Genomic DNA, 92,240 nt, shown 5'->3' on the forward strand with positions numbered 1-92,240 from the left:
ATGCTGAAAGACCAAGACCGCATCTTCACCAACCTCTACGGAATGCACGACCGCTCGCTCGCCGGTGCGAAGAAGCGGGGGCACTGGGACGGCACGGCCGACATCATCAAGCGCGGCCGCGACGCGATCGTCGACGAGATGAAGAAGTCCGGCCTGCGCGGGCGCGGCGGCGCGGGCTTCCCGACCGGGCTCAAGTGGTCCTTCATGCCCAAGGAATCGGATGGCCGCCCGGCCTATCTCGTGGTGAACGCGGACGAGTCCGAGCCCGGGACCTGCAAGGACCGCGAGATCATGCGCCACGATCCGCACACGCTGATCGAGGGCTGCCTGATCGCCTCCTTCGCGATGAACGCGCATGCCTGCTACATCTACATCCGCGGCGAATACATCCGCGAGAAGGAAGCGCTGCAGAACGCCATCGACGAGGCCTACGAGGACGGCCTCCTCGGACGCAACGCCGCCGGCTCGGGCTGGGACTTCGACCTCTACCTGCACCACGGCGCGGGCGCCTATATCTGCGGCGAGGAGACGGCGCTCCTCGAATCGCTCGAAGGCAAGAAGGGCATGCCGCGGATGAAGCCGCCGTTCCCGGCCGGCGCCGGTCTCTACGGCTGCCCGACCACGGTGAACAACGTCGAATCGATCGCCGTCGTGCCGACCATTCTGCGCCGCGGCGCCGAATGGTTCTCGTCCTTCGGCCGCCCCAACAACGCCGGCACCAAGGTCTTCGCCATCTCGGGCCACGTGAACAATCCCTGCGTGGTCGAAGAGGAGATGTCGATCTCCTTCGAGGAGCTGATCGACCGCCATTGCGGCGGCATCCGCGGCGGCTGGGACAACCTCAAGGCGGTGATCCCCGGCGGCTCGTCGGTGCCCTGCATCCGAGGCGAGAACATGCGCGAGGCGATCATGGACTTCGACTGGCTGCGCGAGCAGCGCTCGGGTCTCGGCACCGCGGCGGTCATCGTGATGGACAAGTCGACCGACATCATCAAGGCGATCTGGCGGCTGTCGAAATTCTACAAGCACGAGAGCTGCGGCCAGTGCACGCCCTGCCGCGAAGGCACCGGCTGGATGATGCGCGTCATGGACCGCCTCGTGCGGGGCGAGGCCGAGGTCGAGGAGATCGACATGCTCCTCGACGTGACGAAGCAGGTCGAGGGCCACACCATCTGCGCGCTCGGCGACGCGGCGGCCTGGCCGATCCAGGGTCTCATCCGCAACTTCCGCGACGAGATCGAGGACCGCATCCGGCACAAGCGCGGACCGATCGCGGCCGAGTGACCGGACGCGCGTTTCCCTGAGGCGCGACATGCGGCGCGGCGGGTTTCCGGGCCCCGCCGCGCGGATCGGGAGCGGTTTCCTTTCCGCGCCCGCAGTCCATATGGCGTCGGGACCACAGCCATACCGAAGCCATACGGAAGCCATCCATGACCCGAAGCCAGCGGCTGCTGTTCATCCTCCTCGTCTGGCTGGCCGTCTATCCCGGCGTCCTGATCTTTGCCGAACTCGTCGCCTGGATCGCTCCCGGAGCCCCGGTCTGGCTCCGCATCCTCCTGTCGACCGCGGTGACGGTTCCCACGATCTCGCTCGTCGTCCTGCCGCGGGTCACCCGGCTCGTCGCGGCCGCCAAGGGGCAGAGCGTCGCGGATCTGAAGCGCGCCGAGGCTGCCGCGGCCGAACCCGGCTGACCTGTCGCCCGCGGGCGACGCTTGTCGGTCCGCCGCGCGAACGGGCTGGACCGCCCGGCCTTGCCCGGTCTAAACACCTGTCAGGGCACCGTTCCGGTACGTGCGGCACAGGGGCCCGACCGAAGACACGACCGCAGACAAGACGGAGACGGACCTCACAGATGCGCGCGATCCTGATCCTCTGCGCCGCGGCACTGGCGCTCGCCGCCTGCACCGAAAGCTCGAAGCGGGTTCGTTTCGACGGAAATTTCTACCGCGGCAGCGCCAAGGCGCCGGCGACCGACCGGCACAACTTCACCGCCTCGGTGGGCCCGGTCCGGCTCGGGCTCAACGGCGCGCGGCAGGCAGCGTTCTACGAGGGCACGCTGCATTGCGTGCGCCATTTCGGCACCTCCGACATCGCCTGGGCCGTCCATCCGACCGAGGCCCCGCAGGAGGCGCTGCCCATCCAGGGCGACCGGCTCGTGGTCCGCGGGCGCTGCCTCGAATGGCCCGAACCCGGCGCCTGAACGCGCGTCCTGACGCTCCGTCAGGGCGCGGCGACATTGCATAACCGTGCGCCGGGCCCACATTTCTGACCGGACCTGCCGGCGTCCTCCGCCGGCCCCACGGACGGAGAAACCCCATGCGCCGCACTGCCGCCCTTGCCGCCATGCTCGCCCTTTCGGCCACGCTTGCCGTGCCCGCGGCCGCGCAGGCCAAGCCGCCGCTGCGCGAGGTGTCCGAGATCGACGACGGCCTGATGGCGGTCGCGATCGCCGACCAGATCCGCAAGTCCTGCGACGGAATCAGCGCCCGCATGATCCGCGCCTATTCGCGGCTCAACACGCTCAAGTCGCGCGCGGAATCGCTCGGCTACTCGAGCGGCGAGATCGAGGACTACGTGACCTCTAAGGACGAGAAGCGCCGCATGCGCGCGAAGGCGGAACGCTACCTCGCGCAACGCGGAGTCGACGCCGCGGACGAGACGCAGCTCTGCCGCTTCGGCCGCGCCGAGATCGCGTCGAACACCGCCATCGGCTCGCTCCTGCGCTAGGGCGCCCGCGCTCGGATTTGCCGCACGCGCCTGCGCGGCTTACGTCTGGTGTCCGGGCAGCGGGGGCGTTAGAACGGCCCCAGCGACGCCACGCGCCGCGCTGCAGCGCGCCCGTGCGCCCCGAGCAGACGAAGGACCGAAGCCCCATGTCCGAAACGCGCAAGATCATCATCGACGGCACCGAGGTCGAGGTCGACTCGGCGATGACGCTGATCCAGGCCTGCGAGGAGGCGGGGATCGAGATCCCGCGCTTCTGCTACCATGAGCGCCTGTCGATCGCCGGAAACTGCCGCATGTGCCTCGTAGAGGTCGTCGGCGGTCCGCCGAAACCCGCAGCCTCCTGCGCCATGCAGGTGCGCGACCTGCGCCCCGGCCCCGAGGGCCAGCCGCCGCAGGTGCGGACCAATTCCCCCATGGTCAAGAAGGCCCGCGAGGGGGTGATGGAGTTCCTGCTCATCAATCACCCGCTCGACTGCCCGATCTGCGACCAGGGCGGTGAATGCGACCTGCAGGACCAGGCGATGGCCTACGGCGTCGACTTCTCGCGCTACCGCGAGCCCAAGCGCGCGGTGGCCAACATGGACCTCGGACCGCTCGTCGGCACGCACATGACGCGCTGCATCTCGTGCACGCGCTGCGTCCGCTTCATCACCGAGGTGGCGGGCATGCCCGAGCTCGGCCAGACCGGCCGGGGCGAGGATGCCGAGATCACCGCCTATCTGGGCCAGACGCTCGAATCCGAGCTGCAGGGCAACATCATCGACCTCTGCCCGGTGGGCGCGCTGACCTCGAAGCCCTACGCCTTCACCGCGCGGCCCTGGGAGCTCAGCAAGACCGAGTCGATCGACGTCATGGACGCGCTCGGGTCCTCGATCCGTGTGGACGCGAAGGGGCGCGAGGTCATGCGCTTCCTGCCGCGCAACCACGACGGCACCAACGAGGAATGGATCTCGGACAAGTCGCGTTTCGTCTGGGACGGGCTGAAGCGGCAGCGGCTCGACCGACCCTACATCCGCGAGAACGGCAAGCTGCGCCCGGCTACCTGGCCCGAGGCGCTCGCCAAGGCCGCCGACGCGCTGAAGGGCGCGAAGAAGCCCGTGGGCCTCGCGGGCGACCTTGCCCCGGTCGAGGCGGTCTACGCCCTGAAGAGCCTCGTCGAAAGCTTCGGCGGGACCACCGAGTGCCGCACGGACGGCGCGAAGCTGCCCGCCGGCAACCGGTCGGGCTATGTCGGCACCGCCGCGATCGAGGACATCGACCACGCGCGCCACATCCAGCTCATCGGCACGAATCCCCGCACCGAGGCGCCCGTCCTGAACGCGCGCATCCGCAAGGCCTGGACGCGCGGCGCGCAGGTCGGGCTCGTGGGCGAGGCGGTCGACCTGACCTACGACTACCACCACGTGGGCACCGACCGCGCGGCGCTCGAGGGGCTCCTGCGCCACGACTTCACCGACGTGGTCGACCAGCCGTCGCTGATCATCGTGGGGCAGGGCGCGCTGACCGGCGACGATGGCGCGGCGGTTCTCGCCGCGGCCATGGACCTGGCCGAGCGGACGTCGTCGGGCCTTCTCGTCCTGCACACCGCCGCCGGGCGCGTCGGCGCGATGGACGTGGGCGCGGTGACCGAAGGCGGGCTGGCCGCCGCGATGGACGGCGCCGACCTGGTCTACAACCTCGGGGCCGACGAGATCGACGTGGCCGACGGCCCGTTCGTGATCTACCAGGGCAGCCATGGCGACCGGGGCGCACACCGCGCCGACGTGATCCTGCCTGGCGCCGCCTATACCGAGGAACAGGGCCTCTTCGTGAACACCGAAGGACGTCCGCAGCTTGCGCTGCGCGCCGGGTTCCCGCCGGGCGAGGCCAAGGAGAACTGGGCGATCCTGCGGGCGCTGTCGGCCGAGGCGGGCAAGACGCTGCCCTTCGACAGTCTCGCGCAATTGCGCCAGAAGCTCGCAGAAGTGGCGCCGCAGCTCATGGACCTCGATCGCGTGCCGGAGAACCCGTGGCAGAAGCTCGAGCCGGGCAAACTGGTGCAGGGCGCATTCGTTCCGGCAATCCGCGACTTCTACCTCACGAACCCGATCGCCCGGGCGAGCGCGCTGATGGCCGAGCTGTCGGCGAACGCCAAGGCGCGGGCGCAGACGCAGATCGCCGCGGAGTAGAGTTCGGACATGGACCGGGTCCGGCCGTCTGCCCGCGCCCTGTCCGGCGCGGGCCTGAGCGGGGTCGCGGCCGTCCTGGCGCTGTCGGCCTGCACGGCCGGCGCGCCGGAGACGGACCCGGACCTGCCGTTCGATCCCGTCTACGAGGGGATCGAGACGCGGCTTCTCGACGGCGATCTCGTGCAGTTCCACGTGGCCATGCGCGGTGCGCGCGGCAGCGCGGACATCGAGGACTATGCAGAGTGCGCTGCAGCGCAGTATGCTCTGATCCGAGGCTACGGTTTCGCGCGGCATTTGCGCACAAATGTCGTCGAGGAGGGTGGCCTCTGGCGCGCAGATGCGGTTTACACCATCTCGCCCGCCCTGCCTCGCGGGTTGAAGACGATCGACGCCGAAGTGACCGCCTTCATGTGCGCGGAAAACGGAATACCGACGGTGTGAGAGGACAATATGTCTGACTTCCTGACCACCCCCGGCGGCACAGCCCTGATCATCGTGGCGCAGTGCCTCGCCATGGTCAGCTTCGTGATGCTGTCGCTGCTGTTCCTCGTCTATGGCGACCGCAAGATCTGGGCCGCCGTGCAGATGCGGCGCGGCCCGAACGTGGTCGGCGTGTACGGGCTCCTGCAGACCGTGGCCGACGCGCTGAAATACGTGGTCAAGGAAGTGGTCGTGCCCGCGGGCGCCGACCGCTCGGTCTTCCTCCTGGCGCCTCTCACGTCCTTCGTGCTGGCCATGATCGCCTGGGCGGTGATCCCGTTCAACGACACCTGGGTGCTGTCAGACATCAACGTGGCCATCCTCTACGTCTTCGCCGTCTCCTCGCTCGAGGTCTACGGCGTGATCATGGGCGGCTGGGCGTCGAACTCGAAATATCCCTTCCTCGGCTCGCTGCGGTCGGCGGCGCAGATGATCTCCTACGAGGTGTCGCTGGGCCTGATCATCATCGGCGTGATCATCTCGACCGGCTCGATGAACTTCGGCGACATCGTGCGGGCGCAGGATACCGGCTGGCACTTCTTCGGCTGGTACTGGCTGCCGCACCTGCCGATGGTTTTCCTGTTCTTCATCTCGGCGCTGGCCGAGACGAACCGCCCGCCCTTCGACCTGCCCGAGGCCGAATCGGAACTCGTGGCGGGCTACCAGGTCGAATACAGCTCGACCCCGTTCCTGTTGTTCATGGCCGGCGAATACATCGCCATCTTCCTGATGTGCGCGCTCACCTCGCTGCTGTTCTTCGGCGGGTGGCTGTCGCCGATCCCGGGCCTGCCCGACGGCGCGCTCTGGATGGTTGCGAAGATGGCGTTCTTCTTCTTCCTCTTCGCCATGGTGAAGGCGATCACCCCGCGCTACCGCTACGACCAGCTCATGCGCCTCGGCTGGAAGGTGTTCCTGCCCTTCAGCCTGGTCTGGGTGGTCTTCGTGGCCTTCGCGGCCCGCTTCGAATGGTTCGGCGGCATCTTCGCCCGCTGGGCGGGGGCGTGAGCCATGGCCGATGCCCGCACCGTGCCTGACCTGAAGGCCGCGATCCTCGAGGCGCGCTATGTCGACATGATCGCGCTCGCGGACTTCGTGGTCCGCGATTGCGGACTGCCTGACATGGACGAGCAGGGCGAGATGCTGCCTCAGCAGAACGAGATCGCGGCCGCGATCTTCCGCTGGGCGGCAGGGGCGAAACTCGGCCAGCGGACGCCGCGCACGACGCCCGGCACCCGTGACGAAACACAAGACGATACCGGCGATCCCCTCATGGACGCCGCCGAGGCCGAGGCGCGGGCACAGGCCGCGCGCCCCGGTCAGGACTGACCCCCGGAGGACGCTTCAAGATGGCGACCATGGATTACACCCGCGCCGCGAAATACTTCCTGCTCCAGGATTTCTGGGTGGGGATGAAGCTCGGGCTGAAGTACTTCTTCGGCCCGAAGGCGACCCTGAACTACCCGCACGAGAAGGGGCCGCTCAGCCCGCGGTTCCGCGGCGAGCATGCCCTGCGCCGCTACCCGAACGGCGAGGAGCGCTGCATCGCGTGCAAGCTCTGCGAGGCGATCTGCCCCGCGCAGGCGATCACCATCGACGCGGAACCCCGCGACGACGGCTCGCGCCGCACCACGCGCTACGACATCGACATGACGAAATGCATCTATTGCGGCTTCTGCCAGGAAGCCTGCCCGGTCGATGCGATCGTCGAGGGTCCGAACTTCGAGTTCTCCGCCGAGACCCGCGAGGAGCTGTTCTACGACAAGACCAAGCTGCTCGAGAACGGCGAACGCTGGGAGGCGGAGATCGCCCGCAATCTCGAGATCGACGCGCCCTACAGATGAGCGAGGCGACGCTCAAGACCATCCTGGCCGAGATGCGGATGATGCGCGACGAGGTCGAGGACATGCGCGGCGAGATGTCGGTCATGCACCAGAAGATCGACGGTCTCTCCGTGCTTCTGACCATGCTCGCGGGCGCGCAGGTCTACGACGAGGACGACGACGATTTCGGCTCGCTCATGGACGACGTGGGGGAAGACAACCCGCAATGACCGCCAAGACCCCCTTCGAGCTGTTCATGCAGCAGGCGCAGGAGATGGCGCGGGCGTTCAACCCCGCGCTCGAGAGCTTCGACCCGCGCCGGTTCGAGCAGATGTGGCCGACCATGCCCAAGGACGCCATGGAGATGTGGTTCGGCAAGGGCATCTCGAAGGACGGCCTCGACGCCAAGACGCGGCTGCTCTTGACCTTGGCGGGGCTGACGATGCAAGGGGCGCAGGCGGACACGCAGGTGCGCATGACCGTGCGCCACGCGCTCGAGGCGGGGGCCACGCGGGACGAGATCGCCGAGACCATCGCGCAGATGTCGATGTTCGCCGGTATCCCCGCGATGACCCGCGCCATGGAACTGGCCCGCGAGGTCATGAACGACGCTGAGTCCAAAGGAAAGGACGAGGAGACATGAGCGCCTTTGCCTTCTACCTCTTCGCGGTGAGCTGCCTTGCGGGCGGTCTCTTCACCGTCATCAGCCGCCACCCGGTGCATTCGGTCCTTTGGCTGATCCTCGCCTTCCTCTCGGCGGCGGGACTGTTCGTGCTTCTGGGCGCGGAATTCGTGGCGATGCTGCTCGTGATCGTCTACGTGGGCGCCGTCGCGGTCCTGTTCCTGTTCGTGGTCATGATGCTCGACGTCGACTTTGCCGAGCTCAAGGCCGAGATGGCGCGCTTCATGCCGCTGGCGCTGCTGATCGGGATCATCATCCTGATGCAGTTCGCCGTGGCCTACGGCGCGTGGGAAAGCTCCGAGGGCGCGCGCGTGGCGATCCAGGCGGCGATCCCCGAGGCGCGCCACAACACCGAGGCGCTGGGGATCATCCTCTACGACCGCTACTTCCTGCTGTTCCAGCTCGCCGGGCTGATCCTGCTCGTGGCGATGATCGGGGCGATCGTGCTGACGCTGCGCCACCGCACGGACGTCAAGCGGCAGGACGTGCTGGCGCAGATGTACCGCGATCCGAAGAAGGCGATGGAACTGCGCGACGTGAAGCCCGGGCAGGGGCTCTGATGCGCGCGCGACGCCCGCCGGCACGACCGGCGGGGCGCCGCGCGGCCCGGGCGCTCGAGGCGCCCGTGGGATGGACGCTGTGGACCCGGCTGCGGTCCGTCCGCGGCAAGAAGTGAGGCAGGCCGCGGCGGCGGCCCTGCGATGAACCAAGCGGGCAAAGGCCCGGAGGGACGAGATGATCGGACTCGAACATTACCTGACGGTGGCGGCGGCTCTCTTCGTCATCGGCATCTTCGGGCTATTCCTCAACCGCAAGAACGTCATCATCCTGCTGATGTCGATCGAGCTCATGCTGCTCGCGGTGAACATCAACCTCGTCGCCTTCTCGGCGCATCTCGGCGATCTCGTTGGGCAGGTCTTCACGCTGTTCGTCCTGACGGTCGCCGCGGCCGAGGCGGCCATCGGCCTTGCCATCCTCGTCTGCTTCTTCCGCAACCGCGGCACCATCGCCGTGGAAGACATCAACGTGATGAAAGGCTGACGCGCCATGGAGTCGATCATCCTCTTCGCCCCGCTGGCGGGCGCCATCATCGCGGGCTTCTTCTGGAAGCTGACGGGCATCCGCGGCGCCCAGTGGATCACCACGGGCCTGCTGTTCCTCGCGTGCGCGTTCTCGTGGATCGTGTTCTTCACCCACGGTCCGGAAACCCAGCACATCCAGGTGCTGCGCTGGATCGAGAGCGGATCGCTGTCGACCGACTGGTCGATCCGGCTCGACCGGCTGACCTCGATCATGCTGATCGTCGTGACCACGGTCTCGGCGCTCGTGCACCTCTACAGCTTCGGCTACATGGCCCATGACGAGAACTTCCGCGAGGGCGAGGAAAGCTACAAGCCGCGCTTCTTCGCGTACCTGTCGTTCTTCACCTTCGCCATGCTCATGCTGGTGACCGCCGACAACCTCGTGCAGCTCTTCTTCGGTTGGGAGGGCGTGGGCGTCGCATCCTACCTGCTTATCGGCTTCTACTACCGCAAGCCCTCGGCCAACGCCGCGGCGATGAAGGCCTTCGTGGTCAACCGGGTGGGCGATTTCGGCCTCGCGCTCGGGATCTTCGCGCTGTTCTTCCTGGTCGACTCGATCCGCTTCGACGACGTCTTCGCCGCCGCGCCGCAGATCGCCGAGACGCAGATGACCTTCCTCTGGATGGAGGTGAACGCGGCCGAGCTGATCTCGATCCTGCTGTTCATCGGCGCCATGGGCAAATCGGCGCAGCTCCTGCTGCACACCTGGCTGCCCGACGCCATGGAAGGCCCGACGCCCGTCTCCGCGCTGATCCACGCGGCGACCATGGTGACGGCGGGCGTGTTCCTCGTATGCCGCATGTCGCCGCTGATGGAATTCGCGCCGAACGCGCTGGCCTTCGTGACCTTCCTCGGCGCAACGACCGCGTTCTTCGCGGCGACCGTCGGCCTCGTGCAGAACGACATCAAGCGCGTGATCGCCTATTCGACCTGCTCGCAGCTCGGCTACATGTTCGTGGCCGCCGGCGTGGGCGTCTACTCGGTCGCCATGTTCCACCTCTTCACGCACGCCTTCTTCAAGGCGATGCTGTTCCTCGGGGCGGGCTCGGTCATCCACGGCATGCACCACGAGCAGGACATGCGGAACTATGGCGGCCTGCGCCACAAGATGCCCTACACCTTCTGGGCCATGATGATCGGCACGCTCGCCATCACCGGCGTCGGCATCCCGCTCACCCATATCGGCTTTGCCGGCTTCCTGTCGAAGGACGCGGTGATCGAGAGCGCGTGGGCCGGCACCGCGGGCGGCTACGCCTTCTGGATGCTGGTGATCGCGGCGCTGTTCACGAGCTTCTACAGCTGGCGGCTGATGTTCCTGACCTTCTTCGGCACGCCGCGCGGCAACAAGCACACGCACGAGCACGCCCACGAAAGCCCGAAGGTCATGCTGATCCCGCTGGGCGTCCTGTCCATCGGCGCGGTCTTCGCCGGCATGATCTGGTACGGGTCGTTCTTCGGCGAAAGCGACAAGGTCGCGCGGTTCTTCGCGATCCCGGCCGCCGAGGATGCGCACGGCACCGAGGGCGGGCACGATGAAGCCGCGGCCGAAGGTGGCCACGCGGACGGCGAGGGTGTGGCCGAGGCCGCCGAGGAGGCCGCCCAGGGCGACCTCGAGGGCGCGGGCGAGGCCATCACCACCACCGAGGGCACGGGCGACAGCCCGAGCGCGGAGGGTCACCACTTCGCCTTCGGCGGCGCGCCGGGCGACGGTGCGATCTACATCGGTCCCGAGAACCACACGCTCGACGACGCGCACGAGAGCCCGGTCTGGGTGAAGGTGTCGCCGTTCATCGCCATGCTGATCGGGTTCGCCGTGTCGTACCTGTTCTACATCGTGAACCCGTCCCTGCCGAAGCGGCTCGCCGAGACGCAGCGCCCGCTGTACCTGTTCCTGCTGAACAAGTGGTATTTCGACGAGGCCTACGACTTCCTGTTCGTCCAGCCGGCCAAGAGCGTCGGGCGGATGTTCTGGCGTCGCGGCGACGGGGACGTGATCGACGGGTCGATCAACGGTGTCGCCATGGGGATCATTCCCTTCTTCACGCGCCTCGCGGGCCGGGCGCAGTCTGGATACATCTTCACCTACGCCTTCGCGATGGTGATCGGGATCGCGGTTCTCATCACCTGGATGAGCTTCACCGGAGGAGCGCGGTAATGGACAACCTGCTTTCCATCGTCACGTTCCTGCCGGCACTGGCCGCGCTGATCCTCGGCGTCTTCCTCAAGGGGGGCGACGCCGCGGCGGACCGCAACGCGCGCTGGCTCGCGCTCATCGCGACGTCGGCGACGTTCCTGATCTCGCTCTTCATCCTGGCGCAGTTCGACCCGGCCAATCCCGGCTTCCAGATGGTGGAAGAGGGCGAATGGCTGCTCGGCATGACCTACAAGCTGGGCGTCGACGGCATCTCTGTGCTGTTCGTGATGCTGACCACCTTCATCATGCCGCTGGTGATCGCGGCGAGCTGGGAGGTGAAGGACCGCGTCAAGGAATACATGATCGCGTTCCTGCTGCTCGAGACGCTCATGCTGGGCGTGTTCATGGCGCTCGACATCGTGCTGTTCTACCTCTTCTTCGAGGGCGGCCTGATCCCGATGTTCCTGATCATCGGCATCTGGGGCGGCAAGAACCGCATCTACGCGGCGTTCAAGTTCTTCCTCTACACCTTCCTCGGGTCCGTCCTGATGCTGGTCGCGCTCGTGGCGATGTATGCCGATGCGGGCACCACCGACATCCCGACGCTGCTCAACCACGAGTTCGCGTTCGAGAGCTTCAGCCTCCTCGGCATCCAGGTGATCGGCGGCTTCCAGACGCTGCTGTTCCTCGCCTTCTTCGCCTCGTTCGCGGTGAAGATGCCCATGTGGCCGGTGCACACCTGGCTTCCGGACGCGCACGTGCAGGCGCCGACGGCGGGCTCGGTGGTGCTGGCCTCGATCCTGCTGAAGCTCGGCGGCTACGGTTTCCTGCGCTTCAACCTGCCGATGTTCCCGGTGGGCTCCGAGGTCGTGGGGCCGCTGGTCCTGTGGCTGTCGGCCATCGCCATCGTCTACACGAGCCTCGTGGCGCTCGTGCAGGAGGACATGAAGAAGCTCATCGCCTACTCGTCGGTCGCCCACATGGGCTACGTGACCATGGGCATCTTCGCGGCCAACCAGCAGGGCGTCGACGGCGCGATCTTCCAGATGCTGTCGCACGGCTTCATCTCGGGCGCGCTGTTCCTCTGCGTGGGCGTGATCTACGACCGGATGCACACCCGCGAGATCGACGCCTATGGCGGGCTCGTGAACCGGATGCCGGCCTACGCGCTCGTCTTCATGCTGTTCACCATGGCGAATGTCGGGCTGCCCGGCACGTCGGGCTTCATCGGCGAGTTCCTGACGCTCATGGGCGTGTTCCAGGTGAACACCTGGATCGCGGTCCTCGCGACCTCGGGCGTGATCCTGTCCGCCGCCTACGCGCTCTGGCTCTACCGCCGGGTGGTGATGGGCGATCTGGTCAAGGAATCCCTGCGCACCATCACCGACATGTCGCGGCGCGAGCGCGCGATCTTCGCGCCGCTGGCCGTGATGACCATCTGGCTCGGCATCTACCCGGCGCCCATCCTCGACCGCATCGGCCCCTCGGTCGAGGCCCTGCTCGAGACCTATGACGACCGCGTCGCGGCCGCCGACCTCGCCGGTCCGCGGGTCGCCGAGGCTCCGGCCGCAGCCGCAGACCATTGAGGACGTGACCCCCATGCTTTCTGCCGACCTCACCCTCATCCTTCCCGAGATCCTCCTGTCGGTCTACGCGATGCTCGCGCTGATCGGGGCGGTCTACACCGGCAAGGACCAGCTCGCGCGGCCGCTGATCTGGCTCACCTCGGCGCTGTTCGTGGCGTTCGCGGTCTGGATCGCCACCTCGCGCGGCGGCACCGCCAACGCGTTCGGCGGCATGTTCGTCGTGGACGGCTTCGCGCGCTTCGCCAAGGTGACGATCCTCGTCTCGGCCGCCGCCGTGCTCGCCATGAGCGAGGAGTACATGGCGCGCCGCGGGCTCCTGCGGTTCGAATACCCGATCCTCGTGGCGCTCGCCGCGGTCGGCATGATGGTCATGGTGTCCGCGGGCGACCTGATCGCGCTCTACATGGGTCTCGAGCTGCAGTCGCTGGCGCTCTACGTGGTCGCGTCGCTGCGGCGCGACAGCGCGCGCTCGACCGAGGCGGGGCTCAAGTATTTCGTGCTGGGCGCGCTCAGCTCGGGCCTCCTCCTCTACGGCGCGTCGCTGACCTACGGTTATGCCGGCACGACGCTCTTCTCGGGCATCCTTGCCGCGGCGGGCGAGGGCACGGTGTCGCTGGGGCTCCTCTTCGGGCTCGTGTTCCTGACCTCGGGCATCGCGTTCAAGGTCTCGGCCGTGCCGTTCCACATGTGGACGCCCGACGTCTACGAGGGCGCGCCGACGCCCATCACCGCCTTCTTCGCGACGGCGCCGAAGGTCGCGGCCATGGGGCTCTTCGCGCGGCTCCTGCACGACGCGTTCGGGGGCGTGACCGGCGACTGGAAGCAGATCGTCGCGTTCCTGTCGCTCCTGTCCATGTTCCTCGGCTCCATCGCCGCGATCGGGCAGACCAACATCAAGCGGCTGATGGCCTACTCGTCCATCGCCCACATGGGCTACGCGCTCATGGGGCTCGCCGCGGGAACGGCACTCGGGGTGCAGGCGCTGCTCATCTACATGGCTATCTACGTGACCATGAACGTGGGCACCTTCGCCTTCATCCTGTCGATGGAGCGCGACGGCCAGCCGGTCACCGACATCGCCTCGCTCAACATGTATTCGCGGACCGAACCCGGAAAGGCGCTGGCCATGCTGGTGCTGCTCTTCTCGCTCGCCGGCGTGCCGCCGCTCGTGGGCTTCTTCGGCAAGCTCTACGTGCTGCGCGCGGCCTATGACGGCGGCCTCGCCTGGCTGGCGCTTGCCGGCGTGATCGCGAGCGTGATCGGTGCCTACTACTACCTGCGCATCGTGTTCCTGATGTATTTCGGGTCGGAACGCGACGACCGGCTCGATGCCGGCGGGTCGGGCGTGCTGTGGCTGTTCCTGGCGGTGCCGGCCATCGCCATGGTCGCGGGCGTGGTGAACCTCTTCGGGATCGAGGGCGCGGCGGCGGCCGCGGCGGCGTCGCTTGTCAACTGACGCCCGCGCGGCGTCCCCGTCGGTGACCGCGCCTGCGTGCCGCAGGCGCGGGGCTTCCGGCGGGGATATTTCCGCCAAGAAGAAGCCCGCAGGTCCGGGGAGGATCGCGTGAGCTGGCCGCAGGGCTACGGCCTCGTCACGCTCGAAAGCGTTGACAGCACCATGGCCGAGGCGGCGCGGCGCCTGCCCGAGGCGCGGGGGCCGTTGTGGATCTTCGCGGGGGTGCAGACCGCGGCGCGCGGGCGGCGGGGCCGGCCCTGGGCCAATCCCCCCGGCAACCTCGCGGCGACACTGCTGATGCCCATGGCCGAGCCGCCGGGCGTCGCGGCCCTGCGGTCCTTCGTGGCGTCGTTGGCGCTTCTCGACGCCTTCGTGGGCGTGACCGGGCGGGCGGAGCCCTTCGCGCTGAAGTGGCCGAACGACGTGCTCCTGAACGGGGGCAAGGTGGCGGGCATCCTGCTCGAGACCCTCGGGGGGCGCGGGGCGGCGTCGCACCTCGCCATCGGGATCGGCGTGAACCTCGCCGCGGCGCCGGCCGCGGAGGCGGTCGAGCCCCGGGCCCTGCGACCAACGGCGCTCGGTCCTGAGACGGGCGTGGTGGTCGATCCCGTGGACTTCCTCGGCGCGCTGGCCGCCGCCTATGCCCGGCGCGAGGCCGAGTTCGCGGCCCTCGGATTCGCCCCGGTGCGCACGGCGTGGCTTGCCGCGGCCGCGCGGATCGGCGAGGCGGTGACGGCGCGCACGGGCACGTCCGAGACCACGGGCACGTTCGAGACGGTGGACCCGTCCGGCAATCTTGTCCTAAGGACGCCACGGGGCCGCGTCGCCATCGCCGCGGCCGACATCTTCTTCTGACGGGGGCCGCGCCATGCTGCTAGCCATCGATTGCGGCAACACCAACACCGTCTTCTCGATCTGGGACGGCGAGAGTTTCCTCGCGACCTGGCGCACGTCGACCGAACACCAGCGCACGGCGGACCAGTACTATGTCTGGCTCTCGACGCTGATGAAGCTGCGCGGGATCGACGCCGAGATCACCGACGTGATCGTGTCCTCGACCGTGCCGCGCGTGGTGTTCAACCTGCGGGTGCTCGCCGACCGGTATTTCGGAACCCGCGCGATGGTGGTCGGCCGGCCGGATTGCGCGCTGCCCGTGGACGTGCGCGTCGACGCGGGCACGCAGGTCGGGCCCGACCGGCTGGTCAACACGGTGGCGGGCTTCGACCTCTATGGCGGGGACCTCATCGTCGTGGATTTCGGCACGGCCACCACATTCGACGTGGTGGATGCCGACGGCGCCTATGTGGGCGGCGTGATCGCCCCCGGCGTGAACCTGTCGCTGCAGGCGCTGCACGAGGCGGCGGCGGCGCTGCCGCACGTGGACATCTCGCGGCCGCAGACGGTCGTCGGCACCAACACCGTCGCCTGCATGCAGTCGGGCATCTTCTGGGGATATGTGGGTCTCGTCCGCGAGATCTGCGCACGGATCAAGGCCGAGCGGGATCGGCCCATGAAAATCATCTCGACCGGCGGGCTGGCGCCGCTCTTCCAGCAGACCGAAGCACTGTTCGACGACTTCAAGGACGACCTGACGATGCACGGACTGACCGTCATCTACAGCCACAACAAGACATAAGGACATCCACCACATGAGCGGTGAACGCATCATCTACCTGCCCCTGGGCGGGGCGGGTGAAATCGGCATGAACTGTTACGTCTACGGCTACGGCCGGCCGGGCGAGGAGGAGCTGATCGTCGTCGACATCGGCGTGACCTTCCCGGACATGGAGACGACGCCGGGTGTCGATCTCATCTTTCCCGACATCACCTGGCTGAAGGAGCGGCGGGACCGCATCCGCGGCATCTTCGTCACCCACGCGCACGAGGACCACGTGGGCGCGGTCGCGCATCACTGGCAGGCGCTCGGCGCGCCCGTCTACGCGCGCGCCTTCACCGCCAATATCGCGCGGCGCAAGTTCGAGGAGCAGGGCCTGCCGGTCGAGACGGTGCGCACCGTCTCGGCCTGGCCCGAAACGGTGGACGCGGGTCCCTTCACCGTGGGCTTCGCGCCGATCTCGCATTCGATCCCAGAGAGTTCCGGCCTCGTCATCGACGTGGGCGGCGAGCGGCTCGTGCATTCGGGCGACTTCAAGATCGACGTGACGCCGGTCGTGGGCGAACCCTTCGACCGCGAGATGTGGTCGGAGATCGGCAAGCGCGGCGTGCGGGCGCTGATCTGCGATTCGACCAACGTCTTCTCGACCCACGAGGGGCGGTCCGAGGCCACGGTCGGCCCGGAGATCGAGAAGCTCCTGTCGGAATCGAAGAGCCTCGTGGTCGCCACGACCTTCGCCTCGAACGTCGCGCGGCTCAAGACGCTGGCCGAGGCCGGGCGCAATGCCGGGCGGTCCATCGTGCTGCTCGGCCGCGCCATGCGGCGGATGATCGAGGCCGCCGTCGAGACCGGCGTGCTCAAGGACTTCCCCACTACCGTGCCGGTGGAGGAAGCTGGGTCGATCCCGCGCGAGAACCTGATGCTGCTCGTGACCGGCAGCCAGGGCGAGCGGCGGGCGGCGTCGGCGCAGCTGGCCCGTGGCAAGCACCACGGCATCGAGCTGGCGGACGGCGACCTCTTCCTGTTCTCGTCGAAGACCATTCCCGGCAACGAGAAGCCGGTGATCCGCATCATGAACATGCTCTCGGAGAAGGGCGTCGACGTGGTGGACGACAGCAGCGGGCGCTACCACGTCTCGGGCCACGCCAACCGGCCGGACCTCGAGGCGATGCACGAGATCCTCGATCCCGCGGTCGTCGTTCCGAACCACGGCGAGCACCGCCACCTGCGCGAGCACGTCAAGCTGGCGCAGTCGCGCGGTCGCAAGGGCATGCTGGCGGTCAACGGGACGATGATCTCGCTCTCGGGCAACGCGCCCGAGGTCGTTGACTATGTGGAGACCGGGCGCACCTATCTCGACGGGTCGGTGCAGGTCGGCGCGATGGACGGCGTGATCCGCGACCGCATCCGCATGGCGCTGAACGGGCATGCCACGGTGACGCTGGTTCTCGACGAGGACGACGAGGCGCTCGGCGATCCTTGGGTCGACACGATGGGCCTGCCCGAGACAGGGCGTTCGCGCCAGCCGGTGATCGAGGTGCTGGAGGAAGCGCTCGCCGCCGCGATGACCCGCGCCGGCAAGAAGACCCTGCGCGACGACGATGCGCTCGAGGAGACGCTGCGGCGCGCGCTGCGCAACGCCGCGCAGGACGAGATCGGCCGCAAGCCCGAGGTGACGGTGGTGATCAGCCGCCTGACCTGAGCCGGTCGGGCGGGCGCCGCGGGACCTAGTCTCGCGGCGCGGTTCCGCCCTGGCCGAGGGGGATGTCCGCGGCAGGATCGGCTGCATCCTCCTCGCCGTCGTGGCAGAGGTAGACGGCACCGCCGATCGCCACGACGCTGACCGCCGCCGCACCCGCGACCGCGGGAGCCGCGAGCGCGGTCGCCACGCTGCTCGCCGCGCCCGAAAGGGTGCCGGCGATGCCCGAGGCCGTTCCGGACAGGATCGCCGCTCCCGAGGCATGCAGCACCGCACCGGTCCGGCTCTGCCCGGCCTCGACGTCGCGGCGGGTGACCACGTCGACCACGCGGCCGGCGGCGGCGGCGGTGCCGCCCGCGGCGGCATTCACCCGGTCGCAGGTCGTCACGGTGCAGCGTCCCCGGTAGTTCCGCACGCCCGGCACGAGCAGGTCGCCGCCACCCGACGGATCGTCGGCGAGGCAGTAGCCGTCAAGGTCCTCTGCCGGGACCTCGCGGCCGAGATAGGCGATGAGGGTGCGGCTGTCGCAGGCGGGCGGGGCCCCCCAGGCGCGCTTCCAGGTGCGCGAGGGCCAGGCCCTCATACGTTCGCGCAGGCCGGCGCCATCCGCGGCGACCGCCTCGGTGTCGACCACCACGTCCTGATGGTTAACGCGGGCAAGACAGGTCTCGGCCGCCGCAAGACCGGGCAGGGCGAGGAAAGCGGTGCAGACGAGCGCGAGGCGCAGGGACATTGGCAATCCTTCCGACGTCGATGGCGGGTACCGCCGGACAGTCGCATCCCGGGTGCAGGGAAGGAAGGCACGCCTTCGAGAGGTCGTGCGGGGAGCCGCCGCCCGGTCCGGGCGGCGGTCGTCATGCAGCGGGGGACGGCGTCAGCTGGCCCGCCGCTCCTCGAAGCTCATGGCGATGAACGAGGGCAGGTGGTCGCCCATGCCGACCACGTTGTTGTCGCGGTCGTTCTTGCCGCCGCGGCCGCGGTCCTGCGACCGGCCGCCGCGTGCGCCGCCTTCGGGCTTCGGATCGGGACGGGGCTCGTCGGCGCTCTGCTCGACCGTCTGCTCCACCGCCTGGTCCGCCTTCGGCTCGGGCTTCGGATCGGCCTTCTTGTCGCTGCGCCGGCTGCGCGTGCGCTTGGGCTTCGGAGCCTCCTCGACCTCGGCGGCCTCGGGCGTCTCGACGTCCGCCGCAGGCGCGGCGGGGTCCGCCATGCGCGGGATCTGCTTCTGGAGCAGGCGTTCCACGTCCTCGAGGTTCTTGTCGTCCCGCGGGCCGCAGATGGTGATCGCGCGGCCCTCGCGGCCGGCACGGCCGGTGCGGCCGATGCGGTGCACGTAGTCCTCGGCGTGGCTCGGCACGTCGTAGTTGAAGACGTGGCTGACCGACGGCACGTCCAGACCGCGCGCCGCCACGTCCGAGGCGACGAGCAGCTTGAGTTCGCCCTTGCGGAAGCCGTCGAGCGTGCGCGTGCGCACCGACTGGTCCAGGTCGCCGTGGATCGGCGCCGCGTCGAGCCCGTACTTCTTGAGCGACTTGGCGACGATGTCGACGTCGACCTTGCGGTTGCAGAACACGATGGCGTTCGTCAGCTTTTCGCCCTCGGCCTCGATCAGCGCGCGCAGCGTGCGGCGCTTCTCGCTGTCCGCGCGGTCACGGCGCGACGGCTTGAAGAGCGCGACGAACTGGTCGATCGTCTCGGACGCCGTGGCCTGGCGGGCCACCTCGACGCGCGCAGGGCCCTGCAGGAAGGTATTGGTGATGCGCTCGATCTCGGGTGCCATGGTGGCCGAGAAGAACAGCGTCTGCCGGGTGAACGGCGTCAGCGAGAAGATGCGCTCGATGTCGGGGATGAAGCCCATGTCGAGCATGCGGTCGGCTTCGTCGACCACCATGATCTGCACGCCGGTCAGCAGGAGCTTGCCGCGCTCGAAATGGTCGAGCAGGCGGCCGGGCGTCGCGATCAGCACGTCCACGCCCTTGTCGATCAGGAGGTCCTGCTCCTTGAACGACACGCCGCCGATCAGCAGCGCCTTGGTGAGCTTCACGTGCTTGGCGTAGGTGTCGAAGTTCTCGGCCACCTGCGCCGCAAGCTCGCGCGTCGGGCAGAGCACGAGGCTGCGCGGCATGCGCGCCCGCGCACGTCCGCGGGCCAGCATGGTGATCATCGGCAGCGTGAAGCTTGCCGTCTTGCCGGTGCCCGTCTGGGCGATGCCCAGCACGTCGCGCCCCTCGAGCGCAGGCGGGATGGCCCCTGCCTGGATCGGCGTCGGGGTTTCGTAGCCGGCTTCCTCGACGGCTTGCAGCACCTTCGGGCTGAGGTTCAGGTCGGTGAATTTTGTCATATGTATCCGCTGTCTGCGGACACGTCGCGGCCCGCACGTCTTCGTCGTTTCCAAGGCCCACACGGCCTTGCGGCGGCAAAAGTCCGCCACCGGTGCGCGACTTTTAGCGGAATCCGTGGCTTGGGTCAATCTGACCCGCTCTGCATGCCGCAAGGTGCGCCGCGGGAGGCGGGAAAGTGCCGCAGGCGTGCCGCGTCGAGGTCGAGCGCGGCCCGGTGCAGGAGCCCTTCGGCCGCGAGCGCCGCGCAGAGTTCCGGCGTCGCGGTCGCCACCTCGCGGTGGAATGCCTGCAGCCCGGCGGTGCCCGCCTCGGCCTCGATCCGGGTGAAAAGGTCGTGCAGCGACAGCGCGCCGGCGCCGCGGGCCTGCGGTTTCAGGTCGGCGCGGTAGGATCCGCGGTCGCGCCGGAACCGGTAGGCCGCGTGGAACCTGTCCCAGCTGTCCGCGTGCAGGTGGGCGAGCGCCGTCCCGGCCAGCGCGACCTCGCCCGGGTTCTGCACGCCGTCGAGAATGGCGTTGTGGATGCGCACCCTGAGCCCGGGAATGCCGGTGCGCACGAACAGCTTGCCCGCGACGTGGCTCAGGAATCCGCCGGACAGGTGGTCGGCCCAGCGCGGGAAACAGGCCCGCGTCGCGCGTGCGCGGGCGCGCTGGTCGAGGTGCAGCCGCTTGAACGACCGCAGGCCCGGCAGGTCGCCCGCGCCGGGCGCGAGTGCCTCCATCGGCCGGACGCGGGCGCAGAGCGCCGAGGCGGGCAGGGCGGCCAGCTGGTCGGCGACGGGGCTTTCCGGCATCAGGAACTCGTCCACGTCGATATGCGCGAGCCAGTCCGTCTCGGCGCGCCGGTTGAGCGCATGGCGCATGTTGGCGCCCTGCCGCACCTGGTGCATGTCGGGCCGCCCGCCGCGCCTGTCCCAGAAGCGCGTGTCGGTGGCCGTCACCCTGAGCCGCGGATGCGCCGACAGGATCGCCGCCTGGTCCGCGTCCGCGTCGTCGAGATAGAGATGCACGCGGTGCGCGCCGAGCTCGAGGTGCCAGGCCGCGAAGGCCGCGATCTCGTCGACCGGCGCCCTGACCGTCGCGACGAGGCCCCAGCGCGTCATGCCGCCGCCCGCCCGAAGAGGCGCGCGGCCGCCGGGCCGGGATCGAGCGGGTGCACGTGCAGGAGCCCGTGCGCATCGAGCCGCGCGCGGAGTTCCGGATGGTCGCGGCACACCTCGTCGAAGAACGCGCGCAGGCCCGCCATCCCCTCCGTCTCGTGCACGAGGGCGAGGATGTCGCCGCGCCCGAGGCGGCCGCCCGACGACCTGTCGGGCCGGTAGGAGCCGCGCGTGCGACGGAACTCGAAATGCCGCTCGAACAGATCCCAGCTCGGCGCGTGGGCATGGCCGAGAAGGACGTGGGCCAGCCGGAAGGGCGTGCGCAGCGCGGCGCCGTCGCGGCGCAGCGTGTGCACGCCGAGCCGGGTGCCGGGCCGGCCGGGGCGGGCAAAGACCTTGCCGGCGCTGTGGGACAGGAACCCCTCGCGCAGGTGCATCCCGAAGGTCGGGTAGATGTCCTGCAGCACCTGGCGCGACACGCCCATGTGCCGCGGCGCCCGCTTGAAATGCCGGGGCTGCGCGCCGGGCTCTGGCGCCAGGAGCTCGGCCGGCAGGATCCGCGCGAACTCCGCCTCTGGCGGCAGCGCGTCCAGCGCCTCGGCCACCGGGCGTTCGGCCAGCAGGAACTCGTCCACGTCGATGTGCCCGAGCCAGTCGAGCCGGCCCGCCACCGCGCGGTAGCTCAGCGTCGCGTTGTGCAGCTGGCGCAGCTGGTGCGCCGCCATCCGCGGCCGCCGCCGGGTGGCCCACCACGCGTCGTCGCAGGCCACGGCCGTGATCCGCGGATCGGCCGAGAGCATCGCGATCGTCGCCGGATCGGGCGCGTCGAGGTAGAGGTGCAGCTCGGCCGCGCCGAGCGCGAGGTGGTGTGCCGCGAACCGCGCGATATCGGCCGCCGGCGCCCGCACGGTCGAAACGAGGCCCCAGCGCGTCATGCGGCGTCCGGGAAATGGCGCGCCAGCGCGCCCTCGAGGTCGAGCGGGTGGGACAGGAGCAGGCCCTGCGCCGCGAGGGTCGCGCGCAGATCGTCGCGGTCGCTGCAGACCTCGTCGTAGAACTGGCGCAGACCCGCGTCGCCCTCCTGCGTCGAGAGGAAGTCGAGAAGCTCGTGCAGCGGCATCGGCGCCCGGTCGCGCCGTTTCGGCCGGTAGCAGCCGCGGGCGCGCCGGAAATCCAGATGCGCCCGGAAGGCCTCGAAGCTCGGAGCGTGCAGGTGGCCCACATGCACCCCCGCAAGCAGCGCGCGGTTCGTGACCCCGCGGCCCTGCCAGCGCAGCCGGTGGATGCCGAGCTTGGCGTCGGGAATGCCCGTGCGGACGAAGATCTTGCCGTTCGTGTGGCTGAGGAACCCGTGTTCGAGGTGGTCGCCGAAGGTCGGGTAGAGCGCGCGCAGCACGTCGCGGCCTTGCAGGTCTGCGTTTCGCGGCAGCTTGAAATGCCTGACCGTCCCGTCCCGCCGCGACAGGAGTTCCGCCGGCACCATGCGCGCGACCGCGATGCCCGAGCGCAGCGCCGCCAGGGCCTCGGCCACCGGCCGCGCCGGCAGGAGCATCTCGTCCACGTCCACGTGACCGATCCAGTCGAACGTGTCCGCCGTTGCCTCCATCGCATGGGTGGCGTTCACCACCTGCCGCAGCTGGTGTTCCTCGGGGCGCTGCACGCCGCGCGCCTGCCAGTAGGCGTCGTCGCAGCGGATCGTGGTGACCCGCGGATGCGCCGCGAGCCGCGCCTCGGCCTCGGGATTGGGGGCGTCGAGGTAGAGCCGGATCCCCGTCGCGCCGCAATCGAGGTGATGCGCGACGAAGCGGAGGATCGCCGCGGCCGGGGCCTTGGCCGTCGCCACGAGGCCCCAGCGCAGGGCCTGCGCGTCCTGCGCGTGGGCGCGGAACGGCGCCGGCGCGACGTTGGGCAGGGGGCCCGAACGGTCGCTCTCGATCTTGCGCGCGCGGCGCTGGCGCATGGTCGCGAGGCGACGGAACACCGAGCGCTCGTCCTCCACGACGCGCTCGAGCAGCGCGCGGGCGAGGGGTCCTGCGACCGCGTCCTCGGACGCTTCCGACCAGAGTCGCGCCAGCAGGTTCGCGTCGATCCCGCTCGAGGTGAGCGACACGCCGTCCATCTCGAGCGGCAACGTGGCCTTGGCCATGTCGCCGATGGCAAAGGCGCGCTCGGGCGGAAAGCCGGAATAAAGCCGTTCGCTCTCGTAGATCTTCATCGTCGAGAAGAGCGCGTGCAGCGACAGCCCGAGGCTGCGTTCCCGCGGTGTCGCGCCGTGGTCGCCGAAGGTCGCCATCGACGAGACGAGCCAGCGCGGATCGAGGCTGTCGAGGAGGGGCCCGGCCTGTTCGGCCCAGATCCGGCGGAAGAGCACGGGCGCCTCGTCCGGCCACGACCGCTTGCGCAGGTGGGCGATCAGGAACGCGTTGAGAAAGGCGAGTTCGCTCTGGCCCGTGAAGGCGCGGCGCAGCGCGTGGCGCTTGCGGTGGAAATCCGACCGGAAGGGCGGCGCCTCGGCCGGGTCCGCGTCGGGGTCGCCCACGCGCGGGGCGACGAGCGCGGCGAGGTCGGCATCGGCAGGCGGCAGGCCTTCCCCCGGGGCCGGCGCGAACGGGTCGCGCCGCGCTTCCCACAGCGCGAGAAACGTGTCGATGGCGGCTGTGCCGGTCTCGCTCGGATGCGTCATGGCGGGCAGAGTGCCGCAGCGATCCGGCCCAAACAAGGCGGCGCGTGGGCGGGACGGGGGCGTGTGCCCCCGCCCTCAGACCATCAGTTCCTTGGTCGCCGACAGGGTGATCTCGGGGTGGTCGCGCACCACGCGGTCGATGTCCCACTGCATCCGCGTGAGGTAGACGAGGTCGCCGTCATTGTCGGCCGCCATGTGCTGCATGTTGCGCGCGGCGAAGGCCTCGACCGCGGGCTTGGCGCCCGACACCCAGCGGGCCGATGTGAACTGCGTCGATTCGAATCGCACCGGCAGGCCGTATTCCTGCTCGATCCGCGCGCCCAGCACCTCGAACTGCAGCGCGCCCACCACACCCACGATGAAGCCTGAGCCGATCTGCGGCTTGAACACCTTGGCGGCCCCTTCCTCGGCGAACTGCATCAGCGCCTTCTCGAGGTGCTTGGCCTTCATCGGGTCGCCCGCGCGCACGCCCTGCAGAAGCTCGGGGGCGAAGGACGGGATCCCCGTGACCTTCAGCGTCTCGCCCTCGGTCAGCGTGTCGCCGATCCGCAGCTGGCCATGGTTCGGGATGCCGATGATGTCGCCGGCCCAGGCTTCCTCGGCCAGTTCGCGGTCGGCGGCGAGGAACAGCACCGGCGCCGAGACGGTCATCGGCTTCTTGGTGCGGACGTGGGTCAGTTTCATCCCGCGCTCGAAATGGCCCGAGGCGAGCCGGACGAACGCGACGCGGTCGCGGTGCTTGGGATCCATGTTCGCCTGCACCTTGAAGACGAAGCCCGTGACCTTGCTTTCCTCGGGCGCGATCTCGCGCGGCTCGGCGCGGGCGGGCTGCGGCTCGGGCGCGTAGGCGCCGATGCCCTGCATCAGCTCCTTCACGCCGAAGGAATTGATGGCAGAGCCGAACCAGATGGGCGTCATGTGGCCCTCGAGAACCGCCTTCGGATCGAGCGCGGGCAGGAGCTCGCGCGCCATCTCGATCTCCTCGCGCAGCTGGTCGATGAGGTTCGCGGGCACGCACTCCGCAAGCTTCGGGTCGTCGAGGCCCGTGATCTTGATGCTTTCGGCCACGCGGTTGCGGTCGGCGCGGTCCATGATCTCGAGCCGGTCGTTCAGCATGTCGTAGGCGCCGACGAAGTCGCGGCCCATGCCGATCGGCCAGGAGGCGGGCGTCACGTCGATGGCGAGGTTTTCCTGGATCTCGTCGATGATGTCGAACGTGTCCCGGCTTTCCCGGTCCATCTTGTTGCAGAAGGTCAGGATCGGCAGGTCGCGCAGGCGGCAGACCTCGAACAGCTTCTGGGTCTGGCTCTCGACGCCCTTGGCGCCGTCGATGACCATGACCGCCGCGTCGACCGCGGTCAGCGTGCGGTAGGTGTCCTCGGAAAAGTCCGAGTGGCCGGGGGTGTCCACGAGGTTGAAGCGGAAGTCGCCGAAATCGAACGACATGGCCGAGGCCGAGACGGAGATCCCGCGCTCCTTCTCCATTGCCATGAAGTCCGAGCGCGTGCGGCGGGCTTCGCCCTTGGCGCGGACCTGGCCGGCCATCTGGATGGCGCCACCGAACAGCAGGAACTTTTCGGTCAGCGTGGTCTTGCCCGCATCCGGATGCGAGATGATGGCGAAGGTGCGGCGCCGGGCGATCTCGGGCGGCAGGGCGGGGCGGTTCGGGGCGGCCTGTTGCATGGCGCGCGATATAGCGGTGCGCCGGGCACGCCGCAATCGCCCGCGCGCGTCTCAGCCTCCGTCGAGCCAGCGCAGGATCTCGCCGCGGTTGCCGTCGAGCTCCGGAGCGGGTCCGCGCGCGGTCCGGTCCTCGGCATCGGACATCTTGATCGGGTTGCCCGCAGCCTTGAACGCCTGCCGCCCGTTCCGGTCGAGCACGTCCACCACCATGTTCCGCGCCACGATCTGCGGGTCCTTCATGACCTCGGCCACGTTCTGGATCGGCCCCGTCGGGATGCCCGCCGCCTGCAGCCGGGCGATCCAGTGCGCCCGCGTGTCGCCGAGCGTCACCGCCTCGATCAGCCGCTTGAGGAGCCGCGCATGTTCGACGCGCGCCGGATTCGTGGCAAAGCGCGGGTCGTCCGCCAGGGGCAGGTTCAGCGTGATGCAGAGCTTCTCGAAGAGGACATCGTTGCCGGCGGCGATCACGAAGAGCCCGTCCGAGGCGTGGAAGGTCTCGAACGGCGCGATCGAGGGGTGGCGCGCCCCGGTCGGCCCCGGCGGCTTGCCGGTGGCCGAGGTGATGGCGATGGCGTGTTCGAGGATCGCGAGCTGCGCGTCGAGCATGGCCACGTCGACCTTGCGCCCACGGCCGGTCCGCGCCCGGTCGACGAGGGCCGCCAGAACGCCCTGCGTCAGATACATGCCCGCGACGATGTCGCCGATCGACGCGCCGACCCGCACCGGGTCGCGCCCGTCCTCGCCGGTGATCGACATGACGCCGCCGCGCGCCTGCACCACCATGTCGTAGGCCGGCCGCCGCGCCTCGGGCCCGGTATGGCCGAAACCCGAGACCGCGCCGTAGATCAGGCCCGGATAGCGCGCATGCAGGCTGTCCCAGCCGTAGCCCAGCCGTTCCATCACCCCCGGGCGGAAGTTCTCGAGCAGCACGTCGGCCCGCTCCAGCAGGCGCTCGAAGATCGCGCGGTCGGCTTCGCCCTTGAGGTCGAGCGCGATCGACGCCTTGCCGTGGTTGATCGCGGCGAAATAGGCGCTCTTGCCCTTTGTGAAGGGGGGGAACGCGCGGGTGTCGTCGCCGGTCCCGGGTTTCTCGACCTTGATGATCCGCGCGCCGAGATCGCCGAGCGTCAAGGACGCGAACGGCCCCGCGAGCACGTGGGTGAGGTCTAGAACGACGAGGCCGGCGAGGGGCAGGGGCATCGGGTCCTCCGCTGCTTGGTCCTGAATCCTGCGCGATGGTGAACGCGGTTGCCCCCATGCGCGCAAGGCGCAATTCCGCAACGCGGCGATACCGGGCGGCGACCGCGTCATAGGTGCCGCGCCCGGCCGGCGCACACGCATGGCGGGACTGCCGGGGTGAGCGGCCGCGTCCCCTTTCCTTTGCCGCGCGTGCGTGCAATAGGGACGTGCCAAACGACGCTCCCACCCGAAAGGCGATTTCATGGAGATTCGCGAGGCGCTCACCTTCGACGACGTCCTGCTCGTACCGGCAGCCTCCAGCGTGCTGCCGTCCACCGCCGACACGCGCACGCGGGCGTCTCGGACCATCGACCTCAACATCCCGCTCATGTCCTCGGCCATGGACACGGTCACCGAGAGCCGCATGGCCATCACCATGGCGCAGGCGGGCGGCATCGGCGTGATCCACCGCAACCTGACCGTGGACGAACAGGCGCGGCAGGTCCGCCGGGTCAAGCGCTTCGAATCGGGCATCGTCTACAACCCGGTGACGCTGACGCCCGACCAGACCCTCGGTGACGCCAAGGCGCTGATCGAGCGCTACAATTTCACGGGCTTCCCGGTCGTCGACGAAAAGGGCCGCGTGGTGGGCATCGTGACGAACCGCGACATGCGCTTCGCCACCTCGGACGAGACGCCGGTGCGCGTCATGATGACCTCCGAGAATCTCGCCATCCTGCGCGAACCCGCCGACCGCGAAGAGGCCAAGAGCCTGATGAAGGCGCGGCGGATCGAGAAGCTGCTCGTGACCGACCGGGAGGGCCGGCTGACCGGGCTCCTGACGCTCAAGGACACCGAGAAGGCGGTCCTGAACCCGACCGCCTGCAAGGACGACCTCGGCCGGCTGCGCGTCGCCGCCGCCTCGACCGTGGGGGACGCGGGCTTCGAGCGGAGCGAGGCGCTGGTCGACGCGGGCGTCGACATGATCGTGATCGACACCGCGCACGGCCACAGCGACGGCGTCGCCAAGGCGGTCACCCGCGCCAAGCGGCTGTCGAACGAGGTGCAGGTGGTCGCGGGCAACGTTGCCACCGCCGAGGCGACCCGCGCGCTGATCGACGCGGGCGCGGACGCGGTAAAGGTCGGAATCGGCCCCGGCTCGATCTGCACCACGCGCATGGTCGCGGGCGTCGGCATGCCGCAGTTGACCGCCATCATGGACTGCGTCGCGGCCGCGGGCGACGTGCCGGTCATCGCCGACGGCGGCATTAAGTTCTCGGGCGACTTCGCGAAGGCCATCGCTGCCGGCGCGTCCTGCGCCATGGTGGGCTCGATGATCGCGGGCACCGACGAAAGCCCGGGCGAGGTCATCCTCTACCAGGGCCGGTCCTTCAAGGCCTATCGCGGCATGGGCTCGCTCGGCGCCATGGCGCGCGGGTCCGCCGACCGCTACTTCCAGAAGGACGCGGCCTCGGACAAGCTCGTGCCCGAGGGGATCGAGGGGCAGGTGCCCTACAAGGGGTCCGCCGGCGCGGTGATCCACCAGCTCGTGGGCGGCCTGCGCGCCGCCATGGGCTATACCGGCTGCGCGACCGTCGAGGAGATGCGCCGCAACTGCTCGTTCGTGCGCATCACCAATGCGGGCCTCCGCGAGAGCCACGTGCACGACGTCACGATCACGCGGGAAAGCCCGAACTACCGCATCGGCTGAACCCGGTCTCCGGAACGGAAACGACCCGCCGCGTCCATGCGCGGCGGGTCGACGTTTTTGGGGGAATGTCGCGCCGGGGCGCGATCAGCCCTCGTAGCGCTCCATGTTCTCGAGCTCTTCGCGCGTCATGTCGGTGTAGATGCGGACGTCGTCCCCTTCGGACGATTGCATGACCTGCATCTCGTCCAGATCGAGCGCGACCTGACGTTCGCCGAGGCCGAGGAAGCCGCCGACGCCCACGACGATGCGCTGGAGCCCGGTGCCTTCGTCGGTGATCAGCTCCTCGATGTCGCCGATCCGCTCGTTGTTCTCGCTCCAGAGCGCGCCGCCCTGCAGGCGGTCGTTCGAGATGTCGGCTGCCGGCACGGCCTCGTAGCCGTCGACCTGCAGGTCCGGACCGGTCGTCGTGCCGGCCGTCGCATCGGCGCTCTGCATGTCACCCGACTGCTCGGAGGTGTCGGTGCCCTCCGCGTCGTCGGCCATCTGCATGTCGCTCGACTGGGAGTCCCCGCCACCCGTCTCCGATGCCTGCATGTCGCCCGACTGCTCGCCGGACTGCGCCGCGTCGGTCTCGGCGTCCGCGCTCTGCATCTCGTCGGACTGGGCGTCCTGCGCGCCGGTCTCGGCCGACTGCATGTCGTCAGACTGGCTGTCCTGACCCTGCATGTTCTGCGCCTGGTCGTCCTGCTCACCCGACTGGGCGGTCTGGAACGTGACCTGCGGCTCGCCCGACTGGTTGAACTGGATCTGCGGCTCGCCCGTCATGCGGAACTCGACGTTCGGCTCGGACTGCTCGAAGTTCACGGTGGGCTCGCCGCCGCCTTCGATGGTCACGTTGCCGGACGTGGCCTCGCCGTCCTGCTCGTTCGAGGCCTGCTCGTAGGTCACCTGGGGGTCGGACCGCGTCACCTGCACCTGGGCGTCGTCGAGCGGCTGCAGCTCCTGCGCCTCGCCGGTCGAGTAGGTCGAGCCGGACTGTGCGTCCTCGACCTGCACGCCGCTGCCGGATGCGTCCGCGTTCTCGACCACGCGCAGATCGAGGTCCACCTGCGGCGGCGCCTGGCTCACGGTGATGTTCGGCTCGGACTGCTGGACCTCCACCTCGGGCTCGGCGTTGGCCACGTCGACATTCGGGTCCGGCATCGTGATGATGATCTCGGGCGCCGGCTGGTCGATGGTCACGGTGGGCTGCGCCATCTCCATGGTCACGGTCGCCTGCGGATGGCGCACGGTGATCTCGGGGCGGGGCTGCGACACGGTCACGTCGGGCTCGCCGCCGCGGACCGTCACGTTCGCCTGACCTTCCTCGACGTCCACCTGCGGGGATTCGCGCTCGAGGCGCACGACGCCCTCGACCACCCGTTCCTCGTCGATCTGGACCGTGGTCCGCTCGCGTTCGGCCACTTGGCCTTCCGCTTCGGCATCGGCTTCGGCCTGCGCGGCGTCGCCCGACATGTCGGTGTCGGCCTGCGCCTGCTCGATGGTCGTCAGGCGCGTTTCGCAGGCCTCGGCGTCGCCGTCTTCGACGACGGCGCGCAGGTCCTGCTCGGTCATCGACACGCCCTCGGGCAGACCGTCCTCGATCATCGCGGACAGGTCGTCGCAAGGTGTGTCGGATTGCTGGGCAAGTGCCGGTCCGGCAAATGCCGGAAGCGTCAGTGCCGAGGTCAGCAGAAGACCCTTGAGCGTCATGGTGCGGCTCCTTCGTCCATTTTGGTTACGCTCGGCCAACAAGGACAGACTGGCGATGTTCCGCCCATTCTTGCATGAAGGTCCAAAAAAGATTCTCGAAAAACCCGTGGTTTAGCCGCGCCAATGCGATATCGGGCCGCCGATGCACGGTGTCTGTGCGTCGAAAAACACGTGGCATTTCGCCGCGTTGGGGGGCGCAGCGCGGGGGCCGGAAAAGTTCCTTGGCCGATCGGCGCGAAGGTGCCGAAAAAATTCGCGGGACGGCACGCCCGGACCGGGATCCGGACGTGCGGGCGGCTCACGCAGCGGCGCGGTGGGCCTTGGTGAGAGCCTGATCGAGGTCGCGGATCAGGTCGTCGGCATCCTCGATCCCGATCGAGATGCGCACGACGTCGGGCGCGGCACCGGCCGCCTTCTGCTGTTCGGGGGTGAGCTGCCGGTGCGTGGTCGAGGCCGAATGGATGATGAGCGACCGCGTGTCGCCGAGATTGGCCACGTGGCTGAAGAGCTCGAGCCCGTCGACCAGCCGCACGCAGGCGTCGTACCCGCCCTTGAGCGTCACGGTGAAGAGCCCGCCCGCGCCCTTGGGGCAGATCCGCGCGACCCGGTCGTGCCACGGGGAGGAGGGAAGGCCCGCATAGGTCACCGCCGCCACGGCCTCGTGTCCCTCAAGCCAGGCCGCGATCTTCTCGGCGTTCTCCACGTGCTTGCGCATACGCAGCGACAGCGTCTCGATCCCCATGAGCGTGTAGTGCGCGGCCTGGGGGTTCAGCGTCATGCCGAGGTCGCGCAGACCGACCGCGATGCCGTGGAAGGTGAAGGCCAGCGGCCCGAACGTCTCGTGGAACTTGAGACCGTGATAGGCGGGCTCGGGCGCGCTGAGCGAGGGGAACTTGTCCGAGGCCGACCAGTCGAACGTGCCCGCATCGACCACGCAGCCGCCGGTGACGGTGCCGTTGCCGGTCAGGAACTTGGTCATCGAATGCACGACGAGCGTCGCGCCGTGCTCGATCGGGCGGCAGAGATACGGCGTGGCCGAGGTGTTGTCGACGATGAGCGGCAGGCCCGCCTCGGCGGCGACCTTCGCGGCCGCGTCCAGGTCGGTGACGTAGCCGCCCGGGTTCGCGATCGATTCGCAGAAGATCGCCCGCGTGTCCTCGTCGATGGCCGCCTTGACCGCGTCCATGTCGTCGAAGTCGACGAAGGTCGCGCGCCAGCCGAAACGGTGGATGGTGTTCGAGAACTGCGTGACCGACCCGCCGTAGAGCCGGGTCGAGACGACGATATTGCGCCCCGGTCCCATGAGCGGGAAGAGCGCCATGATCTGCGCCGCGTGCCCGGACGAGCAGCAGACCGCGCCGGCGCCGCCCTCGAGCGTCGCCATGCGCTCCTGCAGGACCGCCACGGTGGGGTTGGTGAGCCGCGAGTAGATGAAACCCACTTCCTGCAGGTTGAAAAGCGCCGCCGCGTGCTCGGCGTCGCGGAAGACGTAGGCGGTGGTCTGGTAGATCGGTGTCTGGCGCGCGCCGGTGGCCGGGTCGGGCCGGCTGCCGGCATGGATCTGCAACGTGTCGAAGCCGTAGCGCGGAGTATCGGTCATGCTGTCCTCCCTCGGGGTCCTGTCCGGGGCCGACGCTAGCCGCTGACGGCGGGGGCGTCCATCGCGGCCGTCAGCGCATCCAGAGTCCCTCGCGCTTCAGCCGATTGCGGATCGCCTGTTCCTTGCGCGGCAGCGCGTCACGGTCGAAAAGCGCGCGCGCCCTGGCCCCGCGGCCCTGGTACACCATGCGGCGCATCGGCTCGTGCGCCTTGAGGACCCGTTTCACCCGGTTGGGAGCGGCGATGCGTTCCAGCGTCTCGACCACGCGGTCGTCCTCGCGCGCGTAGAGAAGGGGCAGCGTGCGGTAATGGCAGGTGGTCCGCCCGTCGATCCAGCCCGGTTCGAGCGCGTCGCGCCCGCCGCCCAGCCCGTGGATCACGAGCGGCAGCGCCACCTGGTCGAGCCAGGGATCTAGACTCTGGCACACGAGCTCGGGCAGTGGATCGTCGCGGATCGAAAGCGCGGTCTCGAGAAAGAGCCGGCCGAAGTCCCGCGGGCTGCGATGGTAGAACGCTCCGGCGTTGAAGTAGAGGTAGCGCTGCCAGTACTCGTCGGGCCACGCGGGGTCGAGCGAGCTCTCGAAATCGAGCCCGAAGCGGTCGTAGAGCGCGCGCCAGATCTGCGTGTAGCCCGGCCCGTAGAGCTCGATCCGGGGCCAGGTCCCCTCGCGGCGCAGCGACGCGGACGGCCGGTCGAAATCGAAGGGCACGGCGTCGAGCGGCCCGGTGACCAGCGTGTCGGTGTCGAGGAACAGGAAGGGACGGCCTTCGGGCAGCGCCTGGAGCGCCTCGATCTTGTTTCCATAGGGATAGGCCGCGCCGAAATGCCTGCTGTCGAACGGCACGAAGGTGCCGCCCGCCTCCTCGATCAGCGCGCGCGGCTCGGGCGCCACGCGCGGGTCGTCGGGCCAGAGCGGCCCGGGCTGCGGTTCGGCGACGAGCAGCCGGACAGAGGACGACGTGCCGCTGTCGGCCAGGGACAGGGCAAGCAGCGCCGCCTCGTATTGCAGCCGCCCCGCCTGTGCCACGACGACGACATCGAAGCCGCCGTCGCGCGATGTGTCGGTCCCGGACATGTCCTCTCCCGCCGTACCCCGTGCCGCGCGCAGCCTAGCGCCGCGCGCGGGCGGGGGAAACGGCGGGCTGCGGGTCAGATCTCGATGGCGACCAGCACCTCGGGTTCGATCACGTCCACGCCGGGCAGACCCGCCGCAAGCTCTTCCGCCGACTGCGCGAGGGCAGGGAAGGTCTTGTAGTGGCAGGGAATCACGGTCTTGAAGTCGAAGAACGTCTTGGCCGCATAGGCCGCGCGGCGCATGTCCATCGTGTAATGGCCGCCCGCGCTCAGGATGCCGATGTCGGGCGCGTGCAGCGCGTTGAACACGCCCATGTCGGCCATCACGTCGGTATCGCCCGAGAAGTAGATCGTGTGGCCCTCGCCCTCGATCATGAAGCCCGCCTCGCTGCCCGCGACCCGCGGACCGCCGTCACGGAAGTCGAGCGACGAGGAATGCGTCGCGTGCACCATCGTCACCTTCACGTCGCCGAGCGCGATCGTGCCGCCCTTGTTGAAGCCCAGCGTCTGCACGCCGTCCTCCTCGCCGAGGATGTTGGCCAGTTCGTGGATCGCGTTGATCGGCGCGCCGGTCTCTCGCGCGATGGCCACGGCACCGCTGGCGTGGTCGCCATGCGCGTGGCTCAGCAGGATCTGCGTGGCGCCACGCAGGGCGTCGTCGCGGCGGTCCTCGGGAAAGACGGGGTTGCCCTCGATCCACGGGTCGACGAGCAGCACCTCGCCCGCGATCTCGATGCGGAAGGACCCGTGTCCGAGCCAGATGATCTTCATGCACATGCCTCCTTTTCGCTTCGGCAGTGCAGCCTAGGCCGAACGCGGGGCGGGTCTAGGGCACAGCGGCTTGCGGGCGGACGCGGGCGGGTTTAAACGCGGGGCCTGATACGAGAGACGGCTTGCACAGAGGTCACAGACATGTCCATCGACACCGCGACCGCCGCGCGGGTCGCCAAGCTCGCCCGGATCCGGGTGGACGACGACGCGCTCCCGGCCCTGGCCGGCGAATTCAACACCATTCTCGGGTTCATCGAGCAGCTGAGCGAGGTCGACGTCGACGGCGTCGAGCCCATGGTGTCGGTGACGCCGATGCGGCTCAAGCGGCGCGACGACACCGTGACGGATGGCGGCGACGCCGGGTCCGTCCTGTCGAACGCGCCCGATGCGCGCGAAGGTTTCTACGCGGTCCCGAAGGTGGTGGAATGAGCGATCTGACCTCGATGACGGTCGCCGCGGCCCGCGACGCACTGCGCGCGGGCAAGGTGACGAGCGCGGAACTGACCGAGGCGTGCCTTTCGGCGATCGAGGGTGCCTCGGCCCTGAACGCCTTCGTGCACCGCACGCCCGAGCGGGCGCAGGAGATGGCCGCCGAGGCGGACAAGCGCATCCGGTCGGGCGACGCTCCCGCGCTCTGCGGCATCCCGATGGGGATCAAGGACCTCTTCTGCACCAAGGGCGTGCCGAGCCAGGCTGCGAGCCGGATCCTCGAGAACTTCGTGCCGGAATACGAGTCGACCGTGACCCAGCAGCTCTTCGACGCGGGCGCGGTCATGCTGGGCAAGCTCAACATGGACGAGTTCGCCATGGGCTCGTCGAACGAGACCTCGGTCTACGGCAACGCGGTGAACCCCTGGCGGCGCGGCAACGAGGCGACCGAGCTGACCCCCGGCGGGTCGTCGGGCGGCTCCGCCTCGGCGGTCGCCGCGGGGCTGTGCCTTGCCGCGACGGGCACGGACACGGGCGGGTCGATCCGCCAGCCGGCCGCCTTTACCGGCATCACCGGCATCAAGCCGACCTACGGGCGCTGCTCGCGCTGGGGCATCGTCGCCTTCGCGTCGTCGCTCGACCAGGCGGGGCCGATGACGCGCGACGTGCGCGACGCGGCGATCGTGCTTCAGGCAATGTGCGGGCACGACCCCAAGGATTCGACCTCCGCCGACCTGCCGGTTCCGGATTTCGAGGCGATGCTGACCGGTGACATCCGCGGCAAGACCATCGGCATCCCGCGGGAATACCGCATGGACGGCATGCCCGAGGAGATCGAGGCGCTCTGGGCCGAGGGCCGGCGCATGCTCGAGGATGCGGGCGCGCGGATCGTGGACATCTCGCTGCCACACACGAAGTACGCGCTGCCCTGCTACTACGTGATCGCGCCCGCCGAGGCGTCCTCGAACCTCGCGCGCTATGATGGCGTCCGCTACGGCCACCGCGCCAAGCTCGCGCAGGGCGACGGCATCGTGGAGATGTACGAGAAGACGCGCGCCGAGGGGTTCGGCCCCGAGGTTCAACGCCGCGTGATGGTCGGAACCTACGTGCTGTCCGCCGGTTTCTATGACGCGTATTACAACCGGGCCCGCAAGGTGCGCACGCTGATCAAGAAGGACTTCGAGGACGCCTTCGCCGAGGGGGTCGACGCGATCCTCACGCCGGCGACGCCCTCTGCCGCGTTCGGGCTCGGCGAGATGACGGAGGCCGATCCGGTCGCCATGTATCTCAACGACGTGTTCACCGTCACGGTGAACCTTGCCGGACTGCCGGGGATCTCGGTGCCCGCCGGCCAGGACCGCAGCGGCCTGCCGCTCGGCCTGCAGCTCATCGGCCGGCCGTGGGAGGAGGGCGACCTCCTCAACACGGCATATGCACTCGAACGTGCGGCGGGTTTCACGGCCAGACCCGAGAAATGGTGGTAACGGCCGCCCGACCGGCGCCCGAGACGAGGTGAAAGCCGCATGCGTCCCTTCCTGATCACGACTGCTGTCGCGCTGGCGCTGGCCGCCTGCGCGCCGGTTCCCGACAGCAACCCCGAGGCGGGATTCGACGGGTACGACGCCTCGCGCCGCGCCGAGGTCGACGCCCAGCTGCAGGGCCGGACCGATCCCGGGACCGGGCGCATCGCGCCCGCGCCCGAGGTGAGCGGCTCGGCGATCGACGGCGGCGCCGGCGGTGACGACATCGCCGCGATGGCCGAGGCGGCATTGTCGCGGGGCCAGACCCAGGGAGGCGTCGACGCCTCGCCGGGCAATCCGCCGCCGCAGCAGACCACCACATCGTCCGGGGTCTTGACGGGCGGCACGCAGCCGCAGGCGGTGACGAACTCCGCCGGCATTTCGGTCGAGAACGATTTCGACGCGGTGTCCTCGGAACGCTCGATCGAGGCCGACGCGGCACGGCTGGCGCAGAACCGCGCCCAATACCAGGTGGCCCGGCCCGAGGCGCTGCCGACCCGGTCGGGATCGTCGGTCAACGTGGTGCAATACGCGCTGCAGACCTCCCACGGCGTGGGCCAGCCGATGCACAGCCGCGGACCCTTTTCCTCGAAGGCCAAGGAACAGCGCAACTGCGCGCGATACCCGTCCGCCGACGCGGCGCAGGAGGCCTTTCTCGAGGCCGGCGGCCCGGAGCGTGACCGCGAGGGGCTCGACGCCGACGGCGACGGCTTCGCCTGCGGCTGGAACCCCGCCGTCTACCGCCAGGCCCGCGGCAACTGACCCCGGTCCGCTGGCCGAGCACCAATTTCGGGCCGCGCCGCGACGGGGCGCGGCCCGACCACGTGGTCATCCACTACACCGCGATGAAAAGCGCCGAGCGGGCGCGCGACTGGCTCTGTGACGGCGCGAGCGGCGTCTCGGCGCATTACGTGATCTCCGAGACGGGGTGCCTCTGGCAACTCGTCGACGAGGAGATGCGCGCGTGGCACGCGGGCGCGGGCCGCTGGGGCGGCATCGTCGACATGAACTCGCGCTCGATCGGCATCGAGCTTGCCAATGACGGGGCCGAACCCTTCTCGGAGCCGCAGATGGACGCGCTCGAACGGCTCCTTTCCGGCATTCTCGAGCGCTGGCGCATCGCGCCGGAACGGGTCATCGGGCATTCCGACATGGCGCTCGGGCGCAAGATCGATCCGGGACCCCGGTTCGACTGGCGCCGGCTTGCCCGACGGGGCCTGTCGATCTGGCCCGAGCCGCGGCAGCCCGGCGATTTCTTCGCCGATGCCGCGCGTTTCGGCTACGCGGCCGATCCCGACCTCAGGGAGGCGCTGCTGCAGGCCTTCCGCGACCGGTTCCGGCCCGGCGCCGCGGGGCCCTGCGGCCCGGCCGATGCCGCCCTCATGGCCGATCTCGCCGCGCGCTGGCCCGCCGCGGATCAGCCGACCTCGTAGGGCAGGACGCCCCGGCGGTCGGGCCGGATCGTCAGCCGGCGCTCGAGCGGCGGGACCGAGCGCTGGTGGCAATCCGCCCGGTCGCAGATCCGGCACGAGATGCCGATCGGCTCGAACGCCCCGTCGCGCCCGAGGTCGAGCCCGTCGGCATAGACCAGCGCCCCCGCATGCGCGATCTCGCAGCCGAGCGCGATGGCGTAACGCCGCCGCGGCGCGCCGAACTGCCCGCCGGGTTTCGAGACGTCGCGCGCGAGGCTGATGTAGCGCACGCCGTCCGGCGTCTCGGCCAGCTGGCGCAGGAACTGGCCCGGCGTCTCGAACGCGCGGTGCACGTTCCAGAGCGGGCAGGCGCCGCCGAACCGGGCGAATTGCAGCCGCGTGGCCGAATGACGCTTGGTGATCGTGCCGGCCTGGTCGACGCGCACGAAGAAGAACGGCACGCCCTTGGCGCCGGGGCGCTGCAGTGTCGACAGTCGATGCGCCACCTGTTCGATCGACGCGCCGAAGCGCAGCGCCAGAAGCTCGAGATCGTGCCGCGTCTCCTGCGCCGCGGCGAGGAACCGCCGGTAGGGCATCATCGCGGCCCCGGCAAAATAGTTGGCGAGCCCGATCTTGGCGATGGCGCGCGCCGCGTCGGACTGGAACCGGGCAAGGTCGAGCGTCGCCTCCAGCAGCGCGTCATGTTCAAGGAGCGCCACCTGCAGCATCAGCTGGAAGGTCTGCGTCTCGACCGCGCTCAGCGCCGACAGCCAGAGCGTGCCGGTCGCCGCGTCGAAGCGACGCAGCGCGCTGTCCTCGGCCAGCCGCACCTCGATGCCGCGCGCGGCGAGCCGCGCCACCGTCGCCGTCCGCAGGTCGCCCGGCGCATCGGCCTTGAGCCCCGCGCGTTCCGCCGCGCGATCCACCGCGTCGATGTAATTGTCGCAATAATGGAAGAAGTCGCGCACCTCCTCCCACGGGCTGGGCTGGAGAGGCGCGCCTTCGCGCCCGAGCGCATCGTCGAGCGAGGCGAGGCGCTCGTGCGACTGGCGGTAAGCGCGGTGCAGCTCGAGAAAGGCGCGCACGAAGGCCGGCGCGTTCGAGGCTGCGAGCCGCAGATCCGCGAGCGGCGGCGCCTCGGAGAACACGGTGTCGGTCAGCGCCTCGCGCAGGTCCGCCACCAGCCGCTCGGTGTCGCCGTGGCCGAGCTCGGTCACGTCGAAGCCGAATTCCTGCGCGAGCGACAGAAGGACCGTCGACGACACCGGCCGGTTGTTGTTCTCCATCTGGTTCAGGTACGGCAGCGAAATCCCGAGCTTGGTCGCGAAATCCTTCTGCGTCAGCGACAGCCGGCCGCGCAGGTCGCGCAGCTTGGCACCGGCATAGAGTTTCTGGACGGGCATGGCGGCATCGCTTTGCAGATCAAGTCACGTGACTTTGCAAAACCTGCCGGTGCGCCGCAAGGGCGCTCAGAGCGCGTCCTTGCGGGCCAGTTCGCCCTCGCGCCGGATGACAATGCCGATCGCCACCACGCCGCAGATGCCGGTCAGCAACTGGATCCACAGAAGCGGCCAGGCGCCGGTGCCCGGTTGCAGCAGCAGACCCGCCAGCGCCGAGAGGGCCGCGCCGCCGCTGATCATGATGGCGCCCGACAGCCCCGAGGCGGTGCCGGCCAGGCGCGGGCGCACCGACAGCGCACCGGCGGTGGCGTTGGGGATGGTCATGCCGTTGCCGACCCCCACGAAGCACATGAAGCCGAAGAAGCTCAGCGCCGTCCCGAGACCGGCGGCGAAGACCAGCATGGACGCGGCGACGCCGGCCGCGTTGATGAAGGCGCCGATCAGGACCATGCGGTTGACCCCGACCCGCGCCGAGAAGCGGCCGGAGACGAAATTGCCGATCAGGTAGCCGATCGCCGGCGCCCCGAAATAGAGCCCGAGCTCCGCCGGTTCGAGCGCGAAGACCACCGAGCCCACGAAGGGCGCGCCGCCCAGGTAGGAAAAGAACGCACCCGACGAGAACGCCGCCGCCAGCGCGTAGCCCCAGAACCGCGGCGACCGCAGGAGCTCGGGATACTCGCTGAACTGCTCGCGCAGGGTCAGGCCCGAGGGCTGCGCGGTCTCGCCGAGATCCCGCCAGGTCAGCCAGTAGAGCGCGATCCCGAGAAGAAGGAGCAGCCAGAAATTGGCCTTCCATCCGAAGACCTCGTCGAGAACGCCACCGATCGCCGGGCCGATCATCGGCACCACCGCCATGCCCATGGTCACGTAGCCGATCATCGACGCGGCCTGGTCCTGCGGGACGATATCCCGCACCACCGCGCGCGACAGGACCAGCGCGGTGACGATCGTGGCCTGCGTCATGCGGAAGGCGAGGAAGACCCAGATGTCCTGCGCGATCAGGCAGCCGATGGTGGCCAGCACGAAACACGCGATGCCGCCCAGGATCACCGGCCTGCGGCCGAGCTTGTCCGAGATCGGGCCCACGAAGATCTGCAGGACCGCGTTCACCCCGAGATAGACGGCGACCGACAGCTGCACGAGCCGGTACTCGGTGTCGAAATAGGCCACCATGGCCGGGAGGCTTGGCAGGAAGATGTTCATCGCGAGCGCCGAGAGGCCCGAGAGCATGATCAGCGTGACGATGTGCGGCGGGGTGGCGCGGTCGAGGAACCGCGCGGCGTGTGGGCTCTGCATGACGCAAGGTGGTAGGTCGCGCACCGGGGATTGTCCATCTGGGCGGGCGCGCGGGACATGTGCTTTGCGAGTTTGCGTATATGCGGCACGTTCCTTTCCATGCTTTGCAAATTTGCGCAATTCCCGTTGAGACCGGGGATCGGCGCTGTATGGTCGCGGCGCGGCCGGAACAGGGAGCAGGCGACATGAAGGACATTCTGCAGGTGCTCGAGGACCGTCGCGCCGAGGCGCGGCTCGGCGGCGGCGAGACCCGGATCGCGGCGCAGCACGCCAAGGGCAAACTGACCGCGCGCGAGCGGGTCGAACTGCTGCTCGACGAGGGCTCCTTCGAGGAGTTCGACATGTTCGTCGCGCACCGCTGCACCGATTTCGGCATGGACGAGACGCGCCCCTACGGCGACGGCGTCATCACCGGCTGGGGCACGATCAACGGACGGCTGGTCTACGTCTTCAGCCAGGACTTCACCGTCTTCGGCGGCTCGCTGTCCGAGACGCATTCCAACAAGATCTGCAAGATCATGGACATGGCGATGCAGAACGGCGCGCCGGTGATCGGGCTCAACGATTCGGGCGGCGCGCGCATCCAGGAGGGCGTCTCGAGCCTCGCGGGATATGCCGAGGTGTTCCAGCGCAACGTGCTGGCCTCGGGCGTGATCCCCCAGATCAGCGTCATCATGGGTCCCTGCGCGGGCGGGGCGGTCTATTCGCCGGCGATGACCGACTTCATCTTCATGGTGAAGGATTCCTCCTACATGTTCGTGACCGGCCCCGACGTGGTGAAGACGGTGACGAACGAGGTCGTGACGGCCGAGGAGCTCGGCGGCGCCAGCACCCACACGCGCAAGTCCTCCGTCGCCGACGCGGCCTTCGAGAACGACGTGGAGGCGCTGGCCGAGGTGCGCCGCCTCGTCGATTTCCTGCCGCTCTCGAACCGCGAGAAGCCGCCGGTGCGGCCGTTCTTCGACGAGCCCGGCCGGGTCGAGCCCTCGCTCGACACGCTGGTGCCCGAGAACGCCAACACCCCTTACGACATGAAGGAGCTGATCCTGAAGGTCGCGGACGAGGGCGATTTCTACGAGATCCAGGAAAACTTCGCCAAGAACATCATCACCGGCTTCATCCGTCTCGAGGGCCAGACCGTGGGCGTGGTGGCGAACCAGCCGATGGTCCTGGCAGGCTGCCTCGACATCGATTCGAGCCGGAAGGCCGCGCGCTTCGTGCGGTTCTGCGACTGCTTCGAGATCCCGATCCTGACCTTCGTGGACGTGCCGGGCTTCCTGCCGGGGACGACGCAGGAATATGGCGGCGTCATCAAGCACGGGGCAAAGCTGCTTTACGCCTATGCCGAGGCGACGGTGCCGAAGGTCACGGTCATCACCCGCAAGGCCTATGGCGGCGCCTACGTGGTGATGGCATCCAAGCACCTGCGCGGCGACTTCAACTATGCCTGGCCCACTTCCGAGGTCGCCGTGATGGGGGCCAAGGGCGCGACGGAGATCCTCTACCGCTCCGAGCTGAACGATCCCGAGAAGATCGCGGCGCGCACCAAGGAATACGAGGACCGCTTCGCCAACCCCTTCGTCGCCGCCGAGAAGGGCTTCATCGACGAGGTGATCCAACCGCGGTCGACCCGGCGCCGCGTCGCGCGGGCCTTTGCCGCGCTGCGCGGCAAGAAGCTGTCGAACCCGTGGAAGAAGCACGACAACATCCCGCTGTGACCATGGACGCGCCACTCTCTCCGCCGCCCCGCCGCCACGGCTGGTTCACCGCCCGGCAGGGGGCGCGCATCGTGCATGCGCGCCACTGGCCGCCGCGGTTCGACGTGTCGGCCACGGCGCGGCTGCCGCACGCGAATCTCCACAGGCTCGCCCGCGCGGTGCGCCAGGATCTGTGGCGCAAGCTGCAAGGCTTGCGCGGGTTCTCACCTGTGGTAGAAATCGAACGGCAAGGTGACGATCTGAGCATTCGCGCCGGTGGGCGCCTGCACGACAGGCAGTTTCCGCCTGACGTGGAGGAGCGGATCCGGGACCTGCTGCACTCGGCCGACGCCCGCGCACGATGGCTGTCGTGGGCTCAAGACGATCGGACGCGGACATGACACGCAGGTCCGTCACGACTTTCAGAGTTGCGGGCTGGTCCCGCGCCAGTGCAGCCCCGGCGGGAGGAGCTCCGAAAGGGGGCCGGGGCTGCCGCAAGAGGACGGGACCGATCCGCCTGTCCGTCGCGGCGTTGGCTGCCGTGCTTCCGATGCCGGCTTCCGCGCAGGACGCGACCGTGGCGCTGCCGGGCGGGCAGCCGGCATCGATTCTCGAGACATTGGCGGAGGAGGGCGGCGTCTACCGCCTGCGCCTGGTGGTGCCGGCGCTCGCCGATCTCGTCGGCGCACCCGCCGACCTGTCCGCGGCCATGGACATGGCCTGCACCGACATCGCGCTGCCGGCGCTTGCCGACGCGGCGCCCGCGCCGGCGCGCATCGTCGTCAGCATGTCTGAAATTCCAACCGAATTCGGGATCGCCAACCCGGGCGTGCTGCAGGTTTTCGAGGCCTACACCGTCGACGGCGACCGCTGCATCTGGGAGCCGTTCTGATGGCCGCACAACATTTTGGAGCCGAACCGGTCGCTCGGCGGAAGATTGCGACTTTCCAGACACAGGGAAAGTCAGTGCTGGGGGCCGGATACCCATGGCTAAAAAATTCATTTAACTTGGGGGGTGGTCGCAAATTCGTGACTACTACATCGGGAGAGAGGCAGTCGGCGCCCGGGGTGTCCGGCTGCGTCTTGAACACATACAGGAGAACTAGATGTCCAAGAGCATCAAACTGGTCGCCATGCTGGGTTTCGTTGCCGCCGTTTCCGCTTGCGGCCAGCAGGAAGAAGAAGAAGTTGTCGTGGTCCAGCCGCCGGTCACGACCGAGCCGGTCTACACGGGCAAGTACAAGTGATCTGATCTCGGGACGGACCGTCCTTCGGTCCGTTCCGCCTTCGGGCGCGCCGCGGCGCTTCGTGCAGCTGGAGCGCGCCCGATGATCAAGCACCGCGGCTTTCCCGGGCGCCTGCCCGGATCGGATTTCCAGTTCACCATCCGACGCGCGAACCCGCGGGGCGTCACGCCGATCGTACGGCGTGACAGATATGCCGACCGCAAACCCGCGGACCGGCGCGCGGACCTCCACTTCATGGCGGCGCTCTGGCACCATTTCGGCACCGAGCCCTTCGCCCGCGGCAACCTCGATGCCGGCCGGCTGTCCTGGCTCTTCGGCCGCGAGGTGCTGCCCTACGACGATCCTTTCGATCCCGAGGACTACGACGCGCAGCTCGTGATCGACGAGCGGGCCGCCCGCATGGCCTTTCCCGAGGCGTTCGATCCGGAGTTCTGGGCGTGATTCTGCCTATTCCGGTTCCCCGTGCGCAGGAAGGAGCCGAAACCCGCGCACGTTGCATTCTCCGCTTGGCGGCATCGGAAACGGTTGCAATGGTTTCGGTGTCCCGAACAGGGTCACATACGACGTGTCACGGCCCGTCCTTGGCGCGTATTCACCGTAACCCTTCCCCTTCCGGGCGGCTTGGCGTTTCCCCTGACCGGCCGCCCGTTTTTTCCCGACAGCCCGGCAGTCTCCCGCCTCACACTGGGCGGCTTCCCGCTCAAGTTCCGGTGAACAGGGGGTTTTCACGGAACGACGTTCGACGGAAAAGCGTTCCCGGCGCGTATACACCAGACGCCAATCCGGAACGAAGGGAGTTCTTCCAATGCGCAAATTTGCACTCGTCGCCGCCGTCCTCAGCCTTGGTGGCGTTGCCGCCTGCGAAAGCAGCGACCTGCCGCGTGCGGGCGTCGGCGCCGGCGCCGGCTACCTCATCGACCGCGCTGCGGGCGGTGACGGCGTCACCGGCGCCGCGATCGGTGCGGCTGGCGGCGTCGTCTGCGACGACGTCACCCCGGGCCTCTGCAACTGAGGGCGACATCCACCGCGCCGCGGCCCTGAGGGCCGTCGGCACGGACAGAGACGAGGCCACCGGAGCTGCCAGCTCCGGTGGCCTTTTTCGTGCGGACATGGCGCGCAAGACGCCACCACAAGCAAAGGGACGTCCATGTTCAAGAAGATCCTGATCGCCAACCGGGGTGAGATCGCCTGCCGGGTCATCAAGACCGCGCGCCGCATGGGCATCGCGACGGTGGCGGTGTATTCCGATGCCGACAGGAACGCGCTGCACGTCGCCATGGCGGACGAGGCGATCCATATCGGCCCGGCGCCCGCGAACCAGTCCTACATCGTCATCGACAGGGTGATGGAGGCGATCCGCCAGAGCGGCGCCGAGGCAGTGCATCCCGGCTACGGCTTCCTGTCCGAGAACCCGAAATTCGCCGCCGCGCTCGAGGAGGCCGGCGTCGCGTTCATCGGTCCGCCGGTCAGGGCGATCGAGGCGATGGGCGACAAGATCACGTCGAAGAAGATCGCGCAGGATGCCGGCGTCTCGACCGTGCCCGGCTACATGGGCCTGATCGGGGATGCCGACGAGGCGGTGCGCATCTCGACCGAGATCGGCTACCCGGTCATGATCAAGGCCAGCGCCGGCGGGGGCGGCAAGGGCATGCGGATCGCCTGGGACGACGCGCAGGCGCGCGAGGGATTCCAGTCGTCCAGGAACGAGGCCGCGTCGAGCTTCGGCGACGACCGCATCTTCATCGAGAAGTTCGTGACCCAGCCGCGCCACATCGAGATCCAGGTGCTGGCGGACACTCACGGCAACGCGGTCTACCTGCACGAGCGCGAATGCTCGATCCAGCGGCGGAACCAGAAGGTGGTGGAGGAGGCGCCGTCGCCTTTGCTCGATCCCGAGACGCGAGCGGCAATGGGCGACCAGGCCGTCGCGCTGGCCAAGGCCGTGGGCTACGCGAGCGCGGGGACCGTCGAATTCATCGTGGACGGCGACCGGAACTTCTATTTCCTCGAGATGAACACGCGCCTGCAGGTGGAACACCCGGTGACCGAGCTCATCACCGGCGTCGACCTCGTCGAGCAGATGATCCGTGTCGCCGCGGGCGAGACGCTGCCCTTCGCGCAAGGCGACCTCAAGATCGGTGGCTGGGCGATCGAGAACCGCCTCTATGCCGAGGACCCTTACCGCAACTTCCTGCCCTCGATCGGACGGCTGACGCGCTACCGGCCGCCGGCCGAGGTGGCCGCGGGCCCGCTGTCCGATGCCGGCAAGTGGCACGAGGCCGGGATCCCGGAGGGCGAGGCCGCGGTGCGCAACGATACCGGCGTCTACGAGGGCGGCGAGATCAGCATGTACTACGACCCCATGATCGCCAAGCTCTGCACCTGGGGCCCGACGCGCGAGGCGGCGCTGGCGCGCATGCGTGTCGCGCTCGACGCCTTCGAGGTCGAGGGGATCGGGCACAACCTGCCGTTCCTTTCGGCGGTGATGGACCATCCGCGCTTCGTCGCGGGAGACATGACCACCGCCTTCATCGCCGAGGAGTATCCCGACGGGTTCGAGGGCGTCTCGCTCGACGACGCGGCCCTGCGGCGGATCGCGGCGGCCGCCGCGGCGATGAACCGGGTGGCCGAGATCCGGCGCGCGCGCATCTCGGGGACGCTCGACAACCACGAGCGCCGGGTGGGCGAACACTGGAACGTGGCCCTGCAGGGAACGGATTACGACCTGAGCGTGGCCGCGGACCGGGAGGGCGCGACCGTGCGCTTCGCCGACGGCCTGTCGCACCGGGTAACCGGCGCCTGGACGCCGGGCGAGACGCTGGCGCGGATGCAGGTGGACGGCGCCGACCTGGTGCTCAAGGTCGGCAAGATCTCGGGCGGCTTCCGCCTGCGGTCGCGGGGCGCGGACCTGAAGGTGCATGTGCGCAGCCCGCGCCAGGCCGAGCTCGCCCGCCTCATGCCGGAAAAGGCGCCGCCCGACACCTCGAAGATGCTGCTTTGCCCGATGCCGGGTCTCGTGGTGAAGCTGCACGTGGGCGAGGGCGACGAGGTGCAGGAGGGCCAGGCGCTGGCCACCGTCGAGGCCATGAAGATGGAGAACATCCTGCGCGCCGAGCGCCGGTCTACCGTGACCAGGATGCACGCCGCCGAGGGCGACAGCCTTGCCGTCGACGACGTGATCATGGAATTCGAGTGACGCGGATGATCCGGTCGGCGGCATCGCGGGCGGACGGACGTGCGGGGCTGGCGGCTTACGGCTGCCCCTCGGCCCGCCGGTCGCGCACTTCCTGCTGGCGGACCGGCAGCTTGTCGATCGAGCGGCTGAGTTCGCGCACGTCCCACGGGAAGGGCTTGCGCAGGACCGTGCTGCCATCCTTGGCGATCAGCACCAGCATGAAGCCGCGCGGGCGCAGGGCCTGCCGGATCGCCGAGCGGTCCCCGGGGCTCGTGTCGGTCAGCACCACCACGTCGCGGTCGCGCAGCGCGTCGGCGCGGTCGGTGATGTACTGCATCTGCTGCACGTATCGCGGATCGGCGGGGTTGTCGGCAAAGACCACGACCGGACGCCTGACCCAGAGATACTCGTCGAGCGTCCGGCCCTCCGCCGGCACGATCAGGTCGTCGGCCCCCGGTCCGTCCGCGGCTAGGACCGGCGCGGCCAGCAGGGTGGCGGCAAGCGCCGCGATGCGTCCCATCCGTGTCATGCATGGCAATATAGGCGCGACCTTGCCCGATGGGTATGACAACGCCGGGCAAGCGCACGAAAATTTTAGTGTTTACAGCTTGCTCACCCCGATCCGCGCATCCTCGCCATGGCCGACCGGCCGCCGCGAGGACCCGCATGGACGTCATTCTGCATCTCGGGGCGCATCGCTGCGCCACGACGAGCTTCCAGGCCTATCTCCGCGACCATCGCGCGGCGCTCGCCGCGCGGGGGATCGGCATCTGGGATCCGCGGCGCACGCGCAACGGGCTGCTGCACAACGTGACGGCACGCGACGCGCAGGCACGGGACCGCGGCCGGGTACGCCTCGCGCTCGAGGCCGAGGTGGCGCAGGGCCGGTCGACGGTGCTCGTCAGCGACGAAAACATGATCGGCACGCCGCGGGCCTGCCTGCGGGAGGGATGCCTCTACCCGGCGGCGGGCGAACGGCTGGCGCGGCTCGGCGCGGCGTTCGGGCCGGTCGCGCGCGCGGTCCTTCAGGTGCGCGCGCAGGACGCGTTCTGGGCGTCGCTCTGGGCCTATGCGGTGGCGCGGGGCATGGCGCTGCCCGACCCGGCGGAGCTTGCGCGGATCCTCGAGCGGTCGGCGCGCTCCTGGCGGGGCGTGGTATCCGACATCGCCTGCGCGTTGCCCCGGGCGTCGATCGTGGTGACGCCGTTCGAGCGGTTCGCGGACCGGCCGGACGCGCTTCTCGCGCGGACGGCCGGCCTCGCGGATCCGCCGCCGGCGCGGCCCGGCACCTACTGGGCGCACCGCGCACCGGACCTGCCGGCGCTGCGCCGGGCCGTGCTGGCGCGCGGCGGCGATCCCCGGACGCTTGCGGGCGACGGACGCTGGCGGCCCTTTCCGCCCGAGGCGGCAGCACTCCTGAGGGAGATGTGGCTCGACGATCTGTACTGGCTGCGCGCCGGGGCCGGGGGCCTCGCCGCTTACGTGGAGTGTCCGGAGGCAGAGGAAACCGGCCTGAACCGGCCCCCGTCGGACGACAGAAGAGGACAGGACGATGAACGCGACCAAGGACGAGTGGCGGGCGCTGGCTGAAAAGGAACTCAAGGGCCGTTCCGCCGACACGCTGACGTGGAAGACGCTCGAGGGCATCGACATCAAGCCCCTCTACACCGCCGAGGACGTGCAGGACCTGCCGCATCTCGGGTCGCTGCCGGGGCTCGAGCCCTTCACCCGCGGCGTCAAGGCGACCATGTATGCCGGCAGGCCTTGGACCATCCGGCAATACGCGGGCTTTTCCACCGCGGAGGAATCGAACCGCTTCTACCGGCGCGCGCTCGAGGCCGGGCAGCAGGGCGTGTCGGTGGCCTTCGACCTCGCGACGCATCGCGGCTACGACAGCGACCATCCGCGCGTGGTGGGCGATGTGGGCAAGGCCGGTGTCGCCATCGATTCGGTCGAGGACATGAAGGTGCTGTTCGACGGCATCCCGCTCGACCGCGTGTCCGTGTCGATGACCATGAACGGTGCGGTGATCCCTGTGCTCGCGAATTTCATCGTGACCGGAGAGGAGCAGGGCCATGACAGGAGCCTGCTGTCCGGGACCATACAGAACGACATCCTGAAGGAGTTCATGGTCCGCAACACCTACATCTATCCGCCCGAGCCCTCGATGCGGATCGTCGCGGACATCATCGAGTACACCTCGGACCACATGCCGAAGTTCAACTCGATCTCGATCTCCGGCTACCACATGCAGGAGGCGGGCGCGAACCTGGTGCAGGAACTCGCCTTCACGCTCGCCGACGGCAAGGAATACGTGCAGGCGGCCGTGGCGCGCGGCATGGACATCGACCGCTTCGCTGGCCGGCTGTCCTTCTTCTTCGCCATCGGCAAGAACTTCTTCATGGAGGCGGCCAAGCTGCGGGCGGCGCGCATGCTCTGGCACCGGATCATGACCGATCTCGGCGCCAAGAACCCGCGCTCGAAGATGCTGCGCACGCATTGCCAGACCTCGGGCGTGAGCCTGGCGGAACAGGACCCCTACAACAACGTCATCCGCACCGCCTACGAGGCCATGTCGGCGGTCCTCGGCGGGACCCAGTCGCTGCACACCAACGCGCTCGACGAGGCGATGGCGCTGCCGACCGACTTCTCCGCCCGGATCGCGCGCAACACCCAGCTCATCCTGCAGGAAGAGACCGGCGTGACGAAGGTCGTCGACCCGCTGGCGGGCTCCTACTACGTCGAGCGGCTGACCCACGACCTGGCAGAGGCCGCCTGGACGCTGATCGAGGAGGTCGACGGCATGGGCGGCATGACCAAGGCCGTGGCCTCGGGCATGCCCAAGCTCAGGATCGAGGAGGCCGCGGCCACGCGGCAGGCCAAGATCGACCGCGGCGAGGACGTGATCGTCGGTGTGAACCGGTACCGCCTCAAGCAGGAGGAGGAGCTCAACATCCTCGACATCGACACCGCCAAGGTGCGCGAGGCGCAGGTCGCGGCGCTGGAGCGCATCCGCGCGGGCCGCAACGCGGCAGCATGCGAGACGGCCCTGGCCGAGGTGGAGCGTGCGGCGAAGGAGGGTGGCAACCTCTTGGCCGCCGCGGTCGAGGCGGCGCGCGCCCGCGCCAGCGTGGGAGAGATCAGCATGGCGATGGAAAAGGTGTTCGGCCGCCACCGGGCAGAGGTCAAGACGCTCGCCGGCGTCTACGGTGCGGCCTACGAGGGCGACGAGGGCTTTGCCGCGATCCAGAAGGCGGTCGAGGCCTTTGCCGAGGAAGAGGGCCGCCGCCCGCGCATGCTGGTGGTCAAGATGGGCCAGGACGGTCACGACCGCGGCGCCAAGGTGATCGCAACGGCCTTTGCCGACATCGGCTTCGACGTGGACGTGGGCCCGCTGTTCCAGACGCCAGAGGAGGCCGCGCAGGACGCCATCGACAACGACGTGCACGTGGTGGGGATCTCGAGCCAGGCGGCGGGCCACAAGACGCTCGCGCCGCAGCTCGTGCAGGCGCTCAAGGACCAGGGTGCGGGAGAGATCCTCGTGATCTGCGGCGGCGTGATCCCGCAGCAGGACTACGCCTTTCTCCGGGAGGCTGGGGTCAAGGCGATCTTCGGACCCGGCACCAACATCCCAGATGCGGCGCAGGACATCCTGCGCCTGATCCGCGAGGCGCGTGCGGCCTGAGCCGCCGCGCGCCCCGCGTCACCGCGGCCGTCAGGCGGCCGCGGTGCCGTCCTTCGACGCGTCCTTGCCGAAATCCTTGGGCGACAGCAGCGCCAGCTGATCGCGCGCCCAGGCACGGGTGTTGTGCTTCTCGACCACCCGGCGCAGTTCGGCCATGCGGTCGCGGCGCTCGGCCTCGGGCATGGCAAGCGCCATCTCGATCGCGTGCAGCATGGACTTGTTGGAATAGGGGTTGGTCAGGACCGCCGACGACATCTCCATCGCCGCGCCCGCGAATTCCGACAGGATCAGCACGCCGTCGCCGTCGGTGCGCGCCGCCGCGAATTCCTTGCAGACGAGGTTCATGCCGTCGGCAAGCGGAGTGATCCACGCCACGTCGGCCGCGCGGTAATAGGCCACGAGTTCCTCGAACGGGATCGCGTTCGAGATGAGCGAGACCGGCGTGCGGTCGAAGGTGGCGAAGCGGCCGTTGATGCGGCCCGCGATCTGCTCGATCTCCGACTGGATCTCGGCATAGGCGGTCATGTTGCGGTTGGCCGACACCGAGATGTGCAGAAGCTTGGTCTGCGACGCGAGCTCGGGATTGCGCTCGAGCAGCCGCTCGAAGGTCAGGAGCTGTTCGGCGCCGCCCTTGGTGTAGTCGGTCCGCCCGACCGACAGGATCAGCCGCCGGTTGGCCATGGCCGCCAGCACCTCGTCCCGGCGCACGTCGGTCTCGGGGCGCGCGGCGACCTCGGCGATGTAATCGGTGTCGACGCCGACGGGCGTGGTGCCGAGCCGCACGACGCGGTCCTCGGTGTGGATGGCGGTGGGCACCGTCCGGTCCGACAGGGCCGAGCCGTCAGAGATGAAGTCGGGATCGACCTTCTCGCGCGGGACGTTGCCCACGTCGCGCAGCGACCGCACGACGGAGACGAAGTTCGCCGCGTAGCGCGGGATGTGGAACCCGACCACGTCGCAGGCGAGCAGCGAATCGACGATCTCCCCACGCCAGGGCAGCACGTTGAACATGTCGGCCGCCGGGAACGGCGTGTGATGGTAGAACGAGATCCGCACGTCGGCCCGCATCTGCCGCAGGTAGCCGGGCACCAGCCACAGGTTGTAGTCGTGCACCCAGACCGCCGCGCCCTGCGCCGCTTCCGCGGCGGCGGCCTCGGCGAACGCCCAGTTCACCTCCTTGAAGGTCGGCCAGTCGACGGGATCGTAATTGTACTTTTCCTTGAACCCGTGGAGGATCGGCCAGAACGCCTCCTTCGACGTCACGTGATAGAAGCTCGACACCTGCGCCTTGGTCAGCGGCAGGCGCGACACGGTGTACTTGCCGAAGCTGTCCTCGATCTGGATCACCCGCTCGAACCCCGGGTTCGAGGTGTCCTCGGCTTCCTTCCAGGCGACCCAGGCGGCGTCGTCGACCTTGCCGAAGAAGCTCTTGAGCGTGGGAACGATGCCGTTCGGGCTCTTGTTCTCCTTGAAGACGATCTTGCCGTCTTCCTCGACCTCCTCGTAGGGCTGGCGGTGATAGACGATGACGAGATCGCTGCTCATTCCTGGGCTCCTTCGGGCAGGGGGTGCATGTTCCGCTTGGCCACGGCCTCGAGGATGCCGGCCGCGCCGATGCCCGAGGCCACATGCACGTGAGCTAGCCCGGACACCCGGTCGAGCAATGCCTGCTCGGACCCGCCGACCGCCACCGCGGGCAGGCCCGCCTCGAGCATCGACAGGTCGTTGAGCGTGTCGCCCGCGGCCAGCACGCGGTCCTCGGAGATGCCGTGATGCGCCACGAAGCGGCGCAGCGACGGCCCCTTGGACACGCCCCGCGGCAGTACGTCGAAGAACCGGTTGTCCGAGATCAGCGCGTCGAGGCCCATCTCGCGCACCATGTCCACGGCGCTGTCGTCGAAGGCATGTGGATCGAGGTCGAAACTGACGCGGTAGCGGAACTCGGTCGGCTGGAGCGTGAGGCCCGGATGGCCGTCGAGCGCCGCGCGCACCCGCGCGCCGGCATCTCCCCAGGCACGCGCGATCTCGTCCTCGAGTTCGGGGATCGGCTCGACCCGGCCGCCGTCGATGCGCGCGATGGTCGTGCCCACGTCGCCGATGGCGTATTCCGGCCAGGGCACGCCGCCGTCGCAGAGTTCGGCGATGAAGGCCGGGTCGCGGCCGGTGACGAAGACGAGCCCGATGGTCGCGCGGTTGTCCTCGATCCAGTCGTAGAGCCGGCGGCGGTCGGCGTCGCTGCCGCCGAGGAAGGTTCCGTCGAGATCGGTGGCAAGCACGAAGTCTTTCTGCGCCAGCGGCGCGTCCTTGGTCATCGGGATGTGGTCCTCAACTGGTCTTCTGAAGGGCGGCGGGATGCGCAAGCTCGATGTCGAGCGCGCGCGGCTCGGATTCGATGGGCCGGGCCCAGAGTTCGGTGAAGGTGCGCGACAGGTTCGCGCCGTCGTAGAGGATGGCGTGCACCGCCTCGCAGATGGGCATCTCGACGCCGATCCGGCGGGCGAGGTCGACGACGGAGGCCGCCGAGATCTCCCCCTCAACCACCACGTTGCGGCCGCCGAAACATTCCGCGCGGGTCTTGCCCTCGCCGAGCTGCACGCCAAGCGACATGTTGCGCGAGGTGAGCGAGGAACAGGTCAGCGTCAGGTCGCCCGCGCCCGAGAGGCCGGTCACCGTCTCGCGCTTGCCGCCGAGCGCCTCGGCGAGGATCTTCATCTCGTCGATGCCGCGGGTGATGAGCGCCGCGCGCGTGTTCTCGGCGAATCCCGCGCCGGTCATCATCCCGCAGGCGATGGCGACCACGTTCTTGACCGCGCCGCCGATCTCGACGCCCACGAGGTCGTCCGACATGTAGGGGCGGAAGGAATGGGAGCTCATCGACACCGACAGCCGCGCCGCGGGGCTTTCGCCCGGGTCCAGCCGGTCGGTGTAGCGGAACTCGAAGGCGATGGTCGCCGCGGTGGGATGCCCGAGCGCGGTCTCGCGCGCGAAGGTGGGACCGGACAGCGCGCCGATCGGGTGGCCCGGCAGCTCTTCCTCGAGCACGTGGCTCAGGAGGTAGCCGGTGCCGCGCTCGATCCCCTTGCAGCACAGGACGAGCGGCACGCCGGAGTCGAGATGCGGCTTCAGCGCCGCGCACATCTCGCGCAGCGAACTCGACGGCGTGACGATCAGCACGGCGTCCGCGCCGCCTACCGCCGCACCGAGATCGGACGTCGGCACGATACCGTCGGGCAGCGGCGTGTCGGGCAGGTAGTCGGGGTTCTGGCCGGTGCTGCGGATCGTCTCGGCGAGCTCAGGCCGGCGTCCCCAGAGATGCGCGATCCGGCCTGCCTTGGCGGCCACGGCGGCGAGGGCTGTCCCCCAGCTGCCCATGCCGAGGACCGCGATGCGGTCGTAGGGGCGGGCGTAGACGATGCCGGGCCGTCGCGGGGAGGGGTTCTGATCCGGGAGTTTCAGGGCGTGTCCGTCCATGTCGAGAATGTCCGCAGCGTCGTGCAGCGGCGACGCAGGGTCAAGCGGTACGGGTCAGCGATGCTGCAACTGCGCAAGAGCTAGGCATTGCTGCCCGTTTGTCGAGTTTTCGCGCGAATACAACCGTGTCTGCCTGGCGTCGGCTTCGGGCGAGGCGCGTACAGCGCAACATTTGAGCACTTTCCGCGCCTTTTGCATGCCGTTTGGGCAGGGAGGCGCCGAAAACATGCTGCACTGCGCCAAAAACCGCTGTCAACAGGTTCGCGCGCCCCTTGGTAAACGAGGGGGTGAGCATCCGCATGTGGTTGATTTCATTACATCTGAACGGCGTGTGAAAAGCCGTAACACCGGCGGGAACTTCCGCGCCTCACGCATGTTTTGACACGTGCGAGGGCTGCTTTAACCTCGCTGTGTGCCGCACCGCGGCATCGCACAACGCCCCGAGTCAAGGAGCCGACTGATGCAAGAGAAGACCGATCGCAACCTGCCGAATGTTCGCACCGCGATCTTTCCAGTTGCGGGTCTCGGCACGCGCTTCCTGCCTGCCACCAAGTCGACCCCGAAAGAGCTTCTTCCGGTGCTCGACCGCCCGCTGATCCAGTTCGCCATCGACGAGGCGCGCGCGGCCGGCATCGAGCGCATGATCTTCGTGAGCCATCCGTCCAAGGACGCGATCGAGCGGTATGTCCGCGAGGACGTCGACCTCGAGGAGACGCTGCGCGCGAAGGGCAAGGACGCCCTCGCCGACATGCTGCACGACAACGCGCTCTGCGAAGGCTCGGTCGACGTGCGCTTCGTGATGCAGCCCGAGCCGCTGGGTTTGGGCCATGCGGTGCTCTGCGCCGCGGACGAGGTCCTGCCGGGCCCGGTGGCCGTGATCCTGCCCGACGATCTGATCCTCGGCGAGCCCGGCTGCCTGAGCGAGATGATCGCGGCCTACGACCCGGTCAAGGCGGGCCACATGGTCGCGACCATGCAGGTCGAGGCGGAAGCGGTCAAAAGCTACGGCGTCCTGTCCGTCACCGGCCGCGACGGCGCGCTGATCCTGTCCGACGGCATGGTCGAGAAGCCCGATCCGGCCGACGCGCCTTCGCGCCAGGCCGTGGTCGGCCGCTACGTGCTCGACGGCACGATCTTCGACGACCTGCGAGGCCTCCCGCCCGGCGCGGGCGGCGAAATCCAGCTGACCGACGCCATCGCGCGCGGCGTGGGCACGGTGGGCCTGTGCGGCTTCCGGTTCACCGGCACGCGCTACGATTGCGGATCCAAGAAGGGAATGCTGCAGGCGACGATCGCCTATGCCGGCCAGCACCCCGAGTTCCGCGAGACGCTGGCCACCTCGAACGCGGGCATGCTTGCCGCCGAATGATCCTCCGGACACGGAGCGGAGAAGGCCGGCGCGGCGCGCCGGCCTTTCCTGTTCGGTGTCAGTCGTTCGACACGACCAGCCGCAGGTAGGGGACCGGCCCCGCGGCCGCCGGCGCGTGCAGGAAGGGCCGGGCGGGCTCCGACAGTCCGCGCTGGGGCGCGACGCCGGTGTCCGCATGGCCACGCGGGGCGTCGAGCGCCGGCAGCTGCAGGCCCTGCGGCGCCACCCGCCCATGGGTCGCATGCGCGACCTCGAACCGCCGCGGCGCACGGCCGAGCTGCCCGTGCGAGACAAGCCCGCCCAAGGCCCGGTCGATGCGTCCGGTATCCGAGCGCAGCGGCAGCAGGATCAGGTCGGCCGCCAGCGGCGGGTTGCGCAGCCGCCGTTCCGGCGCGAGGTCGAGCCGCAGCGTCTCGGGCCCCGCGAAGACGCGCTCGAGCGCCTCGGCCAGCGCGTCGCGGCTCGGCGGGGCGATGAAGGCCGAAAGCGGCAGACCTGCCGCCTCCATGCCCATGAGGTCGGACAGGTGCGTGCCGCTCACGCGCAGCCGGACGATGCCGCGCCCGATCCGCTCGGCGAGAAAGGCATGCGACAGCGCGTCCTGCATGCCGCGGGGGTCGACCTGGTCGCGGAACGGCACGTCGCCGCACTGGTCGGCCAGCGCCCGCCAATAGGTCTCGATCATGCGCAGCGGCGCCTGGCGCCGCTCACGCTCGCGCTCGGACATCGACACGACCCCCGACCCCCTCACGTCCTTCCCGAACATCCCGCCGTCCTCTCAACGGGTGCGGATCGCAGGACCTCCGGCGATCGACGATGCACCCACGTGCCTTAACAAAACCTTAATTAGACTTATTTGCGCCGCATTTCGCGCCATTTCGAACGAACTGGTTAACATCCGGCCGCGCTTGCCATGCGCGGACGGCTCGCGTAGGTCCGAGACCGGAAGTTGGGACGTTACGGGACTGTGACATGCGGCAGTCGATGACGGGATTTGCCTCCGGGCAGGGATCGGACGCCGGGTTTCGCTGGGCGTGGGAAATGCGCGGCGTCAACGGCAAGGGGTTCGACCTGCGCATGCGACTTCCGGACTGGGTCGAGGGGCTCGATCCGCTGCTGCGCGCGCTGGTGCAGGAGCGTGTGGCGCGCGGATCGGTCACCGTGAACCTGCGCGTGCAGGCCGACGACGCCGAGGCCGCGCCGGTCCTGTCCGACCGCAATCTAGACCGCATCCTGAAGGCGCTGTCGCGGGTCGAGGCCGAGGCAACGGTGCAGGGCGTGACGCTCGCACCCTCGAGCGCGGCCGACATCCTCTGCATGCGCGGCGTGATGGAGATCGCGCAGGAGCCGACCGATGTCGAAGCCCTGCGCACGGTTCTGGTCGCGGATTTCGAGCGGATCCTGAGCGAGTTCGTCGCCATGCGGCAGGAGGAGGGCCGCGCGCTCGACACGATGCTGGGTGCGCACCTGACCGAGATCGAGGCGCTCGTGCGCGATGCCGAGGCCGCGGCCGCGGCGCGGTCGGACGAGGCGCGTGCCCGCCTTGCCCAGCAGCTTGCCCGCGTGGTCGAGACCGTCGACAGCATCGACGAGGCCCGGATCGCGCAGGAACTGGCGCTCATTGCCGTGAAGGCCGACGTGACCGAGGAGATCGACCGCCTGCGCGTGCACGTGGATGCCGCGCGGGCGCTCCTCGCGGGCAGCGGGCCAATCGGGCGCAAGCTCGACTTCCTGATGCAGGAATTCAACCGCGAGGCCAACACGCTCTGCTCCAAGGCGGGGTCGGCACCGCTGACGCAGATCGGGCTCGCGCTCAAGGCGGTGATCGACCGCATGCGCGAGCAGGTCCAGAACGTGGAGTGACCGCCATGGCCAGCGAGCGGCGGGGCCTGCTCATCATCCTGTCGTCGCCTTCGGGCGCGGGAAAGTCGACCCTCGCGCGGCGGCTGCGCGCCTGGGACGACCGCATCGTGTTCTCCGTCTCGGCGACCACGCGTCCACCGCGCCCGGGCGAGGAGGACGGCGTCGACTACCATTTCCTGACCGAGAGCGCCTTCAAGAAGGAGGTCGCGGCCGGCGGCATGCTGGAACACGCCCACGTCTTCGGCAATTTCTACGGCTCGCCGAAGCCGCCGGTGCGCGCGGCGATCGAGCAGGGGCATGACGTGCTCTTCGACATCGACTGGCAGGGCGCGCAGCAGATCCGCAATTCAGAGCTCGGCCTGCACACGCTGTCGATCTTCCTGCTGCCGCCCTCCATCGCCGAGCTCAAGCGCCGGCTCGAGAGCCGCGGACAGGACAGCGCCGAAACCATCGCGCGCCGCATGCAGAAGAGCTGGGACGAGATCAGCCACTGGGACGGCTACGATTTCGTGCTCGTGAATGCGGATCTGGACGAGACCGAGGCGCGCCTCAAATCCATCGTCACCGCGGCGCGCCTGCGGCGCAGCCAGCAGCCGGGGCTCACCGAGCATGTCCGCCGGCTGCAGGCGGAATTCGAGGACGGAGGCACGCCATGACGCTCTACTCCCTGGACGGGCGGGTGCCCGAGATTGCCGAGGATGCCTGGGTCGCGCCCGATGCGAACGTGATCGGCGACGTGCGGCTCGCGCCGGGCGCGTCGGTATGGTTCGGGGCGACGCTGCGGGGCGACAACGAGCCCATCGCCATCGGCGAGGGCACGAACGTGCAGGAAAACGTCGTGTGCCATACCGACATGGGCTGCCCGCTCACGGTGGGCGCAGGCTGCACCATCGGACACAAGGTCATGCTGCACGGCTGCACCATCGGCGACAACGTCCTGATCGGCATGGGCGCGACGGTGCTGAACCGGGCCCGGATCGGCGCGAACTGCCTGATCGGGGCGGGCGCGCTCGTTACCGAGGGCAAGGAGATCCCCGAGGGCAGCCTCGTGATGGGCATGCCGGGCAAGGTCGTCCGGGCGCTGACCGAGGACGAGATCGAGGGTCTGCGCCGCTCCGCCCGCGGCTACCGGGGCAACGCCGCCCGGTTCCGCGCGGGTCTCGCACCGCTCTGATCCCGCGTCCACCCCGCGGGATCCGCCGAACGTACCACTATATAGATCCCGCGCGGCCAAGGTGCCCGCGGCCCGGAGGATGCGACACGTGAAGAAGACCCTGATGCGGCCCGTCGGCCTGCCCGAGAGCGCCTCGCACCCGGTGGCGACGCCGCTCATGCCGTCGGTCGTGTACGCGAGCGACACGCCCGACGCGCTCGACGCGCAATACGAGGGGCGCGTCGCGGGCTACACCTATGCACGCGAGGGCCATCCGAACGCCGACGTGCTGGCCCGCCGCATCGACGCGCTCGAGGGCGCGGAAGGCGGCATCGTCACCGGGTCGGGCATGGCGGCGGTGACCGCGGCACTCATGGGGCTCCTGCGCGCGGGCGATCACGTGCTGGGGGGCGACCAGCTCTATGGCCGGTCGCTGCGGCTCATGCGGGACGACCTGCCGCGGCTCGGCATCGCCACGAGCCTCGCCGATCCGACGGACGTGGACGCGGTCGCCGCGGCGCTGCGTCCCGAGACGCGCATGGTGCTGATCGAGGTCGTCTCGAACCCGACCCTCCGCATCGCCGACCTCGACGGCATCGCGGCGCTCTGCGCCGAGCGCGGCATCCTCCTCGCGGTCGACAACACCTTCACCACGCCGGCCGCGATCCGGCCGATGGAGCGCGGCGCGGACATCGTCATCCAGTCGGTGACGAAGCTCCTTGCCGGGCACTCGGATGTCACGCTCGGCTGGGTGGCGGCGAGATCGCCCGAAGACCGCAAGCGGATGTACGATTTCGCGGTGACCACCGGCATGACCGCCAGCCCCTTCGACTGCTGGCTGGCCGAACGCGGGCTCATGACCTTCGGGCTGCGCTTCGCGCAGGCGCAGGCAACGGCCGAACGGCTCGCCGCGCGGCTGGCGGACATGCCGGGCGTCCGCCGCGTGCTCTATCCCACGCGCGAGGATCATCCCGACCGCGCGCGGGCGCAGGCGGTGTTGCGCGGGCAGGGAGGCAACATGCTGAGCTTCGAGATCGAGGGCGGCCGAGCGGCGGCCAACGCCTTTGCCGCGGGCGCCGCGGGCGTGGCGTTCGCGCCGACGCTCGGCGACGTGGGCACCACGCTCTCGCACCCGGCCTCGTCCTCGCATCGCGGGCTCACGTCCGAGGCGCGCGCGGCGATCGGCGTCACCGAGGGCTTCTTTCGCGTGTCGGTGGGGCTCGAGGACGCGGACGCGCTGGCCGCCACGTTCGAGGCCGGCCTCGCGGCGGCGCGGGGCGCCTGATGGTCGCGGCGCCGGGCAGCGTGGTCGCGGCGCTGCCGATCGCCGCGCTCTTCGTCGACAGGGACGAGCGCATCAGTGCCGCCAATCCCGAGGCGCTGGCCCTGCTCGGCCAGGCCATCGAGGGACGCCACTTCATCACGGTCCTGCGGCAGCCGCAGATCCTCGACGCCGTGGAACAGGTGGTGCGCGACGGCACGCCCCGGACCGCGCGTTACCTCTCGAACGACGGGCGGCAGGACACCACGTTCCGCGCCAGCGTGCGGGTGGTGCGCGAGGGCGGGCTCGACGGCATGCTCGTCTGCTTCGAGGACGAGACGCCGCGCGAACATGCCGAGCAGATGCGCCGCGACTTCGTGGCGAACGTGAGCCACGAGCTCAAGACGCCGCTGACGGCGCTCATCGGCTTCATCGACACGCTGAAAGGCCCGGCGCGCGCGGATGCCGCCGCGCGCGACCGATTCCTGTCCATCATGGAGAGCGAGGCGAACCGGATGAACCGGCTGGTGTCGGACCTCCTTTCGCTGAGCCGCGTCGAGGCGGAGGAGCGCGTGCGCCCGACCGCCCGCGTCGACATCGCCGGGCTTATCCGCGACAGCGTGCGCGCGCTCGAGCCGCTGGCGCAGGAGGCGGGTGTCACGGTCGAGGCCGACCTGCCCGAGAGCACGCCGGGCATCCTCGGGGACCGCGACCAGCTGCGGCAGGTTCTGCAGAACCTGATCGAGAACGCGATCAAGTATTCCGGCCGCGGCGCCGTCGCGCGGGTCTCGCTGACCGGGCCCGCCTACGAGCCGCGGGTGCGCGGCCACGGCGTGCGCATCCAGGTGACCGACAGCGGGCCGGGAATCGACCCGATCCACATCCCGCGGCTCACCGAGCGGTTCTACCGCGTCGACGCCCACCGCTCGCGCGAGCGGGGCGGCACGGGGCTGGGGCTCGCAATCGTCAAGCACATCGTGAACCGCCATCGCGGCCGGCTGCTCGTGGACAGCACGCCGGGCGAGGGCGCGCAGTTCACCGTGGTCCTGCCCACCGGCTGACGCTGCCCCCACGTCAGTGCGCCGCACCGGACGGACCGCGCAGCAAAATGTGCCGGATGACGTGGCGACAGGCCATTCTCGTCACACCGTCCGGGGCCGTGTCACGGGCGGTCGGGCCTCGCCCGTCATGGCTGCGCCGTCGGACGATCCGCGCGAGGTACGGAGCCCGATCGCGGCATCTGTGCCTCAATCCAGATAAAATATCGTGATAACAGATTCTTAAGGGCCAACCAGGGTGCTGCCCGGCTCGCTCATGTTCCGCGGCGTAAGTCGACCCGCGTCCCGACGTGCGGGCTTCCGCCGACGACCGCGGCGATGGCCAGCACCCCGCGGGGCGGGGCAAGGTGCGTCATAAAAGATTTACAATTCCGTCACATACCCGAGACGGACGGCCTCTAGGCGGTGGCTGAGCCGGTCGTAAGGCCGGCCCGACAATCAAATTCCTGGGAGTCACCATGACCAACCTCAAACTGTCCGCCTCCGTGGCCGCGCTCGCACTCGTCTCCGCGACCGCAGTTGCCGCACAGGGCCGTGACGCGATCCGCATCGTTGGTTCTTCGACCGTGTTTCCGTACACGCAAGCGGTTGCCGAGCAATTCTCCAGCTCCACCGACTTCCCGTCGCCGGTCGTTGAATCGACGGGGACCGGCGGTGGCATGCAGATCTTCTGCGAAGGCATCGGCGAAGCGCATCCGGACATCACCGGCGCGTCGCGCGGCATGACCGCTGGCGAGTTCGAGCTCTGCCAGCAGAACGGCGTCGAGAGCATCACGCAGGCGAACATCGGTTCCGATGGCCTGTCGATCGCGATCTCGCGTGACAACGAGTTCGACTGGGACCTCAGCCTGGCCGAAGTCTACCAGGCGCTTGCCGCCCAGGTTCCGGTCGATGGCGAGTGGGTCGACAACCCGTACACCATGTGGAACGAGATCAACTCGGACCTGCCGGAAGTCGAGATCCTCGCCTACGGCCCCCCGCCGACCTCGGGCACCCGCGACGCCTTCGTCGAGCTGGCGATGCACGCCGGCTGTGAAGAGCTGCCCTACGTCCAGGAAGGCGGCTTCGACGGCGACTGGGTCGAAGAGAACTGCTCGCGCATGCGCCAGGACGGCCCCTTCGTCGAGGCCGGCGAGAACGACAACCTGATCGTTCAGCGCCTGACCGCAGACGCGAACGCCGTGGGCATCTTCGGCTACTCGTTCCTCTTCGAGAACCAGGACGCCCTCAAGGCCGTGTCGATCAACGGCGTCCAGCCCGACCCGGACACCATCGCATCGGGCGACTACCCGATCTCGCGCCCGCTGTACTTCTACGTGAAGAACGCGCACCGCGGCGTGATCCCGGGCCTCAACGAGTTCATCGAAGAGTACATGTCGGAAGACGCCATGGCACCGGGCGGCTACCTGACCGAGCGCGGCATGGTTGCTCTGAGCGATGAGCGCCGCGCAGAGGTTCAGGAGAACGTCCTGAACGGCGCCGAGATGGAAGCGCCTGCCGAGTAAGGCGCCGGCGTACCGCACGCATCAGCCCGGTCGCCACACGTGGCGATCGGGCGTTTCCAATTGACAGGGCTGGTCATGACGACACTTGCATTCGCGCTCCTCTTCGTTCTGGCATGCACAGGCTACGTGATGAACCGGCGCGCCGCGCAGGCCATATGGGCGGATGGCACGCGGCTTCATTCGCTTTCGAACTTCCACGGGCTCTATTCGCTGCTCCTGGTGGTCATCCCGATCTTCGTGCTCATCATCCTCTGGCTGCTGCTCGCGCCCTTCGTGATCAACGCGATCACCGTGGCGTCGCTTCCGGCGGACGTCATGTCCGAAGCCAGCTCCGGCCAGGCCCAGCTGATCCTCGCCGAGATCAGCTCGATCGCCGGCGGCCGCGTGTTCGGCGACCCCGAGCCCTGGAAGATCGACGCGGCCAACAGGCTTGTCTTCCTGAACGAGGCGTCCTCCTACGCGCTGGTCGCGGCGGTCGTCGTGCTCGGCGCGGCGCTCGCGTATTTTGCCCGCCAGCGGGTCTCGGCAGAGTTCCGGGCACGTCAGCGCGTGGAAACCATGGTTTCCGGACTGATGATCTTCTGCGCGACGGTCGCGATCTTCACCACGATCGGGATCATCGCGGCACTGGTCTTCGAGACCTGGAAATTCTTCTCGATGGTTCCGTTCACCGAGTTCCTCTTCGGCCTGAACTGGGAACCCCAGATCCCGATCCGTGAAGGCCAGATCGCCGGCGCGGGCGCCTTCGGCTGGCTGCCGGTCATCCTCGGGACGCTCGTCATCACCGCCGTGGCGCTGATCGTCGCGGTGCCCACCGGCCTCATGTCCGCGATCTACCTCAACGAGTTCGCGCCGAAGAGCGTCCGCTCGGTCGTGAAGCCCTTCCTCGAGATCCTCGCGGGCGTCCCGACCGTGGTCTACGGCTTCTTCGCGATCCTCGTGGTCGCCCCCGCGATCCGGTCCTTCGGGCAGTCCATCGGCCTCGACGTGTCGCCCAACACCGCGCTTGCGGCAGGCAGCGTGATGGGCGTCATGCTGATCCCGTTCATCTCGTCCTTCGCCGACGACGCCCTGTCCGCGGTGCCGAACGCCCTGCGCGAAGGGTCGCTGGCCATGGGCGCGACGCGCGGGGAAATGATGACCACGGTGCTCTTTCCGGCCGCGATCCCCGGGATCGTCGGCGGGGTGCTCCTGGCCGTCAGCCGCGCGATCGGCGAGACCATGATCGTTGTGATGGCCGCCGGCCTCATCGCCAAGATGACCATCAACCCCCTCGACAGCGTGACCACGGTCACCGTTCAGATCGTGACGCTCCTGATCGGCGACACCTCCTTCGACAACCCCAAGACGCTGGCAGCATTCGCCCTCGGCCTGATGCTGTTCCTCGTCACACTTCTCATCAACGTGTTCGCGCTCCGCATCGTGCGGAAGTACCGCGAAGCCTACGATTGAGGTACGGACCATGACCGATCTTACAACAAGTTCCGGCGGAGCGGCCTCGGGCCAGACGGGCATCAGTTCGGCGGACCTCGGACTGCGCCGTCGGCATCGCAAGGAGCTGCGGCTCAAGATCCTCGGCATGGCCGCGATCCTGTTTGCCGCGACGATGCTCTTCATCCTCCTCGCGTCCATCGTCTCCAGCGGCTACAAGGCCTTCACCCAGACGCATCTGGAACTGGAGATCGAGGTCCAGGAGGACCTGATCCCGGCGGACAACCCCGCGCGCGGCGACTATCAGGCGATGGTGGAAGCGGCGCTGCTCGACTATTACCCCGACGCCGCGGACGACGAGCGCCGGGCCATCACCAGCATCCTCAGCAGCGGCGCCGCGCTCAAGCTCCGCGACAACGTCCTGTCGGACCCCGATCTCATCGGGACGCAGACGACCGTCAACGTTCCCGTGTCGGACAATTACGACCAGCTGAACAAGGACCTGCTGGACCGCGACCTGCCGGAGAACCGTCGCCGGCTGGACGACAGCCAGATCGCGTATTTCGATCGCCTGGAAGATGCGGGCATCGTGTCGGCGCCGATCAACTGGACCCTGGTCACCGCGGCGGATTCGCGTTTTCCCGAGCTTGCGGGCCTGAAGGGCGCGCTGATCGGCTCGTTCTGGGCGCTGCTCGTCTGCTTCCTGATCTCGTTCCCGCTCGGCATCGGCGCGGCGATCTATCTCGAGGAATTCGCCAAGAAGAACCGCACCAGCGACTTCATCGAGGTGAACATCAACAACCTCGCGGCGGTCCCGTCGGTCGTGTTCGGCCTGCTGGCGCTCGCGGTCTTCCTCGGGTGGTTCGGCATGCCGCGGTCGGCACCGCTGGTCGGCGGCATGACGCTGGCCCTGATGACGATGCCCACGATCATCATCTCGACCCGCGCGGCGCTGAAGGCGGTGCCGCCCTCGATCCGCGAGGCCGCCCTCGGCGTCGGCGCGTCCAAGCACCAGGTCGTGTTCGGGCACGTGCTGCCGCTGGCCATGCCCGGCATCCTCACCGGGACGATCATCGGCCTCGCACAGGCCCTGGGCGAGACCGCGCCGCTGCTGCTGATCGGCATGAACGCCTTCATCACCTCGGCGCCGGCCTCTCCGGTGGATGCCGCGACGGCGCTGCCGACGCAGATCTACATCTGGGCGGACAGCCCGGAGCGCGGTTTCGTGAGCCGCACCTCGGCGGCAATCATGGTACTGCTGACATTCCTTGTGGCGATGAATGCCCTCGCAATTTTCCTCCGCTCCAAGTTCGAGCGCCGCTGGTAAGGAGATACCGAACATGTATGACGCCGATCAAAACCGGACGGAGCGCAAGGTGGGTCAGAAAGACATCAAGATCACCGCTCGGGACGTGCAGGTCTATTATGGCACCAATCACGCCATCAAGGACGTCTCGGTCGAAATCGAGGACAAGACGGTCACCGCCTTCATCGGCCCGTCGGGCTGCGGCAAGTCCACGTTCCTGCGCTGCCTCAACCGGATGAACGACACGATCGACATCTGCCGCGTCGAGGGCAACATCGCCATCGACGGCGAGGACATCTACGACCGCCGCGTCGACCCGGTGCAGCTGCGCGCCAAGGTCGGCATGGTGTTCCAGAAGCCGAACCCGTTCCCGAAGTCGATCTACGACAACGTGGCCTACGGGCCCAAGATCCACGGCCTGGCCAAGAACAAGTCCGAGCTCGACGACATCGTCGAGCGCGCGCTGCGCCGCGGGGCGATCTGGGACGAGGTGAAGGACCGCCTGCAGGCGCCCGGCACCGGCCTCTCGGGCGGCCAGCAGCAGCGGCTCTGCATCGCGCGTGCGGTGGCGACGGAACCCGAAGTGCTCCTGATGGACGAGCCCTGCTCGGCGCTCGACCCGATCGCCACGGGTCAGGTCGAGGAGCTGATCGACGAGCTGAAGCAGAACTACTCGGTCGTGATCGTCACGCACTCCATGCAGCAGGCGGCCCGGGTCAGTCAGAAGACCGCGTTCTTCCACCTGGGCAACCTCGTGGAATACGACGACACCGAGAAGATCTTCACCAACCCCCAGGACAGCCGCACCGAAAGCTACATCACCGGACGGATCGGGTAAGACATGTCGGATCTCAAGAAACACATCGTCTCGGGCTTCGACCGTGATCTCGAGGGCATTCAGGCGCAGATCATGAAGATGGGCGGCCTCGTCGAGGCCGCCATCCGCGACGGCGCCCGCAGCCTCGAGACCCGCGACGAGGAACTCGCCCAGCAGGTCCGCACGGGCGACACCGCCATCGACCAGCTCGAGGAGCTGATCAACGAGGAGGCCGCGCGCGTGATCGCGCTGCGCGCCCCCACGGCGTCCGACCTGCGCGTGGTGCTGTCGGTCCTGCGGATGTCCGCGAACCTCGAGCGCATGGGCGACCTGGCCAAGAACATGGCCAAGCGGACCGGCGTGCTGGTGCAGCTCCAGCCCATCGAGGGATCGGCCGCGAGCCTGCGCCGCGTGGCGCGCGAGGTCGAGCTGATGCTGAAGGACGCGCTCGACGCCTACATCCAGCGCGACGCGGAACTGGCCCGCGACGTGATCGAGCGCGACCGCGATGTCGACCAGATGTACAATACCGTGTTCCGCGAGTTCCTGACCTTCATGCTCGAGGACCCGCGCAACATCACCGCGTGCATGCACCTGCACTTCATCGCGAAGAACCTCGAGCGGATGGGCGACCACGTCACGTCCATCGCCGAGCAGGTCGTGTTCCTCGTGACCGGCGCCTATCCCGACGAGGACCGGCCCAAGGCCGACATGACGTCGACCGACACGCGCTATTCGCCGCAATCGGCGGAGGAGGATTGAAGCCATGCCGGCGGATCAGCCGACGGTGCTCGTCGTCGAGGACGAGGAGGCACAGCGCGAGGTCCTGAGCTACAACCTCGAAGCCGAGGGCTTCCGCGTCGCGCGCGCCGGCAACGGCGAGGAGGCGCTGCTGCTCGTCGAGGAGGAGAATCCCGACATCATCGTGCTCGACTGGATGCTGCCGAAGACCTCGGGCATCGAGGTGTGCCGGCAGCTCAAGACCCGGCCCGAGACGCGCAACGTGCCGGTGATCATGCTCTCCGCGCGGTCCGAGGAGATGGACCGCGTGCGCGGGCTCGAGACCGGCGCGGACGACTACGTGGTCAAGCCCTACTCGGTGGTCGAACTGATGGCGCGCGTGCGGGCGCAACTGCGCCGCACGCGTCCCGCGGCGGCCGGGCTCCGGCTCGAATACGAGGACATCGTCCTCGACAGCGAGACGCACCGCGTGACCCGCGACGGCGCCTCGCTGAAGCTGGGGCCGACCGAGTTCCGGCTGCTGTCGACCTTCATGGAGAAGCCCGGCCGCGTCTGGTCGCGCGAGCAGCTTCTCGACCGGGTCTGGGGGCGCGACATCTACGTCGACACGCGCACGGTGGACGTCCATATCGGGCGGCTGCGCAAGGCGCTCTGCCAGCATGGCGGCAGCGATCCGCTGCGAACGGTGCGCGGCGCGGGCTACGCGCTCGGATAGAGGGCAGGCGGCACGCGCAGGGCGTGCCGCTGCGCCGCGGCATCTTGCAGGGGCGGCGCACGCGGTCCAGAAAGAAGCCCATGAAACGGATCAATCTGGCCCTGCAGGGCGGCGGCGCGCATGGCGCGTTCACCTGGGGCGTGCTCGACCGGCTGCTCGAGGACGAGGACATCGAGATCGCGGCGATCTCGGGCACCTCGGCCGGCGCGCTCAATGCGGCGGCGGTCAAGTCGGGCATGATGCGCGACGGGCGGGATGGCGCGCGCGCGATGCTCGACTGGGTCTGGTCCGAGGTCGGGCAGCTCGAATCGCTTTCGTTGCCGGCATGGATGAACGCGTGGCTGCCCGATCCCGGCATCCTGTCGCTGGCGGTGGAATACTCGACCGCCTATGCCTTCGGCGACACGCTGACCCGGGTTGTGTCACCCTACGCCTGGGGTCCGCTCTACCGGAACCCGCTCGAGGACATCGTGGCGCGGCTCGATTTCGACGAGGTCTGCGCGGGGCAGGGGCCCGAGCTCTTCATCTGCGCGACGAGCGTCCGCGACGGCAAGATCCGCGTCTTCCAGGGCGACCGCATCTCCGCGCAGGCGATCATGGCATCCGCCTGTCTGCCGACGCTGTTCCAGGCGGTGACGGTGGAGGATCCGATCACCGGCGAGGACGAGATGTTCTGGGACGGCGGGTATACCGGGAACCCGGCGCTCTTTCCGCTCTTTGCCGGGCACCTGCCCTCGGACGTGCTGATCGTGAACATCAACCCGCTGGTGCGCACGCGGGTGCCGGTCACGCCTCAGGAAATCCAGAACCGGATCAACGAGATCAGCTTCAATTCCTCGCTTCTGCGCGAACTGCGCGCGATCGCCTTCGTGCAGCGTCTGATCGGGGCGGGCACCATCGCCGAGGGCGCGATGAAGAAGGTGCTGGTGCACATGGTGTCCGACGACGACCTCATGAACCGGCTCTCGGTGGCGACCAAGGTGGTGCCGATCGCCACGATCATCCTGCAGCTGAAGGAATCGGGCCGCCGGGCGGCGGGCGAGTTCCTGGCCCGCCACCGCGACGACCTGAACGTGCGCCAGAGCGCCGACCTCGTCAGAATGTTCGGCTGAGGATGGCGAGGTAGCCCGCGTAGACCGCGAGCAGCACGCCGCCCTCGACCCGCGTGACCCGCCGGCCGGTCGCCGCGAAGACCAGGAGCAGCACCGTCGCGCCGAGCATCGCGTAGATGTCGAAGCCCGCGATCTGGGGATCGACGGGGAGGGGCCGCGCCAGCGCTGTCAGCCCGAGGATCCCCAGGATGTTGAAGACGTTCGAGCCGAGGATGTTGCCGAGGGCCACGTCGCCATGCCCGCGGCGCGCCGCGAGGAGCGAGGTCACGAGCTCGGGCAGCGACGTGCCGACCGCGACCAGCGTCAGGCCGATCACCGCCTCGGAGATCCCCGCGGAGCGCGCGAGGCCGCTTGCGCCGTCGACGAGCGCGAAGGCACCCACCACGGTCAGAACGAGGCCCGCCGCGGCGCGCACGAGCCCGTTCCAGAGCGGCGCGGGCGTCCCCGCCTCCTCGGTCGCGGTCGCGCCGCCCCCCTCCGAGCGCAGCGTGAGAAAGAGGAAGAGCGCGAGGCCCGCGACGAGGGCCGCCCCCGCGCCGCGCCCGATCACCGGCCAGAACACCAGCGCCGCGCAGGCGAGCGCCGCGCCCGCGACCCAGCGCCCGTCACGGATCAGCGCCGTGCGGTCGACGGCGAGCGGGCGCAGGAGCGCGGCGAGACCGAGGATCAGCAGGATGTTGGCGATGTTCGACCCGACCACGTTGCCGAGCGCGATGCCCGGACTGCCGGCGAAGGCCGCACGCAGCGAGGTCACGAGCTCCGGCGCCGAAGTGCCGAAGCCCACGAGCGTGAGCCCGATGATCATGGGCGGCACCGACAGGCGCCGCGCGGTCGCGACCGCGCCGGTGACGAGAAGCTCGCCCCCGCCCAGGAGGGCGACGAGACCGAGCACGGCGAGAAGAATGTCCATGGGTGCGTTTCCATTCGGGGCGCGACCGTCGCGCCCCAGCCGCGCATAGATCGAATTTCAGGCCCGCAAAGCAAGGGGTTGGGCGCGAAATTTCGGCGGCCGTGCCGACCGCGCAGGCCGGGGTCCGCCGAGGCGCGGGCCGGCTCTCAGGACGCGAGGCGCGCCGGTGGGGCCTCGGGCTCCTGCGGATTGGGGTAGACGAGGCCCGCCGAGATCACGAGCTTGGCCGCGTCCTCGAGGCTCATGTCGAGTTCGATCACGTCCTCCGCCGGAAAGAACAGCAGGAAACCCGAGGTCGGGTTCGGTGTTGTCGGCACGAAGACCGAGATCATGCCGCCGCCGGTCAGGGCCTTGTGCGCCACCTCGCCTTTCGTCTCGGTCGAGATGAAGCCGATGGCCCAGATGCCGCGCCGCGGATACTCGATCAGGCAGGCCTTCTCGAAGCTGCGCTCGGACTGCACGAAGACGGTCTCGGCGATCTGCTTCACCCCGCCGTAGACCGAGCGCACGATGGGCATGCGCGCCACGAGGCTTTCCGCCCAGCGGATCAGCGACCGGCCGATCAGTCCCTTGGCCACCCAGCCCACGAGGATGGTGAACAGCAGGAAGAAGATGACGCCGATGCCGCGCAGGTTGATGCCGATATACTGCTCGGGATCCAGCCGGTCGGGCACCAGCGGCAGCACCACGCCGTCGATCCAGCCGATCACGGTCCAGATCAGCCACACCGTCAGGCCGACCGGCGCGATCACCACGATGCCCGTCAGGAAGCTGCCCCTGAGGCGCGACATGAACCCCGGTCGGCGCGGTTTCGTCGGATCGAAAGGCGTGTTCATGGCGAGCTTTCGCGGAAAATTGGACGCTCAGGAGAAGCTAGGCGGGGAGCGGTTCAGTTACAATGGCGTGCCCGCCCGCGTTGCGGCGCCGCCCGGCAGGCTGACCATTTCCGCGGCGATGCGTGCGCCGAGCGCGGCGTTGTTGAGGACGAGCGCCACGTTCGCGTCGAGCGAGCGGCCCTCGGTCAGCTCGAAGATCCGCTGCAGCAGGTAGGGCGTCAGGTCCTTGCCCGAAATGCCGTGATCCTCCGCGTCCTGCATGGCGCGGCCGATCACCGGCAGCATCTCGGCGCGCGGGATCTCCGCCTCGGCCGGGATCGGGTTCGCGACGAGCTGGCCGCCCGGCAGGTCGAGCCGGCCGCGCATGCGGTGGGCGCGCGCGATCTCGGCCGGGTCGTCCATGCGCAGCGGCGCGCGCAGGCCCGCCGAGCGCGACCAGAACGCGGGCAGCATGTCCTGCCCGAAGGCGATCACCGGCACGCCCAGCGTCTCGAGCACCTCGAGCGTCTTGGGGAGGTCGAGGATCGCCTTGGCGCCGGCGGCGACCACGGTGACCGGGCTCTGCGAGAGCTCCTGCAGGTCCGCCGAGACGTCGAAGCTCTGTTCCGCGCCGCGGTGCACCCCGCCGATCCCGCCTGTGGCGAAGACCTCGATCCCCGCGCTGGCGGCGGCGATCATGGTGGCGGCGACCGTCGTGGCGCCTGTGCGCCCCGCGGCCATGCAGACGGCGAGGTCGGCGCGGCTGAGCTTGGCCACGTGGCGCGCCTGCGCCAGCGCCTCGATCTGCGCGTCCTCGAGGCCCACATGCAGCGTGCCGTCGATGACCGCGACGGTGGCGGGTTCGGCGCCGTTCTCGCGCACCACCGCCTCGATCCGGCGCGCGATGTCGAGGTTCTGGGGCCAGGGCATGCCGTGGGTGATGATCGTCGATTCGAGCGCCACGACCGGGCGGTTCTGGCGCAGCGCCTGCGCCACGGCGGGGGAAAGGGTCAGGATGGTCATGAGGGGGTGTCTCCCGAGACGTAGGCGGCCGCGGCCGCGAGCGCGCGCTCGAGCGCCGCGCCACGGTCCGCGCCCGCGCGTTCTGCCGCGACATGCGCGGCCATGAAGGTGTCGCCGGCGCCGGTGACGCGGGTCACGAGCACCTTTGGGGGCTCGCGCAGCACGAGCCCGTCCGAGGCACCGTCGCAGGTCGGCCGGGCACCGTCCGTCACCAGCACCCGCAGCGCGCCCCGCGCGATCAGCGCCTCCGCCGCCGCCTCGGTCGTGGCAAAGCGGGTCTGGCAGAGGATGCCGGCCTCCTCGAGGTTGACGTAGAGCGTGCCGCGCCCGGCGCGCACGAAGGGCAGAAGCCGTTCGGCCTTGCCGGGCGAGGCGGGCGCGATGCGCAGGTCGGCCGCACGGAACGTCTCGCCGTGGGCGATGTCCTCGAGCAGCGTGAGCGTCAGGTTGCCGTCGAGCGCCACGAGGCCCGCATAGGGCGCGTCGGGGGCGGCGAGGCTGCCATCGGCCAGCGGGCGCAGGATCTTCGCGCCCGCGGCCTCGAGCGAGTGCGCGTCGGCGATTGCGGCAATGAGCCCGTTCGCCCCCTCGACCGCCATGTAGCGGTCGGTGGGCAGGTCGTCCGAGCGGTAGAGATGCGCGGTCTCGAGCCCGAGCGCGGCGCAGGCCGCGACGAGCTCCTCGCCCTCGGGGTCGCGGCCGACGGCCGACAGCAGCGCGGGCCTGAGTCCGAACCGCGCGAGCGTCATCGCGATGTTGAGCGCGACGCCGCCCGGCAGGCGCAGGATCCGGCCGGGCACGTCCGCGCCCTTTTCCATGTGCGAGGCGGAGCGGCCGATCACGTCCCACAGGACGGAGCCGATGCAGAGGATGTCGGAACGGTCGGGCGCGCGGGTCATGACTGTCCTTGTGCCCGCGCCGCGCGACGCCCGCAAGCGCCCGGGACGCGCGTCAGTGCAGGGCCGGCAACGGTTCCGGGACCGCCGGGGCTTGCGGTGGGCGCGGAAAGGGCGTAAGGGCGCGGTCGTTCAATCCCGCAGGCGGGGTCGGGCGTCCGGGACAGACATCCCCGGCCGTCCACCGGTTGGGCCAACACGGTCCCATTCCCCCGCCGAGGCGTCAAACCGGAAAGGAAAAACGGCATGGCTCTTCCCGAGTTCTCCATGCGCCAGCTGCTCGAGGCCGGCGTTCACTTCGGCCACCAGACGCAGCGCTGGAACCCCCGCATGGGCGAGTTCATCTACGGCGCGCGCAACGGCATCCACATCATCGACCTGACGCAGACCGTCCCGATGCTGGACGCCGCGCTCAACGTGATCCGCGAGACCGTCGCAAAGGGCGGCCGCGTGTTGTTCGTTGGGACCAAGCGCCAGGCGCAGCAGCCCGTCGCCGAGGCGGCCGAGAAGTGCGCGCAGTACTACATGAACCACCGCTGGCTCGGCGGCACGCTGACCAATTGGCAGACCGTGTCCCAGTCGATCGCGCGCCTCAAGCAGATCGACGAGCAGATGGAGAACGGCGCCGAAGGCCTGACCAAGAAGGAACGGCTGAACATGGAGCGCGACCAGCAGAAGCTGCAGGCCTCGCTCGGCGGCATCCGCGAGATGGGCGGCCTTCCCGACCTGCTGTTCGTGATCGACGTCAACAAGGAATCGCTGGCCGTCGCCGAAGCCCGCAAGCTCGGCATCCCGGTCGTGGCCGTGGTCGACACCAACTGCGCGCCCGATGGCGTGGATTACGTGATCCCGGGCAACGACGACGCGGCCCGCGCGATCGCGCTCTACTGCAACCTCGCGAGCCGCGCCGCGCTCGACGGCATGTCGGCCCAGCTCGAGACCGCGGGCGTCGACCTTGGCGCCCTCGAGGAAGCACCGGCCGAGGAGTTCGCCGAGGAGCCCGCGAGCGAGACCACCGGCGCCTGACCGGCCGCACCGGACGCATGTCGCGAAAGCGACATGCACGCGTGACATGACGGGCAGGCTGCGGGGCCTGCCTGCCCACGACCGAAAAATATGAGGAGAGCCGCGATGGCGATCACTGCTGCACAGGTGAAAGAGCTGCGCGAGATGACCGGCGCAGGCATGATGGATGCCAAGAAGGCGCTGACCGAGAACGACGGCGACATGAACGCGGCCGTGGACTGGCTGCGGACCAAGGGCCTCGCCAAGGCGGCGAAGAAGTCCGGCCGCACCGCGGCCGAGGGCCTCGTGGCCGTGAAGGTCGACGGCGGCACCGGCGTCGCCGTCGAGGTGAACGCCGAGACCGACTTCGTCGCCAAGAACGCCGAGTTCCAGTCGATGGTGAACGACATCGCCGGCGCCGCGCTCACCGCGGACGATGTGGAGGCACTGAAGGCGGCCGACATCGGCGGCAAGCCCGTGTCCGACGTCATCACCGACAAGATCGCGAAGATCGGCGAGAACATGTCGCTGCGCCGCATGGCGCGCATCAGCGGCGACAAGGTCGCGACCTACGTGCACAACGCCGCCGCCGACGGCATGGGCCAGATCGGCGTGCTGGTGGCGTTCACCGGCGACAACGAGGCCTTCGGCCGCCAGGTCGCGATGCACATCGCCGCCGCGCAGCCCGCGTCGCTGTCCGAGGCCGATCTCGATCCCGCGATCCTCGAGAAGGAGCGCCAGGTCCAGATCGACATCGCCCGCGAGAGCGGCAAGCCCGACGCGGTGATCGAGAAGATGATCGAGGGCCGGATGAAGAAGTACCTCGGCGAGGTCACGCTGCTTGGCCAGGCTTTTGTCGTCGACCCCGACAAGACCGTGGCGCAGGCCGCCGCCGACGCCGGCGTCGAGATCACCGGCTACGTGCGCCTGGCCGTGGGCGAGGGCATCGAGAAGGAAAAGGAAGACTTCGCAGCCGAGGTCGCCAAGGCCGCGCAGGGCTGATCCGCCCCGAAACTCCTTTTCCGGACCCGGTCCGAAAAAACAAAGGCCGCCCGTCAATTGGGCGGCCTTTCTCATTCTGAAACGCGGTCTGAAAAGGGGATGTATCCGTTTTCCGCGGCCTTTCCGCGATTTGGCAGAAGCCGCGGGATGGACCCGGCCGACCCCAGAGACATTGGGGATGAGTTCGAGGCCGGCCGGATCCGACGACGGCAACACGAAATCGCGCATCTGCCGCCGCATTCTGGCATGGTGCCGAAGGAGCCGAAGAGCCTTGAAAATACAAGGATTCGGCTCCAACGTTCCATGGCCCTGAGGCCATCACTCACGGAACATGGACACTGTTGCAGTTTACCTTTGGTCAAGGAAGTCGGGATTTCCTGACCTCGTGCAACAACCGCAATTCAATTAGCCGGAAGGTTGAAACTTTCTGGCGATGCGCGCGGCTATCGCGTCAGATTTCGAGCACGAACATCTGGTTCTGGAACGCCGCCTTCATGACCGCCTGGGCGGTCGTCTCGACGTTCAGCGCCTCGCGCGCGAGGCGCAGGTGCTTTTCCACCGTCGCCTGCGTCAGCCCCATGATCTGCGCGATGTCGGCCATGGTCTTGCCGTCGCCGACCCATTCGAGCGCCTCGCGCTGGCGCCGGGTCAGCGCCTGGTTCGGCGGCGTGTAGGGCAGGGTGAGGATCTTGAGGTGCACGAGGTTGTTCATCAGCACGATGTTGTCGCCGTGCCGGTCCCAGACTGCGTCGACCTCTTCCTGCGTCATGCCGCGGCGTCCGGTCAGGGCGATGGCGCCCTTGGCCCGCCGCGACACCGAGCGGAAACTGATCGAGTAGCCGCACTGCACGCCCTGACTGATGTTGAAGTCGATCACGCGCTGTTCCTCGCGGGTCAGCGTGCCGGTCTTGACCATCTGCTGCAGCACCTTCCACGAACACGCGCCGTCGTTCTCGAGCGCCCAGCGGACCATCGGCGCGTGGTGGTAGAGGCGCTGTCCGACGAAGACGTCGGTGTAGCTCTCGTCGTGGTTCGTCAGCATGAGGAAGTCGTTCGGGTCGCCGAGCGAGTTCGGCGTGCGGAAGCGGGTGAAGCCGTAGAGCAGCCGGTCGAATCCGTAGGCTGCCATGCGCTCGCAGTGCATCGCCCAGAGCGTCTCGATGCTCTCGGCGTTCGTGAGGGAAATCATGTAGCTGCGATCTTCGGGCGTCATCGTTCTGGACCTTCGGCGGCTCTTTCGGCAGGACGACCGCGGGGCACACCGGCCTGGCGATCCGCGGCGACCGATCATGTCTAGAACGCTGCCACGCCATCTGTCTAGCTGGCGATAGAGGCATGACCGGCCATGGGCGACCGGAATGCCGCATCCGTATGGATGTTTAATTTACATAATACTGATTATACGAATGGCGAGGGGGATGTGGTGTGCGCTACCCCCAACTGCGACTCTTGTTAGAAACCAGTGAGTTACTGACGAGAGGATGCTGACATGGGTCGTGTGTATTCGCAACTGAACGTCGCCGAGTGCAGAATAATCGAGCGCTGGCGCTACGCTCGAGTGTCGGTGAACGAAATGGCTCGGGTCCTGAAGCGCCATCGCTCGACAATCTTTCGCGAGTTGCAGCGCAATCACTTCCAGGATCGCTGCATGCCGGATGTCGTCGGCTACTTCGCGATGGCGGCGCAACGCAAGACTGCAGACCGGCGGGCGCGCCAGCGAAAGCTGCTCCGGTACCCCGATCTGCGCGCCGAGGTGACGCGCAAGATCACACATGGCTGGACCCCGGAACAGATCGCCCACCGGATGATCCACGACGAAGCGTCCCGGCGCGTGTGTCAGGAAACCATCTACCGGCACGTCTATTCGGTCGAGGGCATGCGCGACGAGCTCTGGTGGTATCTGCCGAACCACCGAAAGACACGGCGTCCTCGCCGGGCGCGCAAGCGCCGCCAGCCGAAATTCGATCGTGATGTCAGCATCTTTTTTCGCCCCGATAGAGTCGCGCGCCGCCGCGAGTTCGGGCACTGGGAGGCTGACCTGATGCTGTTCGAGCAACGCTTTGGGCAGACGAACGTGACCTCGCTCGTCGAGCGGACCAGTCGCTTCACGGTTCTCCTGAAGAACCCGAGCAAGCGAACCCAGCCAGTCATGGGCAAGATCGTGAAAGCTATGCGTGATCTTCCCATTGCCGCCCGAAGATCCGTCACGTTCGACCGTGGCTCCGAGTTCGTTTCGTGGCCGCACCTCCAGGCTGAAACCGGAACGCTCACGTGGTTCTGCGATCCATCCTCTCCCTGGCAAAAGGGCACGGTCGAGAACACAAATCGTCGTGCGCGCCGGTGGCTTCCGCGCAAGCTCGATCCCACGGCGGTCTCAGATCATGAATTGAAGATGATCTGCGACCGCCTCAACGCGACGCCCAGAAAATGCCTCGGCTGGAAGACCCCGGCAGAAGCCTTCAAGGAAAAGATGCTGGAGCCGAGCAAGCACGGCCCCTACCCTTCATCCCATCAAGAGTCGCGGTTCCAATAGCGCTCACAGTGGCAGACCCCCGTTCAGTACGGCAGCCCGACATAGTTCAGCGCCATGGTCGTGCGCGCCGACGGCACCGTGACCAGCTGGCGAAGCTCGCTTTCCTGCATGCGCTGGTCGAAATCGCTCTGCTCCGGAAAGCGGTGCAGCATGTTGGTCATCCACCACGAGAACCGCATGGCGCCCCAGACGCGCGCCAGTGCCCTGTCGGAATACGTGTCGAGTGCCTCGGCATCCGCGTCGCGATACCAGCGGCGCAGCGCCTCGAACAGGTAATGCACGTCGCCGAACGCGAGGTTCAGCCCCTTGGCCCCCGTGGGCGGCACGATGTGTGCGGCGTCGCCCACCAGGAACAGCCGGCCGTGGCGCATGGGCTCGCAGACGAAGGACCGCAGCGGCGCCACGGATTTCTCGATCGACGGCCCCGTCTCCATGCTCTCTGCCAGCTCGGGCGGCAGCCTGCGGCGCAGCTCGTCCCAGAACGCGGCGTCCGACCATTGCTCCGGCCGTGTCCCCTCCGGCACCTGGATGTAATAGCGTGACAGCCGCGCGTTGCGCATGGAGGCGAGCGCAAAGCCGCGCGGATGGTTGGCGTAGACGAGTTCGTGCGCCGCGGGCGCCGTCTCGGACAGGACGCCGAGCCAGCCGAACGGATAGACGCGTTCGAACTCGTGGCGGACCGACGCCGGGATGGTCTGACGGCTGATCCCGTGGAAGCCGTCGCAGCCGGCGATCACGTCACACGCGACGCGCCTCTGCTCTCCGTCTTTTCTGTAGGTCACGTATGGGTTTGCGCCATCGACTTCGTGCAGCGCCACATCCTCGGCGCCGTCGATGAGGGTGGCCCCGATCGCGTCCTGCGCAGCGTAGAGATCCTTCGTCACCTCGGTCTGGCCGTAGACCAGCACCTGCGCGTTCACCATGTCGCGGAACGAGACGTGGAACATGCCCTGCACGGTCGACAGGTAGCAGCCGTCATGCGGCAGCCCCTCGGCATCCATGCGACCGCCCACGCCCGCATGCCGCAGAAGCGCCGCGCTGCCGCGTTCGAGCACGCCCGCACGGATGCGCGACAGCACATGCGCGCGGCTGCGGCGCTCCAGCACGACCGTCGCGATGCCCTCGCGGTTCAGAAGCTGCGACAGCAGGAGCCCCGACGGCCCGCCACCGATGATCGCGACCTGCGTGCGCATGTCCCGCGGTTCCTCCGCAAGAATCCAAGACTTGCAATTTTTACCCATGACCATGGGTCGTTACATGGACCCGTTTGCCAATCTTCGGCATTATTCGAACATGACCCCCGCATCCCCCGTCCCGGCCTACGCGCTCTACGGAGAGGAGCAGGATTTTCCGGACATCCTGCATGCCGAGCGCATCACCGACCGTGCCGGGCGCCACGACTGGACCATCGCGGCGCACCGGCATGGCGGGCTGCACCAGCTTTTCGTGCTGACCGCCGGGACCGCCGAGATGATCGTCGGCGCGGAGCGCATGGTGCTCGAGCTGCCGGTCGCGGTCTCGATGCCGCGTTCGGTGGTGCACGGGTTCCGCTTTGCGCAGGGAACCGAGGGGCACGTGGTGTCCCTGCCCCGGCGCGCCTGCCCCGAGTTGCACGACACGGACAATCCGCTGGGCCAGGCGCTCGCGCGCTGGGGCCTCGTGCCCGCGACGGGGGCCATCGTCGCGCTCGTGCGCCGGATCGAGGAGGAGCACGGCGCGGCCGACCCGTTGCGGGACACGATGCTCAAGGCGCTCGTCCTCGCGCTCGCCACGCGGATCGCGCGCGGGCTGTCGCTGCCCGCCGGCCACGCGCCGCGCAGCCGGGCCGAGGTGCACATGGCACGGTTTGACCGGCTGGTGCGCGAGCACCTGCGCGACGACTGGAGCATTGCAGATTACGCGCGTGCGCTGGACCTCTCGCCGCAGCAACTGAGCCGGGTCACCCACGCCGTCATCGGGCAGTCCGCCTCGCGCCACGTCGAGGCCCGGCTGTTCCAGGAGGCGCGCCGCCTGCTGGCCTACACGCGCATGGGCGTGGCGGAGGTGGGCTACGCGCTCGGTTTCAACGACCCCGCCTACTTCTCCCGCGCCTTCCGCCGCCACGTGGGCGCGAGCCCGAGCGACTACCGCGCGGGCATCGACCGCGCCCAGGGCAGGCCCACATGAAAATGGCGCCCCCGATGCCGGGAGCGCCGTGCCGTCCGATCCGGGGATCGCTCAGAAAAACGCCTGCAGTCCCGTCTGCGCACGGCCGAGGATCAGCGCGTGCACGTCGTGGGTGCCCTCGTAGGTGTTCACCGTCTCGAGGTTGACCATGTGGCGGATGACCTGGAACTCGGCCGAGATGCCGTTTCCGCCGTGCATGTCGCGGGCCATGCGCGCGATGTCGAGCGCCTTGCCGCAATTGTTGCGCTTGATGAGCGAGATCATCTCGGGCGCGCCCTGTGCCTCGTCCATCAGGCGACCGACGCGCAGGCAGGCCTGCAGCCCCAGCGCGATCTCGGTCTGCATGTCGGCGAGCTTTTTCTGGAAGAGCTGCGTCTGGGCGATCGGACGACCGAACTGCTTGCGGTCGAGCCCGTAGCCGCGCGCGGCGTGCCAGCAATGCTCGGCCGCGCCCATGACGCCCCAGGCGATGCCGTAACGGGCGCGGTTGAGGCAGCCGAATGGGCCTTTCAGGCCCTCCACATGCGGCAGGAGCGAATCCTCGCCGACCTCGACGCCGTCCATCACGATCTCGCCGGTCACCGAGGCGCGCAGGCTGAGCTTGTTGCCGATCTTGGGCGCCGACAGGCCCTTCATGCCCTTCTCCAGCACGAAGCCGCGGATCTTGCCGCCATGCGCGTCAGACTTCGCCCAGACCACGAAGACGTCCGCGATGGGCGAGTTCGAGATCCACATCTTGGCCCCGGTCAGCCGGTAGCCGCCATCGGTCTTCTCGGCGCGGGTCTTCATTCCGGCGGGATCGGACCCGGCATCGGGTTCGGTCAGGCCGAAGCAGCCGATGAACTCGCCGCTCGCGAGTTTCGGCAGGTACTTCTTGCGCTGCTCCTCGGACCCGTAGGCATAGATCGGGTACATCACGAGGCTCGACTGCACCGACATCATAGAGCGGTACCCCGAATCGACGCGCTCGATCTCGCGCGCGACGAGGCCGTAGGACACGTAGTTGCCGCCGAGCCCGCCGTATTCCTCGGGCACGGTCACCCCCAGAAGGCCCATCTCGCCCATCTCGCGGAAGATCTCGGGCTCGACGGTTTCGTTCTCGAACGCCTCGGTCACCCGGGTCTGCAGCTTTTCCTGCGCGTAGGCGCGGGCGCTCTCGGCGATCATGCGCTCGTCTTCCTCGAGCTGGTCGGACAGCCGGAACGGGTCGTCCCAGCTGAACCGGCCGAGCTCGGGGGCGTCCTTGGGCTTCAGCGCGGGGGTGGTCTGGCTCATCTCGTTCATGGCAGGTCCTCCTGTGTTGCCCCGCTTATACCTTGCGCCCGGCGCATGAAAAAACGAAAATCCCGCAAGAAAGCATGAGAAAAACGCAAGTGACGGCCCTTTCCCGCCGCCTCATCCCGCCGCTCGGCGCGCTCCGCGCGCTCGAGGCGCTCGACCGGCTCGGCTCGGCCACGGCCGTCGCGCAGGAGCTGGACCTGAGCCAGAGCGCGGTCAGCCGGCAGATCCGCACGCTGGAGGACAGTCTCGGCGTCCCGCTCGTCGTGCGCGAGAAGCGCAGCCTGCGCCTGACGCCCGAGGCGCGGGACTATGCGCAGGTCGTGCGCGCCGCGCTCGACCGGATCGCCGGCGCGTCCATGGCGTTGCGCCTGCCCGACCGCGCGGGCACGCTCGACCTCGCCATGCTGCCGAGCTTCGGCATGCGCTGGCTGGTGCCGCGGCTGCCGGATTTCACCCGCCGCCATCCCGAGGTGACGGTGAACCTCGCCACCCGGATCCGGCCCTGCGATTTCGCGTCCGAGGCCTTCGACGCGGCGATCGAGTTCGGCGGGCCCGCGCGGCCCGGGACCGAGCGGCTGCGGCTCAAGCCCGAAAGCGTTCTGCCGGTCTGCGCACCCCCGCTCCTGCCAGGGGGGCCGCGTCGGCCGGAGGATCTGTCGGCCATGCCGCTTTTGCACATCGAGACGCGGCCTCATGCATGGCGCGACTGGTTCGCGGCGCAGGGCCACCGCGTGGCCACGCCACCCGGAACGACCTTCGACCAGTTCACCGCGATCCGCGAGGGCGCCAAGGCCGGGCTCGGCGTGGCGCTCCTGCCCGACTACCTGATCGAGACCGAGCTTGCGACCGGCGCGCTCGTGCCCGCGACCGAGGTCGCGCCGGTCACGCTCGGCGCCTATCACCTCGTCTGGCCGGTGGACCGGCCGCGCCGGCCGGCGCTCGAGCGGTTCCGCGACTGGCTCGCCACCATGGCCGAGGCCGAGGACGATCCGCTGCCGCGCTGACCGCTTCAGTCGGGGATCGAGAAGACCTGGCCGGGATAGATCAGGTCGGGGTCGCGGATCTGGCCGGCATTGGCCTCGAACACCCGGACGTAGAGGATGCCGTCGCCATATTGCGCGCGCGCGATGGCCCAGAGCGTGTTGCCGGGCTGGACGGTGACCGCCCGGATGCCGGTGCCCTGCCCTTCGGGCGCGACGGCGGCGAGCGCCGCTGGGCTTTCGCGGCGGAACGGGCTTTCGGCGCGTGCCGTCACGGTGCCGTCTGACCCGATCCGGTCTACGCGCAGCGTGTAGTCGCCCGCCCGCACGCCCGCCGGCAGCGCCGCGCGCCAGACCCCTGCCGCGCTGACCGGCACCGTCAGGACCGCGTCGTTGTCGAGGTAGAGCCGCACGGTGCCGTCGGTCCCGCCCGCGCGGCCGGTGACCGATACGCTGCCGTCGGCGGCATAGCTGACCGCGTCGACCGACACGAAATCCTGTGCCTCGGGCCGCGGCGCGGGCGCCGGCGTCGCCGGTTGCAGGACGCTGATGCCCTCGGGATCGGCAAGCAGGACCGCCGTCTGCCGGGGGACAGCCCCGCCGCCGGTCGCGCCCGCCACGTCGGGGGGCGGTCCCGCCTCTCCGCCGGTGGCGAGGACCTCGGTCGCCTGCTGCGCCCCGGGGTCCGGCAGGGGCGCCTCGCCGGCCCCCGCCGCGGACGCCACCACCGGCGCCACGATGACCTCGGCCTCGGAGGCGACGGGCGCGCCGCCCTCCGCCGCGCTTTCGAGCGTCAAGACGTGGCCCGTATCCCCCGCGGGCATGTCCATGAACGCGACGAAGGCACCGTCGGGACCGGCCGTCACCTGCCCGGCATCGAAGCCGTCGACCCGCACCGTCACCGACGCCCCTGGCGCGGCGCGACCCGCAATCGTGGCCCCGCCCGCGGGATCGACCCGCACGAGGTCGAAGCTCGGCGGCGGCCCTGCCTCCTCCGGCAGGCCCGGCGCCGTCTCGGCGGCTTCCTGCGGCAGTGGCGCAGTGGGTGGCGCGGGCGCCACCGGATCCGCGGGCGCCTCTGCGGGGTCGGTCGTCACCAGCGCCGCCTGCGCGGGCGCCTCGGGCTGATCGGTGGGACGCACGACGTAGAAGCCGACGGCGACCAGTGCCAGCGCGGCCACCGCGCCCATGACACCGCCCGACACGCCCCGATGCTTCCCGTCCTGTGACACCTCTTCTCCAGTCCATCGCAGAGCGGCCCGGCGCATGACGCCGGTGCCTGGTTGAGCAAGCATATCAATGGGACTATCACCGGTCAAAACACACTTGACACGAAGGATCCCGCCCCATGACGACCTTTTCCGTTTGCGTCTACTGCGGATCCCGTCCCGGCCGCAATCCGGCCCATGCCGAGGCCGCACGCGCCTTCGGCGAGGCACTCGGGCAGAACGGCTGGCGGCTCGTCTACGGTGCGGGCGACGTGGGTCTCATGGGAGAGGTCGCCCGCGCGGCGCAACTGGCCGGGGCGGACACGTTCGGGGTGATCCCGCAGCACCTCCTCGACCGCGAGGTCGGCAAGACCGACCTGGCCCGTTTCGTCGTCACCGAGACCATGCACGAGCGCAAGAAGGTCATGGTGATGAACGCCCACGCGGTGGTCGTGCTGCCGGGCGGGCCCGGGTCGCTCGACGAGTTCTTCGAGGTCCTGACCTGGCGCCAGCTCGGCCTGCACGACAAGCCGATCTTCCTGCTGAACGTGGACGGTTTCTGGGACCCGCTGCAGGCGCTGCTCGACCATGTCGCCGCCGAGGGCTTTGCCGAGCCGAGCCTGCTGAAGCTCGTTCAGACGTGCGACTCGGTCGAGACGCTTCTCGATGCCCTGCGCCGCGCGCGGTCCTTGCGGAACGACGCACCCGAATAGAGCGCGAGCGCGGTCCAGATCATCCCGAACGCGGCCGCCTGGACCCAGCCGAACGGTTCGCGGAAGACGAGCGTCGCGCAGAGGAATTGCAATGTCGGGTTCAGGTACTGCAGGAGCCCGATCGTCCCGAGCGGCAGGCGCTGCGAGGCATGGCTGAAGAGGATGAGCGGCAGCGCGGTAAGCGGGCCCGCGAGCATCAGGAGACCGGTCAGGCCCCAGTCCTGCCCGTAGACCCTGCCCGGGCCGTCGCCCGCATGAACGAGGGCGAGGTAACCGAGTGCCAGCGGCGCGAGCAGCAGCACCTCGGTCGTGACGGTGGTCACGGCACCGGCGGACAGCTTCTTCTTGGCCGCGCCGTAGATGCCGAAGCTGAGCGCGATGAGAAGCGCGATCCAGGGCGGCGCGCCGAGATGCCAGCTGAGCGCCGTCACCGCCAGCGCGGCAAGCGCCACCGCCACCACCTGTGTCCGGTCGAGCCGCTCGCCGAAGGCGGCCATGCCGATCAGCACGGCCAGCAACGGGAAGATGTAGTAGCCGAGGCTCGCCTGTGTCGCGTGCCCCGTCTGCACCGAGTAGATGAAGAGGAACCAGTTGACCGAGATGGCGCTTGCCGACACGGCGAGCGTCACGGCGGTCCGGCGGTCCGACAGCACCTCGACGATGCGGCGGAGGCGGCCCTGCAGCGCAAGGACGCCCGCGAAGAACACGAACGACCAGAACGTGCGGTGCGCCAGCACCTCGAGCGCCGGAACGGGTGTCAGCAGCTTGTAGTAGAGCGGAGACAATCCCCAGATGGTGCAGGCCGCGACCATCGCCGCGAGCCCCACGTGCCTGTCCTGCATGCCCCGGTCCCCTGCCCTTGCAGGGTCCGGTCTAACGGGACGGCGCGGCGCGGTCCAGCCACGCCGCGCCAGGGCATCATGCCGCCGCGAGGTCGTTGCGGATGACTTCCGCGACCTTGTCGAGCGGATGGTTCGTCAGCGTCTTCGGCACCTCGGCCACGACCTTGGAGGCAACCTCCTTGTGCATCTTGTTGCGCAGCTCGCCCAGCACCTGCGGCGCGGCCACAAGCACGATGCGCTCGAACTTGTGCTTGTGCGCCTGCTTGTAGAGGATGTCCGCGAGGTCGTCCGCGAAGCGCTCCTTGGCCAGTTGGTGCCAGTCGGTATCGTCCATCGCCGAGCGCTGCCCGACGCCCGTGTCCTGCATGCGACCGGGCTTGTTCGCCGACTGGTCGATGTCCTTCGGATTGTCCTGCGCCTCCTCGCGCACGACGTTCAGCACGGGGATGTCCCCGTCGAGGTCGTTGCGCAGGAACAGCGCCTTCTCGCCATCGGCGATCAGCACCCAGGTGCCGTTGGTGAGCTTCTCCATCAGACGCGCTCCTTGTCGCCGCTGCCGTCCTCGTCCTGGCCCTGGGGCCGCGTCGTGCTGTCGGACGTGTCGTCGTGACGCTTCTTCTCGTCGCGGGTGCCGACCTTGCGGGACATCTCGCCGCCGGCCCGGTCCGCGTGGCCGGGTGCGGGCGGGAGGTTCTCGGGCTTCTCGCCCAGAACGTCCTCGGTCTCGCGGTGCCCGTCCTGGGATCTCTTGCGCTCAGGCATTGTCCAGCCTCCTGCGTTTTGGCGTGTGAGGACAGAACGCCGCCCGCGCTAAGTCGTTCCTGTTGCGGGCAATTCCGCCGGGTCAGCAGGCACGAAAAAGCCCCGCGCGCAGGGCTGCGCACGGGGCCTGGTCCCGCGGTGCGGGAAAGGTCCGGTCAGGCCTTCGAGAGGCGCTCCGCGACGTTCTCCCAGTTCACCAGGTTGTCGAGGAAGTTCTGCAGGTATGCCGGGCGCTTGTTGCGGAAATCGATGTAGTAGGAATGCTCCCACACGTCGACGCCCAAGAGCGCGGTCTGGTCAAAGCAGAGGGGGTTCACGCCGTTCTCGGTCTTGGTGACCTTGAGGCTGCCGTCCTTGTCCTTGACGAGCCACGCCCAGCCCGAGCCGAACTGGCCCGCACCCGCGGCGGAGAACTCTTCCTTGAACTTGTCGACCGACCCGAACGCCTCGGTCAGCGCGCTTTCCAGCTCGCCGGGCATGCCGGTGGTGTCGGGCGACATCATTTCCCAGAACTGGTTGTGGTTCCAGTACTGCGAGGCGTTGTTGAAGATGCCGGACTGCGCCACGGCCTTGGGGTCGTAGGTGCCCTTGATGATCTCCTCGACCGACTTGCCTTCCCACTCGGTCCCGGCGATCGCCTTGTTGCCGTTGTCGACATACGCCTTGTGGTGAATGTCGTGGTGGAACTCGAGCGTCTCCTTGGACATGCCCTTCGCGGCAAGCGCGTCGTGGGCATAGGGAAGATCGGGAAGTTCGAAAGCCATGTCAGCCCCCTTCAATTCGGTTGGGTTCAGCAGAAGCGCCGCGTGATAGGTGTCCCGGCAGACGTGTCGCGTCAAGGCCGGTCCTCACGACGCCGTGTAGGGTCACAGCATCAACGCAGCCGCCTCTGGCATGTTCCTCCACCCTGGAAGCGCGTGTCGAACCCCGCGGGCGTGGCCGAGATCTCCATCCGGCCGGTCGCCTTGAGATAGGTCGCGCGGTAGAGCATGCTCGGCGCGTAGGTGCCGCCGCGGTCGCGCACCGCGATCGACCACACGTAGGTCGTGCGGGCCGCGTTGTCGGCGGCCACGCGGGCACCGACGGGGCCCGCATTGAACTGCAGCACCACGGTGTCCGACACGATCGCGGTCTCGGCCCCCACCTCCCGGCCGATGAACAGCGCCTCGGGAATCCAGTTGCCGCCGCCGTACTGGCGCAGCTCGCAGACCAGAAGCTCCGCGGCCGACGCGGGCAGCGGCAGGGCGCCGGCGACGAGGGCGACAAGCGCGAGGACTTTCATGGAAGGACTCCGGACCGATGGGTCCGGCGGAGTATCGGCAGTGGCGCGCCACGGCACAAGCCCGCGCGCCCGGGGAAACACCCCGGACACGCGGCCAGGCGATCACGTTTTCAGAAGTAGCCGACCGTGCCTGCCGGATGCGCCGCGTTTCGCAGCAGCGCAAAGACGTAGTCGGCGACCGAACGGAAGCAGATCACCTGCAGGCTGCCATCCGCGTCGAGCCAGAAGGCCGCCGCCGCCTGCGACAGTCGCGAGCGCCGGATCGTCCCGGGCGCGAAGGCCCCGGGCGAGACGTCCGCGGGTGTGAGCTTTGCCAGCGTCTCGCGCAAGGCCGCCTCCTCGCCGCTCAGGCGGAAGCTGGCGCGCGCGTCCGACACGTTCACCGCAAGCGCGTGCCGCCCCGACAGCGCCTCGGCCATCCGCGCCGAGAGCGCGGCGGCATCGCCGTAGGGGCAGAACAGCAGGAACTCGTCGGGCGACATCCAGGCGAGACGGCGCGCGCCGTCCGCGACGATGGACAGCCGGTCGGGCAGCGCGATCCCGGCCACGTCCGAGACCGGGCCGGACAGCGCGTCCGCATCGCCGCGGAGCGTGACCATGCCCTGCGGGCCCAGGTCCTCGACGACCACGCGGCCCTCGTAGCGGGCCCCGGGCTGGGCGGAGGGTGCGTCAAACATTCTGCTTCTCTCCTTCGGCATCGAAGAACACCGGCGACACGATCCGTGCGGTCACCGTCCCGCCGTCCTCGCGGCTGAACGCGACCTCCTCGCCCATGCGGTCGGGGCCGTTCAGGACGAGCCCCATGGCGATGCCGCGGCCGAGCGTCGGCGAATAATAGGTCGAGGTCACCCGCCCCTGCGTGTTGCGCTGGCGGTTGGCGTTGCGGCCCGCGGCGACGGCATAGGACCCTTCGGGCAGGACGCTGCCATCCACGGTCTCGAGCCCCACGAGCTTCCAGCGGGCGGGATCGGTCATGTGGCTGCGTGCCTGCGCGCGCTTGCCGATGTAGTCGTCCTTCTTCTTCGAGATCGCCCAGTCGAGGCCCAGGTCCTGCGGGATCACCGTGCCGTCGGTCTCGTCGCCGATCATGATGAAGCCCTTCTCCGCGCGCATGACGTGCAAAGCCTCTGTCCCATAGGGGGTTGCGCCGAATTCCTCACCTTTCGCAAGAAGCCGCTCCCAGAGCTCGAGCCCGCGGTTCGCTGGCACCGCGACCTCGAAGGACAGCTCGCCCGAGAACGAGATGCGGAAGATGCGCGCAGGGATCCCGCCGAGGGTGCCCTCGGTCCAGCGCATGAACGGCAGCGCCTCCTTCGAGACGTCGATGCCGCCGAGCTTTTCGAGGACCTTTCGGGCGTTCGGGCCGACCACGGCGATCTGCGCGTACTGCTCGGTCACGTTGGCGGTGAAGACCTTCCAGTCCCACCACTCGGTCTGCAGCCATTCCTCCATGGTCGCGTGCACCCGGTCGGCGCCGCCCGTGGTCGTGTGGCAGAGGAACGTGTCCTCGTCGATCCGCGCCACCACGCCGTCGTCGACGAGAAAGCCGTTCTCCGAGCACATGAGGCCGTAGCGGCAGAAGCCCGGCTTCAGCGTCGACATCATGTTTGTGTAGAGCATGTCGACGAAGCGGCCGGCATCGGGCCCCTTCACCAGGATCTTGCCGAGCGTCGAGGCGTCGAGCAGCCCGAGGCTCGCGCGCGTGGCCGAGATCTCGCGCCGCACTGCGTCGGGCTTGCTTTCGCCCGCGCGCGGGAAGCAGTAGGGCCGCCGCCACTGGCCGACGGGCTCCCACGCGGCCCCGTGCGCCTCGTGCCAGCCATGCAGGGGGGTCCGGCGGATCGGCTGGAACAGCGCGCCCCGCGCCTCGCCGGCGATCGCCCCCATCGACACGGGCGTGTAGGGCGGCCGGAAGGTCGTCGTGCCGACCGCCGGGATATCTTCGCCCAGGGATTGAGAAAGGATCGCCAGTCCGTTGATGTTGCTGAGTTTCCCCTGGTCCGTCGCCATGCCGAGCGTGGTGTAGCGCTTGGCGTGCTCGACGGATTCGAACCCCTCCTGCGCGGCCAGCATGACGTCCGACACCTTCACGTCGTTCTGGAAGTCGAGCCAGGCCTTGCGTCGGAGCGCCGGGGCCGCATTTGCGGGCATCACCCAGACCGGCAGCATCGGGGCCTCCTCCCGCGCCGCCGCGGCAGGCGCCGGGCCCGCCTCGGTGCCGGCGGCCGCCGCACCGGCACGGACCGCGTCCGCAAGCGCTTCCGCGAGCCCCAGGTGGCCGTTCGCGGCCCCGGCCGCACGCGTCACCGCGGTCCCGGCGGCACCGGACGGCGCCTGCGCGGGATCGGGACGGAAGAACGCCTCCTCCGCGTCCCAGGCCAGCTTTCCGCCCGCATGGGACCACAGGTGCACCACTGGCGACCAGCCGCCCGACATGGCGACGCAGTCGCAGGGGATCACGTCGAGCACGCCGCCCTCGCCCGCCTGCGTGCAGATGCCGACGCCGCGCACGCCGCGCAGCCCCTTGACCTTGGCGATGCCCCGGCCGGTCAGCACGCGGATGCCGCGGGCCCGCGCGGCGGCCATCAGCGCGCCGCCGCCCTCGGGGCGCGCGTCGACCACCGCCGGAACCTCGAGGCCCGCGTCGTGGAGCGCGAGCGCGGTGCGGTAGGCATCGTCGTTGTTGGTCACCACCACGGTGCGCCGCCCGGGCGCCACCGCGTAGTTCACCACATAGTCGCGCACGGCCGAGGCCAGCATGACCCCCGGCAGGTCGTTGCCGGCAAAGGAGAGCGGCCGCTCGATCGCGCCGGTGGCGGTCACCACCTGGCCCGCGCGGATCCGCCAGAGCCGGTGGCGCGGCGCCTCGTCCTCCGGCGCGTGGTCGGTGATGCGCTCGTAGGCGAGGACGTAGCCGTGGTCGTAGACGCCCGCCCCCATGGTCCGGGTGCGCAGGGTGACATTGTCCATGCCGTCAAGCTCCTGGACCGCGTCCCTCACCCAGTCCGCGGCGGGCTTTCCGTCGATCTCGCCGCCATCGACCGGGGCGCGGCCGCCCCAGTGCGCATTCTGCTCGACCAGCAGGACGCGGCGCCCGGTGCGCGCGGCCGCCAGCGCGGCAGCAAGGCCCGCGACGCCGCCGCCCACCACCAGCACGTCCACGTGCACGTGGAAATGCTCGTAGCGGTCGGCATCCCGCGCCTCGGCCGCCGGCGCCTTGCCGAGGCCCGCGGAGCGGCGGATGAATGGCTCGTAGACATGTTTCCAGAACGGCCGCGGATGCATGAACATCTTGTAGTAGAAGCCGGCGGGCAGGAAGCGCGCGAGCGCCGTGTTCACCGCACCCACGTCGAAGTCGAGCGAGGGCCAGTGGTTCTGGCTCTCGGCCGCGAGGTCGGGAAAGATCTCGGTCGTGGTGGCGCGCTGGTTCGGCTCGAACCGGTCGCCGCGGCCGAGGCCGACCAGCGCGTTCGGCTCCTCCGCGCCCGACGCGACGATGCCGCGCGGGCGGTGATACTTGAAGCTGCGCCCGACCAGCGTGCGGCCGTTCGCGAGCAGCGCCGCGGCGAGCGTGTCGCCGGCGAAGCCGCGCAGGTACCTGCCGTTGAAGGTGAAGCGGACGGGCGTGGAGCGGTCGATCAGGCGGCCGCCCGCGGGCAGTCGATGGCTCATCGTTCAAACCTTGCGCTGGCGGAGGCGGCGGGTGCCTCCGGCGGGGATATTTCTGCCAAGAAGAAGCATCAGGCGGTTCTGTCGGCGATCGCCGCGAGGAGGTCCTGCGGCGGTTCGGTCACCTGGGCGGGATAGGTGCCCCAGACCTGCATCGTGCGGGTGTCGCGCGCGGCGTGGAACCACTTGCCGCAGCCATGGCTGTGGCGCCAGCGCTCGAAATGCACCCCGCGCGGGTTCTTCCGAAGGAAGAGGTAGGATTCGAAGTCCGCGTCGGCGCTGTCCGGCCCCGAGCGCGCGAGATGCGCCTCGCCGCCCGGATGAAGCTCGGTCTCGTCGGCGGCGACGCCGCAATAGGGGCAGGTGAGCGTCAGCATGCGGGGCTCCTCCGGGCAAAGGAAATCCCGGCCGCGCCAGGCGCGACCGGGAGGAAACGGGGATGTGCGGCGCGCGCGGCGGATGCGCGGCCGGATGCGGGATCAGTTGCCGCCGGACGCCTCGGCGCCGGCCGCGGCACCGTCGTCGCCGGCCGCGGCACCGGCCTCAGCGCCGGTGCCGGCAGAGCCTTCGGCCGCGGCTTCGCCGCCCTCGCCGCCCTCGACGCTGATCGAGACGTCGCCGCCCCCGGCGCTGCCGGTCGCGCCGTCGGGTGCGCCGCCGCCCCAGAAGACGAAGGCCAGGATGCCGACCGCGACGACGAGGCCGCCGACGATGAAGGCGAGCGGGCCGGAGCCGCCGCGCTCGACGCGGGTCTCGCGGGTGTGGGTGTGGTGGCTGGTGTTGTGGTCCGACATGCGAAGTCCTCGGTGTCCTGCTTTGCGGACAGAACGCCGGCGAGCTGATGCCGTGTTCCGCGCGGTGCGCGGGAGCGGCGGTTTCCCGCCGACCCCTGCCCCGCGCCGGCCGCCGCTGCCGGGGCCATCAGTGCGCCACCCCGGCGGCGACGGATTCGTCGATGAAGCGGCCCTCGCGGAAACGCTCGAGCCCGAAGGCGGCGGCGAGCGGGCCCGGTTCGCCCCGGGCGATGAGCTCGGCCGTGGCCCAGCCCGAGCCCGGGATCGCCTTGAACCCGCCGGTGCCCCAGCCGCAATTGATGAAGCAGTTGCCGAGCGGCGTCTTCGAGATGATCGGCGAGCGGTCGCCGGTCATGTCGACGATCCCGCCCCATTGCCGCAGCATCTTGAGGCGCGAGATCATCGGGAAGGTCTCGATCAGCGCGCGCACGGTTTCCTCGATGTGGTGGAAGGATCCGCGCTGCGTGTAGTTGTTGTAGCCGTCCGCGCCGCCGCCGATGACCATCTCGCCCTTGTCGGACTGGCTCATGTAGCCGTGCACGGTGTTGGCCATGACGACCACGTCCATGCAGGGCTTGATGGGCTCGGAGACGAGGGCCTGCAGCGCGACGCTCTCGATCGGCAGGCGGAAGCCCGCCATGTCGGCGAGGTGGCCCGAATGGCCGGCGACGACGATGCCAAGCTTGCCGCAGGCGATGTCGCCCTTTGTCGTCGTGACCCCCGTCACCTGGCCGTTCTCGGAGCGGATGCCGGTGACCTCGCATTTCTGGATGATGTCCATGCCCATGTTCGAGCAGGCGCGGGCATAGCCCCAGGCGACGGCGTCGTGCCGCGCGGTGCCCGCGCGGTCCTGCCAGAGGGCGCCGAGCACCGGATAGCGCGGGCCGCGGAGCTCGATGATCGGGCAGAGCTCCTTGACGCGGGCGGGCGAGATGAACTCTGTCTTCACGCCCTGCAGGGCGTTGGCGTGCGCCGTGCGCTTGTAGCCGCGCACCTCGTGTTCGGTCTGCGCCAGCATCATGACGCCGCGGGGGCTGTACATGACGTTGTAGTTCAGGTCCTGGCTCATGGTCTCGTAGAGGCTGCGCGCCTTCTCGTAGATCGCGGCCGAGGGATCCTGCAGGTAGTTCGAGCGGATGATGGTCGTGTTGCGCCCCGTATTGCCGCCGCCGAGCCAGCCCTTCTCGAGCACCGCCACGTTCCGGATGCCGTGGTTCCTGCCGAGATAGTAGGCGGTGGCGAGCCCGTGGCCGCCGGCGCCGACGATCACCACGTCGTATCTCTTCTTGGGCGTCGCCTTGCGCCAGGCGCGCTCCCACCCGGTATGTCCGCGGAGCGCCTCCCGGGCGATGGCAAAGGCGGAATAGTGCTTCATGGGCGCGCCCTCGAATCTGGGGTCGATGTCTTCGGGCCTCTTTGCACCCTTCCCGGCATCCCCGTCACGTCGCAACCGTCACAATGCGGTGCAGTTGCGACATGGCCCCCCGCGAGGGCCGCGCGGCCCCCGGGTCGCGGCTGCGTGTCACGGGGATTTGCCCTTTCGGCGCAGCGCCCGGCGGGCTAGGACGGACGCCAGTTGCGACGGAGGAGAGGCGCGTGACGACGTTCTGGATCCTGACCGCCTTACTCGCGGTGCTGGTGGCGGCGCTCCTGGTGCTGGCGCTCCTGCGGGGCGTGCGCGACACGCGCGCGGGCGAGGCCTTCGACATGCAGATCTACCGCGACCAGCTGACCGAGGTGGAGCGCGACCGGGCCCGCGGCGTGATCGGTGAAGAGGAGGCCGAGCGGCTGCGCACCGAGGTGTCGCGCCGGCTGCTCGCGGCCGACCAGAAGGCGCGCGCGGCGGCGTCGGGGGACGGCCAGCCGCGGGGGCCGGGCCTCGCCATGGCGGGTCTGATCGCGGCGCTGGTGCTCGGCGGCGCCTACGGACTCTATGCGCGGCTCGGCGCGCCGGGCTACGGCGATCTCGGCCTGTCGGACCGCATCGCGCGGGCGGCCGAGGCCCGCGCCAGCCGTCCCTCGCAGGCGGAGGCCGAGGCGCAGGCGCCAGCGAGCGCCGCGCCGGAGGCCTCGGAGGAATACCGCGACCTCGTGCAGCGGCTGCGCGGAGCGGTCGCCGAACGGCCCGACGACCTGCAGGGCTACCGGCTGCTCGCGCGCAGCGAGGCGGCGCTCGGCAACTTCGCCGCGGCGCACGCCGCGCAGGCGCGCATCTTGGCGCTGCTCGGGGACGGGGCGACCGCCAAGAACTATGCCGATCTCGGCGACATGATGGTGCTCGCCGCCGGCGGCTACGTCTCTCCCGAGGCCGAGCGCGCCTTCGAGGCCGCGCTGAGCCGCGATCCGCAGAACGGCGTCGCGCGCTATTACGCGGGCCTGCTCGAGGCGCAGACCGGCCGGCCCGACCGCGCCTTCCGGATCTGGGACGAGCTCCTGCGCGACAGCCGGGCGGACGATCCCTGGGTCGAACCGGTGACGGGGCAGATCGGGTCGATGGCGCAGCGCGCGGGCGTCGCCAACTACAGCCCGCCGCAGCCTGCAGGCATGGCTCCCGGCCCGAGCGGGGACGACATCGCCGCGGCGCAGGACATGGACCCCGAGGCGCGCATGGAGATGATCCGCGGCATGGTCGCGCGGCTGTCCGAGCGCCTCGAGACCGAGGGCGGCAGCGCCGAGGAATGGGCGCGGCTCATCGGCGCGCTCGCGGTCATGGGACAGGCGGAACGCGCCATGGAGACCTTTGCAGAGGCCGAGACCGTCTTCGCCGACGATCCGGAGGGACTGCGGCTCTTGCGCGAGGCGGCCCAGGGGGCGGGGATCGGCCAGTGATCCACGAGGCGTTCGAGGATTTCGCGGCCGCCCTGCCCCCGGTCGCGGCGCTGGCGGGGCTCGATCTCGGCGACCGGACCATCGGCGTCGCGGTGTCGGACCGGCTGCGTTCGGTCGCGACCCCGCTCGAGACGATCCGTCGCCGCAAGTTCGCGCAGGACGCCGAGGCGCTCACCCGGCTCCTGGCCGCGCGCGAGATCGGCGCGCTGGTCCTCGGCCTGCCGCGCAACATGGACGGAAGCGAGGGCCCGCGCTGCCAGTCGACCCGCGCCTTCGCGCGCAATCTCGCGCGGCTCTGGCCGGGCGAGATCGGGTTCTGGGACGAGCGCCTGTCCACGGTCGCGGCCGAGCGCGCGCTGCTCGAGGCCGACACCTCGCGGCGGCGCCGGGCCGAGGTCATCGACCATGTGGCGGCGGGCTACATCCTGCAGGGCGCGCTCGACCGCCTGCGTCACCTGCGCGCGACACCGGAGGGTCAGGGCGCATGAGCGACGACGTGGCCTCGCCCTGCATCAAGGTCTGCGTGATCGACCCGCGCGCGCGCCTCTGCACCGGGTGCCTGCGCACGCTCGACGAGATCGCCG

Annotated in this window: 91 protein-coding genes; 55 read left to right on the plus strand and 36 right to left on the minus strand. The window is 69.2% G+C overall.

Features of this window, described 5'->3' with window-relative positions:
* From nuoF to RISW2_RS07735, 19 genes are all read left to right on the plus strand, one after another.
* Positions 1-1,284, plus strand: coding sequence for an NADH-quinone oxidoreductase subunit NuoF (nuoF, locus tag RISW2_RS07645; RefSeq protein WP_043768735.1), 1,284 nt, complete (start codon positions 1-3; stop codon positions 1,282-1,284).
* A gap of 146 nt (positions 1,285-1,430) precedes the next feature.
* Complete coding sequence (locus tag RISW2_RS07650) at positions 1,431-1,691, plus strand: putative antibiotic biosynthesis monooxygenase (RefSeq protein WP_043768737.1); 261 nt, start codon at positions 1,431-1,433, stop codon at positions 1,689-1,691.
* Between the two features lie 161 nt (positions 1,692-1,852).
* Positions 1,853-2,200, plus strand: coding sequence for a hypothetical protein (locus tag RISW2_RS07655; RefSeq protein WP_043768739.1), 348 nt, complete (start codon positions 1,853-1,855; stop codon positions 2,198-2,200).
* 116 nt (positions 2,201-2,316) lie between these two features.
* A complete protein-coding gene (locus tag RISW2_RS07660) occupies positions 2,317-2,727 on the plus strand; it encodes a DUF5333 domain-containing protein (protein WP_043768741.1) in 411 nt (136 codons plus the stop codon).
* Positions 2,728-2,873: 146 nt separating this feature from the next.
* Positions 2,874-4,895 carry an NADH-quinone oxidoreductase subunit NuoG gene (gene nuoG / locus RISW2_RS07665; RefSeq protein WP_043768744.1) on the plus strand — a complete coding sequence of 674 codons (2,022 nt, stop codon included), beginning with the start codon at positions 2,874-2,876 and terminating at the stop codon, positions 4,893-4,895.
* 9 nt (positions 4,896-4,904) lie between these two features.
* Positions 4,905-5,336, plus strand: coding sequence for a hypothetical protein (locus tag RISW2_RS07670; RefSeq protein WP_051491857.1), 432 nt, complete (start codon positions 4,905-4,907; stop codon positions 5,334-5,336).
* A gap of 9 nt (positions 5,337-5,345) precedes the next feature.
* Positions 5,346-6,380, plus strand: a complete 1,035-nt coding sequence (nuoH, locus tag RISW2_RS07675; protein ID WP_043768746.1) for an NADH-quinone oxidoreductase subunit NuoH — start codon at positions 5,346-5,348, stop codon at positions 6,378-6,380.
* A gap of 3 nt (positions 6,381-6,383) precedes the next feature.
* Entirely contained in the window at positions 6,384-6,701 is a 318-nt protein-coding gene (locus tag RISW2_RS07680; protein ID WP_043768748.1) for a hypothetical protein, read from the plus strand.
* Positions 6,702-6,721: 20 nt separating this feature from the next.
* Positions 6,722-7,216, plus strand: coding sequence for an NADH-quinone oxidoreductase subunit NuoI (gene nuoI, locus RISW2_RS07685; RefSeq protein ID WP_043768751.1), 495 nt, complete (start codon positions 6,722-6,724; stop codon positions 7,214-7,216).
* Complete coding sequence (locus RISW2_RS07690) at positions 7,213-7,425, plus strand: hypothetical protein (protein ID WP_043768753.1); 213 nt, start codon at positions 7,213-7,215, stop codon at positions 7,423-7,425. The genes nuoI and RISW2_RS07690 overlap by 4 nt, the downstream gene beginning before the upstream one ends.
* Positions 7,422-7,838 (plus strand): carboxymuconolactone decarboxylase family protein, encoded by a 417-nt coding sequence (locus RISW2_RS07695; RefSeq protein ID WP_043768755.1) that lies wholly within the window; start codon positions 7,422-7,424, stop codon positions 7,836-7,838. The genes RISW2_RS07690 and RISW2_RS07695 overlap by 4 nt, the downstream gene beginning before the upstream one ends.
* On the plus strand, positions 7,835-8,437 hold the full coding sequence (locus RISW2_RS07700; protein WP_043768757.1) for an NADH-quinone oxidoreductase subunit J: 603 nt from the start codon (positions 7,835-7,837) through the stop codon (positions 8,435-8,437). Before RISW2_RS07695 ends, RISW2_RS07700 begins: the two co-directional genes overlap by 4 nt.
* A gap of 175 nt (positions 8,438-8,612) precedes the next feature.
* Entirely contained in the window at positions 8,613-8,918 is a 306-nt protein-coding gene (nuoK, locus tag RISW2_RS07705; protein WP_043768758.1) for an NADH-quinone oxidoreductase subunit NuoK, read from the plus strand.
* A 6-nt stretch (positions 8,919-8,924) separates the two neighbouring features.
* Positions 8,925-11,114, plus strand: coding sequence for an NADH-quinone oxidoreductase subunit L (nuoL, locus tag RISW2_RS07710; protein ID WP_043768760.1), 2,190 nt, complete (start codon positions 8,925-8,927; stop codon positions 11,112-11,114).
* Positions 11,114-12,679 (plus strand): NADH-quinone oxidoreductase subunit M, encoded by a 1,566-nt coding sequence (locus RISW2_RS07715; RefSeq protein WP_043768762.1) that lies wholly within the window; start codon positions 11,114-11,116, stop codon positions 12,677-12,679. Before nuoL ends, RISW2_RS07715 begins: the two co-directional genes overlap by 1 nt.
* 13 nt (positions 12,680-12,692) lie before the next feature.
* Entirely contained in the window at positions 12,693-14,135 is a 1,443-nt protein-coding gene (gene nuoN, locus RISW2_RS07720) for an NADH-quinone oxidoreductase subunit NuoN (protein ID WP_043768927.1), read from the plus strand.
* A 108-nt stretch (positions 14,136-14,243) separates the two neighbouring features.
* Positions 14,244-14,990 carry a biotin--[acetyl-CoA-carboxylase] ligase gene (locus tag RISW2_RS07725; protein ID WP_043768764.1) on the plus strand — a complete coding sequence of 249 codons (747 nt, stop codon included), beginning with the start codon at positions 14,244-14,246 and terminating at the stop codon, positions 14,988-14,990.
* 13 nt (positions 14,991-15,003) lie between these two features.
* Positions 15,004-15,771, plus strand: a complete 768-nt coding sequence (locus RISW2_RS07730) for a type III pantothenate kinase (RefSeq protein ID WP_043768766.1) — start codon at positions 15,004-15,006, stop codon at positions 15,769-15,771.
* Positions 15,772-15,784: 13 nt separating this feature from the next.
* A complete protein-coding gene (locus RISW2_RS07735) occupies positions 15,785-17,452 on the plus strand; it encodes a ribonuclease J (protein WP_043768768.1) in 1,668 nt (555 codons plus the stop codon).
* A gap of 25 nt (positions 17,453-17,477) precedes the next feature.
* On the opposite strand, the gene RISW2_RS23445 is transcribed toward RISW2_RS07735, so the two are convergent.
* From RISW2_RS23445 to RISW2_RS07770, 7 genes are all read right to left on the minus strand, one after another.
* On the minus strand, positions 17,478-18,182 hold the full coding sequence (locus tag RISW2_RS23445; RefSeq protein ID WP_051491858.1) for a hypothetical protein: 705 nt from the start codon (positions 18,180-18,182) through the stop codon (positions 17,478-17,480).
* Between the two features lie 141 nt (positions 18,183-18,323).
* Positions 18,324-19,790 (minus strand): DEAD/DEAH box helicase, encoded by a 1,467-nt coding sequence (locus RISW2_RS07745; RefSeq protein ID WP_043768770.1) that lies wholly within the window; start codon positions 19,788-19,790, stop codon positions 18,324-18,326.
* 125 nt (positions 19,791-19,915) lie between these two features.
* Entirely contained in the window at positions 19,916-20,893 is a 978-nt protein-coding gene (locus RISW2_RS07750; RefSeq protein ID WP_051491859.1) for a glycosyltransferase family 2 protein, read from the minus strand.
* Entirely contained in the window at positions 20,890-21,825 is a 936-nt protein-coding gene (locus RISW2_RS07755) for a glycosyltransferase family 2 protein (protein WP_051491860.1), read from the minus strand. The genes RISW2_RS07750 and RISW2_RS07755 overlap by 4 nt, the downstream gene beginning before the upstream one ends.
* The gene (locus tag RISW2_RS23450; protein ID WP_051491861.1) at positions 21,822-23,573 is read right to left on the minus strand and encodes a glycosyltransferase family 2 protein; all 1,752 of its coding nucleotides are present in this window, start codon (positions 23,571-23,573) and stop codon (positions 21,822-21,824) included. Before RISW2_RS23450 ends, RISW2_RS07755 begins: the two co-directional genes overlap by 4 nt.
* Positions 23,574-23,648: 75 nt before the next feature.
* Complete coding sequence (locus tag RISW2_RS07765) at positions 23,649-25,256, minus strand: peptide chain release factor 3 (RefSeq protein ID WP_043768772.1); 1,608 nt, start codon at positions 25,254-25,256, stop codon at positions 23,649-23,651.
* Positions 25,257-25,307: 51 nt separating this feature from the next.
* On the minus strand, positions 25,308-26,456 hold the full coding sequence (locus tag RISW2_RS07770; RefSeq protein WP_043768773.1) for a CaiB/BaiF CoA transferase family protein: 1,149 nt from the start codon (positions 26,454-26,456) through the stop codon (positions 25,308-25,310).
* Between the two features lie 241 nt (positions 26,457-26,697).
* Between RISW2_RS07770 and guaB the strand changes: the two genes are divergently transcribed.
* Positions 26,698-28,146: an IMP dehydrogenase gene (guaB, locus tag RISW2_RS07775; protein WP_043768776.1), complete on the plus strand. Its 1,449-nt coding sequence runs from the start codon at positions 26,698-26,700 to the stop codon at positions 28,144-28,146.
* A gap of 84 nt (positions 28,147-28,230) precedes the next feature.
* Here guaB and RISW2_RS07780 read toward each other — a convergent pair whose 3' ends face one another.
* From RISW2_RS07780 to RISW2_RS07795, 4 genes are all read right to left on the minus strand, one after another.
* Entirely contained in the window at positions 28,231-29,838 is a 1,608-nt protein-coding gene (locus tag RISW2_RS07780) for a PRC-barrel domain-containing protein (RefSeq protein ID WP_043768778.1), read from the minus strand.
* A gap of 298 nt (positions 29,839-30,136) precedes the next feature.
* Complete coding sequence (locus RISW2_RS07785) at positions 30,137-31,438, minus strand: O-acetylhomoserine aminocarboxypropyltransferase/cysteine synthase family protein (RefSeq protein WP_043768780.1); 1,302 nt, start codon at positions 31,436-31,438, stop codon at positions 30,137-30,139.
* A gap of 70 nt (positions 31,439-31,508) precedes the next feature.
* Positions 31,509-32,513 (minus strand): hypothetical protein, encoded by a 1,005-nt coding sequence (locus RISW2_RS07790; protein ID WP_043768782.1) that lies wholly within the window; start codon positions 32,511-32,513, stop codon positions 31,509-31,511.
* Positions 32,514-32,587: 74 nt separating this feature from the next.
* Complete coding sequence (locus RISW2_RS07795; RefSeq protein ID WP_043768784.1) at positions 32,588-33,283, minus strand: metal-dependent hydrolase; 696 nt, start codon at positions 33,281-33,283, stop codon at positions 32,588-32,590.
* 141 nt (positions 33,284-33,424) lie between these two features.
* Here RISW2_RS07795 and gatC point away from each other — a divergent pair, with 141 nt between their 5' ends.
* From gatC to RISW2_RS07815, 4 genes are read left to right on the plus strand one after another with little or no spacing between them, the layout of a single operon-like run.
* Complete coding sequence (gene gatC, locus RISW2_RS07800; RefSeq protein ID WP_043768787.1) at positions 33,425-33,712, plus strand: Asp-tRNA(Asn)/Glu-tRNA(Gln) amidotransferase subunit GatC; 288 nt, start codon at positions 33,425-33,427, stop codon at positions 33,710-33,712.
* The gene (gene gatA, locus RISW2_RS07805; RefSeq protein ID WP_043768789.1) at positions 33,709-35,196 is read left to right on the plus strand and encodes an Asp-tRNA(Asn)/Glu-tRNA(Gln) amidotransferase subunit GatA; all 1,488 of its coding nucleotides are present in this window, start codon (positions 33,709-33,711) and stop codon (positions 35,194-35,196) included. The genes gatC and gatA overlap by 4 nt, the downstream gene beginning before the upstream one ends.
* A gap of 39 nt (positions 35,197-35,235) precedes the next feature.
* Positions 35,236-35,994, plus strand: coding sequence for a hypothetical protein (locus RISW2_RS07810; RefSeq protein ID WP_043768791.1), 759 nt, complete (start codon positions 35,236-35,238; stop codon positions 35,992-35,994).
* Positions 35,955-36,665 (plus strand): N-acetylmuramoyl-L-alanine amidase, encoded by a 711-nt coding sequence (locus tag RISW2_RS07815; RefSeq protein ID WP_084615287.1) that lies wholly within the window; start codon positions 35,955-35,957, stop codon positions 36,663-36,665. The genes RISW2_RS07810 and RISW2_RS07815 overlap by 40 nt, the downstream gene beginning before the upstream one ends.
* Here the strand turns inward: RISW2_RS07815 and RISW2_RS07820 are convergent.
* Both RISW2_RS07820 and RISW2_RS07825 read right to left on the minus strand, forming a co-directional pair.
* Positions 36,650-38,047, minus strand: coding sequence for a helix-turn-helix domain-containing protein (locus RISW2_RS07820; RefSeq protein WP_043768793.1), 1,398 nt, complete (start codon positions 38,045-38,047; stop codon positions 36,650-36,652). The two genes, RISW2_RS07815 and RISW2_RS07820, sit on opposite strands and share 16 nt — an antisense overlap.
* A 66-nt stretch (positions 38,048-38,113) precedes the next feature.
* Positions 38,114-39,340: a multidrug effflux MFS transporter gene (locus RISW2_RS07825; protein ID WP_043768796.1), complete on the minus strand. Its 1,227-nt coding sequence runs from the start codon at positions 39,338-39,340 to the stop codon at positions 38,114-38,116.
* 185 nt (positions 39,341-39,525) lie between these two features.
* Between RISW2_RS07825 and RISW2_RS07830 the strand changes: the two genes are divergently transcribed.
* The 7 genes from RISW2_RS07830 to RISW2_RS07855 all read left to right on the plus strand — a co-directional run bounded on the left by RISW2_RS07830 (position 39,526) and on the right by RISW2_RS07855 (position 45,480).
* Positions 39,526-41,058 carry an acyl-CoA carboxylase subunit beta gene (locus RISW2_RS07830; protein WP_043768799.1) on the plus strand — a complete coding sequence of 511 codons (1,533 nt, stop codon included), beginning with the start codon at positions 39,526-39,528 and terminating at the stop codon, positions 41,056-41,058.
* Positions 41,055-41,438, plus strand: a complete 384-nt coding sequence (locus tag RISW2_RS07835) for a hypothetical protein (RefSeq protein WP_425277787.1) — start codon at positions 41,055-41,057, stop codon at positions 41,436-41,438. The genes RISW2_RS07830 and RISW2_RS07835 overlap by 4 nt, the downstream gene beginning before the upstream one ends.
* A 149-nt stretch (positions 41,439-41,587) precedes the next feature.
* Positions 41,588-41,929: a DUF6497 family protein gene (locus RISW2_RS07840; RefSeq protein WP_084615290.1), complete on the plus strand. Its 342-nt coding sequence runs from the start codon at positions 41,588-41,590 to the stop codon at positions 41,927-41,929.
* Between the two features lie 214 nt (positions 41,930-42,143).
* Complete coding sequence (locus tag RISW2_RS25375; protein ID WP_164490720.1) at positions 42,144-42,284, plus strand: hypothetical protein; 141 nt, start codon at positions 42,144-42,146, stop codon at positions 42,282-42,284.
* A gap of 81 nt (positions 42,285-42,365) precedes the next feature.
* Positions 42,366-42,725: a hypothetical protein gene (locus tag RISW2_RS07845; protein ID WP_043768803.1), complete on the plus strand. Its 360-nt coding sequence runs from the start codon at positions 42,366-42,368 to the stop codon at positions 42,723-42,725.
* A gap of 364 nt (positions 42,726-43,089) precedes the next feature.
* Positions 43,090-43,296, plus strand: a complete 207-nt coding sequence (locus RISW2_RS07850) for a hypothetical protein (protein ID WP_043768805.1) — start codon at positions 43,090-43,092, stop codon at positions 43,294-43,296.
* A 135-nt stretch (positions 43,297-43,431) separates the two neighbouring features.
* The gene (locus tag RISW2_RS07855; protein WP_043768807.1) at positions 43,432-45,480 is read left to right on the plus strand and encodes an acetyl-CoA carboxylase biotin carboxylase subunit; all 2,049 of its coding nucleotides are present in this window, start codon (positions 43,432-43,434) and stop codon (positions 45,478-45,480) included.
* Between the two features lie 55 nt (positions 45,481-45,535).
* On the opposite strand, the gene RISW2_RS07860 is transcribed toward RISW2_RS07855, so the two are convergent.
* Positions 45,536-45,988, minus strand: a complete 453-nt coding sequence (locus RISW2_RS07860; RefSeq protein ID WP_043768810.1) for a DUF4174 domain-containing protein — start codon at positions 45,986-45,988, stop codon at positions 45,536-45,538.
* A 137-nt stretch (positions 45,989-46,125) separates the two neighbouring features.
* Here RISW2_RS07860 and RISW2_RS07865 point away from each other — a divergent pair, with 137 nt between their 5' ends.
* The gene (locus tag RISW2_RS07865) at positions 46,126-47,049 is read left to right on the plus strand and encodes a hypothetical protein (RefSeq protein ID WP_043768812.1); all 924 of its coding nucleotides are present in this window, start codon (positions 46,126-46,128) and stop codon (positions 47,047-47,049) included.
* Positions 47,012-49,144, plus strand: a complete 2,133-nt coding sequence (scpA, locus tag RISW2_RS07870; protein WP_043768814.1) for a methylmalonyl-CoA mutase — start codon at positions 47,012-47,014, stop codon at positions 49,142-49,144. Before RISW2_RS07865 ends, scpA begins: the two co-directional genes overlap by 38 nt.
* Before the next feature lie 30 nt (positions 49,145-49,174).
* Here the strand turns inward: scpA and ggpS are convergent, their stop codons facing one another.
* Genes ggpS through RISW2_RS07885 form a run of 3 tightly spaced genes read right to left on the minus strand, consistent with a single transcriptional unit; the run spans position 49,175 to position 52,615 of the window.
* Complete coding sequence (ggpS, locus tag RISW2_RS07875) at positions 49,175-50,689, minus strand: glucosylglycerol-phosphate synthase (protein WP_043768816.1); 1,515 nt, start codon at positions 50,687-50,689, stop codon at positions 49,175-49,177.
* The gene (locus RISW2_RS07880; RefSeq protein WP_043768818.1) at positions 50,686-51,456 is read right to left on the minus strand and encodes an HAD-IIB family hydrolase; all 771 of its coding nucleotides are present in this window, start codon (positions 51,454-51,456) and stop codon (positions 50,686-50,688) included. The genes ggpS and RISW2_RS07880 overlap by 4 nt, the downstream gene beginning before the upstream one ends.
* Positions 51,457-51,469: 13 nt before the next feature.
* Positions 51,470-52,615 (minus strand): NAD(P)H-dependent glycerol-3-phosphate dehydrogenase, encoded by a 1,146-nt coding sequence (locus RISW2_RS07885; RefSeq protein WP_084615288.1) that lies wholly within the window; start codon positions 52,613-52,615, stop codon positions 51,470-51,472.
* A 460-nt stretch (positions 52,616-53,075) separates the two neighbouring features.
* Here RISW2_RS07885 and RISW2_RS07890 point away from each other — a divergent pair, with 460 nt between their 5' ends.
* Positions 53,076-53,984, plus strand: coding sequence for a UTP--glucose-1-phosphate uridylyltransferase (locus RISW2_RS07890; protein ID WP_043768820.1), 909 nt, complete (start codon positions 53,076-53,078; stop codon positions 53,982-53,984).
* A gap of 58 nt (positions 53,985-54,042) precedes the next feature.
* Here the strand turns inward: RISW2_RS07890 and RISW2_RS07895 are convergent, their stop codons facing one another.
* Positions 54,043-54,750 carry a PAS domain-containing protein gene (locus tag RISW2_RS07895; RefSeq protein ID WP_043768822.1) on the minus strand — a complete coding sequence of 236 codons (708 nt, stop codon included), beginning with the start codon at positions 54,748-54,750 and terminating at the stop codon, positions 54,043-54,045.
* Positions 54,751-54,956: 206 nt separating this feature from the next.
* Here RISW2_RS07895 and RISW2_RS07900 point away from each other — a divergent pair, with 206 nt between their 5' ends.
* The 12 genes from RISW2_RS07900 to RISW2_RS07955 all read left to right on the plus strand — a co-directional run bounded on the left by RISW2_RS07900 (position 54,957) and on the right by RISW2_RS07955 (position 66,946).
* A complete protein-coding gene (locus RISW2_RS07900; RefSeq protein WP_043768824.1) occupies positions 54,957-55,847 on the plus strand; it encodes a YicC/YloC family endoribonuclease in 891 nt (296 codons plus the stop codon).
* Between the two features lie 5 nt (positions 55,848-55,852).
* Positions 55,853-56,503, plus strand: coding sequence for a guanylate kinase (gmk, locus tag RISW2_RS07905; protein WP_043768826.1), 651 nt, complete (start codon positions 55,853-55,855; stop codon positions 56,501-56,503).
* A complete protein-coding gene (locus RISW2_RS07910) occupies positions 56,500-57,021 on the plus strand; it encodes a gamma carbonic anhydrase family protein (protein WP_043768827.1) in 522 nt (173 codons plus the stop codon). Before gmk ends, RISW2_RS07910 begins: the two co-directional genes overlap by 4 nt.
* A gap of 79 nt (positions 57,022-57,100) precedes the next feature.
* The gene (locus tag RISW2_RS07915; protein WP_043768830.1) at positions 57,101-58,285 is read left to right on the plus strand and encodes a trans-sulfuration enzyme family protein; all 1,185 of its coding nucleotides are present in this window, start codon (positions 57,101-57,103) and stop codon (positions 58,283-58,285) included.
* Positions 58,285-59,322 (plus strand): sensor histidine kinase, encoded by a 1,038-nt coding sequence (locus RISW2_RS07920; RefSeq protein WP_043768831.1) that lies wholly within the window; start codon positions 58,285-58,287, stop codon positions 59,320-59,322. Before RISW2_RS07915 ends, RISW2_RS07920 begins: the two co-directional genes overlap by 1 nt.
* 455 nt (positions 59,323-59,777) lie before the next feature.
* Positions 59,778-60,824: a substrate-binding domain-containing protein gene (locus tag RISW2_RS07925; protein ID WP_043768834.1), complete on the plus strand. Its 1,047-nt coding sequence runs from the start codon at positions 59,778-59,780 to the stop codon at positions 60,822-60,824.
* A gap of 75 nt (positions 60,825-60,899) precedes the next feature.
* Complete coding sequence (pstC, locus tag RISW2_RS07930; RefSeq protein WP_043768836.1) at positions 60,900-62,276, plus strand: phosphate ABC transporter permease subunit PstC; 1,377 nt, start codon at positions 60,900-60,902, stop codon at positions 62,274-62,276.
* Positions 62,277-62,286: 10 nt separating this feature from the next.
* Positions 62,287-63,582 carry a phosphate ABC transporter permease PstA gene (pstA, locus tag RISW2_RS07935; protein ID WP_043768839.1) on the plus strand — a complete coding sequence of 432 codons (1,296 nt, stop codon included), beginning with the start codon at positions 62,287-62,289 and terminating at the stop codon, positions 63,580-63,582.
* A gap of 13 nt (positions 63,583-63,595) precedes the next feature.
* A complete protein-coding gene (pstB, locus tag RISW2_RS07940) occupies positions 63,596-64,399 on the plus strand; it encodes a phosphate ABC transporter ATP-binding protein PstB (protein ID WP_043768841.1) in 804 nt (267 codons plus the stop codon).
* Positions 64,400-64,402: 3 nt separating this feature from the next.
* The gene (gene phoU, locus RISW2_RS07945; RefSeq protein WP_043768844.1) at positions 64,403-65,140 is read left to right on the plus strand and encodes a phosphate signaling complex protein PhoU; all 738 of its coding nucleotides are present in this window, start codon (positions 64,403-64,405) and stop codon (positions 65,138-65,140) included.
* 4 nt (positions 65,141-65,144) lie between these two features.
* Positions 65,145-65,834 (plus strand): phosphate regulon transcriptional regulator PhoB, encoded by a 690-nt coding sequence (gene phoB, locus RISW2_RS07950; RefSeq protein ID WP_043768845.1) that lies wholly within the window; start codon positions 65,145-65,147, stop codon positions 65,832-65,834.
* Positions 65,835-65,914: 80 nt separating this feature from the next.
* On the plus strand, positions 65,915-66,946 hold the full coding sequence (locus RISW2_RS07955; protein WP_043768847.1) for a patatin-like phospholipase family protein: 1,032 nt from the start codon (positions 65,915-65,917) through the stop codon (positions 66,944-66,946).
* On the opposite strand, the gene RISW2_RS07960 is transcribed toward RISW2_RS07955, so the two are convergent.
* From RISW2_RS07960 to RISW2_RS07975, 4 genes are all read right to left on the minus strand, one after another.
* Complete coding sequence (locus tag RISW2_RS07960; protein WP_043768849.1) at positions 66,930-67,856, minus strand: calcium/sodium antiporter; 927 nt, start codon at positions 67,854-67,856, stop codon at positions 66,930-66,932. The two genes, RISW2_RS07955 and RISW2_RS07960, sit on opposite strands and share 17 nt — an antisense overlap.
* A gap of 146 nt (positions 67,857-68,002) precedes the next feature.
* A complete protein-coding gene (locus RISW2_RS07965; RefSeq protein ID WP_043768851.1) occupies positions 68,003-68,692 on the minus strand; it encodes a DUF502 domain-containing protein in 690 nt (229 codons plus the stop codon).
* A gap of 57 nt (positions 68,693-68,749) precedes the next feature.
* A complete protein-coding gene (locus RISW2_RS07970) occupies positions 68,750-69,694 on the minus strand; it encodes a pseudouridine-5'-phosphate glycosidase (protein WP_051491863.1) in 945 nt (314 codons plus the stop codon).
* The gene (locus RISW2_RS07975; RefSeq protein ID WP_043768854.1) at positions 69,691-70,593 is read right to left on the minus strand and encodes a PfkB family carbohydrate kinase; all 903 of its coding nucleotides are present in this window, start codon (positions 70,591-70,593) and stop codon (positions 69,691-69,693) included. Before RISW2_RS07975 ends, RISW2_RS07970 begins: the two co-directional genes overlap by 4 nt.
* A gap of 243 nt (positions 70,594-70,836) precedes the next feature.
* Here RISW2_RS07975 and rpsB point away from each other — a divergent pair, with 243 nt between their 5' ends.
* Both rpsB and tsf read left to right on the plus strand, forming a co-directional pair.
* The gene (gene rpsB, locus RISW2_RS07980; protein WP_043768856.1) at positions 70,837-71,616 is read left to right on the plus strand and encodes a 30S ribosomal protein S2; all 780 of its coding nucleotides are present in this window, start codon (positions 70,837-70,839) and stop codon (positions 71,614-71,616) included.
* A 105-nt stretch (positions 71,617-71,721) separates the two neighbouring features.
* Entirely contained in the window at positions 71,722-72,597 is an 876-nt protein-coding gene (tsf, locus tag RISW2_RS07985; RefSeq protein ID WP_043768859.1) for a translation elongation factor Ts, read from the plus strand.
* A gap of 451 nt (positions 72,598-73,048) precedes the next feature.
* On the opposite strand, the gene RISW2_RS07990 is transcribed toward tsf, so the two are convergent.
* Positions 73,049-73,810, minus strand: a complete 762-nt coding sequence (locus RISW2_RS07990; RefSeq protein ID WP_043768862.1) for a LuxR family transcriptional regulator — start codon at positions 73,808-73,810, stop codon at positions 73,049-73,051.
* 276 nt (positions 73,811-74,086) lie between these two features.
* On the opposite strand from RISW2_RS07990, the gene RISW2_RS07995 reads away from it, so the two are divergent.
* Positions 74,087-75,130: an IS30 family transposase gene (locus RISW2_RS07995; RefSeq protein WP_051491864.1), complete on the plus strand. Its 1,044-nt coding sequence runs from the start codon at positions 74,087-74,089 to the stop codon at positions 75,128-75,130.
* Positions 75,131-75,153: 23 nt separating this feature from the next.
* Here the strand turns inward: RISW2_RS07995 and pobA are convergent, their stop codons facing one another.
* On the minus strand, positions 75,154-76,323 hold the full coding sequence (pobA, locus tag RISW2_RS08000; protein WP_043768865.1) for a 4-hydroxybenzoate 3-monooxygenase: 1,170 nt from the start codon (positions 76,321-76,323) through the stop codon (positions 75,154-75,156).
* Positions 76,324-76,423: 100 nt separating this feature from the next.
* Between pobA and RISW2_RS08005 the strand changes: the two genes are divergently transcribed.
* Entirely contained in the window at positions 76,424-77,296 is an 873-nt protein-coding gene (locus RISW2_RS08005; RefSeq protein ID WP_162164313.1) for a helix-turn-helix domain-containing protein, read from the plus strand.
* 51 nt (positions 77,297-77,347) lie between these two features.
* Here the strand turns inward: RISW2_RS08005 and RISW2_RS08010 are convergent, their stop codons facing one another.
* The gene (locus RISW2_RS08010; protein ID WP_043768954.1) at positions 77,348-78,571 is read right to left on the minus strand and encodes an acyl-CoA dehydrogenase; all 1,224 of its coding nucleotides are present in this window, start codon (positions 78,569-78,571) and stop codon (positions 77,348-77,350) included.
* Between the two features lie 83 nt (positions 78,572-78,654).
* Between RISW2_RS08010 and RISW2_RS08015 the strand changes: the two genes are divergently transcribed.
* On the plus strand, positions 78,655-79,581 hold the full coding sequence (locus RISW2_RS08015; protein ID WP_043768869.1) for a LysR substrate-binding domain-containing protein: 927 nt from the start codon (positions 78,655-78,657) through the stop codon (positions 79,579-79,581).
* Between the two features lie 5 nt (positions 79,582-79,586).
* Here RISW2_RS08015 and RISW2_RS08020 read toward each other — a convergent pair whose 3' ends face one another.
* Positions 79,587-80,762 (minus strand): LysM peptidoglycan-binding domain-containing protein, encoded by a 1,176-nt coding sequence (locus RISW2_RS08020; RefSeq protein ID WP_156943795.1) that lies wholly within the window; start codon positions 80,760-80,762, stop codon positions 79,587-79,589.
* 143 nt (positions 80,763-80,905) lie between these two features.
* Here RISW2_RS08020 and RISW2_RS08025 point away from each other — a divergent pair, with 143 nt between their 5' ends.
* The gene (locus tag RISW2_RS08025; RefSeq protein ID WP_043768871.1) at positions 80,906-81,478 is read left to right on the plus strand and encodes an LOG family protein; all 573 of its coding nucleotides are present in this window, start codon (positions 80,906-80,908) and stop codon (positions 81,476-81,478) included.
* Here the strand turns inward: RISW2_RS08025 and rarD are convergent.
* The 10 genes from rarD to RISW2_RS08075 form a co-directional block, all read right to left on the minus strand.
* The gene (gene rarD, locus RISW2_RS08030) at positions 81,400-82,320 is read right to left on the minus strand and encodes an EamA family transporter RarD (protein ID WP_043768873.1); all 921 of its coding nucleotides are present in this window, start codon (positions 82,318-82,320) and stop codon (positions 81,400-81,402) included. The two genes, RISW2_RS08025 and rarD, sit on opposite strands and share 79 nt — an antisense overlap.
* 76 nt (positions 82,321-82,396) lie before the next feature.
* A complete protein-coding gene (locus RISW2_RS08035) occupies positions 82,397-82,852 on the minus strand; it encodes a host attachment family protein (RefSeq protein ID WP_043768875.1) in 456 nt (151 codons plus the stop codon).
* A complete protein-coding gene (locus RISW2_RS08040) occupies positions 82,852-83,082 on the minus strand; it encodes a hypothetical protein (protein WP_043768877.1) in 231 nt (76 codons plus the stop codon). Before RISW2_RS08040 ends, RISW2_RS08035 begins: the two co-directional genes overlap by 1 nt.
* A 155-nt stretch (positions 83,083-83,237) precedes the next feature.
* Positions 83,238-83,846, minus strand: a complete 609-nt coding sequence (locus RISW2_RS08045; RefSeq protein ID WP_043768880.1) for a superoxide dismutase — start codon at positions 83,844-83,846, stop codon at positions 83,238-83,240.
* 110 nt (positions 83,847-83,956) lie between these two features.
* Complete coding sequence (locus RISW2_RS08050; protein WP_043768883.1) at positions 83,957-84,364, minus strand: hypothetical protein; 408 nt, start codon at positions 84,362-84,364, stop codon at positions 83,957-83,959.
* A gap of 110 nt (positions 84,365-84,474) precedes the next feature.
* Positions 84,475-85,041, minus strand: coding sequence for a sarcosine oxidase subunit gamma (locus tag RISW2_RS08055; protein WP_043768885.1), 567 nt, complete (start codon positions 85,039-85,041; stop codon positions 84,475-84,477).
* Positions 85,034-88,036, minus strand: coding sequence for a sarcosine oxidase subunit alpha family protein (locus tag RISW2_RS08060; RefSeq protein ID WP_043768888.1), 3,003 nt, complete (start codon positions 88,034-88,036; stop codon positions 85,034-85,036). The genes RISW2_RS08055 and RISW2_RS08060 overlap by 8 nt, the downstream gene beginning before the upstream one ends.
* A gap of 68 nt (positions 88,037-88,104) precedes the next feature.
* Entirely contained in the window at positions 88,105-88,410 is a 306-nt protein-coding gene (locus RISW2_RS08065) for a sarcosine oxidase subunit delta (RefSeq protein WP_043768890.1), read from the minus strand.
* Between the two features lie 102 nt (positions 88,411-88,512).
* Entirely contained in the window at positions 88,513-88,827 is a 315-nt protein-coding gene (locus RISW2_RS08070) for a hypothetical protein (protein ID WP_043768893.1), read from the minus strand.
* Between the two features lie 127 nt (positions 88,828-88,954).
* The gene (locus RISW2_RS08075; RefSeq protein WP_043768895.1) at positions 88,955-90,202 is read right to left on the minus strand and encodes a sarcosine oxidase subunit beta family protein; all 1,248 of its coding nucleotides are present in this window, start codon (positions 90,200-90,202) and stop codon (positions 88,955-88,957) included.
* A 221-nt stretch (positions 90,203-90,423) separates the two neighbouring features.
* Between RISW2_RS08075 and ccmI the strand changes: the two genes are divergently transcribed.
* The 3 genes from ccmI to RISW2_RS23935 all read left to right on the plus strand — a co-directional run.
* Positions 90,424-91,656 carry a c-type cytochrome biogenesis protein CcmI gene (gene ccmI / locus RISW2_RS08080; RefSeq protein ID WP_043768897.1) on the plus strand — a complete coding sequence of 411 codons (1,233 nt, stop codon included), beginning with the start codon at positions 90,424-90,426 and terminating at the stop codon, positions 91,654-91,656.
* Positions 91,653-92,144 (plus strand): Holliday junction resolvase RuvX, encoded by a 492-nt coding sequence (gene ruvX / locus RISW2_RS08085; protein WP_043768899.1) that lies wholly within the window; start codon positions 91,653-91,655, stop codon positions 92,142-92,144. Before ccmI ends, ruvX begins: the two co-directional genes overlap by 4 nt.
* Positions 92,141-92,240: DUF1289 domain-containing protein (locus RISW2_RS23935; protein ID WP_156943796.1), on the plus strand; the 100-nt coding region annotated here is incomplete at its 3' end. The genes ruvX and RISW2_RS23935, both read left to right, overlap by 4 nt.

Origin of the sequence: Roseivivax isoporae LMG 25204 (assembly GCF_000521865.1) — a bacterium.
Classification (GTDB): Bacteria; Pseudomonadota; Alphaproteobacteria; order Rhodobacterales; family Rhodobacteraceae; genus Roseivivax; species Roseivivax isoporae.

Coding starts and splice junctions, on each gene's coding strand:
- nuoF (WP_043768735.1), top strand. CDS start 1: ATGCTGAAAGACCAAGACCGCATCTTCACCAACCTCTACGGAATGCAC.
- RISW2_RS07650 (WP_043768737.1), top strand. CDS start 1,431: ATGACCCGAAGCCAGCGGCTGCTGTTCATCCTCCTCGTCTGGCTGGCC.
- RISW2_RS07655 (WP_043768739.1), top strand. CDS start 1,853: ATGCGCGCGATCCTGATCCTCTGCGCCGCGGCACTGGCGCTCGCCGCC.
- RISW2_RS07660 (WP_043768741.1), top strand. CDS start 2,317: ATGCGCCGCACTGCCGCCCTTGCCGCCATGCTCGCCCTTTCGGCCACG.
- nuoG (WP_043768744.1), top strand. CDS start 2,874: ATGTCCGAAACGCGCAAGATCATCATCGACGGCACCGAGGTCGAGGTC.
- RISW2_RS07670 (WP_051491857.1), top strand. CDS start 4,905: ATGGACCGGGTCCGGCCGTCTGCCCGCGCCCTGTCCGGCGCGGGCCTG.
- nuoH (WP_043768746.1), top strand. CDS start 5,346: ATGTCTGACTTCCTGACCACCCCCGGCGGCACAGCCCTGATCATCGTG.
- RISW2_RS07680 (WP_043768748.1), top strand. CDS start 6,384: ATGGCCGATGCCCGCACCGTGCCTGACCTGAAGGCCGCGATCCTCGAG.
- nuoI (WP_043768751.1), top strand. CDS start 6,722: ATGGCGACCATGGATTACACCCGCGCCGCGAAATACTTCCTGCTCCAG.
- RISW2_RS07690 (WP_043768753.1), top strand. CDS start 7,213: ATGAGCGAGGCGACGCTCAAGACCATCCTGGCCGAGATGCGGATGATG.
- RISW2_RS07695 (WP_043768755.1), top strand. CDS start 7,422: ATGACCGCCAAGACCCCCTTCGAGCTGTTCATGCAGCAGGCGCAGGAG.
- RISW2_RS07700 (WP_043768757.1), top strand. CDS start 7,835: ATGAGCGCCTTTGCCTTCTACCTCTTCGCGGTGAGCTGCCTTGCGGGC.
- nuoK (WP_043768758.1), top strand. CDS start 8,613: ATGATCGGACTCGAACATTACCTGACGGTGGCGGCGGCTCTCTTCGTC.
- nuoL (WP_043768760.1), top strand. CDS start 8,925: ATGGAGTCGATCATCCTCTTCGCCCCGCTGGCGGGCGCCATCATCGCG.
- RISW2_RS07715 (WP_043768762.1), top strand. CDS start 11,114: ATGGACAACCTGCTTTCCATCGTCACGTTCCTGCCGGCACTGGCCGCG.
- nuoN (WP_043768927.1), top strand. CDS start 12,693: ATGCTTTCTGCCGACCTCACCCTCATCCTTCCCGAGATCCTCCTGTCG.
- RISW2_RS07730 (WP_043768766.1), top strand. CDS start 15,004: ATGCTGCTAGCCATCGATTGCGGCAACACCAACACCGTCTTCTCGATC.
- RISW2_RS07735 (WP_043768768.1), top strand. CDS start 15,785: ATGAGCGGTGAACGCATCATCTACCTGCCCCTGGGCGGGGCGGGTGAA.
- RISW2_RS23445 (WP_051491858.1), bottom strand. CDS start 18,182: ATGTCCCTGCGCCTCGCGCTCGTCTGCACCGCTTTCCTCGCCCTGCCC.
- RISW2_RS07745 (WP_043768770.1), bottom strand. CDS start 19,790: ATGACAAAATTCACCGACCTGAACCTCAGCCCGAAGGTGCTGCAAGCC.
- RISW2_RS07750 (WP_051491859.1), bottom strand. CDS start 20,893: ATGACGCGCTGGGGCCTCGTCGCGACGGTCAGGGCGCCGGTCGACGAG.
- RISW2_RS07755 (WP_051491860.1), bottom strand. CDS start 21,825: ATGACGCGCTGGGGCCTCGTTTCGACCGTGCGGGCGCCGGCGGCCGAT.
- RISW2_RS23450 (WP_051491861.1), bottom strand. CDS start 23,573: ATGACGCATCCGAGCGAGACCGGCACAGCCGCCATCGACACGTTTCTC.
- RISW2_RS07765 (WP_043768772.1), bottom strand. CDS start 25,256: ATGCAACAGGCCGCCCCGAACCGCCCCGCCCTGCCGCCCGAGATCGCC.
- RISW2_RS07770 (WP_043768773.1), bottom strand. CDS start 26,456: ATGCCCCTGCCCCTCGCCGGCCTCGTCGTTCTAGACCTCACCCACGTG.
- guaB (WP_043768776.1), top strand. CDS start 26,698: ATGGAGATTCGCGAGGCGCTCACCTTCGACGACGTCCTGCTCGTACCG.
- RISW2_RS07780 (WP_043768778.1), bottom strand. CDS start 29,838: ATGACGCTCAAGGGTCTTCTGCTGACCTCGGCACTGACGCTTCCGGCA.
- RISW2_RS07785 (WP_043768780.1), bottom strand. CDS start 31,438: ATGACCGATACTCCGCGCTACGGCTTCGACACGTTGCAGATCCATGCC.
- RISW2_RS07790 (WP_043768782.1), bottom strand. CDS start 32,513: ATGTCCGGGACCGACACATCGCGCGACGGCGGCTTCGATGTCGTCGTC.
- RISW2_RS07795 (WP_043768784.1), bottom strand. CDS start 33,283: ATGAAGATCATCTGGCTCGGACACGGGTCCTTCCGCATCGAGATCGCG.
- gatC (WP_043768787.1), top strand. CDS start 33,425: ATGTCCATCGACACCGCGACCGCCGCGCGGGTCGCCAAGCTCGCCCGG.
- gatA (WP_043768789.1), top strand. CDS start 33,709: ATGAGCGATCTGACCTCGATGACGGTCGCCGCGGCCCGCGACGCACTG.
- RISW2_RS07810 (WP_043768791.1), top strand. CDS start 35,236: ATGCGTCCCTTCCTGATCACGACTGCTGTCGCGCTGGCGCTGGCCGCC.
- RISW2_RS07820 (WP_043768793.1), bottom strand. CDS start 38,047: ATGCCCGTCCAGAAACTCTATGCCGGTGCCAAGCTGCGCGACCTGCGC.
- RISW2_RS07825 (WP_043768796.1), bottom strand. CDS start 39,340: ATGCAGAGCCCACACGCCGCGCGGTTCCTCGACCGCGCCACCCCGCCG.
- RISW2_RS07830 (WP_043768799.1), top strand. CDS start 39,526: ATGAAGGACATTCTGCAGGTGCTCGAGGACCGTCGCGCCGAGGCGCGG.
- RISW2_RS07840 (WP_084615290.1), top strand. CDS start 41,588: ATGCCGGCTTCCGCGCAGGACGCGACCGTGGCGCTGCCGGGCGGGCAG.
- RISW2_RS25375 (WP_164490720.1), top strand. CDS start 42,144: ATGTCCAAGAGCATCAAACTGGTCGCCATGCTGGGTTTCGTTGCCGCC.
- RISW2_RS07845 (WP_043768803.1), top strand. CDS start 42,366: ATGATCAAGCACCGCGGCTTTCCCGGGCGCCTGCCCGGATCGGATTTC.
- RISW2_RS07850 (WP_043768805.1), top strand. CDS start 43,090: ATGCGCAAATTTGCACTCGTCGCCGCCGTCCTCAGCCTTGGTGGCGTT.
- RISW2_RS07855 (WP_043768807.1), top strand. CDS start 43,432: ATGTTCAAGAAGATCCTGATCGCCAACCGGGGTGAGATCGCCTGCCGG.
- RISW2_RS07860 (WP_043768810.1), bottom strand. CDS start 45,988: ATGACACGGATGGGACGCATCGCGGCGCTTGCCGCCACCCTGCTGGCC.
- RISW2_RS07865 (WP_043768812.1), top strand. CDS start 46,126: ATGGACGTCATTCTGCATCTCGGGGCGCATCGCTGCGCCACGACGAGC.
- scpA (WP_043768814.1), top strand. CDS start 47,012: ATGAACGCGACCAAGGACGAGTGGCGGGCGCTGGCTGAAAAGGAACTC.
- ggpS (WP_043768816.1), bottom strand. CDS start 50,689: ATGAGCAGCGATCTCGTCATCGTCTATCACCGCCAGCCCTACGAGGAG.
- RISW2_RS07880 (WP_043768818.1), bottom strand. CDS start 51,456: ATGACCAAGGACGCGCCGCTGGCGCAGAAAGACTTCGTGCTTGCCACC.
- RISW2_RS07885 (WP_084615288.1), bottom strand. CDS start 52,615: ATGGACGGACACGCCCTGAAACTCCCGGATCAGAACCCCTCCCCGCGA.
- RISW2_RS07890 (WP_043768820.1), top strand. CDS start 53,076: ATGCAAGAGAAGACCGATCGCAACCTGCCGAATGTTCGCACCGCGATC.
- RISW2_RS07895 (WP_043768822.1), bottom strand. CDS start 54,750: ATGTTCGGGAAGGACGTGAGGGGGTCGGGGGTCGTGTCGATGTCCGAG.
- RISW2_RS07900 (WP_043768824.1), top strand. CDS start 54,957: ATGCGGCAGTCGATGACGGGATTTGCCTCCGGGCAGGGATCGGACGCC.
- gmk (WP_043768826.1), top strand. CDS start 55,853: ATGGCCAGCGAGCGGCGGGGCCTGCTCATCATCCTGTCGTCGCCTTCG.
- RISW2_RS07910 (WP_043768827.1), top strand. CDS start 56,500: ATGACGCTCTACTCCCTGGACGGGCGGGTGCCCGAGATTGCCGAGGAT.
- RISW2_RS07915 (WP_043768830.1), top strand. CDS start 57,101: ATGCGACACGTGAAGAAGACCCTGATGCGGCCCGTCGGCCTGCCCGAG.
- RISW2_RS07920 (WP_043768831.1), top strand. CDS start 58,285: ATGGTCGCGGCGCCGGGCAGCGTGGTCGCGGCGCTGCCGATCGCCGCG.
- RISW2_RS07925 (WP_043768834.1), top strand. CDS start 59,778: ATGACCAACCTCAAACTGTCCGCCTCCGTGGCCGCGCTCGCACTCGTC.
- pstC (WP_043768836.1), top strand. CDS start 60,900: ATGACGACACTTGCATTCGCGCTCCTCTTCGTTCTGGCATGCACAGGC.
- pstA (WP_043768839.1), top strand. CDS start 62,287: ATGACCGATCTTACAACAAGTTCCGGCGGAGCGGCCTCGGGCCAGACG.
- pstB (WP_043768841.1), top strand. CDS start 63,596: ATGTATGACGCCGATCAAAACCGGACGGAGCGCAAGGTGGGTCAGAAA.
- phoU (WP_043768844.1), top strand. CDS start 64,403: ATGTCGGATCTCAAGAAACACATCGTCTCGGGCTTCGACCGTGATCTC.
- phoB (WP_043768845.1), top strand. CDS start 65,145: ATGCCGGCGGATCAGCCGACGGTGCTCGTCGTCGAGGACGAGGAGGCA.
- RISW2_RS07955 (WP_043768847.1), top strand. CDS start 65,915: ATGAAACGGATCAATCTGGCCCTGCAGGGCGGCGGCGCGCATGGCGCG.
- RISW2_RS07960 (WP_043768849.1), bottom strand. CDS start 67,856: ATGGACATTCTTCTCGCCGTGCTCGGTCTCGTCGCCCTCCTGGGCGGG.
- RISW2_RS07965 (WP_043768851.1), bottom strand. CDS start 68,692: ATGAACACGCCTTTCGATCCGACGAAACCGCGCCGACCGGGGTTCATG.
- RISW2_RS07970 (WP_051491863.1), bottom strand. CDS start 69,694: ATGACCATCCTGACCCTTTCCCCCGCCGTGGCGCAGGCGCTGCGCCAG.
- RISW2_RS07975 (WP_043768854.1), bottom strand. CDS start 70,593: ATGACCCGCGCGCCCGACCGTTCCGACATCCTCTGCATCGGCTCCGTC.
- rpsB (WP_043768856.1), top strand. CDS start 70,837: ATGGCTCTTCCCGAGTTCTCCATGCGCCAGCTGCTCGAGGCCGGCGTT.
- tsf (WP_043768859.1), top strand. CDS start 71,722: ATGGCGATCACTGCTGCACAGGTGAAAGAGCTGCGCGAGATGACCGGC.
- RISW2_RS07990 (WP_043768862.1), bottom strand. CDS start 73,810: ATGACGCCCGAAGATCGCAGCTACATGATTTCCCTCACGAACGCCGAG.
- RISW2_RS07995 (WP_051491864.1), top strand. CDS start 74,087: ATGGGTCGTGTGTATTCGCAACTGAACGTCGCCGAGTGCAGAATAATC.
- pobA (WP_043768865.1), bottom strand. CDS start 76,323: ATGCGCACGCAGGTCGCGATCATCGGTGGCGGGCCGTCGGGGCTCCTG.
- RISW2_RS08005 (WP_162164313.1), top strand. CDS start 76,424: ATGACCCCCGCATCCCCCGTCCCGGCCTACGCGCTCTACGGAGAGGAG.
- RISW2_RS08010 (WP_043768954.1), bottom strand. CDS start 78,571: ATGAGCCAGACCACCCCCGCGCTGAAGCCCAAGGACGCCCCCGAGCTC.
- RISW2_RS08015 (WP_043768869.1), top strand. CDS start 78,655: ATGAGAAAAACGCAAGTGACGGCCCTTTCCCGCCGCCTCATCCCGCCG.
- RISW2_RS08025 (WP_043768871.1), top strand. CDS start 80,906: ATGACGACCTTTTCCGTTTGCGTCTACTGCGGATCCCGTCCCGGCCGC.
- rarD (WP_043768873.1), bottom strand. CDS start 82,320: ATGCAGGACAGGCACGTGGGGCTCGCGGCGATGGTCGCGGCCTGCACC.
- RISW2_RS08035 (WP_043768875.1), bottom strand. CDS start 82,852: ATGGAGAAGCTCACCAACGGCACCTGGGTGCTGATCGCCGATGGCGAG.
- RISW2_RS08040 (WP_043768877.1), bottom strand. CDS start 83,082: ATGCCTGAGCGCAAGAGATCCCAGGACGGGCACCGCGAGACCGAGGAC.
- RISW2_RS08045 (WP_043768880.1), bottom strand. CDS start 83,846: ATGGCTTTCGAACTTCCCGATCTTCCCTATGCCCACGACGCGCTTGCC.
- RISW2_RS08050 (WP_043768883.1), bottom strand. CDS start 84,364: ATGAAAGTCCTCGCGCTTGTCGCCCTCGTCGCCGGCGCCCTGCCGCTG.
- RISW2_RS08055 (WP_043768885.1), bottom strand. CDS start 85,041: ATGTTTGACGCACCCTCCGCCCAGCCCGGGGCCCGCTACGAGGGCCGC.
- RISW2_RS08060 (WP_043768888.1), bottom strand. CDS start 88,036: ATGAGCCATCGACTGCCCGCGGGCGGCCGCCTGATCGACCGCTCCACG.
- RISW2_RS08065 (WP_043768890.1), bottom strand. CDS start 88,410: ATGCTGACGCTCACCTGCCCCTATTGCGGCGTCGCCGCCGACGAGACC.
- RISW2_RS08070 (WP_043768893.1), bottom strand. CDS start 88,827: ATGTCGGACCACAACACCAGCCACCACACCCACACCCGCGAGACCCGC.
- RISW2_RS08075 (WP_043768895.1), bottom strand. CDS start 90,202: ATGAAGCACTATTCCGCCTTTGCCATCGCCCGGGAGGCGCTCCGCGGA.